This window comes from Saccharicrinis sp. 156 (assembly GCF_050589685.1).
Taxonomy (GTDB): domain Bacteria; phylum Bacteroidota; class Bacteroidia; order Bacteroidales; family Marinilabiliaceae; genus Saccharicrinis.
Genome location: NZ_JBNGOS010000026.1, coordinates 1 through 102,337, shown reverse-complemented (window position 1 = coordinate 102,337; position 102,337 = coordinate 1). Strand labels below are relative to the sequence as shown.

Annotated in this window: 97 protein-coding genes and 4 tRNA genes; 77 read left to right on the top strand and 24 right to left on the bottom strand. The window is 39.4% G+C overall.

The window, feature by feature from the left end:
- Nucleotides 1–140 precede the first annotated feature (140 nt).
- Both ACRD64_RS16535 and ACRD64_RS16530 read right to left on the bottom strand, forming a co-directional pair.
- Complete coding sequence (locus tag ACRD64_RS16535) at nucleotides 141–572, bottom strand: NUDIX domain-containing protein (protein WP_430934563.1); 432 nt, start codon at nucleotides 570–572, stop codon at nucleotides 141–143.
- A 4-nt stretch (nucleotides 573–576) separates the two neighbouring features.
- Nucleotides 577–1,356, bottom strand: coding sequence for an NlpC/P60 family protein (locus ACRD64_RS16530; RefSeq protein WP_430934562.1), 780 nt, complete (start codon nucleotides 1,354–1,356; stop codon nucleotides 577–579).
- A 152-nt stretch (nucleotides 1,357–1,508) separates the two neighbouring features.
- Between ACRD64_RS16530 and ACRD64_RS16525 the strand changes: the two genes are divergently transcribed.
- On the top strand, nucleotides 1,509–3,638 hold the full coding sequence (locus tag ACRD64_RS16525; protein ID WP_430934561.1) for an HD family phosphohydrolase: 2,130 nt from the start codon (nucleotides 1,509–1,511) through the stop codon (nucleotides 3,636–3,638).
- 517 nt (nucleotides 3,639–4,155) lie between these two features.
- On the opposite strand, the gene ACRD64_RS16520 is transcribed toward ACRD64_RS16525, so the two are convergent.
- Entirely contained in the window at nucleotides 4,156–5,958 is a 1,803-nt protein-coding gene (locus ACRD64_RS16520; protein ID WP_430934560.1) for a methyl-accepting chemotaxis protein, read from the bottom strand.
- Nucleotides 5,959–6,316: 358 nt separating this feature from the next.
- Between ACRD64_RS16520 and ACRD64_RS16515 the strand changes: the two genes are divergently transcribed.
- Nucleotides 6,317–7,318: a substrate-binding domain-containing protein gene (locus ACRD64_RS16515; RefSeq protein ID WP_430934559.1), complete on the top strand. Its 1,002-nt coding sequence runs from the start codon at nucleotides 6,317–6,319 to the stop codon at nucleotides 7,316–7,318.
- A 93-nt stretch (nucleotides 7,319–7,411) separates the two neighbouring features.
- Here ACRD64_RS16515 and ACRD64_RS16510 read toward each other — a convergent pair whose 3' ends face one another.
- Nucleotides 7,412–7,849, bottom strand: coding sequence for an RHS repeat domain-containing protein (locus ACRD64_RS16510; RefSeq protein ID WP_430934558.1), 438 nt, complete (start codon nucleotides 7,847–7,849; stop codon nucleotides 7,412–7,414).
- Nucleotides 7,850–8,460: 611 nt separating this feature from the next.
- On the opposite strand from ACRD64_RS16510, the gene ACRD64_RS16505 reads away from it, so the two are divergent.
- A complete protein-coding gene (locus ACRD64_RS16505; protein ID WP_430934557.1) occupies nucleotides 8,461–8,667 on the top strand; it encodes a hypothetical protein in 207 nt (68 codons plus the stop codon).
- Nucleotides 8,668–9,133: 466 nt separating this feature from the next.
- On the opposite strand, the gene ACRD64_RS16500 is transcribed toward ACRD64_RS16505, so the two are convergent.
- From ACRD64_RS16500 to ACRD64_RS16485, 4 genes are all read right to left on the bottom strand, one after another.
- A complete protein-coding gene (locus tag ACRD64_RS16500; protein WP_430934556.1) occupies nucleotides 9,134–10,462 on the bottom strand; it encodes an RHS repeat-associated core domain-containing protein in 1,329 nt (442 codons plus the stop codon).
- An 819-nt stretch (nucleotides 10,463–11,281) separates the two neighbouring features.
- Nucleotides 11,282–11,662: a hypothetical protein gene (locus ACRD64_RS16495; RefSeq protein ID WP_430934555.1), complete on the bottom strand. Its 381-nt coding sequence runs from the start codon at nucleotides 11,660–11,662 to the stop codon at nucleotides 11,282–11,284.
- Between the two features lie 11 nt (nucleotides 11,663–11,673).
- Nucleotides 11,674–12,825: an RHS repeat-associated core domain-containing protein gene (locus ACRD64_RS16490; RefSeq protein ID WP_430934554.1), complete on the bottom strand. Its 1,152-nt coding sequence runs from the start codon at nucleotides 12,823–12,825 to the stop codon at nucleotides 11,674–11,676.
- A 3-nt stretch (nucleotides 12,826–12,828) separates the two neighbouring features.
- A complete protein-coding gene (locus tag ACRD64_RS16485) occupies nucleotides 12,829–13,077 on the bottom strand; it encodes a hypothetical protein (RefSeq protein WP_430934553.1) in 249 nt (82 codons plus the stop codon).
- Nucleotides 13,078–13,604: 527 nt separating this feature from the next.
- Between ACRD64_RS16485 and ACRD64_RS16480 the strand changes: the two genes are divergently transcribed.
- A complete protein-coding gene (locus ACRD64_RS16480; RefSeq protein WP_430934552.1) occupies nucleotides 13,605–13,874 on the top strand; it encodes a type II toxin-antitoxin system PemK/MazF family toxin in 270 nt (89 codons plus the stop codon).
- A gap of 36 nt (nucleotides 13,875–13,910) precedes the next feature.
- Here ACRD64_RS16480 and ACRD64_RS16475 read toward each other — a convergent pair whose 3' ends face one another.
- The 6 genes from ACRD64_RS16475 to ACRD64_RS16450 all read right to left on the bottom strand — a co-directional run bounded on the left by ACRD64_RS16475 (nucleotide 13,911) and on the right by ACRD64_RS16450 (nucleotide 20,227).
- Nucleotides 13,911–14,177, bottom strand: coding sequence for a hypothetical protein (locus ACRD64_RS16475; protein ID WP_430934551.1), 267 nt, complete (start codon nucleotides 14,175–14,177; stop codon nucleotides 13,911–13,913).
- A gap of 18 nt (nucleotides 14,178–14,195) precedes the next feature.
- Nucleotides 14,196–15,542 (bottom strand): RHS repeat domain-containing protein, encoded by a 1,347-nt coding sequence (locus ACRD64_RS16470; RefSeq protein WP_430934550.1) that lies wholly within the window; start codon nucleotides 15,540–15,542, stop codon nucleotides 14,196–14,198.
- Between the two features lie 396 nt (nucleotides 15,543–15,938).
- The gene (locus ACRD64_RS16465) at nucleotides 15,939–17,090 is read right to left on the bottom strand and encodes an RHS repeat-associated core domain-containing protein (RefSeq protein ID WP_430934549.1); all 1,152 of its coding nucleotides are present in this window, start codon (nucleotides 17,088–17,090) and stop codon (nucleotides 15,939–15,941) included.
- A gap of 3 nt (nucleotides 17,091–17,093) precedes the next feature.
- Nucleotides 17,094–17,309 (bottom strand): hypothetical protein, encoded by a 216-nt coding sequence (locus ACRD64_RS16460; protein WP_430934548.1) that lies wholly within the window; start codon nucleotides 17,307–17,309, stop codon nucleotides 17,094–17,096.
- A 143-nt stretch (nucleotides 17,310–17,452) separates the two neighbouring features.
- Nucleotides 17,453–17,827: a hypothetical protein gene (locus ACRD64_RS16455; protein WP_430934547.1), complete on the bottom strand. Its 375-nt coding sequence runs from the start codon at nucleotides 17,825–17,827 to the stop codon at nucleotides 17,453–17,455.
- Between the two features lie 276 nt (nucleotides 17,828–18,103).
- Nucleotides 18,104–20,227 carry a M3 family metallopeptidase gene (locus ACRD64_RS16450; protein WP_430934546.1) on the bottom strand — a complete coding sequence of 708 codons (2,124 nt, stop codon included), beginning with the start codon at nucleotides 20,225–20,227 and terminating at the stop codon, nucleotides 18,104–18,106.
- Between the two features lie 328 nt (nucleotides 20,228–20,555).
- On the opposite strand from ACRD64_RS16450, the gene ACRD64_RS16445 reads away from it, so the two are divergent.
- From ACRD64_RS16445 to ACRD64_RS16425, 5 genes are all read left to right on the top strand, one after another.
- Nucleotides 20,556–21,659: a hypothetical protein gene (locus tag ACRD64_RS16445; protein ID WP_430934545.1), complete on the top strand. Its 1,104-nt coding sequence runs from the start codon at nucleotides 20,556–20,558 to the stop codon at nucleotides 21,657–21,659.
- A 28-nt stretch (nucleotides 21,660–21,687) separates the two neighbouring features.
- Nucleotides 21,688–22,668: a DUF6588 family protein gene (locus tag ACRD64_RS16440; protein ID WP_430934544.1), complete on the top strand. Its 981-nt coding sequence runs from the start codon at nucleotides 21,688–21,690 to the stop codon at nucleotides 22,666–22,668.
- A gap of 56 nt (nucleotides 22,669–22,724) precedes the next feature.
- Complete coding sequence (locus ACRD64_RS16435) at nucleotides 22,725–23,807, top strand: SPOR domain-containing protein (protein ID WP_430934543.1); 1,083 nt, start codon at nucleotides 22,725–22,727, stop codon at nucleotides 23,805–23,807.
- Between the two features lie 32 nt (nucleotides 23,808–23,839).
- Nucleotides 23,840–24,826, top strand: coding sequence for a DUF6588 family protein (locus ACRD64_RS16430; protein ID WP_430934542.1), 987 nt, complete (start codon nucleotides 23,840–23,842; stop codon nucleotides 24,824–24,826).
- A gap of 213 nt (nucleotides 24,827–25,039) precedes the next feature.
- Nucleotides 25,040–26,086, top strand: coding sequence for a sugar transferase (locus tag ACRD64_RS16425; protein ID WP_430934541.1), 1,047 nt, complete (start codon nucleotides 25,040–25,042; stop codon nucleotides 26,084–26,086).
- 81 nt (nucleotides 26,087–26,167) lie between these two features.
- Here the strand turns inward: ACRD64_RS16425 and ACRD64_RS16420 are convergent, their stop codons facing one another.
- Complete coding sequence (locus ACRD64_RS16420; RefSeq protein ID WP_430934540.1) at nucleotides 26,168–26,926, bottom strand: SDR family NAD(P)-dependent oxidoreductase; 759 nt, start codon at nucleotides 26,924–26,926, stop codon at nucleotides 26,168–26,170.
- 356 nt (nucleotides 26,927–27,282) lie between these two features.
- Between ACRD64_RS16420 and purL the strand changes: the two genes are divergently transcribed.
- From purL to ACRD64_RS16395, 5 genes are all read left to right on the top strand, one after another.
- Entirely contained in the window at nucleotides 27,283–29,517 is a 2,235-nt protein-coding gene (gene purL, locus ACRD64_RS16415; protein WP_430934539.1) for a phosphoribosylformylglycinamidine synthase subunit PurL, read from the top strand.
- Nucleotides 29,501–30,040, top strand: a complete 540-nt coding sequence (locus ACRD64_RS16410) for a TlpA family protein disulfide reductase (RefSeq protein ID WP_430934538.1) — start codon at nucleotides 29,501–29,503, stop codon at nucleotides 30,038–30,040. Before purL ends, ACRD64_RS16410 begins: the two co-directional genes overlap by 17 nt.
- 226 nt (nucleotides 30,041–30,266) lie before the next feature.
- A complete protein-coding gene (ubiE, locus tag ACRD64_RS16405; protein ID WP_430934537.1) occupies nucleotides 30,267–30,989 on the top strand; it encodes a bifunctional demethylmenaquinone methyltransferase/2-methoxy-6-polyprenyl-1,4-benzoquinol methylase UbiE in 723 nt (240 codons plus the stop codon).
- A 121-nt stretch (nucleotides 30,990–31,110) separates the two neighbouring features.
- Entirely contained in the window at nucleotides 31,111–31,836 is a 726-nt protein-coding gene (locus ACRD64_RS16400) for an outer membrane beta-barrel protein (RefSeq protein ID WP_430934536.1), read from the top strand.
- A gap of 220 nt (nucleotides 31,837–32,056) precedes the next feature.
- A complete protein-coding gene (locus ACRD64_RS16395; RefSeq protein WP_430934535.1) occupies nucleotides 32,057–33,622 on the top strand; it encodes an NAD(P)/FAD-dependent oxidoreductase in 1,566 nt (521 codons plus the stop codon).
- A 321-nt stretch (nucleotides 33,623–33,943) separates the two neighbouring features.
- Here the strand turns inward: ACRD64_RS16395 and ACRD64_RS16390 are convergent, their stop codons facing one another.
- The gene (locus ACRD64_RS16390) at nucleotides 33,944–34,699 is read right to left on the bottom strand and encodes a TrmH family RNA methyltransferase (protein WP_430934534.1); all 756 of its coding nucleotides are present in this window, start codon (nucleotides 34,697–34,699) and stop codon (nucleotides 33,944–33,946) included.
- A gap of 172 nt (nucleotides 34,700–34,871) precedes the next feature.
- Here ACRD64_RS16390 and ACRD64_RS16385 point away from each other — a divergent pair, with 172 nt between their 5' ends.
- The 23 genes from ACRD64_RS16385 to ACRD64_RS16275 all read left to right on the top strand — a co-directional run bounded on the left by ACRD64_RS16385 (nucleotide 34,872) and on the right by ACRD64_RS16275 (nucleotide 59,781).
- Nucleotides 34,872–37,154 carry a BamA/TamA family outer membrane protein gene (locus ACRD64_RS16385; RefSeq protein WP_430934533.1) on the top strand — a complete coding sequence of 761 codons (2,283 nt, stop codon included), beginning with the start codon at nucleotides 34,872–34,874 and terminating at the stop codon, nucleotides 37,152–37,154.
- Nucleotides 37,155–37,376: 222 nt separating this feature from the next.
- On the top strand, nucleotides 37,377–38,456 hold the full coding sequence (gene fbaA / locus ACRD64_RS16380; RefSeq protein WP_430934532.1) for a class II fructose-bisphosphate aldolase: 1,080 nt from the start codon (nucleotides 37,377–37,379) through the stop codon (nucleotides 38,454–38,456).
- Between the two features lie 212 nt (nucleotides 38,457–38,668).
- Nucleotides 38,669–39,997, top strand: coding sequence for a sodium-dependent transporter (locus tag ACRD64_RS16375; protein ID WP_430934531.1), 1,329 nt, complete (start codon nucleotides 38,669–38,671; stop codon nucleotides 39,995–39,997).
- Between the two features lie 27 nt (nucleotides 39,998–40,024).
- A complete protein-coding gene (locus ACRD64_RS16370) occupies nucleotides 40,025–41,338 on the top strand; it encodes a sodium-dependent transporter (RefSeq protein ID WP_430934530.1) in 1,314 nt (437 codons plus the stop codon).
- A 229-nt stretch (nucleotides 41,339–41,567) separates the two neighbouring features.
- Nucleotides 41,568–42,566 carry a ComEA family DNA-binding protein gene (locus tag ACRD64_RS16365; protein WP_430934529.1) on the top strand — a complete coding sequence of 333 codons (999 nt, stop codon included), beginning with the start codon at nucleotides 41,568–41,570 and terminating at the stop codon, nucleotides 42,564–42,566.
- A 289-nt stretch (nucleotides 42,567–42,855) separates the two neighbouring features.
- Nucleotides 42,856–43,047: a 30S ribosomal protein S21 gene (gene rpsU / locus ACRD64_RS16360; RefSeq protein ID WP_430934528.1), complete on the top strand. Its 192-nt coding sequence runs from the start codon at nucleotides 42,856–42,858 to the stop codon at nucleotides 43,045–43,047.
- Between the two features lie 71 nt (nucleotides 43,048–43,118).
- Entirely contained in the window at nucleotides 43,119–44,003 is an 885-nt protein-coding gene (locus ACRD64_RS16355) for a tyrosine-type recombinase/integrase (RefSeq protein WP_430934527.1), read from the top strand.
- A 17-nt stretch (nucleotides 44,004–44,020) separates the two neighbouring features.
- Complete coding sequence (hpf, locus tag ACRD64_RS16350) at nucleotides 44,021–44,314, top strand: ribosome hibernation-promoting factor, HPF/YfiA family (protein ID WP_430934526.1); 294 nt, start codon at nucleotides 44,021–44,023, stop codon at nucleotides 44,312–44,314.
- A gap of 264 nt (nucleotides 44,315–44,578) precedes the next feature.
- Nucleotides 44,579–44,661: transfer RNA gene (locus tag ACRD64_RS16345), tRNA-Tyr, on the top strand.
- Between the two features lie 88 nt (nucleotides 44,662–44,749).
- Nucleotides 44,750–44,822: transfer RNA gene (locus tag ACRD64_RS16340), tRNA-Gly, on the top strand.
- Nucleotides 44,823–44,827: 5 nt separating this feature from the next.
- A tRNA-Thr gene (locus ACRD64_RS16335) sits at nucleotides 44,828–44,899 on the top strand.
- 63 nt (nucleotides 44,900–44,962) lie between these two features.
- Nucleotides 44,963–46,150: an elongation factor Tu gene (tuf, locus tag ACRD64_RS16330; protein ID WP_430934525.1), complete on the top strand. Its 1,188-nt coding sequence runs from the start codon at nucleotides 44,963–44,965 to the stop codon at nucleotides 46,148–46,150.
- A gap of 53 nt (nucleotides 46,151–46,203) precedes the next feature.
- Nucleotides 46,204–46,276, top strand: a tRNA-Trp gene (locus tag ACRD64_RS16325).
- A gap of 135 nt (nucleotides 46,277–46,411) precedes the next feature.
- Nucleotides 46,412–46,606 carry a preprotein translocase subunit SecE gene (gene secE / locus ACRD64_RS16320; protein WP_430934524.1) on the top strand — a complete coding sequence of 65 codons (195 nt, stop codon included), beginning with the start codon at nucleotides 46,412–46,414 and terminating at the stop codon, nucleotides 46,604–46,606.
- Nucleotides 46,607–46,618: 12 nt separating this feature from the next.
- Nucleotides 46,619–47,170 (top strand): transcription termination/antitermination protein NusG, encoded by a 552-nt coding sequence (nusG, locus tag ACRD64_RS16315; protein WP_430934523.1) that lies wholly within the window; start codon nucleotides 46,619–46,621, stop codon nucleotides 47,168–47,170.
- Nucleotides 47,171–47,278: 108 nt separating this feature from the next.
- Nucleotides 47,279–47,722 (top strand): 50S ribosomal protein L11, encoded by a 444-nt coding sequence (gene rplK, locus ACRD64_RS16310; RefSeq protein WP_430934522.1) that lies wholly within the window; start codon nucleotides 47,279–47,281, stop codon nucleotides 47,720–47,722.
- A gap of 19 nt (nucleotides 47,723–47,741) precedes the next feature.
- Complete coding sequence (gene rplA, locus ACRD64_RS16305) at nucleotides 47,742–48,437, top strand: 50S ribosomal protein L1 (protein WP_430934521.1); 696 nt, start codon at nucleotides 47,742–47,744, stop codon at nucleotides 48,435–48,437.
- Nucleotides 48,438–48,466: 29 nt separating this feature from the next.
- Nucleotides 48,467–48,985, top strand: coding sequence for a 50S ribosomal protein L10 (gene rplJ / locus ACRD64_RS16300; RefSeq protein ID WP_430934520.1), 519 nt, complete (start codon nucleotides 48,467–48,469; stop codon nucleotides 48,983–48,985).
- Between the two features lie 37 nt (nucleotides 48,986–49,022).
- On the top strand, nucleotides 49,023–49,400 hold the full coding sequence (gene rplL, locus ACRD64_RS16295) for a 50S ribosomal protein L7/L12 (RefSeq protein WP_430934519.1): 378 nt from the start codon (nucleotides 49,023–49,025) through the stop codon (nucleotides 49,398–49,400).
- 104 nt (nucleotides 49,401–49,504) lie between these two features.
- A complete protein-coding gene (gene rpoB / locus ACRD64_RS16290) occupies nucleotides 49,505–53,317 on the top strand; it encodes a DNA-directed RNA polymerase subunit beta (protein WP_430934518.1) in 3,813 nt (1,270 codons plus the stop codon).
- Between the two features lie 79 nt (nucleotides 53,318–53,396).
- On the top strand, nucleotides 53,397–57,671 hold the full coding sequence (gene rpoC / locus ACRD64_RS16285; RefSeq protein WP_430934517.1) for a DNA-directed RNA polymerase subunit beta': 4,275 nt from the start codon (nucleotides 53,397–53,399) through the stop codon (nucleotides 57,669–57,671).
- 278 nt (nucleotides 57,672–57,949) lie between these two features.
- Nucleotides 57,950–58,270, top strand: a complete 321-nt coding sequence (locus ACRD64_RS16280) for a DUF3467 domain-containing protein (protein WP_430934516.1) — start codon at nucleotides 57,950–57,952, stop codon at nucleotides 58,268–58,270.
- Between the two features lie 455 nt (nucleotides 58,271–58,725).
- Nucleotides 58,726–59,781 (top strand): exo-beta-N-acetylmuramidase NamZ family protein, encoded by a 1,056-nt coding sequence (locus ACRD64_RS16275; RefSeq protein WP_430934515.1) that lies wholly within the window; start codon nucleotides 58,726–58,728, stop codon nucleotides 59,779–59,781.
- Between the two features lie 29 nt (nucleotides 59,782–59,810).
- Here ACRD64_RS16275 and ACRD64_RS16270 read toward each other — a convergent pair whose 3' ends face one another.
- Complete coding sequence (locus ACRD64_RS16270; RefSeq protein WP_430934514.1) at nucleotides 59,811–60,479, bottom strand: AlbA family DNA-binding domain-containing protein; 669 nt, start codon at nucleotides 60,477–60,479, stop codon at nucleotides 59,811–59,813.
- 232 nt (nucleotides 60,480–60,711) lie between these two features.
- Here ACRD64_RS16270 and nuoE point away from each other — a divergent pair, with 232 nt between their 5' ends.
- From nuoE to ACRD64_RS16190, 16 genes are all read left to right on the top strand, one after another.
- Nucleotides 60,712–61,209, top strand: coding sequence for an NADH-quinone oxidoreductase subunit NuoE (nuoE, locus tag ACRD64_RS16265; RefSeq protein WP_430934513.1), 498 nt, complete (start codon nucleotides 60,712–60,714; stop codon nucleotides 61,207–61,209).
- A 6-nt stretch (nucleotides 61,210–61,215) separates the two neighbouring features.
- On the top strand, nucleotides 61,216–62,397 hold the full coding sequence (locus ACRD64_RS16260; RefSeq protein ID WP_430934512.1) for an NADH-ubiquinone oxidoreductase-F iron-sulfur binding region domain-containing protein: 1,182 nt from the start codon (nucleotides 61,216–61,218) through the stop codon (nucleotides 62,395–62,397).
- A gap of 19 nt (nucleotides 62,398–62,416) precedes the next feature.
- Nucleotides 62,417–64,204, top strand: a complete 1,788-nt coding sequence (locus ACRD64_RS16255) for an NADH-dependent [FeFe] hydrogenase, group A6 (RefSeq protein ID WP_430934511.1) — start codon at nucleotides 62,417–62,419, stop codon at nucleotides 64,202–64,204.
- A 130-nt stretch (nucleotides 64,205–64,334) separates the two neighbouring features.
- Nucleotides 64,335–64,583 carry an NAD(P)H-dependent oxidoreductase subunit E gene (locus tag ACRD64_RS16250; protein WP_430934510.1) on the top strand — a complete coding sequence of 83 codons (249 nt, stop codon included), beginning with the start codon at nucleotides 64,335–64,337 and terminating at the stop codon, nucleotides 64,581–64,583.
- A gap of 12 nt (nucleotides 64,584–64,595) precedes the next feature.
- On the top strand, nucleotides 64,596–66,449 hold the full coding sequence (locus ACRD64_RS16245) for a [Fe-Fe] hydrogenase large subunit C-terminal domain-containing protein (RefSeq protein ID WP_430934509.1): 1,854 nt from the start codon (nucleotides 64,596–64,598) through the stop codon (nucleotides 66,447–66,449).
- A complete protein-coding gene (locus tag ACRD64_RS16240) occupies nucleotides 66,439–67,635 on the top strand; it encodes a SpoIIE family protein phosphatase (protein WP_430934508.1) in 1,197 nt (398 codons plus the stop codon). The genes ACRD64_RS16245 and ACRD64_RS16240 overlap by 11 nt, the downstream gene beginning before the upstream one ends.
- 534 nt (nucleotides 67,636–68,169) lie before the next feature.
- Nucleotides 68,170–68,514 (top strand): DRTGG domain-containing protein, encoded by a 345-nt coding sequence (locus tag ACRD64_RS16235; protein ID WP_430934507.1) that lies wholly within the window; start codon nucleotides 68,170–68,172, stop codon nucleotides 68,512–68,514.
- A gap of 6 nt (nucleotides 68,515–68,520) precedes the next feature.
- On the top strand, nucleotides 68,521–68,931 hold the full coding sequence (locus tag ACRD64_RS16230) for an ATP-binding protein (protein WP_430934506.1): 411 nt from the start codon (nucleotides 68,521–68,523) through the stop codon (nucleotides 68,929–68,931).
- A gap of 17 nt (nucleotides 68,932–68,948) precedes the next feature.
- Nucleotides 68,949–70,322: a [Fe-Fe] hydrogenase large subunit C-terminal domain-containing protein gene (locus tag ACRD64_RS16225; RefSeq protein ID WP_430934505.1), complete on the top strand. Its 1,374-nt coding sequence runs from the start codon at nucleotides 68,949–68,951 to the stop codon at nucleotides 70,320–70,322.
- The gene (locus ACRD64_RS16220; protein ID WP_430934504.1) at nucleotides 70,309–70,644 is read left to right on the top strand and encodes a DRTGG domain-containing protein; all 336 of its coding nucleotides are present in this window, start codon (nucleotides 70,309–70,311) and stop codon (nucleotides 70,642–70,644) included. The genes ACRD64_RS16225 and ACRD64_RS16220 overlap by 14 nt, the downstream gene beginning before the upstream one ends.
- Before the next feature lie 74 nt (nucleotides 70,645–70,718).
- Nucleotides 70,719–71,486, top strand: coding sequence for a PHP domain-containing protein (locus ACRD64_RS16215; protein ID WP_430934503.1), 768 nt, complete (start codon nucleotides 70,719–70,721; stop codon nucleotides 71,484–71,486).
- Nucleotides 71,487–71,641: 155 nt separating this feature from the next.
- Nucleotides 71,642–72,190: an ATP-binding protein gene (locus tag ACRD64_RS16210; RefSeq protein WP_430934502.1), complete on the top strand. Its 549-nt coding sequence runs from the start codon at nucleotides 71,642–71,644 to the stop codon at nucleotides 72,188–72,190.
- Nucleotides 72,191–72,445: 255 nt separating this feature from the next.
- Nucleotides 72,446–72,856: a (2Fe-2S) ferredoxin domain-containing protein gene (locus ACRD64_RS16205; RefSeq protein ID WP_430934501.1), complete on the top strand. Its 411-nt coding sequence runs from the start codon at nucleotides 72,446–72,448 to the stop codon at nucleotides 72,854–72,856.
- A 9-nt stretch (nucleotides 72,857–72,865) separates the two neighbouring features.
- Nucleotides 72,866–74,659, top strand: a complete 1,794-nt coding sequence (locus tag ACRD64_RS16200) for an NADH-ubiquinone oxidoreductase-F iron-sulfur binding region domain-containing protein (protein WP_430934500.1) — start codon at nucleotides 72,866–72,868, stop codon at nucleotides 74,657–74,659.
- Nucleotides 74,660–74,679: 20 nt separating this feature from the next.
- Nucleotides 74,680–76,455: an NADH-dependent [FeFe] hydrogenase, group A6 gene (locus ACRD64_RS16195; RefSeq protein ID WP_430934499.1), complete on the top strand. Its 1,776-nt coding sequence runs from the start codon at nucleotides 74,680–74,682 to the stop codon at nucleotides 76,453–76,455.
- Nucleotides 76,456–76,466: 11 nt separating this feature from the next.
- A complete protein-coding gene (locus tag ACRD64_RS16190; protein ID WP_430934498.1) occupies nucleotides 76,467–76,943 on the top strand; it encodes an NAD(P)H-dependent oxidoreductase subunit E in 477 nt (158 codons plus the stop codon).
- Nucleotides 76,944–77,350: 407 nt separating this feature from the next.
- On the opposite strand, the gene hypB is transcribed toward ACRD64_RS16190, so the two are convergent.
- The 6 genes from hypB to hypF form a co-directional block, all read right to left on the bottom strand.
- Nucleotides 77,351–78,004: a hydrogenase nickel incorporation protein HypB gene (gene hypB, locus ACRD64_RS16185; RefSeq protein WP_430934497.1), complete on the bottom strand. Its 654-nt coding sequence runs from the start codon at nucleotides 78,002–78,004 to the stop codon at nucleotides 77,351–77,353.
- Nucleotides 78,005–78,143: 139 nt separating this feature from the next.
- Nucleotides 78,144–78,482 carry a hydrogenase maturation nickel metallochaperone HypA gene (hypA, locus tag ACRD64_RS16180; protein ID WP_430934496.1) on the bottom strand — a complete coding sequence of 113 codons (339 nt, stop codon included), beginning with the start codon at nucleotides 78,480–78,482 and terminating at the stop codon, nucleotides 78,144–78,146.
- Between the two features lie 253 nt (nucleotides 78,483–78,735).
- Nucleotides 78,736–79,749: a hydrogenase expression/formation protein HypE gene (hypE, locus tag ACRD64_RS16175; RefSeq protein ID WP_430934495.1), complete on the bottom strand. Its 1,014-nt coding sequence runs from the start codon at nucleotides 79,747–79,749 to the stop codon at nucleotides 78,736–78,738.
- A complete protein-coding gene (gene hypD, locus ACRD64_RS16170) occupies nucleotides 79,739–80,827 on the bottom strand; it encodes a hydrogenase formation protein HypD (RefSeq protein ID WP_430934494.1) in 1,089 nt (362 codons plus the stop codon). The genes hypE and hypD overlap by 11 nt, the downstream gene beginning before the upstream one ends.
- Nucleotides 80,828–80,899: 72 nt before the next feature.
- A complete protein-coding gene (locus ACRD64_RS16165; RefSeq protein WP_430934493.1) occupies nucleotides 80,900–81,121 on the bottom strand; it encodes a HypC/HybG/HupF family hydrogenase formation chaperone in 222 nt (73 codons plus the stop codon).
- Between the two features lie 64 nt (nucleotides 81,122–81,185).
- A complete protein-coding gene (gene hypF / locus ACRD64_RS16160; RefSeq protein ID WP_430934492.1) occupies nucleotides 81,186–83,474 on the bottom strand; it encodes a carbamoyltransferase HypF in 2,289 nt (762 codons plus the stop codon).
- 383 nt (nucleotides 83,475–83,857) lie between these two features.
- Between hypF and ACRD64_RS16155 the strand changes: the two genes are divergently transcribed.
- The 17 genes from ACRD64_RS16155 to ACRD64_RS16075 are packed head-to-tail and all read left to right on the top strand — an operon-like array spanning nucleotide 83,858 to nucleotide 96,017.
- Nucleotides 83,858–84,721 carry a 4Fe-4S dicluster domain-containing protein gene (locus tag ACRD64_RS16155; protein ID WP_430934491.1) on the top strand — a complete coding sequence of 288 codons (864 nt, stop codon included), beginning with the start codon at nucleotides 83,858–83,860 and terminating at the stop codon, nucleotides 84,719–84,721.
- A gap of 1 nt (nucleotide 84,722) precedes the next feature.
- Nucleotides 84,723–85,547, top strand: a complete 825-nt coding sequence (locus tag ACRD64_RS16150) for an FAD/NAD(P)-binding protein (protein WP_430934490.1) — start codon at nucleotides 84,723–84,725, stop codon at nucleotides 85,545–85,547.
- A 10-nt stretch (nucleotides 85,548–85,557) separates the two neighbouring features.
- On the top strand, nucleotides 85,558–86,055 hold the full coding sequence (locus ACRD64_RS16145; RefSeq protein WP_430934489.1) for a 4Fe-4S dicluster domain-containing protein: 498 nt from the start codon (nucleotides 85,558–85,560) through the stop codon (nucleotides 86,053–86,055).
- A gap of 34 nt (nucleotides 86,056–86,089) precedes the next feature.
- Nucleotides 86,090–87,022: a respiratory chain complex I subunit 1 family protein gene (locus ACRD64_RS16140; protein WP_430934488.1), complete on the top strand. Its 933-nt coding sequence runs from the start codon at nucleotides 86,090–86,092 to the stop codon at nucleotides 87,020–87,022.
- 10 nt (nucleotides 87,023–87,032) lie between these two features.
- Nucleotides 87,033–87,446, top strand: coding sequence for an NADH-quinone oxidoreductase subunit B family protein (locus ACRD64_RS16135; protein ID WP_430934487.1), 414 nt, complete (start codon nucleotides 87,033–87,035; stop codon nucleotides 87,444–87,446).
- 8 nt (nucleotides 87,447–87,454) lie between these two features.
- Nucleotides 87,455–87,895, top strand: a complete 441-nt coding sequence (locus ACRD64_RS16130) for an NADH-quinone oxidoreductase subunit C (protein ID WP_430934486.1) — start codon at nucleotides 87,455–87,457, stop codon at nucleotides 87,893–87,895.
- Between the two features lie 6 nt (nucleotides 87,896–87,901).
- On the top strand, nucleotides 87,902–89,095 hold the full coding sequence (locus ACRD64_RS16125) for a nickel-dependent hydrogenase large subunit (protein WP_430934485.1): 1,194 nt from the start codon (nucleotides 87,902–87,904) through the stop codon (nucleotides 89,093–89,095).
- A 13-nt stretch (nucleotides 89,096–89,108) separates the two neighbouring features.
- On the top strand, nucleotides 89,109–90,968 hold the full coding sequence (locus ACRD64_RS16120; RefSeq protein ID WP_430934484.1) for an NADH-quinone oxidoreductase subunit 5 family protein: 1,860 nt from the start codon (nucleotides 89,109–89,111) through the stop codon (nucleotides 90,966–90,968).
- Nucleotides 90,969–90,992: 24 nt separating this feature from the next.
- Nucleotides 90,993–91,520, top strand: a complete 528-nt coding sequence (mbhE, locus tag ACRD64_RS16115; RefSeq protein WP_430934483.1) for a hydrogen gas-evolving membrane-bound hydrogenase subunit E — start codon at nucleotides 90,993–90,995, stop codon at nucleotides 91,518–91,520.
- A 20-nt stretch (nucleotides 91,521–91,540) separates the two neighbouring features.
- A complete protein-coding gene (locus tag ACRD64_RS16110; protein WP_430934482.1) occupies nucleotides 91,541–91,978 on the top strand; it encodes an MnhB domain-containing protein in 438 nt (145 codons plus the stop codon).
- Complete coding sequence (locus ACRD64_RS16105; protein WP_430934481.1) at nucleotides 91,975–92,313, top strand: sodium:proton antiporter; 339 nt, start codon at nucleotides 91,975–91,977, stop codon at nucleotides 92,311–92,313. The genes ACRD64_RS16110 and ACRD64_RS16105 overlap by 4 nt, the downstream gene beginning before the upstream one ends.
- A 2-nt stretch (nucleotides 92,314–92,315) precedes the next feature.
- Entirely contained in the window at nucleotides 92,316–93,854 is a 1,539-nt protein-coding gene (locus ACRD64_RS16100; protein ID WP_430934480.1) for a complex I subunit 5 family protein, read from the top strand.
- 24 nt (nucleotides 93,855–93,878) lie between these two features.
- Nucleotides 93,879–94,364 carry a Na+/H+ antiporter subunit E gene (locus ACRD64_RS16095; protein ID WP_430934479.1) on the top strand — a complete coding sequence of 162 codons (486 nt, stop codon included), beginning with the start codon at nucleotides 93,879–93,881 and terminating at the stop codon, nucleotides 94,362–94,364.
- Nucleotides 94,361–94,627, top strand: coding sequence for a monovalent cation/H+ antiporter complex subunit F (locus ACRD64_RS16090; protein WP_430934478.1), 267 nt, complete (start codon nucleotides 94,361–94,363; stop codon nucleotides 94,625–94,627). The genes ACRD64_RS16095 and ACRD64_RS16090 overlap by 4 nt, the downstream gene beginning before the upstream one ends.
- A 9-nt stretch (nucleotides 94,628–94,636) precedes the next feature.
- A complete protein-coding gene (gene mnhG, locus ACRD64_RS16085; RefSeq protein WP_430934477.1) occupies nucleotides 94,637–94,960 on the top strand; it encodes a monovalent cation/H(+) antiporter subunit G in 324 nt (107 codons plus the stop codon).
- On the top strand, nucleotides 94,957–95,571 hold the full coding sequence (locus ACRD64_RS16080) for a 4Fe-4S dicluster domain-containing protein (RefSeq protein WP_430934476.1): 615 nt from the start codon (nucleotides 94,957–94,959) through the stop codon (nucleotides 95,569–95,571). Before mnhG ends, ACRD64_RS16080 begins: the two co-directional genes overlap by 4 nt.
- Entirely contained in the window at nucleotides 95,568–96,017 is a 450-nt protein-coding gene (locus tag ACRD64_RS16075; protein ID WP_430934475.1) for a hydrogenase maturation protease, read from the top strand. Before ACRD64_RS16080 ends, ACRD64_RS16075 begins: the two co-directional genes overlap by 4 nt.
- A gap of 618 nt (nucleotides 96,018–96,635) precedes the next feature.
- Here ACRD64_RS16075 and ACRD64_RS16070 read toward each other — a convergent pair.
- Nucleotides 96,636–96,998 (bottom strand): DUF3276 family protein, encoded by a 363-nt coding sequence (locus ACRD64_RS16070; RefSeq protein WP_430934474.1) that lies wholly within the window; start codon nucleotides 96,996–96,998, stop codon nucleotides 96,636–96,638.
- 380 nt (nucleotides 96,999–97,378) lie between these two features.
- On the opposite strand from ACRD64_RS16070, the gene nusB reads away from it, so the two are divergent.
- The 7 genes from nusB (at nucleotide 97,379) to ACRD64_RS16035 (ending at nucleotide 102,116) form a co-directional block, all read left to right on the top strand.
- Complete coding sequence (nusB, locus tag ACRD64_RS16065; RefSeq protein ID WP_430934473.1) at nucleotides 97,379–98,326, top strand: transcription antitermination factor NusB; 948 nt, start codon at nucleotides 97,379–97,381, stop codon at nucleotides 98,324–98,326.
- A complete protein-coding gene (locus tag ACRD64_RS16060; RefSeq protein ID WP_430934472.1) occupies nucleotides 98,313–98,729 on the top strand; it encodes a DUF1573 domain-containing protein in 417 nt (138 codons plus the stop codon). The genes nusB and ACRD64_RS16060 overlap by 14 nt, the downstream gene beginning before the upstream one ends.
- A 15-nt stretch (nucleotides 98,730–98,744) precedes the next feature.
- Nucleotides 98,745–99,065 carry a preprotein translocase subunit YajC gene (gene yajC, locus ACRD64_RS16055; protein ID WP_430934471.1) on the top strand — a complete coding sequence of 107 codons (321 nt, stop codon included), beginning with the start codon at nucleotides 98,745–98,747 and terminating at the stop codon, nucleotides 99,063–99,065.
- A gap of 25 nt (nucleotides 99,066–99,090) precedes the next feature.
- Complete coding sequence (locus ACRD64_RS16050; protein ID WP_430934470.1) at nucleotides 99,091–100,149, top strand: CdaR family protein; 1,059 nt, start codon at nucleotides 99,091–99,093, stop codon at nucleotides 100,147–100,149.
- Nucleotides 100,142–100,726, top strand: a complete 585-nt coding sequence (coaE, locus tag ACRD64_RS16045) for a dephospho-CoA kinase (RefSeq protein ID WP_430934469.1) — start codon at nucleotides 100,142–100,144, stop codon at nucleotides 100,724–100,726. The genes ACRD64_RS16050 and coaE overlap by 8 nt, the downstream gene beginning before the upstream one ends.
- Nucleotides 100,727–100,826: 100 nt before the next feature.
- Complete coding sequence (locus ACRD64_RS16040; protein ID WP_430934468.1) at nucleotides 100,827–101,564, top strand: TerB family tellurite resistance protein; 738 nt, start codon at nucleotides 100,827–100,829, stop codon at nucleotides 101,562–101,564.
- Nucleotides 101,565–101,663: 99 nt separating this feature from the next.
- On the top strand, nucleotides 101,664–102,116 hold the full coding sequence (locus ACRD64_RS16035; protein WP_430934467.1) for a DUF5606 family protein: 453 nt from the start codon (nucleotides 101,664–101,666) through the stop codon (nucleotides 102,114–102,116).
- Nucleotides 102,117–102,337 lie beyond the last annotated feature (221 nt).

The following is a 102,337-nucleotide window of genomic DNA, read 5'->3' as shown; positions in this document are numbered from 1 at the left end:
GTGAGTTGAAGTGATGCAACGAAGTGTCTTGTTTTAAAGTAATTTCAATGTGTAATAGAATTTCTAATGCATATTGCAAGTTAAAGAAGCTTGTTTTAATTGAAAAAGAAAAGTTGGTGATAGTACGACGTTTGGATAAATTAGGTATTAAGCAAAGCTTCCTTAAACTCTTTCAAAATCAATTCGTGGTCAAAAGCCAGATTTGGAATCTCATCTAAGCCAAACCATTTTGCCTTGTCCGCATCGTCACCCGCTTGTGCATTTAGTTCATCTTCTACAAAAGCATAAAAAACGATTGATACCGTCCTTCCTCTAGGATCGCGATCAACAGCACCATAGCTCTTAAATTGTTTTATTTGAATGTTTTGGATATGCGTTTCTTCTTTCAGTTCGCGTAACGCAGCTGTTTCCAGATCTTCATCCATATCTAAAAAACCACCGGGGAATGCCCATGTTCCTTCATAAGGGCTATGTTTCCTTTCAATAAATAAAACCTTGGGTATACTGTCTTTGGTAACCAGTATTATATCGACGGTTACAGCCGGACGAGGGTATTCATAAGTGAAACTCATAGGATCAGGCAGATATGATTCTTTTGATAACCCTTAACTTGTGTGAGTATTTATTCGTGTCATGATTAAAAATACCCTGGTGATCAATCGAGTCTATTCTGACTTCTCCGTGGGCATGAATCACTTTACCTGACCCCAGGCATATCCCTACATGAACAATATGCCCCTCGGCATTATCAAAAAACGCAAGATCACCAATTCTGGCTTCCTCAACAAAACTAACGTTATTACCGAGTTCTATTTGTTGATACGCGTCTCTGGGAATTCGGGTTCCGTTAATCTTAAAAACAATTTGCGACAAGCCCGAACAGTCGATGCCAAAGTACGATCTTCCTCCCCAAAGATAGGGTGTGTGTAATAAAGAAGTGGCTACCTCCCTAATTCCCAATTCTTTATTTGATGGTATCTGGCCCGAAATAAAATAATCGTTTTTTCCGATGGAAAAACTATTTCTGTCGTGACCATTAAACACGATGCGACTACCGGCAGATATAATCATAGGTGCGCTGGAGCCGTCTTTAACAATGTTGATTTTAGGTGTAGGAACCATCCATGCATCGGCGTTTTTCCATAGCTCATACTCTGTTTCAGCCATAGAAAAAATTAGTTTTGCGTCAATCCAGCCTTCATAGCCATCAAAGTCCATCTTGATTCTTGCCCACTTCTCCTCTTTTTCCAGAACCACAAAGGTCTCTCCAAAAAGAATCTGTGTAACAAGCTCCGATGCCTCAGATGGTTCTTTCCGTACCGGAATAAAACTATATACGCTTATTGAACCATTCATATACCTTAATATTTAGTGCTGCGAATATACCAAAATATGCCAATACTAAATTGAGCGTGATGCAAAAATATCATTATACAATAGTCGAAGCCTTATTTTGTGGCTGATTTTACGCATATTTGTTGATATATTATTTAAGTCAATTAATATTTATGAAAGAGTTTGTTCAACGTTTAAAAAAATATTCGCAGGCATCTTATCGGATTCTGCTGTTTTTGGCTGCGGTACTTATTATTGCCAACCTGATGCCCAGGGAACGTAAGCTTAGGTACGATTATAGCAAGGGTGAACCCTGGCGATATGATGTGTTGATTGCCCCGTTTGACTTTAGGATTTTCAAGACTGATCAGGAATTGGAAGTGGAGCGAGATAGTATCCTTAAAAATTTCAGGCCTTATTTTACATACGATAGTGCGGCTGTGGTTAATGTTAAACGGGAGTTTTTAAGTGCCTATGAAAAAAAAATGCCCGATTATGTGCAAAAATACAAGTTTCTAAATGGTAAAATTAAGAACAAGGAAAACGCACGGCTGGTTTCGGAATTGGTAGATACTATCTTGTGGCAAGTATATGCTAAGGGGGTGATTGCTATACCCGAAGAATATGCGGAAAGGAAAGATGAACTGGAGCTGATGCTGGTGAATGAGAACCTAGCGGAACCCTTTATGGCCAACGAATTTTTCACCCTCAGGTCTTCGTACCAGTTTATTATTAAAGAATTAGCCAAAGGATTAGCTTTTACGACCAATGATTTTAGGGGAGTTGAGAATTTTATTTCGGAACTGCAAATTAATGATTTTTTAATCACCAACATTAATCTAGATAAGGAAAGAACTTTAAACGAAAAGGATAGAGCACTTAAAAACCTGGCATTAACAAATGGTATAGTGCTTGGGGGGCAACGTGTGATCGAAAAAGGAGAGATCATTAACGATAGCGGAATTAAAAAACTGAATTCCTACAAAAAAGAATACGAATCGAGGGTGGGAACTTTGTCGCAGTACAATCAGATTTTGGCAGGACATGTATTGACCACCTTAATGTTTTTGACCGGTTTGTTTCTTTTCCTGTATTTTTATAGGAAAGACGTGTTCCTCAACCTGAATTATATCACTTTTCTGTTGATGATATTATGTACCATTATCCTGATGGCTTTTATCTCCCATCGTATTCCCGATGTGCCCATCTGGGTTATTCCATTTACGATATTGCCATTAATTGTGAGAACATTTATGGATTCGCGACTTGGTTTCTTTATGTTCGTTGTGGCCATGGTGCTGGCGTCGTTTTTTAGCGATAATAGTTTCGAGTTTATCTTTTTGCAAATTCCGGCAGGTATTGCTGCTATCTTTAGTCTGTATAAAATGGCACGAAGGGCACAGATTGTGCGATCCGCCATTTTTATTTTCCTGACCTATTCCGTGTTTTATACCGGTTTGCATTTGATGCAGGAAGGAGATATCCAGACGATTAATTACAGATATTATATGTATTTTGCGATCAATGGCATTTTGATTTTGGCCGTGTATCCTTTGATTTATATTTTCGAGAAACTTTTTGGTTTTCTTTCCGACGTAACGTTGGTGGAGCTATCGGATACCAATCATCCACTGCTTCGCAAGCTGGCGGAAAATGCGCCGGGAACATTCCAACACTCTATCCAGGTAGGTAATTTAGCACAGGAAGTAGCCTATAAAATCGATGCCAACCCGCTTTTGGTGCGAGCAGGGGCCATGTATCATGATATCGGTAAATCAGCTACGCCGTTGTATTTTACCGAAAACCAAATTTCGGGAATCAATCCGCATGATAATATGGATTTTGAAGATAGTGCCAAACTGGTAATCGATCATATTGAGGGAGGAGTGAAAATTGCCCGTAAGCATAAGTTGCCCGAAAAGATCATTGATTTTATTTCTACCCATCAAGGGACTACCAAGGCCCGATATTTTTATAATTCGTTTATCAATAAATATCCGGATAAAGAACCGGAAGAAAAGAATTTTACCTATCCGGGGCCCACCCCTTTTACCAAGGAAACGGCTATTTTAATGATGGCCGATTCAATAGAGGCTGCCAGTAGAAGCTTGAAGAATTATACCGACGAAGCCATTGACAAGCTGGTGGAGAATATTGTGAATACCCAGATAAAAGAAGGTCAGTTTTTTAACGCGCCTATTACTTTTAGGGAAATTACTACGGCCAAAATGGTTTTTAAGCAAAAACTGAAAAATATATATCACGCACGGGTCTCATATCCAAAAGTGAAGAAGAAGAAATAGTATCCGGTCATCAGTCAACAGTAGCTTAGCGACGGAGTGATAAATGTGGAGGGTGGAGAGCGGAGAGTACTGAGTATTATGTAAGAAATTAATAAATACACATATTCAATCATCTAACCAGAGAAAGGTTAGAGCCCCAACGGTGTGAACTGTATTCTCCAAGGGTGAAGCGTAGCGGAAACTGGGTACAACAAGTGAAATAAAGTGACCTGTCGGTGCCGGACAGTCGTATTGCAAAACCAATTAATATGTGCAGTTATTTTGGGGCTGAAATTATATAAACCGCTCGATAACAAATTGATATGTACACGCATAGAAGGGTGTCATCCTTTTATGCGTGTTGAAAATGAAGGATGCTTTCCCATTCTTAAATTTCGAATAGTGATGTCTATTAAAACACTTCATAATGGCCGTCGTTCATCGCTTTACCCGGGTTAATATTATATGTATCCGACAGCGTCGTCCGGGATGATGTAAGTCCGGAACTCACGGAACACTGTTCAGCTTCACCTTTGGTTTAATTGCTGGTAGGGCTGGAACTCAGTTTCTGATCATTTATCTTAAAAACCGAAATCGATTTTTTAAGCAGAACAGATAGTTCTTCGAGCTCTCGGGCCGCGGTACTTATTTCATCGGAGTTGGATGCGTTACGTTGCGTAATCTGATTTAATTGTTGTAGCGCATTGTTAATTTGTTCAACCCCTGATACCTGCTCCAGCGAGGCGCTGGTAATCTCCTGAACAAGCATGGCCGTTTTTTCAATTTCAGGTGTTATCTGCTTTAAATTGTCGTTGGCCACTTTGGAACTGTTAATAGTATTTTGCGAAGCAGCATTAATTTCCCCGGCTGCTTGCTGACTCCTTTCGGCCAGTTTACGTACTTCGGCAGCTACTACTGCAAAACCTCTTCCTTCCTGCCCGGCTCTGGCTGCTTCAACAGCAGCGTTGAGTGCCAATATATTGGTCTGAAACGCTATGTCGCCGATAATGGATATTTTTTCAGTAATCGCATCCAGGTATTGTTTCGCTTCTTCGGAGCTGGCATTGCTTATTTTTATGCCTTCCACTGCCTGAACCGCAATTCGTTCGGTTTCCTTAGAATTGTCGGTGTTTTGCTGTATGTTGGCGTACATCTCCTCCATGGACGACGAAACCTCTTCGGCCGCTGAGGCTTGCTCGCTCGCTCCTTCACTCAGTTCTGTTGATTCTTTGGTCAGCCTTTCGCTGGCATATACCATTTTGCTCGCGCCTGTGCTTATTTCGTCGACCACATTTTTAATGTTACGTACCATAGTATCCAGGGCAGTGGCCAACCGGCCCACTTCATCCTTGCTATTGGAAGCGAATGACACGTTTAAATTGCCCAGGGCGGCTTGCTCGGCCAACGCTATTCCCTTTACCAATGGTTTGCTGATAGAGGTAGCCAATACATAGCTCAAGCTAATACCGAAAATCAGGACCGCAATTAGAGAAATAATCAGGATCTGCTTTTCCTGCTGCACTATGCGGGCGCTCTTTTCTCCCATTTCCAACAGATAGTCAAGTCCTAATTCCGATGCTTTTCTCACTTCCCACATCAGTGATTTTGCTATTTCAAATTTTTCAAGTTCTACCTTTCCGGTAATTTTGTATTGGGGAACAAAGTTTTCTATTTGACCTATAATGCGGTTTAATATATTTTTAAATTCTCGGGATACACCATGAACATTTTTTAATTGTTCCGCAGCTTTCAAAATGTCATCCATACATAATACATTCTTAGAATATGTACATTTCTGAAAATTTACATGCAATCGGTTGGCGTGAGCCAACGTTCTTTGAGTTGCGGTTGAGACCCGGGATTTTTCACCTACCCTATTTAATTCCGAAAAAAGGGTGTCGATTTCTTGAGATAGCTCTCGGATATTGATTTCATTAGCGGCAGATTGCTTTTTTTTGTTTTTAAAATTACGGGCCAAATTCTTTAGCCGATTTAGGTCGATACCTCTGTTCTCCAAAGAGTTGTTGGAGGAGTCGGAAAGTTCAATCAATTTTTCCAAAGCCTGCATATAACTTTCGAGCTGTTGCCCTGCCAGATTGTTGTAATAGGGATTACCTGTTAAATCGAAGGCATTCATATTACCATTGGCGAGTTCCCAAAAATGATCCATTTTTGATGATTCGTTCACCGAAGGAATATACCTGTTGGATAATAACTTTATTTCCTTGTCTACTTTCAGTAAATTAATAAGCAGTATTGTGCTGGAAACAACGGTCATTAGAATGACGATGCCAAATCCAATTCCAACCTTGTTTTTGATTTTAAGATCTCTCCAATTCATAAAAATACAGTTAATGAGTATACCTAAATTTTCAAATTAATTTAGGTGGTGACAGGGTTGGGGTGTGCAATTTAACGTACAATTTTAATAAATGTTACCAAAAGAAAGCAATATTTAAAACATTTTTTTGTTAATAGGGACTGGATTGAATGTGGTATTTTCTTACCTGTTTGTTAACTCGCTAAAATGATTAGCTTTGTATTGTAATATAACTGGTTTGTGTATTTCGACCCAATACTTCGTTTTGTAATTAACAATCATTAATTGCGGTTGCTTTCTTGTTGTAACGATTTGGTAAATAGAATTATTGTGGTTTTTATTTTGTAATTCGAAAAGTTAAATATTATATAGTTTAGAGATGAAAAATATTATCAGCATAATGCTTCTTGCGACCATTGTGTTCTTGGGGGGATGTAAAGATAAAGAGCAAGTGACAATTGGATTTTTATATCCTTCAGATTTAACAGTAAGATTTAACAAAGAAAGTAGCTTCTTTAAAGAGTACTGTGAAAAGCAGGGCGTTGAGGTGATTGTGAAAACGGCATCCAACGATGAATCGCTGCAAATAGAATTGGCCAACGAAATGATGGAACAAGGTGTGGATGCATTGGCGTTGATCGCGGCCAATGTTAACACGGCGGCAGTTATTGTTCGTAACGCACATGCCGACGGTATACCCGTACTGGCCTATAACAGGATGATAAAAAACAGCGATGTAGACTTTTTTGTGGCCAGCAGTAACGATTTGATAGGTAAAATAATGGTAGATGCTGTTTTAAAAGAAAAGCCCACAGGTAAATATGTTATTTTGGGAGGTGATAAGTTCGATAAAAACGGGGAGGAATTACAAGCTGCCGTAAAAAAACATTTGAAGTCCAAGATAGATCAAAAACAAGTTGAAATCGTTTACGAAACTTTTATCGAGAAATGGGATCCTAGTATTGCTGCCTTTGAAATGGATAAAGTAATCGCGTTACATGGCAATGACATTGATGCCGTAATAGCCGGATATGATGGTATAGCAGCTTCAGTAATTGATGTGCTGAGAGCCAATAAACTGGCTGGTAAGGTTGCAGTTACGGGACAAGATGCCGAACTGGCAGGATGTAAAAATGTAATTGCAGGCAACCAGTGTGTTACCGTTTTTCACCCATTAAAAACCATAGCCGAAAAAGGAGCTGAAATTGCTATTGAAATGGCTAAAGGAAAAAAACTTAAAGACTTTGCCAATAGTACCGACTTTAACGGACTAAAAGATATACCTACGCACAGGGTAAATTCAATTGCCGTAACAAAAGACAATATTGATCGGGTTTTGGTAGGTTCCGGCTTTTATACCCAAAAAGAATTGTACGAGTAGGATTGTAATTGAAATATATAACCAACAAAACCATATTGAAAATCAGTGTGGCTTTGTTGAATTAATTTCTTCCAAACTATTGCATATTACGGATCAGAACATAATAGGATTGTTCATACAATAAGAATACCTGTTATAATTAGCCGTGCTATGGGGAGACTGAATTAAAGGGTCGGGGCTAACAAACTGCATGGTGGTGGGGCAGTAGGTTCTTCCGTTTCCCGATTTGGCTAAGGCCATCGGGATTAGTTCGGCTATATGTTTTGTCTGCGTTGTCACTTGCCAAAAAAATAAGTCCTCACTGAACATATTAATTTCTGCCTTAAAAGTCAAACTCGAATATCCAAAACCTCTGTCGGTAATGGAAGAACTTGTTGTTGATGTATTCCCCCAATTATGTGGGTCTCTTTTCCTGCCCCAACTGTCGAATGCGTGTTCTTCAACTATATTACCAGAAGCATCAATAAGGGTGTTTAACGAGCCCAAATGGTCGGTTAATGTATAGTATATATTATTACCTGTGTTATCCATAACATAAATAGCTGCCAATCCTGTTGGACTTGTAATACCGATTAAATAATAAAATGCGTCCCTTGTTCACTTCGTTCCAACAGTCACTTTATTATTACATCGGCATTATCCCAAATGATTTTAAAGTTAAGGAGGTATAATATAATGAATATTTTTGGGTTAGCATCCGCCGGAATGTCATGCTAAAAACATGACCTCAACCAACGTTTGGTAAGGGGGTCAGCTTGCTCCGGAATATCCAGTAGTAATAGTAATAAAATAAGCAGATTGGTTATCGTAAATTTTGCACTTATCTGACATGCTGGAAAGATACACCAATTTATAAATATAATGGCACATGGTTTATGCCTATCGACTTCTAAAAGTTTGCAGTTTAAGCAAAGCAGTAGAATTGCTATTTAACTATGAGTATCCGTTGAATCATAACCCACATTGCCAGAAAAAACCTGTAATATAGGTTAACGGAATACAATTCCTACCAAAATTAGCAAGAGCTACAATCATTTAAATCGTAGCTCTCGTTATTGTTTGCAGCTTGCTTATTGCACGAACTACAAGTCCGCGCTAGCTGGGTACATTTATTGCCCTCTATTGATATTGTGCAAAGGTTAATGAAAGTATTTGCCGTAAGTGCCGACAACCTTTTAAACGATAATGAAAATAGCGTAGTGGAATTAGAAAACCACGAACTTAATGAGCAGTTAATGCTTATTAACCAGCTTGATGAAGACGAAAAAAACGCACTTATTAAAATTATTAATTCTATGCTGACTAAAAAAAGGATGAAAGACCTGTTGGATGGTAAAGCTAAATTCTAAAGCATAAAAAAGCCTGGACTTGCCAGGCTTTTTTATGATATACCCTAAGTTTAACAGGGTAATTATTTAATGCTTCGAATAAAATCTCCCATCTTAATACCTGTATAAACAAATAACACGAAAGGAAGAACTAAAATTATTATACCGATAAAAATCGAAACAAACTTGGGCATCTTCTGAAACTCCAATTTAATTTCTTTGTATTTCTGTCTCTTTATAAAATACACCCTGCAGAAATACCAGATTAATGAACCTAAAAAGAAAATTCCAAATCCCTCTAACAAGGCTATATACTTTTGTCTATTAACAAGAATATTTATTGCATAATAAATTGCTATTGCCATCGACAAAATAAACATAGAAATTAGACTACTTGCTCCATCCTCTCTATGCGAGGCCTTTTTGTTTATTAAAACAAAATAACAGTAATATATATAATGAAATATTTTTCTTGCCATGTCTAAAATTACCTATATCCAAAATTATTATCAATAAATGAATCCATCTCATCTCCATATATTAAGTAGCTGACGCCGTACACAATTCCAGCCCCTGCAGCAATACCAACGGTAATTGGGCCACCTAATATAGCTGCTCCTAAAATCAAGGTGTTAGCTCCTGCATTTACCCAGGTTGATGTATTGTCTGTTCCGTTTGCAACATGGTAACCCGCGATACCCCATGATGCAGCTATACCAAATCCTCCTGCCACTTTTGAAACAGCAGATATTTTTCCTAAAGCATTGGGTACTGTAGAAACCGTTTTCCCTGCAAGACTAGAATTAAACACTGCCTGCCTAACATATTCTGTTTCTATCACTTTCGCAAAGGCAGCTCCTCCTCGAACAACAGATGCACCGGTCTTTGTATATTGCCAGGCATCATCCCAACCAAAATCACCCCCGTCCGCTTGGGCATTATACTTTCCGAACAACTCTGCAATTCTATTTGCGTTGTTTGGGTTAAGGGCGGTTAACTTAGAAGGTACATAAATGTTAAAAAATTTAGTACCCTTCAAATATAACTCTCCATTTTTTAAAGTATAATCTAAAACCTGAACGTTTTCTCTCCTAAGTTTGCTTGTTTCTATATAAGAAACTTCACCAAATGTGCTAATACGTTGATTTAAACCATCCGTAAAAAATGAACCACCCTCTCTAGTATCCAAATTATATGCAAGCTGTTTTTCGTATTCAAGATTATTCCTTGGAGAACCCAAAACACCGTATTTAGGGAATATGGAACCACCTCCCCCTCCTCCTCCTGGAGCTCCCATGCTTAGCCATCTTTCCAATTGTGCTTTATTTATGGCATTAACTTCATTTTGATATGGGTAATATTGATACCCACTAGGGTCAGAATACATTATCGGGTTATTCATACAATATGAATACCTGTTATAATTGGCTGTGCTCTGGGGAGACTGAATTAAAGGGTCGGGGCTAACAAACTGCATGGTGGTGGGGCAGTAGGTTCTTCCGTTTCCCGATGGGTCTAAGGCCATCGGGATTAGTTCGGCTATATGTTTTGTCTGCGTTGTCACTTGCCAAAAAAATAAGTCCTTACTGAACATATTAATTTCTGCCTTAAAAGTCAAACTCGAATATCCAAAACCTCTGTCGGTAATGGAGGAAGTTGTAGTAGTAGAGCTTTCCCAATAATGCGGGTCTCTTCTTTTTCCCCAACTATCAAAGGCATGTTCTTCAACTATATTACCAGAAGCATCAATAAGGGTGTTTAACGAGCCCAAATGGTCAGTTAATGTATAGTATATATTATTACCTGTGTTATCCATAACATAAATAGCTGCCAATCCTGTTGGACTTGTAATACCGATTAAATAATAAAATGCGTCTCTTGTTCACTTCGTTCCAACAGTCGCTTTATTATATTATCGGCATTCTCCCAAATGATTTTAAGTTAAGGAGGTATAATATAATGAATATTTTTGGGTTAGCATCCGCCGGAATGTCATGCTAAAAATATGACCTCAACCAACGTTTGGTAAGGGGGTCAGCTTGCTCCGGAATATCCAGTAGTAATAGTAATAAAATAAGCAGATTGGTTATCGTAAATTTTGCACTTATCTGACATGCTGGAAAGATACACCAATTTATAAATATAATGGCACATGGTTTATGCCTATCGACTTCTAAAAGTTTGCAGTTTAAGCAAAGCAGTAGAATTACTATTTAACTATGAGTATCCGTTGAATCATAACCCACATTGCCAGAAAAAACCTGTAATATAGGTTAACGGAATACAATTCCTACCAAAATTAGCAAGAGCTACAATCATTTAAATCGTAGCTCTCGTTATTGTTTGCAGCTTGCTTATTGCACGAACTACAAGTCCGCGCTAGCTGGGGTTATGCGGGTCACATCGTTTACCCCAACTGTCAAAGGCATGTTCCTCAACAATATTGCCGCTATCGTCGATTAAGCAATTGAGTGAGCCCAGATGGTCGGTCAACGTGTAGTATATATTATTTCCCGTGTTATCCATTACGTATATTGCCGAAAGTCCTGTTGGTAATTTATTCCATGAGAGCCACAATTTTACATTGTAGCTCTCATTCTCTTATCATGAAAAGACGATTAAATAATACGATTAGTTAAGTAAGTAGTTCCTTGTAAGTTTTAGCATTTTTGATTTGCTTAAGCCATTCTTTACTTGCTTCTTTATCTAAACCTGAGACTTTATCCATTAAAAATTTCCTTAATTCTTCTACTGTAAAAGTATCTCCCGTATAAGTAAAAATCAGCTGTGTCTTTCTGATTAAAAAAAGTCTCCACCAGAAGTTCTCTACCCTTTTCGTATTTGAGACTTTAAAAATATTTCCTTTACTATCCATATATTTTTTGTTCAAAATATATTTATTCAAGAAGTCCATGTCATTCGAATGATAATATTCATCATAAACGAAAAATTCTTGACAATTTTCATCGGTCCACTGGATATTACTAATGTTAATAAGTGGGAATTCTATTTTCATCGTTCAAAAATTTAATAAACACCTTCATATAAAGTAATTACAGGGCCATATTTCTCATCTAACATATCACCGATTCCTCTAGCTTCTCCATTTATTATATAATTCACTCCCATCGTTCCAAAATCAGCTATAAACCAACCCGCAGCTGCTATTGAACCTATTCCTGTAAATGAACCTCCAATTGCAGTTGCATTGATAATATGGGATGGCATTACTTCTCCAGACAACCCTATATCAGCTACGAGAAGCACACTGCTTAATACGCCTAGTTTTGTGGAAATACTTCTGGCTTTACTAACTGTATTTAGTTGATTTATTCTCCAATGTTTAGCTCCAGGGTTTTTCCATCTGGACCTTTGCCAAACTTTCGCATAACCTGACTCCTTAGTTTTATGCCAAACTTCATTCCATTTGTAGTACTTTCCTTTAAAGAAAATATATTCTGATGCAATTCCTAAACTAGTATTAGCAGCCACCATAGCATATTTCAAGAACTCTCCTCCATTTCCATCAGCTAAACTACTAATCATTATATTTAGTGGGTTAACCTCAGTATTGGTATAAGGTATATAAAACTTTTTACTTGAAGTATCATAATCAAAGAAATGGCCATCAAAACCGGGCAATTGTCCAAATGCTCTACCGTTGTGTCCATTCGATCCACCAATTCCCTTTTCAATGGGATCTAAACGTGATGTATACTCAGACATACTCATTGAAACTCCCATCGACTGCGCTATTCCACTGGCATTGAATTCACTGGCCTCCATTGAAGCTCCAGAATACTTGTTGTCGTACATTCCGGAATGTGCAATATAACTCCAACCAACATTGGAATACTTAGCATAACTTTCCTGCCGTGCCCTGTTTATATGCGGAGTTTCACTACCTCCAATTGAGGTATGTCCCATCAAGTTCCCTGCATAAGGATTAAACCAAGGTTCCTCAACGTGGTAATATCTATACCCACTAGGGTCAGAATACATTATCGGGTTATTCATACAATATGAATACCTGTTATAATTGGCTGTGCTCTGGGGAGACTGAATTAAAGGGTCGGGGCTAACAAACTGCATGGTGGTGGGGCAATACACTCTACCGTTCCCCGATTTGGCTAAAGCCATCGGGATTAGTTCGGCTATATGTTTTGTCTGCGTTGTCACTTGTCAAAAAAATAAGTCCTCACTGAACATATTAATTTCTGCCTTAAAAGTCAAACTCGAATATCCAAAACCTCTTTCAGTAATGGAAGAACTTGTTGTTGATGTATTCCCCCAATTATGTGGGTCTCTTCTTTTTCCCCAACTATCAAAGGCATGCTCTTCTTCAATATCGCCATTGCTGTCGATTAGGCAGTTGAGCGAACCCAAATGGTCGGTTAATGTATAGTATATATTAATACCTGTGTTATCCATAACATAAATAGCAGCCAATCCTGTTGGACTCGTAATACCGATTAAATAATAAAATGCGTCCCTTGTTCACTTCGCTCCAACAGTCGCTTTATTATATTATCGGCATTCTCCCAAATGATTTTAAGTTAAGGAGGTATAATATAATGAATATTTTTGGGTTAGCATCCGCCGGAATGTCATGCTAAAAACATGACCTCAACCAACGTTTGGTAAGGGGGTCAGCTTGCTCCGGAATATCCAGTAGTAATAGTAATAAAATAAGCATATTGGTTATCGTAAATTTTGCACTTATCTGACATGCTGGAAAGATACACCAATTTATAAATATAATGGCACATGGTTTATGCCTATCGACTTCTAAAAGTTTGCAGTTTAAGCAAAGCAGTAGAATTGCTATTTAACTATGAGTATCCGTTGAATCATAACCCACATTGCCAGAAAAAACCTGTAATATAGGTTAACGGAATACAATTCCTACCAAAATTAGCAAGAGCTACAATCATTTAAATCGTAGCTCTCGTTATTGTTTGCAGCTTGCTTATTGCACGGACTACAAGTCCGCGCTAGCTGGGTTCATTATTCTTTGCCAAATTACAAGCCAGTTTGTTAAAGACAATTATGCCATTGCCCTTGATGGTTCTGATTTTAAAACAGGTTCTCTGAACAAACCTAGTAACATTAGACCAAACAGGCTATTTACTGCTGAAAAAAGTATTATTACACGAAAAATAGGAACTGTTAAACCAGAAGTGTTTGAAAAGGTTACAGACAAACTTATTGAGATTGTAAAGCATTGAAAAAGCCCGATTGCTCGGGCTTTTCTGTTTCTCTTCCTACAAACGTCCTATGTTATCTGCTATAACTACAATTAAGACAACTAAGGTTACACCCCATAAAAATGCTGTAATTAGATTGTATTTTTTATACAAGGATTGAGCACTTTTACTTTTAGAGCCATCTTTCATTTTTATGAAAGTTATTGCATTTTCCTTAAGATTATTTGGCAATAATTTTTTAGTATTTAACTCTTTGATAACAAAATATCGTATTGCAAAAAGTATGATGTAAATTCCTAAAATAATTGGCAATATTGTATTCATATCAAGCATGTTTTTAGATTAATATTTTGGGCCGTACCAAATACCTACCCCTGTTACTTGCCGATGAACCTGGTCAGCCCTGTCAAACGATTGAAATGCAGAATATGCATTTACACTGAATTTAAAGTCAAAGCCAAAACCTAAAGGCATCTGGTATCCAAAGCTAAGTGGAGTAATCATGGGAGCTTGACTTGTGGAGAAATCAAAATTCGCAAATGTGGCGTTACCACTCCATTGCGAATTATATCCATTATAATCCATTTTAACACCTCCATTTAACATTGCATGCCCAAACGAACCTTCAACAGTTGCTTTCCTATATGGGATATACTTAAACCCCTTCTCCGTCAAACGAAAAGTCATATAATCCATCGTTGCTGAAGCTTTTGCTTTTGCTCCAAATCCACCCAGGTTATAACTCCGTTCATAACCTACTCCAAATTTAATATTCAGTTCAATTAAGAGTTCATCTCCACTTGTACTACCCCCTCCAGATTGGGCATTATACTTTCCGAACAACTCTGCAATTCTATTTGCGTTGTTTGGGTTAAGGGCGGTTAACTTAGAAGGTACATAAATGTTAAAAAATTTAGTACCCTTCAAATATAACTCTCCATTTTTTAAAGTATAATCTAAAACCTGAACGTTTTCTCTCCTAAGTTTGCTTGTTTCTATATAAGAAACTTTACCAAATGTGCTAATACGTTGATTTAAACCATCCGTAAAAAATGAACCACCCTCTCTAGTATCCAAATTATATGCAAGCTGTTTTTCGTATTCAAGATTATTCCTTGGAGAACCCAAAACACCGTATTTAGGGAATATGGAACCACCTCCCCTTCCTCCTGGAGCTCCCATGCTTAGCCATCTTTCCAATTGTGCTTTATTTATGGCATTAACTTCATTTTGATATGGGTAATATTGATACCCACTAGGATCAGAATACATAATAGGATTGTTCATACAATAAGAATACCTGTTATAATTGGCAGAACTTTGAGGCGATTGTATAAATAGGTCGGGGCTAACAAACTGCATAGTGGTGGGGCAGTAGAAACGCCTTTGCCTTCGGCCATTTAAGCGACACTCGGCAGAGCAGAAGCAAGCTTCGCTCTGCGCTCGTTTATTGCTTAAATTCATATGGATTAAATCAAATTCCTTTAGTTCTTCGTGCATTGTAAAGCCCCTATCGGTAATAGAGGAAGTTGAAGTAGTGCTATTCCCCCAATTTTGCGGGTCTCGTCGTTTACCCCAGCTATCAAAGGCGTGCTCCTCAACAATATTGCCACTGTTGTCGATTAAGCAATTGAGTGAACCCAAATGGTCGGTCAGTGCGTAGTATATGTTGTTGCCCGTGTTGTCCATCACCTAAATAGCTGCCAGTCCAGTTGGGAAGGTAAATGTCTAAATGTAATTATTATTTTAATAATAAAGGCTGCACTATTTCTAATGCAACCTTAGTTAATTTACTAATTAAAAAGTTGACATGCAAAATTATGTACTTCTGGTATTAAAAATACCAATACCTGTACCATTAATAAAAGCAACATCGCTAACATTGGATAAATCCCCTTTGGCTTCTTTTGTGCTAACAATAATGACAATAAGAAAATTGCCAGAAAAATTACCCAGAAAGTAAAAGGAATTTTTTGTTCGTACTTGATATCTGTATTCTGATATATGAAGTATGATATTAGCAAATATCCAGTAATTAAGACAATAACGATTATTTTTCTTACAGTATTAATCATAATTCAAATATTAATGTGAAATCGTATAAAATAACGCACCATTGGGTAGGTAAAAGCTACTCGTGGAACTATGAGTAAACATTCCAGTGCCCATTGTTGTTACACGAGATGTGGATGTCACAACATAAAAACCTGCCTGAAATGGATTGGCACTTTGGTCATTATACTGATATTGTAAAGCATTATATGAATTTTCAATTCCATTAGCTTGTGCAGCGAATGCTGCCATATAGGCAGCACTATAGGTAGCAGTAATAAAATTAGATTTTGCAGATAATTTAACCACCCACACACCTGCTGCTCCACTAGCTGTACCTGCTCCAGCGGAATACCAACCTAATTCAGAAACCATTTTATCATATTTTTGTTCCATATTGTTCGCATAAGCTTGAGCCTCTGAATGATTGAACTTTTGCTTTGTTGTTGTTCTAGACCAGTTCCATCCATATTGAGTGCCAGTTTGTATTTGGTTAAACCAATCATCTCCTAAACTAAAGTTAGTGCCCTCATGCACTCCCCTGTTAAACCCATTGCTTAATCCCGAGTTACTAAACGACGCATTCCATGTAATACCTGCGGCACTGCCCAGATAATTAAAATTTTGCATGGCAATGGCATAGGATGCTGTACCGTTGTCTATAAATTCAATGTCGAAACCGTCTATAAGGTAATTCATAATTGTTTGGGCAGCCTCATTGGTAGCGGAAACTATACCCATTGATTTTGCAATGCCACTAAAAGCAAAACTACCTGCACTCATACTTTCACCGGAATAAACATTCTCATATAAACCTGTACTCCAATTGTAACTTAATCCACCAGAAGCTTGATACCTCCACCTGTCTAAATGAGGCGTAATGGAACCATCTCCCCCTCCTCCTCCTGGAGCTCCCATGCTTAGCCATCTTTCCAATTGTGCTTTATTTATGGCATTAACTTCATCTTGATATGGGTAATGTTGATACCCACTGGGGTCGGTATACATTATAGGGTTGTTCATACAATACGAATATCTATTGTAATTTGCACTATTACCCAGAGATTGTATTATAGGGTCGGGACTTACGAACTGCATGGTTGTTGGGCAATAGGTTCTTCCGTTTCCCGATTTGGCTAAGGCCATCGGGATTAGTTCGGCTATATGTTTTGTCTGCGTTGTCACTTGTCAAAAAAATAAGTCCTCACTGAACATATTAATTTCTGCCTTAAAAGTCAAACTCGAATATCCAAAACCTCTTTCAGTAATGGAAGAACTTGTTGTTGATGTATTCCCCCAATTATGCGGGTCTCTTCTTTTTCCCCAACTGTCGAAGGCATGCTCCTCAACAATATTAGCGGAGGCATCTATAAGAGTGTTCAATGAACCCAGATGGTCGGTCATTGTGTAATATAAATTTGAACCTGTTTTATACATTAAGTATTGTGCCGCAAAGTCTAAACGCAATACTAAATAACCCCATTTTAACCTTATAGAAAGAGGGCACCCCAAACGACACCCTCTTTCTGTTTCTATTTATCTTCAAACTAATTAACCTTTCTAAATTTAATCTTTTTTACTTCTCCTTTCCATTTAATATTACCTTTATTATAAATAGTTAGCGTATAACTATTTTTTTCTTTGGCAATTGAATCCCCTGTTGATATTTCATCGATGCATTCTTTTTTAATCAAGTACCATGTGGAATCAATCAAGAAGTAAACGTTTTTTATTTCCTTCTGTATATCATTAACCTTACCATTAATCGAAGTTTTGAAAAAGATCGTATTTGGTTGCTGACTATACATAATTATTCCAATAATAATACAAAGTCCAATTGCAAAAAAGAGAATTAAAATGGGAACTGTTTTTTTACTGGGAGCAATCTTTTCTGCATCAGTTAATAACTGATTTGTTTTCATAATATTTATTGGCGTTAGTAATTTTGCAGAAGTTACTGGTTGTGCAATAGCTACTTTATAAAAGTAATAAATTCCATCAATAGTGGCATAACAACAAAAAAGGATGCCTCTCTCGAAACATCCTTTATTTATCTTATGCTATCAATAAAAACGGCCATTAACCAAAAACTAATAACCACTGACATACCATTCACTGAATACTGATTACCGAATACTGCTTTCCCGTCAATAATTAAATGAATTTAATGGGACGGGATGTCACTTCGTTCCAACTAATCACTGAACACTGTTTTTCACCAATCCACTTCTTTCAAGTAGGGCATCGGGAGTTGGTTCCTGACCTCTAAAGGCCACATATAAATCCATTGGGTGTTTGGTTCCACCTTGCGACAAGATGTTAACCCTGAATGAGTTTGCCGTTGCTTTGTCAAAAATGCCGTTTTGCTTAAATACTTTAAATGCATCGGCATCCAGTACTTCGGCCCATTTGTAACCGTAGTACCCTGCAGCATATCCGCCCGCAAAAATGTGTGAAAAAGCCGTACTAAAACTAGTACCCTCTACTTCAGGGAACAACTCAGTCTTAGCCATGGCAGCATCTTCAAAATCAGTTACCGACCCTTCAAACGGATTGTTAATAGAATGCCAGGCCATATCGTTCATGCCGAACGACAACTGGCGAACACTTAGGTATCCGCTCTGAAAGTTGGCAGAAGCCAATATTTTGTCCACCAATTCATCAGGTATAGCTTCACCTGTTTTATAATGTTTACCCACTAATTTTAACCATTCTTTTTCCGTTCCCCAGTTCTCTAGAATTTGCGACGGTAACTCAACAAAGTCGCGGTATACATTGGTGCCGCTTTGGCTTTTGTAGGTAGTGTTGGCCAACATGCCATGTAAACCATGTCCGAACTCATGAAGAAATGTGGTTACCTCGTTATGTGTTAATAAGGAAGGTGTATCTTCCGTTGGACGGCTGAAATTACAAACCAACGAAACAAACGGACGAACGTTTTTCCCGTCTTTAACATATTGCTCTCTATAGTTGGTCATCCATGCTCCACCTCTCTTTCCGCTGCGTGGATGGAAGTCGAGATAAAGAACCGATAAGTATTCTCCATTCTCATCCAGTACCTCATAAGCTTTCACTTCTTCGTGGTAAACCGGAATATCCTTGTTTTCCTTAAAGCTAATTCCATAAAGGGTGTTTGCTAGGCCAAAAACACCATCAATAACTTCCTCCAGCTGGAAATATGGTTTTGTCATTTCCTCGGTAAAGTCAAATTTCTCGGCTTTAACTTTTTCGGAATAGTAACTGAAATCCCAACGTTGAAGTTCATCGTTTAAGCCATGCTTTTTAGCGTAAGCTGCTACTTCTGCCACCTCGTTTTTGGCAAACTTCATGGAACGTGCAAACAGGTCATCCAAAAACCCGTTTACTTTTTCCGGTGTTTTTGCCATACGCTCTTCCAAAACAAATTGAGCATGGTTTTCGTAACCCAGTAATTTTGCTTTTTCTAAACGAAGGTTGACTATTTTTGTAATAATTTCTTTGTTATCGTGCTTGTTGCCATGGTTGGCCCTGGTTGAAAAAGCCATATACATCTGCTTTCTTAGGTCCCTGTTGTCCGCATATTTCATAAACGGAACATAGCTGGGGAACTGCAACGTAAATATCCAGCCTTCTTTATCTTCGCTTTTGGCGACTTCGGCAGCTGCTGATTTAATGGCATCGGGCAATCCCGAAAGCTGTGCTTCATCGGTAATATGAAGTTTAAACTCGTTGGTTTCGGCCAATACGTTTTCTCCAAACTGTAAGGTCAATTTACTCAGTTCCGATGTTATTGCACGGTAGCGCTCTTTGTCTTCACCTTTTAGCAAAGCGCCTTTTCTTTCGAACCCTTTGTAAGAATCCTCTAATAGTTTTGTTTGTTCCTCGTTAAGGTTTATGTTTTTGCGAGAATCATACACGGCTTTTACTTTCCCAAACAACGTTTCGTTCAAAACAATGTCGTTTGAATATTCTGTCAACATGGGCGAAACTTCACGTGCAATGGCTTGAATCTCCTCATTGGTTTCAGCCGAGTTGATATTAAAAAATATGCTGGATACATCGTTTAATTGATTACCTGCATATTCCAGCGCTAAAATGGTATTCTCAAAAGTAGGCTCTTCTTTAGAGTTAACAATTTTGTTAATGTCCGCTTTGGCTTTTTCAATAGCATTTTTAAATGCCGGAAGATAATGGCTGGTTTGTATTTTATCGAACGGTGGTGTTTCGTGCACCGTATTAAAATCTTCTAATAATGGATTGGTGTTCATAGTACTTTTCTGATTACAACTGCCCATAAATATGGAAATGCAAAGTAAACAACTAAAAATTAATATTGGTTTCATATACTCTAATTTTCTTTTAATAGTCATATAGCCTGCCCCAAAGTATTGCGGGGGAACTCCCAAGAAAATTCAATCATTTTCCCTGTGTAAATTAAATGATTGAACTTGCATGCTCGTTTCATCATTTGATTGATTTAATTTTTTTGGTTGCGCAATTTAAAGGTGTTTTATTATACAATCAATGATAATTATTATCCTTATGCGATAAAAGCAATGAATAAAAATTGGCCATTTACGTAACATAGTTGCTTATTTAAAGTACAAAGAATCTAAAACCCGGAGTCATGGGACTTCCGGGCATTTTTTAATTCTTATAAGGTTTAATAAAATGAGATTATTGAGTTTTTGTATTGCATTTATTCTTGGTATGGGTATTGCTTCTTATGGTCAATATACTGATGTGTTGAATACGAGCAATAATCGGAAGATTGCACGTGCCGATAAAAAAATTAAAAAAGGGGATGCGGTTGTTGGTAAAAAGGAGAAGTACACCCGGCAAATTGAGGAAATAGAGACTGAAGGAAAAAGCCGAAAAGGAAAAATAAGACGGCTTGAAACCAAGGCTAATAAAATAGTAATGGGCTCCGCATCTTATTACAAAGAAGGATATGGAAAAAAGTACAGTGTCTACAAAAAATCCATTTCCAAAGGGATCAAACAAGGAAGCTTAAATTCAGATGTTGAAAGTCTGGTTGAAGTTGCTAAAGATGATTATAAAGAGGGACGAAAACTTAGAAGGAAATCGGCCAATCATTACGACCTAAATAAAGCAGCTTCTATGTTGATGGAAGCGAATGAGAAAGAAAATAAAGCTATCGCAGTTTTAGCGAAAGCAACAGGAAATATAGAGGAAATTACGAAGAAGGAGGATACCATGTCCGCAGAAATTCAAGATTCTGCATTGGTAGTGCCGGATACTGAAATGGCCATTATAGAAACTTTAGCTAATGTTGTTCAGGATTCATTGAAGGTTGATTCAATAAGTGTCAGCGAAATAGCCATGTCTGACACGGCAATGATTGCCGATGCCATTTCCGTTCAGGATTCAGCTTTAATAGTAAATGCTGATACTGTGGCGGTAACTCCAATAACAGCAGCACTAATCAGTCCGGTATTGGAAGCAGAAGTAAATAATGAGCCATTGGTTGAAGAGCCTGTTAAAGAGGGTATCGCAGACCTATATTTTTCGGTTCAATTTTTGGCTGAAAAACAACCAGTTCCAAAAGATAAATTACAATCCTTGTATGATGGCCCATTCGAAGTGGTCAAGCACGAAGCGGATGGTTGGGTCCGATATAGTTTCGGAAGATTTAAAACTCTGGAAGAAGCCAACACCATGAAAACAAGGTCTGGCGTTCAGGGCTATGTGGTGGCTTACTTGCACGAAGAGCGTATTTCTACCAGAACGGCGGCCGGAATGCTTTCGAATTAAAGAAACACTAAACACACACGTTATAATCATGAAAAAGACTTTTTTATTACTAGTTGTAGCATTATTGTCGCTGAATACTTTTGCACAGTCGGACATGGCTAAATTGTTAGAAGCGGGAGTTAAAGATGCCAATACATTGGCAAAACCTTATTTGGAACCATATGGAGAGATGCTGGGATCCAGCTTAAATAACGGCTGGTATAATTCGGCCAAACAACATAAATTATTGGGTTTTGATGTTACGATAACTGCCACCTATATTAAAGCGCCATCCAGTGCTACTACTTTTGATATTGGCAAATACAGCGACAAACTGGAAACTTATGAGCTTTCAGACCCTAACGTTTCCATTACGCCAACTGTAGCAGGGGAAATGGATGAAAGGCCGGTGTTGAAACCTCAAGGCCTTCCGGGCGGCACACCAGCGGATTTTACAATGCCCAATGGTACAGGTATGGATTATCTTCCTATTCCCATGGTTACTGCCGGAGTGGGGCTTCCGTTTGGTTTTGAGCTTAAAGGCAGGTTTACCCCGGAGGTAACAATCGGTGATGCGGGTAGTCTCGGTCTATGGGGAATAGGTATTCAAAAAGACCTTAAGGATTATATTCCCGCTGTTAAACACGTGCCTGTTTTAAACGTATCCGTTTTGGCAGCATACACCAGTTTTTCCAGTGAGATTGAAGTCGAAGAAGCAGCTTCCGATGGTAGGTTGGATATATCCGCTTCAGGTATTACGACCCGATTGATTGTTGGAGCTAATTTGCCTGTGGTGGCTTTCTATGGAGGGGTAGGATATGGAAAGTCAACAAGCAATTTTAATTTAATGGGAACTTATAATGTGGGGATCAGTCAGGAAACCGATCCAATCAAACTGGGATATGCCACCAACTCCTTCGACGCCAATGTGGGAATGAGAATCCGTTTGGGAGTAATCGCATTACATGCCGATTATACTTTGGGCGAGTACAGTGCAATCACTGCCGGATTAGGCATTAGTTTTAGATAAGCTGTTGCTATTTATCTTAAAATGCATTAATTTATTAATAGGTAAAGCCTGATGTAATGAATTTGTTTCGATACAAAATATGGGTTGTTTTTACGATTTTGTTGGGTAACCTGAATGCCCAGGTAAAGGTCCATGCAAATCGTAACGTGCTTTCCGAAAGTGACGTATCGAAAATGGTTAAAGCAGATTCGTACATCAACCAGGGTAATGAGATATTGTTTGCAAATTTTACTTTCCCTAAGGATAGTTTGTTTCAGCTGAAGCCCAATTATATAAAGCTTACCGAGAATCTCTACGCAGGTAAGCGAGTGAGCAGGTTACTGTTTGAAACCAAGGATTATTATAAGACGGGTTTTAAAGGTATGATCAATGTTTATCAGCCATATATAAATCAGTACCTGGTCAACGAAGGTAACCGGTTTTTCGCTGAGGTTCAGGCATTAAAAGATTCTGTGGCTTTCTATACCGATAATGCAGAAAAATTCAGAAGTAAAAGCAAGGTAATCGCTAACTTAAAAAAAGGCGGGGAGCAGATCCATAAGTCTAACCTCCATTATCAGCAGGCTGTACTGTTTTGCCAGGAAGCAATTGGTTTAATAGGAAAGGACACTTCTGCTCAAAAACAAGCACTTGTAAAAGAAACCGTTCAGAAAGTCACGGAAACTGTAGAGACGATTGAAGAAACTGTAATGCCAGAGAAGACGGAACCTGTTGTAGCCGTAAAAGTTAAAAAAGACCAGGAGGTAGTCGAACCCGGGATAAAACCAGAGGTTAAGCAAGCTACCATTGCTCCTGTAAAGAAAGCCGAGAAGACAGAAGAACCTAAGCTACAAACAAAAGCAAAACCCAAGGAGTTAGTTCAGCCTGAAATTGAGGTGTATTATACCGTACAAATTATGGCGGATAAAACACAGGTATCGCAATCCCGTATCAAGCAGGTTTATGCGGGTAAGTATGCAATTGTTGAAAATAAAGGCGACGGGTGGTATCGGTATAGCTTTGGTAAGTTCAGTACTTTAAGTGAAGCAAAAACGGCTCTTTCGCAATCTAATACCAAGGGTTATATCGTGGCTTACAAAGGTAAAGTTCGAATTTCGTTAAGTGAGGCAAGAGCGTGGTTTGCCGGCCAGGTACGATAACTATACATCTGCACAACTCAAAATAAACAACCATGAGAAAAGTATTAATATCGACGGTACTGCTAGTGAGCACGCTTCTTGTAAGGGGACAAAAAGAAGTGGTTAGTTTTCTGCAGTCACCTGAGGTTTCACATGAATTAGCCAAGGCGTACCTTACTCCAATGGGCGAAATGATGCATGGTAGCCTGCACACAGGGTGGTACCGAACAGCAAAAACACATCGTTTCTTAGGTTTTGATGTTTCATTGAGTATGTCAACAAGCACTACTCCCTCGGACAAAAGAGGTTATTATGTTGATCATATTCCGGAGTTGGATCAATATTATGCGGTAAAGGATGGAAGTTTTTCGATTGCTGCCAATATGGCGGGTGAAACAAATGATCATCCTGTAATACGAAGTAAGACAGATGGCCGGGAAATACAGTTGCCTAAAGGTGAAGGAGAAGATAAGATTTCACTTCCGGTATTGCTGGCCGGTATAGGTTTGCCTTATAATACCGAGCTTAGGATAAAACTGATGCCAAACTTGGATATGGGAAATATTGGTGGCGTATCGCAATATGGGATAGGTATAAAACACAGTATAAAAGAGTATATTCCCGTTTTGGAGAATGTTCCTGCTTTGTCTTTAGCAATTTTTGGTGCCTATTCCTCCATTATAAACGATGTTTCAGTTGAATATCCCACCGCGGAAAGTTCAGGCCAATTATTAGAAGGGACAATAAATGGTTATAGCGGTAGGTTGCTGATAGGGATAGATGTGCCTGTTTTTTCAGCGTACATGGGTGCGGGTTATGCTTCTTCAAGTGCAGATTATGCATTAAAGGGAAACTATTATGTTGGAGATCCTGCCTTGCAACAAGAAGAAGCCAATCCGCTGTATGTCAATTATAAATTTGGAAGGTTGGTTTTAGATTTTGGAGTGAAAGCAAAACTTGGAATGGTGGAACTATTTGCGGGTTATACCCCCGGAGATTATGGTGTGTTAAGCTTTGGGGCAGGTGTAGCCATAAAATAATGCCATTGGTTTAAAATATGGGAGCGAATATCGTTGGTCAAAGGAAAAGTTCCTTTGGTAAAATGCCGGGGATTCTAATAAAAGATCAGCGGGTAGGTAGACGTGGAATTGAGCAGAGCGACATCATTTTTGTGATATATCAATATTTTTGCATTTTTTTAAATCATCTTGTTACTTTTGGGGTACCCAAATAATAAACGTATTCTTGAATCAATGCGAAATGTAATTACTTCAACAAATAATACTAAGGACGTCAATTTAAGGGCTATTGATGAATACGTGGGGCGTCAGCATAACCTATATAAAAAAAACCTGATTAAAGGCATGTCCGAGAAGGTATATCGTTATGTCTCCCAGGCGGTACCTTTGTACTCCGATAAAATTATTTTAGCAGAGTCGTACCATCCCAGTAATTATTACAAACTTGAAAAGCCAGTTTTGGGTATAGTGGATGTGTCGCCCGTTAATTCTTCAGAAAACATAAATCAGTATCTATTTAATTTAAATGGTCATATACCTGAAGCTACCGTTTTTGTAGGATGCTATGCTATAGATGATTTACAAGAGCAAAAACATAAATCATTCATAAAGAGGAGTCTGCATTTTCAGCGTGTAAAAAAAAATAGGTTAATAAGTAAGGCTGAAGCCTTGGGCCGTTTGGTTTATGCCGGATTTTCCATTATTGATTTCAAAGAGATTGAAGGATTATTATACTTTATGACCATGAAAGTTAAAAATGCACCCGGCGCGCAGGAAGGTTGTAGTACAGGTTTTTTATTCCCGATGACCAGGATTGGTCAGGAAGGGAAAGAGCTTAAAGTCTTTAAGTTTCGGACCATGCACCCTTATTCACAGTATCTGCAAGATTATGTGGTACGCTTAAACGGATATAATTCAACAGGGAAGCCTGCCGGTGATTTCAGGTTGACCTCATGGGGCAGGTTTTTTCGAAAGTATTGGCTGGATGAACTACCACAACTGATCAACCTCTTTAAAGGAGAGCTTGCATTAGTGGGGGTGAGGCCGTTGAGTCATACCCGCTTTTCGGAACTTCCTAAGGAAGTTCAGGAATTAAGGGTGAAATTTAAACCGGGTTGCATCCCTCCATATGTGTCGCTCCTGATGCCCGATTCATCGGGAAATATTAAAGCCGAATGGATATACATGAACGAAAGACTTGAGAAAGGTTTCCGAACCGATATCAAATATTTCTTGTTGGCCATCCGGAATATCCTTGCCGGACGTATTACAAGCTCTTAATGGTCAGTGGACAATTGACAACGGTCAATAGTTTGCTTAATAAGTATTGACGCTCATGACTGCTGCCCATTGACCAATATACTATTCCCTATATGTGTTAAATGCATCAGCCTGCTGCGTTGGCATAATTAAAATATCGTTGATATTCACATGGGGAGGTCGGGTTACGGCAAATTCAATGGCCTCCGCTACGTCCATGGCCGATAGGGGTGTAACTCCTTTATAAACATCATGAGCCTTTTCTTTATCGCCATCAAACCTGACCAACGAAAATTCTGTGTTTACCATGCCTGGCGAAATAGATGTAACCCTTATGTTATGTTTCAACAGGTCAACACGCATTCCTTTTGTGATGGCATTAACCGCATGTTTTGAAGCGCAGTATATGCTTCCGCCCTCATAAACGTTTATGCCTGCTATGGAAGATATGTTAACTATATGCCCATGTTGTTTTTCTACCATCCATTTTATAACCTCCTTCGAAAGAAATAACAATCCCTTTACATTGGTGTCTATCATCTGTGCCCATTTATCCCAGGCATCTTCATATATTTTCTCTGTTCCGGCTGCTAAACCTGCATTGTTGACCAAAATACTTATGTTTTTCCATTTGTCCGGCATGGAGTTTAATGCCTGCATGGTTTCCCCTTCGTTCCTAATGTCAAAGCAAAGCGCCAGGACTGCTATGTTGAATTCGGCTTCAAGCTCCTTCTTTAACCGATTTAGTCTTTCGGCTCTACGACCGGTAATAACAGTATTGTACCCTTGTTGGGCAAGAATTCTTGTTGTGGCTTCTCCTATTCCGGATGTAGCTCCGGTTATGCATGCAATTCTTTTCATTTATTTAATGTTTAGTAAAACCGTGGTGGACAGCCTAAAATTCCAACTCCGAATTTCTTTGAGGACAGCCTGCCCTTATAGGGACCTGATTATTCGTTCCCTGCTTGCGGCTGGCAGGTGACCAAACAGGCTCATTCGTGTTTTGATTATTAATTTATCAGACTGCGTGTCATTTTTATAAAAAAAATCATCCGTCAAAATGAATATGTTCACTTTTGTACTTAGGTATTTTTTTTATACTTTCAAAAAGTCAATATTCACAAGCGATTTTGGATACCATACCTTAAAAGTTGTGAGGATTTGAAATTATTTTGTAAAGTTATAGATCTGTATACACAGCACCAAAAAAAGATATCATGAATACTAGTGACTCAAATGTTCAAAGTTCAGAAAATTTAGGTTTAACGCAATCGGAGCTTGAATTAATTTCAGAAATTTTAAAGCGGGATCCCAATAAAATAGAATTAGATATTTTTTCTCGCCTTTGGACAGAGCATGCATCTTACAAAAACTCATTGAAATGGTTGGGTAAGTTGCCAAAATCCGGGGAAAAAGTAATCGTGGAAGCAGGGGACGAATCGGCAGGCGCCATTGATATTGGCGACGGTTATGTTTGTGTATTTAAAATAGAATCGCATAATCACCCTTGCTCCATTCAACCGCGTCTGGGCGCTTTGACGGGTTTAAGGATTGTAAATCGCGATGTTTTTTCTATGGGTGCCAAACCGATAGCATTTCTGGATTCTTTGCGTTTTGGTGATGCGGAAAGAGATACTGCCCGATGGCTCTTTTCGGAGGTTGTAAAAGGAATCAAGGATTTCGAGGAAAGTATGAAAGTGCCGGTAATTGGGGGCGAAGTTAGCTTTGATGCGGGTTTCAATTCAAATCCAATCGTTAACAATATGACGGTTGGGATAGCCAAAAAAGAGGATTTGATTTCAGGTGTTGCCAAAAAAGAGGGGCAAATTATATTGTTGTTAGGATCTCTTACAGGTAAAGATGGGGTAGATAACGATGCGTTTTCTGCCGATTTTATTTCCGATAACGGATCCTCTAGTTTTACCATTGAGCAAATGATGGACTCGACCATAGAACGTAGCCTGTTAGAAGCGGTAAAAGTACTAAATAAGGAGAAGTTAATAATCGGAATTCAGACTATAGGAGCTGGAGGATTAGTGGGAGCTGCCACCGAAATGGCAGCGCGGGGAGATTCTGGTATCGAGTTATATAGCGACAAGGTCCCGACCCGTGACAATGATATGACAGTTCGTGAAGTGTTACTTTCCGAAACCTGGGGTAGGATGTTGGTTTGCGTTGATAAGGAAAATTTGGCCAGGGCAGCAGAGTTATTACAACCAATGCAATTGGCATTTGCGCAGGTGGGCGTTGTTGTAAAGGGAGATATACTTCATTGTAAGAATGGTGATGAAACAATTGCAGAGGTTCCGGTTTCGTATGTGGGGCTGGGCGGTAATGCGCCTATTTACGAAAGAGAGGTGCAAGAACCTGGCGAGAACAAAATAAAAGAATTGAAATTAGATGATATTCCGGAACCCGATCATTATCAGAAGGTAGTTCAGAAATTGATGACCAACTTAAATCTTGTTTCCAAAGAATACCTTACCGAAACATTTGATCAGTCGTTACAACAAGATTCATTGAGTAACAAATATCCTTCGGATGCTTCATTTGTGAGTATTGAAGAAGCGGGTAAAACATTGGCTTTAACCGTGGATTGTAACTCGAATTATGTGGAGGCCGATCCTTATGTGGGTGCTCAGATTGCGGTGGCCGAAGCGGCACGAAATATAATATGCGGAGGTGGGATTCCATTGGCAGTGACCGATTGTTTGAATTTCGGTAACCCATATGACCCGGAAGTGTTTTGGCAGTTTACCAGATCGGTTGAAGGACTGTCCTTGGCATGTAAAAAGTTTAATACACCTGTTGTCAGCGGTAATGTAAGTTTCTATAACCAACGTTCGGTAGAGGGACGTTTAACACCTATCACGCCTTGCCCAGTTGTGGGTATGGTGGGAACAGTGGAATCGATAGATCACCATACCGTATTGTCATATAAGCGTAAGGGAGATATGATCTTCCTGATAGGTAAGTCCAGAGACGATATTAATGCTTCGGAATACCTAAATTTCTACCACAGGCAAAAAAGCCATGCCGCGCCTTACTTCGATATCGAAGAAGAATTGGAAGTTCAGGAATTGGTGAAGCAAGTGATCCGGAAAGAATTGGTTCGCTCAGTTCATGATGTTTCTTCGGGTGGTTTGTTCTTCAATATGTTGGAATCTGCAATGCCAATGAATTTTGGTTTCGATATCACAACAGATGCCGAGGTCCGAAAAGATGCCTTTTTGTTTGGCGAAGCTCAGAGTAGAATCGTCGTAACTGTAGCAGCTGAAAGACAGGATGACTTTGTTGATTTTATGTTGGACACAGGAGCCGTGTTCTCTGCTTTGGGACATGTTACCAAAGGTGAAATCCGTATCGACGATGAATCATTCGGTTATATTGGGGATTACCAAAAAAAGTTCGCTGGCTACTTAAAGACATGGATGGATGGTGAAAATGAATAATAACCTAATGAAAACCATTCTTCTTTTGGGGCTTCTAAGTGGTGTTCTTGGGTCGGAATGTCTGGCGCAAGATGTTGCATCTTTGGTTAAGGCCGGTGACTTGATGCCTGCCTTTAATTTAAAGTCCGCGGACGAAAACATAAGTTCATCAGACTTAAAAGGAAAGGTCGTACTCATCAACTTTTTTGCTACCTGGTGCCCGCCATGTATAAAGGAACTACCATATGTTAAAAAAGAAATTGCGGACAAGTATAAGAATCGTAAGGACTTTAAATTGTTAGTTGTTGGTCGCGAACATACCCAGGCCGAAATGGATAAGTTTAAAGCGGAGAAGTTTGACTTACCTTTTTATCCCGATAAGGATAGGGCCATGTACGGTAAGTTCGCAATGAATACGATACCCCGAAATTATGTGATCGATAAATCGGGCAAGATCATTTATGCTTCCACAGGTTTTTCTATCGAAGAGTTTGAAAAGATGCTCGACCTATTAAAAAGGGAATTGCAAAACAGCAATAAATAGCTTTTTAGAACAATTCAAAACGATCTGGCTTGGCTATCGCAACGCAATAACAGTTGCACAATATTTCTGTTTCATTTGCTAAAAACTGCTGAACAATTGCCGATAATTTAATATCTATTGTATTTTTGCGGGCTAATTAGTTTTTTAATCGTACCGTTTGTCGGATAACGAAGTACCTGTTTATCAAATTAGTCATCCGATAAATGTTGCATGAATCCACTATCCAATGACGGTTAAGCCATATAAATCCTCCGAAGAAGGTAAGAAAACCCAAATCAAAAGCATGTTTGATAATATCGCGCCCAAATATGATTTTTTAAATCATTTTTTGTCCATGGGCATCGATAAAATTTGGAGACGCAGAGCGATAAACCTGCTTAAAGGAATAGAGTCGCCTGAGATTTTGGATATCGCTACAGGTACGGGTGATTTGGCTATTGCTTCTATGCGTTTAAAACCTCAACGTGTTGTAGGACTTGATTTATCTCCTGAAATGTTAAAAGTAGGTCAGGAAAAGATCAAGAATAAAAACCTGGATCATATTATTTCCATGGTGGAAGGTGATTCGGAAAATCTTCCGTTTACAGATGGAGAATTTGATGCGGCCATGGTGGCTTTTGGAGTGCGTAACTTCGAAAACCTGCAAAAAGGGTTGTGCGAAATCAATAGAGTACTGAAGAGTGGAGGTAAGTTTATGGTATTAGAATTTTCAAATCCAACAGCTTTCCCATTTAAGCAGATTTATAAGTTTTACTCAACAAGAATATTGCCTTGGTGGGGAGGTCTTTTGTCAAAGGATAAAGCGGCATATACGTATTTGCCCGAATCGGTAGCTGCATTTCCCGAAGGGCAATCGTTTGTTGCCGAATTGGAGAAGGCCGGTTTTAAAAGTGAAAGGGTGTGGAAGCAGACCTTTGGTGTGGCTACCATTTATTTTGCCAGTAAGTAATACCTGTATTTTTATAAACGGTATAATGCTGCAGAAAAAAGCAATAAAGCGTAAAAAAAATAGTTATTGAAGTAAGGTGGTCAAGCCTTATAATATTAGTAGGAGGATAAATTAATCTTTTATGATACTTGGATTGAAGCAGTTTTTTGTGTTATTCGTTCTGTTGTGTTTGATCGGGGAAGTAAATGCACAAAACGATAAGAATAAAAATGTGCCTAACCTTAAGGGTTTTGACGAAAAACCGATTCATTTTGGTTTCTTGATCGGAATCAACACCATGAATTTTAATATTCAACACTCTGGTGCTTCAACTCCGGAAAATGGAAATAATCCACGGTATGTAGAACTCCTGTCGTTGCAACCGGGAATAAACCTGGGTATCATAACCAGCTTAAGGTTAAAGAAAAACCTGAATTTACGAGTGTTGCCCGGCATTTCTTTCGGGCAGCGAGACCTGAGCTATATCGACTCCGAAGGGATGCAGGAGGATGAAGCCATTAAAATAAAATCTACCTTTCTCGAAATGCCCATTATGCTTAAATATGGAGCCGATCGAAACCATAATTTTAAGCCTTACTTGATTGCCGGTGTTAACCCGCGTTACGATTTAGCCAAGAAAAAGCAAAATGGCCTTCTGTTAAATGCGTTGGATTTTTATTATGAGTTTGGCGCCGGTTTCGATTCTTACCTGAATTATTTCCGATTATCTACAGAACTGAAAATTTCGATAGGTATGCGGGATATACTCAATCATGATGGCACAGGTGAATTGTTGGATTTACCATACACACAGGCCATTGACAAATTAACTTCGCGCATTTTTGTGCTGAGTTTTTATTTTGAGTAATCATTAAGTCAGTGGTGCATAATTAGTTGAATGCTTCATTTTTTGACTTTTACGTGGTTTCTGTTGGTTTAATAACCGATGGTTTGCCGTCTGCTGATCGCTTAGTTAAATGGGTAATTTTTAGTTTAACCAGATAATTTTCACATTATAAAATCCATTGTAAAAGTAATTGCCTCGCAAAATGATAATTAATTATCTTTGCGCAGCTATTAAAAAAGGGATGAAGAAAGACATTGCATTAAGGCTTACGCCAAAAGAAGCTTCCAGCGAGAAATATTATAAAGATATTGTGGCAAAAAAGATGAAGGTGCATCCGGATAAGATTACCGCCATCCGCGTGCGCAAAAGGTCAATAGATGCACGACAGCGTCAGGTGATGGTCCAGCTTCACCTGGAAGCCTATGCCAATGCACCTGTACCGGAAAAGGAGTGGGTCACTTTTGAATATCAAAATGTAGCCAATAAGCCAGAGGTGGTTGTTGTCGGTGCCGGTCCCGGTGGATTGTTTGCTGCATTACGGCTCATTGAGTTAGGTTTCAAACCTATTGTTCTGGAAAGAGGAAAAGATGTCAGCGAACGAAAGAGAGATTTAGCGCTATTAAACAGAAATAACCCCGTAAACCCGGATTCCAATTATGCGTTTGGAGAAGGTGGAGCAGGAACGTTTTCTGATGGTAAATTATATACGCGAAGCACAAAAAGGGGGGATTTTAACAAAATACTCAACGTGCTTCATTTCCATGGGGCACAGGATGAAATCTTAATCGATGCGCATCCGCATATCGGAACAGACCGTTTGGCCGGGGTGATCAAAAAAATGCGCGAATCTATCATCGCTGCTGGTGGTGAAGTGCTGTTTAATGCCACGGTTAACGATATTGTTATAGAGGACTTATCGGCCAGAGGTGTCGTTTTAAAAGACCACACCACTATTAAAGCTGAAGCGGTAGTGCTGGCTACCGGTCACTCTGCCCGTGATGTTTATTCCATGTTAAATGCCAAAGCCATCGAATTAGAAGCGAAGACCTGGGCCATGGGAGTGCGCGTGGAACACCCACAGGAGTTGATTGACCAAATTCAGTATCATTCGCCGGAAGGAAGAGGTGAGTATCTTCCTGCAGCTTCCTACAACTTTTCCTGCCAGGTCCAGGACAGAGGGGTTTATTCTTTTTGTATGTGCCCGGGCGGATTTATCGTGCCGGCCATGACAGGTGAAAACGAAATGGTGGTCAACGGTATGTCTCCCTCAAAACGAAACTCACCATATGCCAATTCGGGCATGGTAGTTGAGATACGACCCGAAGATATACCGGAGGAGTTTAAAAAACACGGGGTTCTGGCCGGATTGGAATATCAAAAAGAAGTGGAACGCCTATGTTATATCAATGGAGGCAAAAACCTGATAGCACCCGCACAGCGATTAACTGATTTTGTTGATTCCAGGTTGTCCTTCGATCTGCCGCCGACTTCATATGTGCCGGGCACAATAGCCTCACCATTACATTTTGTGTTACCGGATGGGATAAGCCATAGATTACAGGAAGGGTTTGTGCAATTTGGTAAATGGGCCAAAGGATTCCTGGATGAGGAAGCCATTATTTTAGGAACTGAGTCACGAACATCATCTCCGGTTCGTATCCCCCGCGATCCAATGACGCTGCAGCATGTGCAAATTAAAGGGCTTTTCCCTTGTGGAGAAGGTGCCGGGTATGCAGGAGGAATCGCTTCTTCGGCTATCGACGGCGAAAAATGTGCCGATGCGGTGGCGAGGATGATAGGTGAATAGTCACCAGTGCAAAAGTCTATAGCCCCGTGCTGATAATATTGAGTTTAACCCATATTGTGCAACGGGTTATATATCAGAGGTATGTAATGGACATTAAATACCATAAAACAAGGGATTGCAGAAACGAGGCATAACTTGTCCCAATTACTTTCGGGAGCACCGCTCTGGTGCGTTGAAGCGAGTTAGTGAAATGGCTTGTTTTGAAGTGGTTTAATTGCGTAACAGGATTTCTAATGCATATGGCGGGTTATACACCAATATGATGATTTTCTTTGTCAAAGTTTAATGCTATTGCCAATGCACTATTGACTGATGAACACATTATCTTCTTCTAAACTCCGAAAGAATAATCCCCGTAGCCGTCGAAACATTCAAGGATTCGGATTGGTCCTTGTTTTTCGAAAAGGAAGGAATAAGTAATTTTTTGCTGACTAACGATTCTATAGCGGAAGAAATTCCTTTTCCTTCGTTACCCATAACGATAATTCCGTTTTCAGATAAATTTTGTTGGTAAATATTCTCGCCATCTAAAAAGGTACCATATACAGGTATATGGTTTTTAAGCTGTTTTTCTAAAAATTCTTCCAGGTTGGTATAGTAAACCTGAACGCGGGCAACAGCTCCCATTGTAGCTTGCACTACCTTTGGATTATAGGCATCTGCGGTATTCTGCGAGCAAACTATGTTTTCAATGCCAAACCAGTCGGCCAAACGTATAATGGTTCCCAGGTTTCCCGGGTCCTGTATGTCATCCAAAGCAATTGTCAGTTTATCCTTCCAGGTATAGCTGTTTATTTCGGTTTGAGGTATCTTGCAAATGGCAATAATCGGTGGAGGGGTTTTGAGCTGCGTAATCTTTTTAAGATATTGTTCTGTTGTTTCGGTACAATTTATTTCTGGTGGCAATTGTGTTATACCTGTCCAACCTTCTCGCACAAATAGTTCGAAAACTTGAACTTGCCCTTGGATTAGATCCATTACCAGTTTTTCTCCTTCGGCGATAAACAGTTGATTTATATCCCTGTATTTTTTTTTATTTAGGGAATTGACGAGTTTAATTTTGTTTTGACTGATCATTTTTTTAATATAGTTGGGTGCAAATTTACTTTATTCCAATGTAATTAGATACTTTTGCGTAAAAATCACCCAAACGGATCAAATTTTGCTAGATTAGTCTACAGGTAAAATTACTTTTATACGAAAGCTTATAAACGAATTGAAGCAGTTATTATACTATATAATCCTTTTATTGGCAATATTTGCAGCTTCGTGTAGTTCTGTAAAAAACGTTCCCGGAAACGAGTATCTGCTTAAAAAAGTTGTAATCAAGAATAATCCGCGGGATATTTCCAAGGAAAGGTTTATGCCTTTTGTAAAACAGCGCGGGAATGTAAGGATTTTTGGCACATTGAAATTTCATTTGGGCTTGTATAATTTGGCGGGAAAAGATACCGCTAAAAAAATCAATAAATGGTTACGCCGAATTGGGGAAGCGCCTGTTTTGTACGATGGGCTGCTGGCAAGCCAAACCGCTGATCAACTTGGGGTTTTCCTGAAAAATAAAGGCTATTTTCATGCTAAAGTACGAGATAGTTTGGTGTATGCGTCTAAAAAAAAGGTAAAGGTAATATATGATATTGATAAGGGTAGGCAATTTAAGCTAGGCAATATAGCTTTTAAGGCAGAAGATACAATAATAGGCAAGCTGGTTTTGGAAGAAAAGAAACGTAGCCTGCTTAAAAAAGGCAAGCCTTTTGAAGTGGCGTTACACGATGCCGAAAGGGAACGAATTACCCGCAGTCTCAGAAACAAAGGCTATTACAATTTCTCCAAGGAGTTTATTTATTTTAAGGCCGATAGTACTTTGGGATCGTTTATGGTCAACGACTCGGTGATTGTGAAAAATGCCAGAAAAGAACTGGGCAGAGATAAGGATACTACCTTTGTGCACCCAACATTTCGTATCAAAAACGTGTATTACAGGATGGGATACGATACCCATAAGGCACTGGCCCAAAAGGATGCCTATTTCTCTAAATTCGATACTTTGTTGATTAACGATTGTTATTTTTTATATATCGATAAAGTTAAGGTAGATCCTAATGTCCTGTATAATTCCACCTATATAGAACCCGGACAATTGTTCAGTGCCGAATTGGTGGACCGAACCCAAACATTGCTATCCAGCTTAAAGCTTTATCGTTTTGTCAATATCCGGTTCGAAAGGGCAACCGCACCCGACACCGCCCGAACTGACGATAAATGGCTCGATTGTTATATTCAACTGGTGCCTGCCAAGTACCAGTCGTATTCCATCGATATAGAGGGAATAAACTCGTCCGGTAACCTGGGGGCCGGAGGAAACCTGAAATACCAGCATAAAAACCTGTTTAGGGGAGCCGAGGAATTCAGCTTTAGTTTCGGGGCTTCCATTCAAAACCAGTTTGATAGACAGGAGGATCCATTCAGTACACTGGAAATAGGCGGCGAAACCAAGATTGTTTTTCCAAAATTTTGGATGCCATTTAAAATCCAACGGTTCCGTAAAAGATATAATCCTAAAACATCATTGTCGGTAGCGTACAATCATCAACGCCGCCCCGACTATACCAGGACGATTGCTACGGGGAAAATAAGTTATCTTTGGAAGTCGAACAAGAATACCGCACATACACTGGCACCTTTGAGTATTAATTATATAGGTATACCTGCTGTAAATGCAGAGTTCGATTCTATAATCAGCAATACCTATTTAAAATATTCATATGAGAATCACTTAATATCCAGTACTTCTTATTCTTTGGTTTATAATGAGCAAAAGGTAAATACGCGCACTGATTTTTGGTATATTAACTGGAATATTGAAGAAGCGGGAAATATTCTTAATCTCGTATCAAATGCCTTGGATACCCAAGTACAGGATGAGGACGGTGATTATTTTGAGGTGCTGGGAGTAAGGTATGCGCAGTATCTTCAAAGCGACATTGATATCCGTTACCATCACTATATGAACCGGATTAACAGTATGGCATACCGGTTTTATTTGGGCGTGGGTTATCCTTATGGTAATTTAAATGTATTACCTTTTGAAAAAAGATACTTCTCCGGAGGTGCCAACAGTATTCGTGCCTGGCCTGTGCGCGGATTAGGGCCTGGTTCTTATGATTCAGAGGATGCTAATTACTACAACCAAACAGGGGATATCAAGCTCGAGATGAATGCTGAATATCGCTTTAATTTATTTTGGATGCTGGAAGGTGCATTCTTTTTGGATATCGGGAATATTTATACCATCCGAAAGGACATTAGTCCCGAAGGAGGATTGTTTACGTTTAAAAATTTTGGTGAGAAACTGGCCGTTGGTACAGGGTTAGGTTTGCGCTTCGATTTAAAATACTTTATTTTCAGGGTGGATATGGGGGTTAAGTTACGTGATCCGGTTGAGTCTAGTGGAAAAAGATGGCTTGTGGGTACCAGGCCGTATTCCTGGGATGATGCTGCTTTTAATTTTGCTATCGGATATCCGTTCTAATTTAAGCAAGCCAATGCAAAATTGGGTTTTGGCTTGTCAAAGCTCATTTATAGTTGAAAAACCTAACAATTATCATTTTTAATGCAATCCAACAAGGTTTTACGAGTAAAAGTTCGTTTTATTTTGTACTTTTGCGCAATAAATTTGAAATAGTATATTTTATATAAATTTCTGCCTGTTAACTATGGCAGGAAGGTCTCTAAATTTTAAATAATAGACATAATGAAACAAAGAGTTTTGGATGTTGTAAAGCCAGGTGTTGTAACTGGTGATGACGTAAGCAAATTATTCAAAGTTGCTAAAGAGAATGGGTTTGCGCTACCTGCGGTAAACGTTGTTGGTACTGATTCTATCAACGGGGTCTTAGAAGCTGCAAAAGTTGTAAATTCTCCTGTAATCATCCAGTTGTCAAACGGAGGTGCTGCATTTTATGCAGGCAAGGGTATTGGTCTTGAAGGACAACAAGGACAAATTTTGGGAGCTGTATCAGCTGCTAAGCACGTTCATATGGTTGCCGAGGCTTATGGTGTACCTGTTGTTCTGCACACAGACCATGCGGCTAAAAAATTACTTCCTTGGATCGACGGTCTTTTAGATGCTGGCGAAAAGCATTTCGAAGAAACTGGAAAGCCTCTTTTTAGCTCCCATATGCTTGACCTTTCTGAAGAGCCTCTAGAAGAAAACCTGGAGCTTTGTAAGCAATATTTCGAAAGAATGAACAAAATCGGTATGACTATCGAGATTGAGTTAGGTATCACCGGTGGAGAGGAAGACGGTGTTGATAACTCTGAGGTGGATAATGCGCTACTTTATACTCAGCCAGAAGAAGTGAACCAAGCATATGAGGTATTAAGCCAGGTTGGCTCTAACTTCACCATTGCAGCCTCTTTTGGTAACGTGCATGGTGTGTATAAGCCAGGAAACGTTGTGCTGACTCCAAAAATACTTGATAACTCTCAAAAATTCATCGAAAAGAAGCACGGTTTAGCTACGAACCCGGTAAACTTCGTTTTCCACGGTGGATCAGGTTCTTCTTTGGAGGAAATCCGTGAGGCTATCGGTTATGGTGTTATCAAAATGAACATCGATACGGATACGCAGTGGGCTACTTGGGACGGTATTCGTAAGTTCGAAGCTCAGAACCACGATTACTTGCAAAGTCAAATCGGTAACCCGGAAGGTGACGATAAGCCTAACAAGAAATATTACGACCCGCGTAAATGGTTGCGCGAAGGGCAGGTTTCTTTGATTGAAAGATTAAAAGTTGCATTCAACGACCTTAACTGCGTTGATGTACTTTAAGTATATAAGCCTTATTTAGGTCAAAAGCCCTCATCATTTCGGTGGGGGCTTTGTTTTTATATACTTTTTTAGTTTTTTTATGCCCTTATTAAAAAAAACGGATTGATTAAGGATTGTATATTTAAACGGAGTGGACTCTTTCATTCCGGTTTAGTCTATTTACGCAGCTTGCAGGCTGCCAGGTCATGTCCATTATCTAAAAGTCAAAAATAATGACTCAAAAAAGAGATAGCTTTAGCAACAAGTTTGGTGTAATTGCAGCGGCAGCAGGTTCTGCCATAGGATTGGGGAATATATGGCGTTTCCCTTATGTGTTAGGTGAGAATGGAGGGGGAGCTTTTCTTTTAATCTATCTGTTTTTTATTATAGCTATTGGAGTTCCGGTTATGCTTTCGGAGCTTTTAATTGGACGAAAGGCGCAGCGCAGTGTGTTCGGAGCGTTTAAGGTTTTGGCGCCCAAACTTAAGTTCTTTAAAGTGGTGGGTGTAATGGGGGTTTCCGCAGCTTTTCTAATTCTATCATTTTATGCAGTTGTGGCCGGCTGGACGGTTGAATATACTATCTTGGCTGCAGCTAACCAGCTGGTGGATAAAACCCCGGAGCAACTGACAGATATGTTCTCGGATTTTTCAAGCTCTGTTGGGCGACCCATTTTGTACTTGGTGGTATTTATGGCCATGACAGCCGGTATTGTTATTGGGGGTGTAAAAAACGGGATTGAAAAATATACAAAGGTACTGATGCCGATTTTATTTGTGATTATTCTGGTGCTCTGCGTTAATGCGGTTCTGTTGGATGGGGCAGTCGAGGGCTTATCTTTCCTCTTTCAGCCGGATTTTTCAAAAATCAATGGCAATGTGGTACTTGAAGCCCTTGGACAGGCATTCTTTTCGTTAAGTATAGGTATGGGTATTATAGCCACTTATGGTTCATATATCCAAAAGAAAGAGAATCTATTAAATACCGCAATTTCTGTTTCTATTGCGGATACACTGATTGCTGTGTTGGCAGGCGTCGCCATTTTTCCTGCCGTATTTGCTTTCGGCATCGAACCCGATGCAGGACCGGGATTGGTATTTGTGACATTGCCAAATATCTTTAACCAAATGTTCGGAGGTTACGTTTTTGCCGTCGCGTTTTTTATCTTGTTGCTGATTGCCGCTTTAACTTCATCGGTTTCTTTGTTAGAAGTTGTTGTGGCATATATTACCGAAGAAATCCATTTAAATAGAAAAAAAGCAACGTGGCTTGCAGCTGCATTGGTAACTGGCTTAGGTGTGTTTTGTGTAATATACCCTGTTTTATTTGATTCCTTCGATTATGTTACTTCCAATTTCATGTTGCCAATTAGTGGAATACTAATTTCAGTATTTGTAGGATGGATTATTGGCAAGCAACAAACAAAAGAAGAGCTGGAAGAACATGGGGGTAAGGTGAAAGTGATAGGTGTATTAATAGTTATATTAAAAATATTTGCGCCCATAGCCATTGCATTGGTTTTTATGAAAAACCTAGGGCTTCTGGATTTATTCAATCGCTAATTTCTTATTTACCTGTTTAAAAAAATTATGGACAATCGGGACAGCTTTAGTGGTAAGTTCGGTGTAATAGCAGCAGCTGCAGGCTCTGCTGTAGGCTTGGGAAATATCTGGCGTTTTCCCTATGTTTTGGGTGAAAACGGTGGTGGGGCATTCTTTCTGATTTACCTGTTTTTTATTGTAGCTATAGGCATACCTGTAATGTTGTCCGAGTTAATCATTGGTCGTCGGTCGCAAAAAAGCATTTTTGGGGCTTTGAAAGTCTTAAGTCCCAATGTGAGATTTTTTCGGATCGTGGGTGTAATGGGCGTGGCAGCGGCCTTTCTAATTCTCTCTTTTTACTCGGTTGTGGCCGGCTGGACAGTTGAGTATACTGTTTTGGCATTTGGAAATCAACTAGCCGATAAAACTCCCGGTCAGCTTTCTGCTTTGTTCCAGGGCTTTTCAACTTCGCTGTGGCGCCCTGTTTTTTACCTGGTGGTGTTTATGTTGTTAACCGCAGGTATTGTTATGGGAGGTGTTAAAAAAGGAATAGAAAGATATGCTAAAATATTAATGCCTGTCTTGCTTTTGATCATCGTAATTCTATGCATAAAATCCTCTTCGCTCAAAGGAGCCGGGGATGGGTTAGCGTTTCTCTTTCAACCCGATTTTACTAAGATAACAGGTAATGTGGTTTTGGAGGCATTAGGCCAGGCTTTCTTTTCTCTAAGTATTGGAATGGGCGCTATAGCAACCTATGGAAGTTACGTGCAGAAGAAAGAGAACTTGCTTCATACCGCGGTATCGGTATCATTGGTAGATACTTTGATTGCCGTTTTGGCAGGTGTCGCTATTTTTCCCGCAGTCTTTGCGTTTGGCATTCAGCCCGACGCGGGCCCGGGATTAGTATTTGTTACCTTGCCCAATATTTTTAATCAAATGGCTGGCGGGTATTTTTTCTCAGCAGCCTTTTTTGTGCTGTTGTTGATTGCAGCCCTTACTTCATCCGTTTCCTTACTCGAAGTTGTAGTGGCTTATTTTACCGATGAACTGAGGTTGTCCCGAAAACCGGCGACTATTCTGGGCGCTTTCTTAATGATAATCCTGGGGGTTTTCTGCGTGATCTATCCCAAATTGTTCAATGCTTTTGAGTGGACCTCCTCGAATCTTCTCTTACCGCTTGGGGGAATATTAATATCCATATTTATAGGATGGTTCTTAGGGAAAGATCAAGTGAAGGAAGAGCTTGAGGCGCATGGCGGAAAAGTAGCAGTGTTGAATGTATTTATGATTATTGTTAAAGTGTTGGCTCCTGTTGCTGTCGCTTTGGTGTTTATGAACAATCTTGGATTGTTAAGGTGATATTGGGCAACTTATCATTCATGGCGCTGAAATACAGTGCTTTACTATTGGTATAAATAATATTATTGAATAAATATTTTTCTTTTGCTAAGAAAAACGTTAAATTGATCTATCGAACTTAACGTTTATTCTTATGTGGGAGGGCTTCTTTTTATATACTCGTAGCGAACAAAGGGGCATCATTGTCCTGCTCTCCTTAATTCTGATCGTTCTTATCATACGTTTTACGATGCCATATTGGGCCTGGTATTTTGTTTCCAAGGAATTTGATAAAGATTTTGTGGAACAGGTAAAGGCACTAAATAATGAACTAGTGGCCGGTAAGTATGCCGAAAAATCAGATTCGCTTTTCCTGTTTAACCCTAATTTGGTATCTACGGAAGAATTGTTGGCGCTGGGTTTAAGCAGTTACCAAAGCAAATCGTTAATTGGTTTTAGGAATAAAGTGGGAAATTTCACAAGTAAGAACGACTTATTGAAAGTTTACGGGATGGATTCCTCCACTTATTTCAAGTTATGGGAATTTATATTATTACCCGATGAGGTAGAAATTGTTCGGAATGATGCGGTTGAAAAGGAGCGGGTAGACGCATCGGAAAAAATGGCATGGATCAATTTCAACAATCAAGATGAGATTTTTTGGGAAAGGATGATTGACTCTGATATAATCAGGAAAGAAATTCTCGATCATCTGCAAAACAATAGAATCACAAAATCCCTTCCATTGGATAAAGTCGAAAAGTATCCCGAAGAATACCTGTTGCGCTGGTTGAAAAAAAATAGTGAGCCAACGCCGGTGACAACCTTGGAGTCAGAGGAGCATGTAAAATTGTACATCGAGCTAAATTCGGCCGACACAACCCGGTTGAAACTGATGAGGGGAATAGGAAGCAAGTTATCGGCACGAATTGTTAATTTCCGTAATTCACTGGGAGGGTTTTATCAAAAGTCGCAATTAAATGATGTATATGGAATTTCAGATGAGCTGTATTGTAGCTTAAAGGAAAATGTTTCTGTGGATACCGGATTGATAAAGAAAATAAATCCTCACGGGCTAAAAGTAGAGGAAATTAGTAAGCACGGTTATTTCAGCTATCAACAGGCAAAAGATCTGAAGAATTTATATCGTAAAAAGAAACTGCCCAATGAAGAAGATATTCTAAAACTTAAATCGATCAATCAAAAAGATTGGGAAAGGATAAAACATTACCTGGTATGGAAAAAATAGAGCCTAAGGGTGCTGTCCTTTTTTTTTTCTTGTCAAGCTACTAGCAATCGGATTGTAATACGCTGTGTACGATTATGTCTAATGACTGCAGAAAGCTGATTGCAAACTGTGGACTTATTTTGGGTGACATACAAAAATATTATCCAATTATTTGCTGCAATGAATAAACTTTAGTTTCTTTGTACCCGCAAATAATTGAGGTATTGCCAAAAAAGTCTTTGGAATCGATTGATTGTTTGAGGGTTAGTAAATGAATTTGTACGCAAGTAAAAAATAAAAGGAGAAAATTATGATTGTTATTCCAATTAAAGAAGGTGAGAATATCGAGAGAGCATTGAAGAAATTCAAAAGAAAATTCGAAAAGACCGGTGCTATGCGCGAGTTGCGTTCGCGTCAGGCTTTTACAAAACCTTCAGTTGAGAGAAGAGAGGAAGTGAAAAAAGCAATTTACGTTCAGCAATTGCAACAAAACGAGGAATAGTAAAATAATTAGGTCATTTTACGGTAATTTTTGTATATTCGTTTTAACGGTAAAGTTAGATGTGACCTTGGATGATTTCAATTCAATCGTTTTTAAAATATTTAGAGTTCGAGAAGCGCAGTTCGCAGTATACGCTTAAGTCTTATCGCTGCGATCTCGAACAGTTTTTGTCTTTCTGCAAAGATAATAACAGGCACGAATTAAGTGGGATATCTACTAAGTTCGTGCGCAGTTGGGTGGTGAAGTTGGTAAAAGACGGAATGGCCCCCAAGAGTGTAAGCAGAAAAGTTACGGCCTTAAAGTCCTTTTTCAAATTTCAAATGAGAGAGGGACTTGTTGAGGCCAGCCCCGTTGATGGAGTAGTCACTCCGAAAATTCCCAAGCGATTACCGGTTTTTGTTCGTGATTCTGAAATGAATCATTTGTTGGATGATATTCCCTTTGCAAATGACTATGAAGGCGTGCGCGATAAAATGATTCTAGAATTGTTTTATGGTTCGGGTATGCGTTTGTCTGAACTGGTGAATTTAAGCGATCGTAATTTTGATTTGAAGGAAGGCGTTGTTCGCGTGAACGGAAAATTCAATAAAGATCGATTAATCCCCATGTATAAAGAGCTTGTTGTTTTGGTTAGCGAATATGTTGAAGTGAGGAACCGGGAATTTGGAATGAACAAAGCAGGTGCTTTTTTCCTTACAGGAAAAGGTGAAAAAGTATACCATAAATTAGTCTATCGGGTTGTGAATAAATATTTGAGCTTGGTCACTACACTCCATAAAAAAAGTCCACACGTTTTACGGCATTCTTTTGCAACTTCATTGCTGAATGCCGGAGCGGATTTAAATGCCATAAAGGAACTTTTAGGACACTCGAACTTGAATGCGACGGAAGTATACACGCACAACAGTTTCGAGAAAATAACCGATATATATAATCAGGCCCATCCGCGGTCTTAATAAAAGGAGGATTTCATATGAACGTAACAATTCAATCAGTAAAATTTGATGCTGCTGATAAGTTGAAGGGATTTATCGAGCAAAAGGTAAACAAGTTGGATGTATTTTTCGATAGGATAATCGATGCAGAGGTGATATTGAAGCTCGACAAATCAGAAACAACTGAAAACAAGGTGGCAGAAATTGGCTTGAAGGTGCCCGGTACAGAGTTGTTTGCCAAAAAACAAACAAAGACTTTTGAAGAAGCAATTGATCTTTGCTGCGAAGCGCTTCGAAAGCAATTGATAAAGAAAAAAGAGAAAGTGAAATAAAGGTATGTGATCCAACAGTTGCAAGTTTTTTTACTGACTTAAGCAATTGTTGAACAGTGTGTTAATAAGAGTGGGTGAATATTTGTTGTGGAGAGTGTAAAAAAAAACAAATATTTCTGTGGTGTTTGAAAAATATATTATACATTTGCACACCGTTTTAAGAACGTAAATAAAATACCTAAATAAGCTAAAGATAGGCTGGTTGTTGAAAAGTGATCAGCCTATTGAATGTAAATATACGACCTTTTAAAGAAAAGGTTATTTGGGGAGATACCAAAGTGGCCAACTGGGGCGGACTGTAACTCCGCTGACTTTCGTCTTCGTAGGTTCGAATCCTGCTCTCCCCACAAGAACCGGAAAATATTGAAAATTATCCGGGGTTTTGCGAAGTTTTTGATTAATAAATCATTACCTTTGTAGCCCCGAATCAAAAAAGCGGGAGTAGCTCAGCTGATAGAGCATTAGCCTTCCAAGCTAAGGGTCGCGGGTTTGAATCCCGTCTCCCGCTCATTTGCCGATGTAGCTCAGGGGTAGAGCGTTTCCTTGGTAAGGAAGAGGTCATGGGTTCAAATCCCATCATTGGCTCTATTCTGGTTCGGAATTTTAAAAAATTATAAGTTAATATCTAATTGTCTAATTATTCGAGTTATGGCTAAAGAACATTATGACAGGTCAAAGCCTCACGTGAACATCGGTACAATTGGTCACGTTGACCACGGTAAAACTACTTTAACTGCTGCAATCACAAAAGTATTGGCAGATAAAGGTTTTTCTGAAGCAAAGGATTTTGATCAAATTGACAATGCTCCTGAAGAGAAAGAAAGGGGTATTACAATTAACAGTGCGCACGTTGAGTATGCAACGGCAAATCGTCACTATGCACACGTTGACTGTCCGGGTCACGCCGATTACGTGAAAAACATGGTAACAGGTGCTGCACAGATGGATGGTGCCATCATTGTAGTAGCTTCTACGGATGGTCCTATGCCTCAAACTCGCGAGCATATCCTATTAGCACGTCAGGTAAACGTACCAAAATTGGTAGTTTTCATGAACAAAGTGGATATGGTTGACGACGAGGAGCTTTTAGAGCTTGTTGAGATGGAAATCCGTGAACTGTTAGACTTCTATGAGTTTGATGGTGACAACACGCCGGTTATTCAGGGATCTGCTCTTGGAGCATTGAACGGAGAACCACAGTGGGTTGAAAAAATCATGGAACTTATGGATGCCGTGGATACTTGGATTCCAATTCCTCCGCGTGATGTTGATAAGCCTTTCTTGATGCCTATCGAAGACGTATTTTCTATTACAGGTCGTGGTACTGTTGCTACAGGTCGTATCGAAACAGGTACAATCCATACCGGTGACGAAATGCAAATTATAGGTCTTGGTGCTGCAGGTAAGAAAACTGTATGTACAGGAGTTGAGATGTTCCGTAAGATTCTTGACGACGGACAAGCTGGTGATAACGTAGGTTTGTTGTTACGTGGTATCGACAAAAACGAAGTAAAAAGAGGTATGGTTCTTGGTGCTCCGGGACTAATTACACCACATACCAAATTTAAAGCCGAGGTTTATGTATTGAAGAAAGAAGAAGGTGGTCGTCACACTCCTTTCCACAACAAATACCGTCCTCAGTTCTACCTTCGTACGCTTGATGTAACCGGTGAGATTACACTTCCGGAAGGTACCGAAATGGTAATGCCTGGCGATAACGTAACTATTAACGTTGAGCTGATTTACCCGGTAGCTATCGATCAAGGTCTACGTTTTGCTATCCGAGAAGGTGGTAGAACAGTAGGTGCAGGTCAGGTAACTGAAATTGTTGAGTAATCAACAAACAGCATAAAGTTCAATGGAAGGGTTTTTCCCTTCCATTTTTAAACACGGGATTAGCTCAGTTGGTAGAGCACTGGTCTCCAAAACCAGGTGTCAGGAGTTCGAGTCTCTTATCCCGTGCAAAGCCGGATGAAAATCGTTAAATCGGTGGTTATCCGGCAAATTAGTGAAAAGAATCAAGGTGTTTCAAACATCAGTGTACACAGGAACCTGTCGGAGATTTAAAACTTTGATAGATATTAAAGAGATAAACTAGTGAGCAAGATTGTTAATTACTTTAAAGACGTTCAAAACGAATTAGTAAATAAAACGTCATGGCCTACTTGGTCCGAATTGCAAAATAGTGCTTTGGTAGTAATGGTTGCAACTGCAATTATTGCCACAATTGTTTATGGAATGGATTTTTCATTTGAGAAGACACTAGATTGGATTTACAAGCAACTATACTAAGATTTTGTGCAGATGAGTAACCTAGAAAAAAAATGGTATGTGCTTAGAGCCATCGGTGGTAAGGAGAAAAAGGTAAAAGAGTACGTTGAAAGCGAAATTGAACGTCTGAATTTACAAGATTATATCGCCCAGGTTCTGATACCGCAAGAAAAGGTTTATCAAATACGTAACGGGAAAAAAATCAGCAAGGAACGGAATTATTTTCCGGGATATGTGATGATAGAAGCAGCTCTTGTTGGAGAAGTGCCGCACATTTTAAAAAGTATCCCCAATGTCATCGGATTTTTAGGCGACAGGGATAACAGTGCAGTACCTTTACGTACTTCAGAAGTAAATCGAATTTTAGGTAAGGTGGACGAGCTGTCCGATGCGGAAAATGAGGAACTCAACGTACCGTACTTTGTAGGTGAAACAGTTAAAGTAATTGACGGGCCGTTTAACGGATTTAACGGTGTTATAGAAGAAGTGAACGAAGAGAAAAGAAAACTTCAGGTGATGGTAAAGATCTTTGGTAGAAAGACACCTTTGGAGTTGAGTTTCCTTCAAGTAGAAAAAGAACAATAGGTCACTTTCCCTTGTATGTTTAAGCTTCCATAAAAGACTCGTCTTTTATCACTGCAAGAACAAAGAGACCGATTTCTTATATATATTAATTTTAATACGAATTGCTACATGGCTAAAGAAGTAGAAACTTTTATCAAATTACAGATAAAAGGTGGAGCGGCAAACCCTTCACCACCTGTGGGGCCTGCATTGGGTGCTAAAGGTGTGAATATTATGGAGTTTTGTAAGCAATTCAACGCCAGAACTCAGGAAAAAGCAGGTAAAGTTTTACCAGTTGTTATATCGGTGTACTCAGATAAGTCTTTCGACTTTGTGATCAAAACACCACCGGCAGCTGTTCAACTTTTAGATGCTGCTAAGCTTAAAAGTGGTTCTGCTGAGCCAAACCGTAAAAAGGTAGGTTCAGTATCGTGGGACCAGGTTAAAGCGATCGCTGAAGATAAAATGGCTGATTTGAATTGTTTTACAGTGAGCTCCGGCATGAAGATGGTGGCCGGAACTGCCAGAAGTATGGGTATTACCGTTAGCGGTGAATTCCCTGGTGATAACTAATTAATACCATTTTGGAGATATGACAAAACTAACAAAAAATAAAAAGTTAGCGTTAGATAAAATCGAAGCCGGAAAGCAATATTCGCTTGAGGATGCAGCCAAATTGGTGAAAGAAGTTACTAACACAAAATTTGATGCTTCGGTAGATGTTGACGTACGGTTAGGTGTTGATCCTAGAAAGGCGAACCAGATGGTGAGAGGTATTTGTACTCTGCCACACGGTACTGGTAAAGAAGTTCGTGTACTTGTTTTGTGTACCCCTGATAAAGAGGAGGAAGCGAAAAGTGCAGGAGCCGATTACGTCGGATTGGATGAATACGTGGAAAAAATCAAAGGCGGATGGACCGATATTGATGTAATTATTACTATGCCTAGTGTGATGGCGAAAGTAGGACAATTAGGACGTGTTTTAGGTCCTCGCGGTCTTATGCCAAACCCTAAAAGTGGTACGGTTACAATGGAAATCGGGAAAGCGGTAAATGAAGTGAAAGCCGGTAAAATCGACTTTAAAGTAGATAAATACGGTATCATTCACGCTTCAATCGGTAAAGTATCCTTTGATGAGAGCAAAATTGTTGAAAACGCAAGAGAATTTATTAACGTAATTAATAAACTTAAGCCTTCTTCAGCAAAAGGTACTTATATTAAAAGCATTAGTCTTTCAAGTACCATGAGTCCGGGTATTAGGATTGAAGCCAAAACGGTTGAAGCCTAAATGTTTAATTAACAGAAAAGAAAGGAATCATGAAAAAGGAAGATAAAAGCTTACTTGTTAAAGAACTCGCACAAAATATTGCCGACTACAGTCATTTTTATGTGGTGGATGCCGGCAATCTGAATTCGGGTAAAACAAGCGACCTTCGTAGACTTTGTTATAGCAAAGAAGTGAAAATGATGATGGTGAAAAACACCTTATTCATGAAAGCGCTTAAGGAGTCGGAAGGTGAGTATGACGAACTATATGAAACGTTGAAAGGATCTACTGCGGTATTCTTTTCTAATACGGGTAATGTGCCGGCTAAATTAATAAAAGAGTTTAGCAAAAAGAACAAAAAGCCTGTATTAAAAAGTGCTTATGTAGAGGAGTCGGTTTATGTTGGTGAAAATCAGCTGGACGCTCTGGTTAGCATTAAGTCTAAGGACGAACTTATCGGCGATATCATTGCATTATTACAATCACCTGCTAAGAATGTTATTTCTGCGCTACAGTCAGGGGGTTCTACAATACACGGTGTTCTACAGACACTAGCAGAAAGAGAGTAATTAAAAAGTAAAAAACAATATTTTAATAATAGAAAAAATGGCAGATTTAAAGAAGCTTGCAGAGGAATTGGTTAACCTAACAGTGAAAGACGTTAACGAACTTGCAGAGATCCTTAAAGAAGAATATGGTATTGAGCCTGCTGCTGCAGCTGTTGCTGTTGCTGGACCTGCAGCTGGTGGCGAAGAGGCCGCAGCTGAAGAGCAAACAGAATTTGACGTAATTCTTAAAGCAGCTGGTGGATCTAAACTAGCCATCGTTAAGTTAGTGAAAGAGATGACTGGCGTTGGTCTTAAAGAAGCTAAAGAATTAGTTGACAAAGCTCCTGCACCATTGAAAGAAAAAGTAACTAAAGAAGAAGCTGAAGCACTTAAAACTCAATTAACAGAGGCTGGAGCAGAAGTTGAACTTAAGTAATTATTACTACCTTTTACAGGGAACGGTTTAGGGACTTATCGGTGATAAGTTCCTAGGCCTTTTTATGCATTTATGTTATAAGTTCAATTAATTTTTGTTGATAGATGACTCCAAATACCACAAGCGAAAGGATTAGCTTTGCTTCTATTAAAAATCAACTGCAGTATCCCGATTTTTTAGAAGTACAATTAAAATCGTTCCGTGAGTTCTTTCAACAGGGAGCAACTCCTGAAGAAAGAAAAACAGAAGGTTTATTTCATGTTTTTGAAGAAAACTTCCCTATCACGGACACAAGAAACAATTTTGTACTAGAGTTTCTTGATTTCGGTATAGATCCGGCCAGATACTCGATTCAAGAGTGTACCGAGCGCGGACTTACCTATAGTGTACCTTTAAAGGCTAAACTAAAATTATATTGTACCGACCCTGAACACGAGGATTTTGATACGGTTGTACAAGATGTTTACCTGGGCACTGTGCCATATATGACAGATAAGGGCAGCTTTATTATCAATGGTGCGGAGAGGGTTGTTGTTTCGCAGCTGCACCGTTCTCCGGGTGTATTCTTCGGTCAGAGTACGCATGCTAATGGTACGAAGTTATATTCTGCACGAATTATTCCTTTTAAAGGTTCGTGGATAGAATTTGCCACGGATATCAACAGTGTGATGTATGCGTACATCGACAGGAAGAAAAAATTACCGGTAACCACCTTGCTTCGGGCAATCGGTTACGAAAGTGATAAAGAAATATTAGAGATTTTCGATCTTGCCGACGAAGTAAAGGTTTCAAAATCAGGATTGAAAAAAGTAGTAGGGCGTAAGCTTGCTGCTCGTGTCCTTAAAACATGGATCGAAGATTTCGTGGACGAGGATACAGGTGAGGTGGTTTCAATCGAACGTAATGAGGTTATCATCGATCGCGAAACAATCATCGAGAATGAGCACATTGAAGAAATTGTTGATTCAGGTGCCAAAACAATATTGCTACATAAAGAAAATCAGAACCTTTCTGACTTCGCCATTATATATAACACACTTCAAAAGGATCCTTGTAACTCCGAAAAAGAAGCTGTGTTGCACATCTATCGCCAGTTACGTAACGCCGAGCCGCCAGATGAGGCTACAGCCCGCGACGTAATTGATAAGCTGTTCTTTTCCGATAAACGATACGATTTAGGGGAAGTAGGACGTTACCGTTTGAATAAAAAGCTGGGACAGGATACCGATATGGATACAAAGGTATTGACCAAGCCTGATATTATTCAAATCATCAAATATTTGATTGAACTTATTAACTCCAAAACCGAAGTTGATGATATTGACCACCTAAGTAACCGTCGTGTACGGACTGTAGGTGAGCAGTTAGCCAACCAGTTTGGTGTTGGGTTGGCACGTATGGCCCGTACCATTCGTGAAAGAATGAACGTAAGGGATAATGAAGTTTTTACACCGATTGAACTGATCAACAGTAAAACATTATCTTCGGTTATTAATAGTTTCTTTGGTACAAATGCTTTGTCTCAGTTTATGGATCAAACCAATCCGTTGGCCGAGATTACGCATAAACGCCGGATGTCGGCCTTAGGGCCAGGCGGTCTGTCGCGTGAAAGAGCAGGTTTCGAGGTTCGTGACGTTCACTATACGCACTATGGCCGTTTATGTCCGATTGAAACTCCGGAAGGACCAAACATTGGTTTGATTTCTTCATTGTGTGTATTCGCAAAAATCAACGATTTAGGATTTATCGAGACACCTTACCGTAAGGTTAAAGATGGTCAGGTTGATTTGTCTGCCAACGGTGTTCAATACCTAAGTGCCGAAGAAGAAGAAGAGTTGATAATTGCGCAAGCCAATGCGCCTTTGGATGAAACAGGTAATTTTGTGAACAATAAGATTAAGGCGCGTTTAGAAGCGGATTATCCACTGTCAACACCGGAGGAAATTCACCTAATGGACGTGGCCCCTAACCAGATTGCTTCAGTGGCGGCTTCGTTAATTCCTTTCTTGGAACACGATGATGCGAACCGTGCATTGATGGGATCTAACATGATGCGTCAGGCCGTACCGTTATTGCGTCCGGAAGCGCCTATTGTAGGTACCGGGTTGGAAGGTAAACTTATTAGTGATTCCAGAACTAATATAGTGGCAGAAAAAGATGGTGTTATCGAGTTCTGCGATGCCGAGGAAATTGTGATCCGTTACGATCTTACCGAGAGCGAAAAATTTGTAAGTTTTGATTCTGAAACGAAACGTTATAAGATACCTAAGTTCCAGAAAACAAACCAAAATACTTGTATCGATCTGAAACCAATGGTGGTTACGGGACAACGCGTAACTGCAGGTCAGATTTTGACGCAGGGATATTCCACGGAAAAAGGGGAGCTGGCGCTTGGTCGTAACCTTAAAGTGGCGTTTATGCCTTGGAAAGGTTATAATTTTGAGGATGCTATTGTAATCTCTGAGCGTGTGGTACGTGAAGACGTATTTACCTCCGTACATATTGATGAGTATTCCTTAGAAGTTCGTGACACGAAACGTGGATTGGAAGAATTAACTTCCGATATTCCGAACGTAAGTGAAGAGGCTACTAAGGATCTGGATGAAAACGGATTGATTAGGGTTGGCGCACATGTTGAGCCTGGTGATATCTTGATTGGTAAGATTACGCCTAAAGGTGAAAGTGACCCAACACCGGAGGAAAAGTTATTGCGTGCTATCTTTGGGGAGAAAGCAGGCGATGTTAAAGATGCATCATTAAAAGCTTCTCCTTCATTAAAAGGTGTGGTTATCAACAAAAAACTTTTCTCCCGTATCATTAAGGATAGAAAAGCCAGATCATCGGATAAACCTTTGATCGCTAAGATTGATGAAGAATTCGACCGTTCAGTAGCTGATTTGAGAAACCGCTTGGTGGACAAGCTATTCTCTGTGGTGAACGGAAAAACTTCGCAAGGTGTTCAGGATTACTTTGGTGTTGATATCGTATCTAAGGGTACTAAGTTTACCCAAAAGATTTTAAGCGATATCGATTACCATAACATCGACCCTAACAAATGGACCACAGATAAGGATAAGAATGAAGTCATCCAAAAATTAATTCATAATTATCTGTTGAAGTTCCAGGAATACGAAGCCAAAGAGAAACGTCAGAAATATAACTTGACTATCGGCGACGAGCTCCCTGCAGGAATTGTTCAATTGGCCAAAGTATATATCGCCAAAAAGCGTAAAATCACAGTAGGTGATAAGATGGCAGGTCGTCACGGTAACAAAGGTATTGTATCCAGGATTGTACGTGTGGAGGATATGCCTTTCCTTGAAGACGGAACACCGGTAGATATTGTGCTTAACCCGCTTGGTGTACCATCAAGGATGAACCTGGGACAGATTTACGAAACGGTGCTTGGTTGGGCCGGAAAAGAATTAGGTGTTAAGTTTGCCACACCGATTTTCGATGGAGCTAAGTTCGAGGATATGGATGAGTGGACTAATAAAGCTAATGTGCCGGCGTATGGTAAGAGTTATCTATACGATGGAGGTACCGGTAACAGATTCCACCAACCGGCAACGGTAGGTGTGATTTACATGCTGAAGTTAGGCCACATGGTAGAAGATAAGATGCATGCACGTTCAATAGGTCCTTACTCGCTGATTACACAGCAACCATTAGGAGGTAAGGCCCAGTTTGGAGGGCAGCGCTTTGGAGAGATGGAGGTTTGGGCATTGGAGGCCTTTGGTGCGGCCAATATCCTGCAAGAAATCCTGACTGTTAAGTCGGATGACGTGATGGGACGTGCTAAAGCATATGAATCTATCGTTAAAGGAGATGCCCTTCCACAACCCGGCATTCCGGAATCACTTAATGTGTTGTTACATGAGCTTAGAGGTCTTGGTTTAAGTGTAAATCTAGATTAAAGCCTTTTTTATCATTGGGTAGTGCCTGGCATTATTCAATGATTGCCTTATTTGTTTTAAATTTAATAGAAGTCGACATATGGCATTCAGAAGAGATCAGAAAGTAAAGAGCAGTTTTACAAAAATCTCTATCGGGTTAGCTTCACCGGAAGAAATCTTAGAAAGATCAAGCGGTGAGGTTCTTAAACCGGAGACCATCAACTATAGAACTTATAAACCGGAACGTGACGGATTATTCTGCGAAAGGATTTTCGGCCCTGTGAAGGATTATGAGTGTCACTGTGGTAAGTATAAAAGAATCAGGTACCGGGGTATCGTCTGTGACCGCTGTGGTGTAGAGGTTACAGAAAAAAAAGTGCGTCGCGAGAGAATGGGACATATCTCATTGGTTGTTCCTGTGGCACATATCTGGTACTTTAAATCACTACCTAATAAAATAGGTTACTTATTAGGATTACCAACAAAAAAATTAGATTCTATCGTTTACTACGAGCGCTATGTAGTAATACAAGCCGGTATTAAGGAAGAGGATGGAATTAAGTATATGGATTTCTTAACGGAAGAAGAGTATCTGGATATTCTGGATACACTACCTAAGGAAAACCAATATCTGGAGGATGACGATCCTAATAAGTTTATTGCTAAGATGGGGGCAGATGCGCTTCACATGATTTTAGCCCGACTTGATTTAGATAGTCTGTCATACGATTTAAGACACAAAGCAAACACGGAAACTTCGCAGCAACGTAAAAACGAGGCGTTAAAGCGTCTTCAGGTGGTGGAGTCGTTCCGCGAGTCTGTTGGCAGAAACCGCCCGGAGTGGATGATCGTAAAGGTTGTGCCTGTTATCCCGCCGGAACTGCGGCCTTTGGTGCCACTAGACGGTGGTAGATTTGCTACTTCTGATCTTAATGACCTTTATCGTAGGGTTATTATCAGAAATAACCGGTTAAAGAGATTGATCGAAATCAAAGCTCCGGAAGTAATTTTGCGTAATGAAAAACGTATGCTTCAAGAGTCTGTTGATTCCTTATTCGATAACTCGCGTAAAGCCAATGCGGTTAAAACAGATGCTAACCGTCCATTAAAATCTTTAAGCGACAGTTTAAAAGGTAAGCAGGGGCGTTTCCGTCAAAACCTGTTAGGAAAGAGGGTAGATTATTCGGCTCGTTCGGTTATTGTTGTTGGCCCTGAATTGAAGATGCACGAATGTGGTATTCCCAAAGGAATGGCCGCAGAGCTATATAAGCCTTTCGTCATTAGAAAATTAATTGAGCGGGGTATAGTTAAAACGGTGAAGTCCGCTAAAAAAATCGTTGATAGAAAAGACCCGGTAGTCTGGGATATTCTGGAGAACGTGTTAAAAGGACATCCGGTAATGCTAAACCGTGCCCCTACGCTTCACCGATTGGGTATCCAGGCATTCCAACCTAAGTTGATCGAAGGTAAAGCCATCCAATTACATCCATTGGCATGTTCGGCATTTAACGCCGACTTTGATGGTGACCAGATGGCGGTTCACTTACCACTGGGTAATGCTGCTATACTGGAAGCACAAATGTTGATGTTGGGTTCGCAGAATATTCTTAACCCTGCTAACGGTGCACCTGTTACCGTACCTTCTCAGGATATGGTTTTGGGTCTGTACTATATGACCAAAGCTCGTGAGGGAGCTAAAGGAGAAGGCTTAACTTTTTATGATTTAGAAGAAGTTAAAATCGCCTATAACGAAGGAAAGGTTGACTTACACGCGATTGTTAAAGTGAAAGGTTACGATCTGAACAAAGATGGTGTACCTGAACAAAAAATTATAGAATCTACGGTGGGTCGTATTTTATTTAATGAATTTGCTCCGAGAGAAGCCGGTTTCATTAATGATGTATTGACTAAAAAAGCATTACGCGATATCATCGGCAAAGTGCAGAAAGTTTGTGGTACTCCCCGTACGGCAGCGTTCCTGGACGATATCAAAAATTTAGGTTATAGAATGGCATTCGAAGGCGGATTGTCGTTTAACCTTGGCGATGTAATCATACCTGAAGCCAAAAATAAAATGGTGAAGGAGGGTTATGCAGAAGTAGAGGAAGTGTTGAATAACTATAACATGGGTTTCATCACCAATAACGAACGTTACAATCAGATTATTGATATCTGGACACACGTAAATGCCCGTTTGACCAACACTTTAATGAAACAATTGAGTTCCGACCAACAGGGGTTCAACTCGGTTTATATGATGCTTGATTCCGGTGCGAGGGGTTCTAAAGAGCAGATTCGTCAGCTATCCGGAATGAGGGGACTGATGGCCAAGCCTCAAAAATCCGGGGCTACGGGTGGTCAGATCATTGAAAACCCGATTCTTTCGAACTTTAAAGAAGGTCTATCGGTACTTGAGTACTTTATATCTACGCACGGTGCCCGTAAAGGTCTTGCGGATACGGCACTTAAAACAGCCGATGCAGGTTATTTGACACGTCGTTTGGTGGATGTATCGCAAGATGTTATTATCACCGAAGATGATTGTGGAACGCTGAGAGGTCTTTCCGCTACTGATGTGAAGAACAATGAGGATATTGTGGCAACGCTTTATGAGCGTATCTTAGGTCGTATTTCCGTGCATGATGTTTACCACCCTACAACAGGTGAGTTGATTGTTAAGTCAGGTGAGGAGATTGACGAAGTAAAAGCTAAAATCTTAAACGATTCTCCACTGGAGAGAGTTGAAATACGCTCGGTACTTACTTGTGAATCTAAAGTTGGGGTATGCGCTAAGTGTTACGGACGTAACCTGGCTACCGGTAACTTTGTTCATATCGGGGAAGCTGTTGGGGTTATTGCGGCACAGTCGATCGGTGAGCCGGGTACACAGCTTACATTGCGTACGTTCCACGTAGGGGGTACCGCAGGTAATATTTCTACCGAAAGCAGAATTGTTGCCAAGTATGATGGTATAGTAGAGATTGAAGAATTGCGTACCGTACCTACAAAAGACGAAGAAGGAAAACATGTGGATATAGTAATCGGCCGACTCGCCGAATTGCGTATCATTGATAAAAATACCGGTATTGCATTGGCAAACCAGCCAATTTCTTATGGTTCTAAATTATTTATCAAGAACGGAACAGAAGTTAAGTCTGGTGATCTGATTTGTGAATGGGACCCATATAATGCGGTTATCATATCTGAAAAGTCCGGTTCGGTGAGCTTCGACAACATGCTTGACGGTATAACTTACAAGGAAGAGTCGGATGAGCAAACAGGGTTTAAGGAAAAGGTAATCATTGAAACCAGAGATAAGACCAAAAACCCTGCCTTAAAGATCGTTGACGATTCTGGTGAAATTCTTAAAACATTTAACCTTCCGGTAGGGGCTCACATTTCTGTTGAAGAAGGGCAAAAGGTTAAGGTTGGAGAGATTGTTTCGAAGATACCTAGAGCGGTTGGTAAAGCAGGTGATATTACAGGGGGTCTACCAAGGGTAACAGAGCTTTTCGAAGCGCGTAACCCATCTAACCCTGCTGTTGTTTCCGAGATTGACGGTGAGGTAACATTCGGAAAGATTAAGCGTGGTAATCGCGAGATTACGGTTACTTCTAAAAACGGTCAGGTAAAGAAATATTTGGTGCCGCTTTCTAAGCAGATCCTGGTACAGGAAAACGATTATGTACGTGCAGGTATCCCATTGTCGGATGGCGCAACCACACCTTCCGATATTCTTCATATTATGGGACCAACAGCGGTTCAGGAGTATATTGTAAACGAGGTTCAGGATGTGTACCGACTACAGGGTGTGAAGATTAACGATAAGCACTTTGAAATTATCGTTCGTCAGATGATGCGTAAGGTAAACATCGATGATCCGGGTGATACTAAATTCCTGGAGAAACAGATCGTGGACAAATTAGAGTTTATGCACGAGAACGACAGTATTTTTGCCAAGAAAGTTGTCGTTGAAGCGGGTGATTCTGAAAGTTTACGTTCCGGACAAATCGTTACTGCTCGTCGTTTAAGGGACGAAAATTCCCAGTTGAAACGTAAAGACCTTAAGTTGGTTGAATCGAGAGATGCAATTCCTGCAACTTCTAGTCAGATTCTTCAAGGTATCACGAGAGCTGCACTTCAAACTAAGAGCTTTATGTCGGCTGCTTCCTTCCAGGAAACAACCAAGGTTCTTAACGAAGCTGCTATCTCTGGTAAGGTTGATCAATTAGAAGGATTGAAGGAGAATGTAATCTGTGGTCACCTAATTCCTGCAGGAACAGGTCAAAGAGCGCTTAAGAACCTGGTAGTGGGTTCTAAAGATGAGTATGATCGTTTGGTAGAAAATCAGGTTGTGGAGGAAGAGCAAGAATAGTTTAATGTACTACATATAAATAAAGGGGAAGTATTTTAATGCTTCCCTTTTTTTATGCCGTTGTAAATAAATTATATAATTTAACCGGGATTATGCATTAGAACTTCGTCGTGAACATTGAAAGTGCAATAAAACAAGGCTTTACTGAAACGAGGCGTAGCATCGTTATGGTGAGTTGAAGTGAAGCAGCGGAGCGTCATGTTTTGAAACAATTTCAATGTGTAATAGATTTTCTAATGCATATTGCGGGTTTAAGGTCGATTTATAATAAAATTAAGATGGAAGATAAAAAAAACAAGAATCAGCTTAATATTGAATTAAACGAAGAGGTGGGTCAAGGTATTTATTCAAACCTGGCGGTAATAACTCATTCACCTTCGGAATTTGTGATGGATTTTATTCGGGTTATGCCAGGTTTACCAAAGGCACAAGTGAAGTCGAGAGTAGTGGTAACACCGGAACACGCCAAAAGGTTAATGATGGCTTTGCAAGATAATATCAAACGGTATGAAGCCATGCACGGACCCATCAAGAATATTGACGAAGGGCATCCTGGTGGTAACATCCCAATGAACTTTGGCTCTACACCACAGGCGTAGTTTTGGTCCGCCGATTTAACAGGCTAACACAGATTTTTCGTAACGAATGACAAGACAAAAAATGTGTTAGCCCCATTCTTGGTTGTCAACAGACAAACCTTTGTTCCTGGGGATAATCGAAGGGCTGCGTTTGATAATCGACGAAAAGTAGGGATTGTGTCAAAAGTCAATATTGTTTTATACGGGTCAATTGTAAGTGCGCTGAAAATAGTTCTTCCCATTGGCCCTGTAGTTAAATGGAATACAGCGTCGGAGACGTGGGGGAGGGGGGTCTTTTAGCTTCCAATTGTTCACGCTTCATTCATCTAATTGTAATACCCATGCTTGCTATCCGAATTCTAATATATCTTTTGATTTTCTCCACTTGCTTTTCCTGTTCCTCACAAGGTTACAATTCCACGCAACGTGTAATAATTCCTGCTGCCAACTGTTTCGATGAATATCTCCCTTTGCTAATGGATAAAAAGGTAGGACTATTGGTAAACCATTCCTCTTTGGTGGAAGGAACGCATTTATTAGATACGCTGCTAAGCAAACGGATCAATGTGATTAAAATTTTTGCACCGGAACATGGTTTTAGAGGGAAGCACGATGCTGGCGAACGTGTAAAAAGCGATACCGATTCAAAAACGGGTCTTCCCATTGTTTCTTTGTACGGAAAAAATAAAAAACCTGGCAAGGAACACCTGGCGGATGTGGATATTATTGTTTTTGATATCCAGGATGTAGGTGTCAGATTTTATACCTATATCAGCTCCATGCATTATATGATGGAGGCATGTGCAGAAACAGCAACCAAAATACTGGTACTGGACCGGCCGAACCCAAATGGCGATTATTTTGATGGGCCTATTCTTAAACCGGATTATAAATCTTTTGTCGGAATGCATCCCTTACCTGTGGTTCATGGTTTAACAGTAGGAGAGTTGGCACAAATGATTAATGGAGAGGGCTGGTTAACGGAGGGTCTAAAGTGTGACTTACATGTTGTTAAAGTGAAAAACTGGAATCATTCTACTCCTTACGATTTACCCGTGAAGCCTTCACCTAACTTGCCCAATTACACATCAATTCGCTTATACCCTTCACTGTGTTTTTTTGAAGCCAGTAATGTCAGCGTAGGAAGAGGCACTTATTTCCCGTTTCAGGTGATCGGTTATCCGGATAGTACTGCAGGCGAATTCACTTTCACACCTAGAAGTATCGATGGTATGTCGAAACATCCCAAACAACAGGATAAAAAGTGTTATGGAATTGACCTTAGGCGGGAACCTCTAACACATCGCTTTACCTTGTCCTATTTTATCTCTTTCTACAAACAATTTGGGCAAGATGAGCGTTTTGGATTGAATAAGCGCTGGTTTAATTTATTGGCAGGAGATGATCAGTTAATCAAAGATATTCGGGCAGGTTTATCGGAGGAAGAGATTAAACGTAGTTGGAAACCGGACTTGGAAGAGTATTCTAAACTACGGGAGAAGTACCTGTTGTACGGGATAGAATATAATTAGTTCAACGCGTTTAATTCGCGGTATACTTTTTACCCTAAATTCCCAAGAGTGTGATGCACATCCGGATTCTCCGATAGTGTATAAAATACTTGTTTCTCTGTAATATGGATATCAATAATATTCATACATAAGAGGCTCACCAATATTCTTTCAGCTTTAAATCTGGGTATATTGGCCAGTTTATAGAATCGGGTAAAGGTTATTGAATCGTGATTTGAAAGATATTCTAACAAGAATTTTTCGGGCTTATTGAATCGGAGCAATTGATTGCTGTTCTTTTGTTGCGCTTTCCAATATTCCAAAAGTATTTTATTGGCCAACAGATTTTGGTCATCAACCCTCACGTAAACCATGTATTTGCCTTCCTTGCTGGGTGCTTTGTGGGGTTTGTTGCCGCTTTTTGGAATCTTAATTTCCAGCACGGTTTTACCTTCACTTTTCCATTCTATGGTTTCGAAATCCACTGGTGGTTTGCAGTACATCTGAGCTGCGGCTTCAATCATATAAAACTCTTCTTCTGACGAAACACCAATTACCTTCCCGTTATCCTTAACGCCCAAAAGAAGACTTCCTCCATCGGTGTTGGCAAAGGCAGCTAAGGAACGTGCTATCTTTTTGGAATCGTTGATAGCATATTTAAAATCCTGTTGTTGGTGTTCCCCTTCAGCTATTTTCCGTTGAAGCTGCTTGTTCATCATGCCCTAGTTCTTTATCGCAAAAATAAGGCATTTAAACATTTACAACAAGCAAATTATAACAGATTGCCAATTTCATTTATTTAGATTAAATATGCATTGATAATCAGGCTTTAATGATGCTTGACAGGTGTAAAACATGATATATGTCAGTTAAAAGCATAGGTATTGTTAGTACCTTAATAAAGAAAAATTTCCCTAATGACTTTTTATAATACCCTTAAATAAACAGCTTATGACCGAAATGACAAATCTTGTGAAAAGTCTGGCTGACAAGTACGGCCGATATCACGAAAGTTTATTACCCATTCTGCAAGGAGTGGTCGAAAAGAAAAAATTCCTGTCGGAAGAGGCTATGGTAGAAGTGGCCAGGGAGTTGGACATATCCGCAGCGCGAGTGTTTGGAACCGCCTCGTTTTATTCTTTCCTGAACACGAAACCTATGGGGGAATATGTTATCCGCATCTGCAAAACTATTACTTGTATGATGCACGGAAAAAACCTCATAATACAAGAATTGGAGAAGCAACTAAAAATAAAGTTGGGAGAGACGACGCATGACGGTAAGTTTACGCTTTTAGAAACCAATTGTTTGGGGCAATGCCATAAGGGGCCGGCCATGCTTATTAACGATACGCCTTATACCGACCTCACACCCGATAAGGTAAGGGATATAATACTATCCTTAAAGCAGGATGATTTAATAGAGAGTTCTTCAATTCAGGTAAATTAACGAGCTATGGCAGAGAAAAATTTAAAAAGGTTGGACCTTATTTTTAAGGATGAACAAGACGGAGAGCAAATTCTTAAGAAAACATTGGCAAGACCAACACAAGACATAATAAACGATTTAATTATTTCCGGACTTAAAGGAAGAGGGGGAGCAGGATACCCTACAGGCTTAAAATGGAAGCTTGCTTCCGAAGCTAAAGGTGACATGAAATACGTAATTTGCAATGCGGACGAAGGAGAGCCCGGGACTTTCAAGGACAGAGAAATTTTGACGCAAGTACCCGACAAAGTATTGATTGGAATGGCGGTTTGTGCCAAAATTATTGGTGCACACCAAGGATTTATATACCTGCGGGGCGAGTATAAATTTTTAGTGGATTCGTTAAATGAAGTCATTGACGAATTTAATATGATGATGAATAAGGTTGGTTTTGATTTTAGAGTGAAAATATTTTTAGGCAGTGGAGCTTATATCTGTGGAGAAGAAAGCGCATTGTTTGAAAGCATGGAAGGATTTCGAGGTGAACCCAGAAATAAACCGCCTTATCCAACCAATTCGGGATATAGAGAATTGCCTACCGTTATCAACAATGTGGAAACCCTGGCGCATACCTATTCCATATTTAAATATGGATCCGAGAAGTTTAAGGATCTGGGAGTTCAGGATTCCAGGGGCTCTAAAGTGTTTTCCGTGTCTGGGGATACGCCAATCCCGGGGATTTATGAGCTCGAGTTTGGTATGTCCGTGCAAAAATTTGTGGAAGATTTCGGAGATGGAGATGCCAAAGCGGTTCAGGTGGGGGGAGCGTCCGGTTTTTGCGTGCCGCGAAAAAAATTCAATACCACCAAAATTGGCTACCAAGGTAAGCTTACCGGAGTATCGCTGCCCACCGGCGGTTCAATGATGATATTTAACTCATCGCGAAGCATGTACAACGTATTGCATAACTATCTCGATTTTTTTGTGGAAGAAAGTTGTGGGCAATGTACTCCTTGCAGAGTAGGAACACAACAACTTTTACTGGGAATAGAGGCGGTTAAAAAAGGAGAGCGATCTTCGGATTACCTGGAAAAATTATTGGTGTTGGCGGAAAATATGAGGGTTACCGCTAAGTGTGGATTAGGACAGTCCGTAGCTAACTCTTTCGCTTCTATCGTGGAGAATTTTAAAGAAGAAATGATTTACTAAGCATTAAAAATATTAAAGAATGAGCAAAGTTAATCTTACAATAGATCATATCGAGGTAAGCGTGAATTCAGGTACTACCTTGCTTGAGGCCGCCAAGGAGTTAAAGATTAAAATACCTACGCTTTGTTATCATGAAGACTTGTGCGTGGCTGGTAATTGCAGAGTATGTGTAGTGGAACAAGTAGGGGCCGACAGGTTGTTGCCATCATGTGCAACGCCCGTATCGGAAGGGATGGAAATTCTGACTAATAGTCTGAAAGTACGAAATGCCAGAAAGAATGTCATTGACTTATTAGTTTCGGAACATAGAGCAGAATGCACTCGATGTTATAAAAACGGCGTATGTGAACTACAACATTTATCGTCAGAATATCTTATCGGAGAAGATCGTTTAATCGATTTAGTTCCATTAAAGGAACATACCATTGACTATTTTTCTCCTTCCATTACAAAAGATGACTCTAAATGTATTCGTTGCCAACGATGTATCAGAACCTGCGACCAATTGCAAGATATTGGTGCACTTACGGTTGCCTATAAAGGTGAGCATATGAAAGTTTCTTCCTTTTTTGAAAGGCCCATGTACGAGGTGGTTTGTACCAACTGTGGTCAATGTGTAAACCGTTGTCCGACAGGAGCATTGATTGAGCGCAGTTATATTGATGAAGTGTGGACAGCCATCAATAATCCTAAAAAGCATTTGGTGGTTCAAACTGCTCCTGCTGTGCGAGTTGCTTTGGGCGAAGCCTTAGGTATGAAACCGGGTAACATAGTTACCGGTAAGATGGTTGCCGCACTGCGCCGTTTAGGTTTCGATTCAGTTCTGGATACCGATTTCTCCGCCGACCTGACCATTATTGAGGAAGGTAATGAGTTGTTGCAACGCTTAAAAGGTGCGCTGGTGGATAAAAATCCGAATGTACATTTGCCTATGACGACTTCCTGCTCGCCCGGATGGATAAAATACATCGAGCATATGTATCCGGATATGTTGCCTAACGTGTCAACAGCCAAATCACCACAACAAATGTTTGGTGCATTGGCGAAGACCTACTATGCACAAAAAATGAATATTGAACCCGAAGATATGGTTTCTGTTTCGGTGATGCCATGTACGGCGAAAAAATATGAAGCCAACCGCCCTGAAATGCATTCGAGCGGTTATAAAGATGTCGATTTGGTACTTACGACCCGCGAGTTGGCCAAGATGATTCAACAGGCAGGGATAGATTTTGAAGCCCTTGAAAATGAAGAGTATGATTCGTTTATGGGTGCTTCTTCGGGAGCAGCTGTGATTTTTGGCGCTTCTGGAGGAGTGATGGAAGCCGCATTGCGAACTGCTTATGAGGTGGTTACTGGTAGAGAAGTGCCATTTGATGGATTAAATATTACACCAGTCAGGGGAATGGAAGAAGTGAAAGAAGCTACAATTAAAATCGAAGATACATTGCCCAAGTGGAAATTCCTGGAAGGTGCAGAATTGAAAACCTGTGTGGCGCATGGATTGGCCAATGCTAAAAAAGTAATGGATAAAGTAGTGAAAGGCGAAGCAGATTATCATTTTATTGAGGTAATGGCCTGTCCTGGAGGCTGCCTGGGAGGTGGAGGGCAGCCAATACCTACCAATTTGAAAATCCGTCAGAAAAGGAGTGAAGCCATTTACAGAGAGGATGCCGGTAAGCCTATTCGTAAATCCCATGAGAATCCAGAAGTGCTCAAGTTGTATGATGAATTCCTGAAAGAACCTTTGGGACATAAATCGCATGAGTTGTTACACACGAGCTACACGCAACGAAACAGATATTAGTATTTATCACATTTATAATCAACTAAATCATATACCCCGGGGATTCGTTCTTGGGGTATGTTGTAAAAAGTAGCAGTATTCACAAAATAAATTTCGATATTTAAAGTCGGAGTTTAAAAATCCTTGATATATGCAAAACGAACATTCAATTACAATATGCCTGGGGAGCTCATGCTTTGCAAGGGGAAATAAGGATATACTAGCCATAGTTAAGAAGTTTTTGGCGGAACATAAACTCGAAGAGTCTGTGTTTTTTAGGGGAGAGCTGTGTACGGGGAACTGTGAAAAAGGGCCTATTTTAAAAATTGATGACGAGTTGTATGGTAACATGGATCCAGATAAAGTGTACAATATATTGGGGAAGTATTTTAATATTTAAAAGAGTACGGAGATGTCGCAATTAATCGAAGTAGATAAGGAAAAATGTAACTTGAGTTTTACATGTATCAGGGCGTGCCCGGCCAAGGCGATTAAAATAGCCGATAATTCTGCCAATATTATAGTCAACAAATGTATTGGTTGTGGTAATTGTGTGACAGTATGTGCGCAAAATGCCATTAGTTTTCGCAATGAGATAGATAAAGTAAACCACCTTTTTAACAATGGAGCTAAGGTGGCAGCTATTTGCGATCCGGCCATATCGGGCGAGTTTAATGATATTTCCGACTACAGGAAATTTGTGGGCATGATCCGGGAATTGGGATTTCAATTGGTTGGTGAAGTGGCTTTCGGTGTCGACCTGGTGGCACAGCAGTACAAGAAATTGCTCCAGGATTTTCACGGTAAATACTATTTGACAACCCATTGCCCTCCGGTTAGATCGTTTGTGGAAAAATATCGCCCCAACCTGGTAGAGAACCTGGCACCTGTTGTGCCTCCTTTTATTGCCATGTCCAAGGTAATGCGGAAAAGGTATGGTCATGATATTCATGTAGTGTACGTCACAGCCTGCGTTTCGGCCAAGGACGATGCTAAGGCATTTGCAAAAACAGACGGAAAGCTGGATGCGGTGATCACCTTCCAGGAGCTGAGGGCCATGTTTAAGAGTTCAGGTATAAGTGAGGCTTCGGTCGAATTCAGTGACTTTGACCCTCCCGTAGGTAGAAAAGGCGGACTGTATCCAATAAATCATGGTCTTTGGCAAGCGGTTGATATGCAGCAAGATTTGCTCAATAGCAGTTTGATATCGGCAGATGGCAGAAACAATTTTCTGCAGTCGTTAAGAGAGTTTTCTGAAGATAACAGTTTAAATCAAAACCTTGACTTATACTATTGTGAGGGCTGTTCTATGGGACCCGGGATGTCACCTGTCGGGAAAAAGTTTATGCGCCAGGCCAACATCATTGGCTATGTCGAAAAACGCTTGAAAGTGATTGACTGCGATCAGTGGGAAAAAGATATAGCCGAGTTTAAGGATGTGGATCTCAGCAGAAATTTTAAAGTTACGGATAGAAGGCTGCCCCAACCATCAGAAAATGAAATCCAACGGGTTTTGCACGATATGGGCAAAAGCAATATCGAGGAACAGTTGAATTGTGGCGCATGTGGTTATCCCAGTTGTAAAGAGTTTGCAGTGGCGTATTGCCAGGGACTTACCAATTTTGAGATGTGCTACTCTTATTCAATTAAAACGTTACATACCTATATTAACAAGGTTCATGCTGCCAACGAAAACCTGAAGAATACCAAGGAAGCTTTAAAAGAAAGTGAAGAAAAGGCACGCAAAGAAGAGGTGGCAGCGCGTCAGGCTGCAGACACGATAACCGCCATGCTTAATAAAATTAGAGCGGGAATTGTGATGGTGGATACGAACCTAAATATCATCGAGGCTAATTCAAGTTTTGTAAACATGATGGGCGAGGATGCAAGGCAACTGAACGAAGTTATTCCGGGGTTAAGGGGAGCCGATATAAATACCTTATTGCCTTTCGGGAAACTTTTTAATACGGTTCTGCAAACCGGACAGGAGATCATTAACAGGGATACTACTGTTGAAGAGGCCATCTTGAACGTTTCAGTTTTTACCATCAAGAAGCACCAAATTGTTGGGGGTATTATTCGCGACCTGACAGCACCGGAGGTTCGCAGAGAAGAAATCATCAATCGTGCACGTTCCGTCATTCGTGATAACCTGCAAACCGTGCAGCAGATCGCATTTTTGCTGGGCGAGAGTGCATCAAAAACTGAAAAGGTGTTAAATTCAATTATCGAAGCACAAAAAGTAGGTGAGAGCAATGAAAGTTAATGAACCAGATTTTTTTTTAGATATAGATTGTAAGCAAAACAACCATCATGGAGAGTTTATCTGTGGCGATGTGTTTATCTCACGCAGAATCAAGGAGGATGGCAGAACTATTGTAGTATTGTCTGATGGTATGGGAAGTGGTGTCAAAGCTAATGTCTTGGCAACCTTGACGGCATCCATGGCGGTAAACTTTACCGTTGAGCACAAGGAGGTTCAAAAGACTGCAGAAATTATTATGAATACACTCCCCGTGTGTAGTGTTCGAAAAGTGAGCTACTCTACCTTTACTATTATCGATATTGATGATGAAGGTAGCACTACCATTGTGGATTATGATAACCCTCGTTGCTTGATCATGCGCACACACCGCCCTTTTGATCCAGGTTGGAGTGAAATAACCTTAGAAAGTAAGCAACACAAAGGAAAAATACTGTATACCTGCCATTTTAGAGCACGTAAGGAAGATCGAATCTTCTTTTGGTCGGATGGAATAGTGCAATCCGGCATGGGAACCAAAACTTTGCCCTTTGGTTGGGGAAGGGAAGAAGCCGAAAAATATGTGGTGAAGAGTGTGAAAAACACACCTTACATTTCTTCGGCCAAGCTATCGCGGAAAATAGTTAACATGGCCTCCCTGAATGACGGGGGCAGCCCGTTGGATGATACTTCCTGCGGAATTATTTACCTGCGGGAGCCTAGGAAACTATTGTTTGTTACCGGACCTCCATTCGAAGAAAAGAAGGATGTGGATTTTGCATTGATGGTGCAGAAGTTTGGTGGTAAAAAAATAGTAAGTGGCGGAACTACAGCAGAAATCATAGCGCGAGAATTAGGCCTCAAATTTTCTGCCAGCCTCGAAATGTCTGACCCTGATCTTCCCCCGGCGGCCCAAATGGAAGGGATTGATTTGGTGACCGAAGGTATCCTGACCTTGGGAAAAGTAGCGAGGATTTTAAAAGATTCCGAAAAGAAAGATGATGCAACGGGTAAGGGCCCGGCCCACCAAATCGTCAAGTTGTTTTTAGAAAGTGATAAGATCCATATTATCAACGGTACACGAATCAATGTTGCTCATCAGGATCCTAATTTACCAGTTGAGCTGGAAATAAGACGTACTGTTGTCAAGCAAATAGCATCACTGTTGGAGGAGAAGTTTCTTAAGGAAGTTTCGGTGGAGTATATTTAACCTGGTTATTGTGAATATTACCCCAGATACGCCCGAAGAACCCGCACAGCCATAAAAGATGTAACCAGTAAAAGGTTCGGGTTTCAACTCCGAAGGGCTGAATAATAGGACGGAGAACGGTAGGGTCCTTCCGGGAAAAAGCATGCTCAAAAATAACATGCACATACAACAACTTGGCGGGTGTAGAAAACGAAGGGATAACCTAGCCGCAAACCCTTTTAATTTAAGCCATTAGTTCTAAAATTATGAATAACGATATTAATCAAGTTAACGGCTTGTGCCAAAATGGTAAAAAAACCATTTTGTTAGCATGCATTTAGTTGGGTTTAAATGTTGATTTAATGACTTTGTCCGGATTACATAAAGGTGTATCTCCCTGTCTGCAGCTTATTTAGACTTATTATGTATTGCTGTTTTGGTGATCAACTACTTTTTTTTTTTAGTGGATACATCGTATTTTGCAGTGAATTCTAGAAATATTTCTTTAATTAAAATAATTAAAGAAATTTCCGGTGTTACTTAAGTTTCTTCTGAATGAAAATAAAAGAAATTGTTGATATTCTGGACGCGAAGGTAGTATGTGGAGATTGCTACATAGATACCGAAATAAATTACGGTTTTGCCAGCGACCTAATGAGCGATGTACTTACTTTAGATACCGATAAAATGGTATTGATTACGGGCTTGGCCAACATGCAAACCATCCGAACCGTTGAAATGGCTGATGTAAATTGTATTGTGTTTGTTCGTAACAAGCAGGTGTCGCCCGAGATGTTGGCGCTGGCTCAAGAGGAGGACTTAGTTTTATTGCAATGTAAGTATTCCATGTATAACGCGGTGGGTAAGCTATTTACTGCCGGACTGTCACCTGTTTATTAAAAAGCCATGGAATTTATTTATGAAGTAGAAGGAGGTAATTTTACCAAGGCTGGCAATGCTTCCAGTGCGGTTAAAAAAACGCTGAAGCAGTTAAATGTCAATCCAAAAGTGGTTAAACGTACAGTGGTTGCTTTATACGAGGCAGAAGTGAATATTGTAGCCCATGCCTATAAAGGCGTGATAAAGGTAAATATAACTTCGGAACATATAAGTATTGTGCTTGACGACAATGGGCCCGGAATTCCGGACATTGAGTTGGCGATGCAGGAAGGCTATTCCACAGCGTCATCAAAAGTAAGAGAGATGGGATTCGGAGCCGGGATGGGATTGCCAAATATAAAGAAAAACGTAGACGAGTTAAATGTAACTAGTGAAGTTGAAAAAGGAACTAAAGTGGAAATAAAAACCTATTTGTAGAAACGTTTATAAGCGGAATGAAAAAGCTGCAAATATATCACGCCTTAAAGGTTGACAAAGATATTTGTTATGGTTGCACACATTGCATGAACGTGTGTCCGACCGACGCTATTCGAATAAACGACGGAAAAGCTTTAATCCTTAAAAAACGTTGCGTCGACTGTGGCGAGTGCTTAAGAGCTTGCCCCGTGGATGCCATATATGTGGAACAAGATGATTTAGATAATATCTTCGACTATGAATGTCGTGTAGCTTTGGTTCCTGCAGTTTTTACAGGTCAGTTTCCTACCTCGATTTCCGAAGAAGAAATTTTTAGTGTGATGAAAGAACTTGGTTTTACCCATGTCTTTCAGGCTGAATTTATGGTAGATGTCCTCAACGAACTGATGGACGACCAAATGAAGGTAAATGATGAGAAGCCTTTAATATCAACTTTTTGCCCTTCAGTGGTTCGTTTAATTCAAGTGAAATTTCCTTCTCTTATTGATAATATTGCCTCGGTAAAACCGCCGGTAGATGCTTCAGCCTCCTTTTACCGGAAAATGTTACAAAACGAAGGCATCCCGGATAAGCAGATTGGTATTTTTTATGTCACCCCGTGTGCAGCCAAGATTGCTGCTATAAAAGGGTTTGGGGACGATCAGGGAGCTATGATCAACGGCGTGATTAACATGCGATATCTTTACAATAAACTTTACGCAAAAATAAAAAACAACAAGGCTACAGAGCCCGAATTACCGGTGCTTCCGCATTTGTCGAGCAAGGCTATACAGTGGAGTTTGACCCGGGGTGAGGCTGATAATATGAAGGGTAGGTGTTTGGCAGTGGATGAAATTCATAATGTAATAGAGTTTTTAGAGCGGTTGGAGAACGATGAAATTCCTACGGTTGATTACCTGGAACTAAGGGCTTGTGACCAGGGCTGTGCAGGGGGGGTGTTGCTGCATGGAAACCGGTTTATGACGGTTGATAGAATGAAACGAAGGGCCAAACAACTGGAGAGTGATTCGGGTGACGTAGATTGGAAAGAACATAAAGAAATTATTCAGGACAAGGATTTATTTATAAGTAAAATAGACCCACTTCCTGCCATGTCGTTAGATCAGGATTTTCAGGAAGCATTGAAGAAGATGGAACGTATCCGAAACTTAATGTGCTATCTGCCCGGAATCGATTGTGGAGCTTGTGGTTCACCCAGCTGTCAGGCATTGGCCGAAGATATTGTACAAAAAAAAGCCAACCTCTCCAATTGTGTATTCTTGCAGAGAATGATGGAGAAAAGCAAAAAATTAAGTAGCGAACATGCTATCCGGATCATCGAAAGAACATGGGGAAAGGACAGATTAGATAAGGACTGTAAAAAAATAGGAGCAAAAAATGAAGGTATGTGATTTGGTTGAGAAACTCAACTTAAAAGTTTTTTGTGGAGAACAAGGAATCAACAACGAAGTAGTTGGAGGTTATACTTCCGATTTGTTGAGTGACGTAATGGGAAATGTAGATGAAAAACAGGTGTGGATAACCTTGCAAACCCATAAAAATATCATGGCCATCGCTTCTTTAAAAGAAGTGGCAGCTGTAATTTTAGTAAAGGGATGTAAGCCGGAGAAGGCCGCTATTGATCAAAGCAACGCAGAAGGGATCCCAATTTTGGGAACAGACCTGGAAACCTTTGAAATGTCGGGCGAACTTTATCAGCTGTTGAAGAAATAGAGTATAGATTAAAGGTAATTGACAAGTTACATCGTGTCTCTTATCTCAAAATCTCTTATCTCAAAATCAATACAATGAATCGCTATCGGGTAGATTTACATATTCATACTGTGCTTTCGCCATGTGCGGAACTGGAGATGAGTCCCGATGCCATCATAAAAAGAGCGAAAGAGGAGAAGATGGATGTCATAGGCATTGCCGATCATAACAGTACCCGACAAAGCGAGGTGGTCAAACAGCTGGGAGGCGAATTCGGGATTACGGTTTTGTGCGGTGCCGAAATAAATACAAAAGAAGAAGTGCATTGCCTTGTGTTCTTTGAAAATAATGAAAAGCTAAACGAGTTTCAGGTATATCTGGACGAACATTTACCCAGGGTAAAAAATAAACCGGAATTATTCGGGGATCAGGTTTGGGTCGACCGTGACAATAATATTCTCGGAGTGGAAGAAAAATTGCTGATAGTCGCTTTGGATGTTTCCATGGATGAAGTGGCAGCCAAGGTAAACGAGATGGAAGGTTTGTTTATTCCGGCGCATGCGGATAAAACCCGGTTTAGCGTGACCAGTCAGTTGGGGTTTTTATTGCCTGATATCCCTGTCTCGGGAATTGAGGTAAGCGCCAACGTGAAGATGAAGGAATTTGAACTAAAGCATCCCTGGGTTAAGAATTATTCTGTTATTGGTAGTTCCGATGCCCATATGCTAAATCAGATAGGAAGTAGTTATACTAGCATGTTGTTGGAAAAACCATCGTTTAGCGAAATTAAAATGGCTTTAAAAGGTGAAGCCGGCAGAAAAGTAGTTGGAATTATTAAAAACGATAGGTTGTCCACAGATTAAACGAATTAACGCAGAGTGGTTTTCTCTGGAAATTATGAACAGCAAAGCTGTTCTAAATACCTCTGGTTAGCGTAATTCTTGGATGAAGTAAAAAGTGGAATTGCATGGCAAATTCCAATAATTATAGTTTATCAGTGCTTAAATATTGAAAAAATATGCGAGACATATCTATGCACATACTCGATATTATCGGAAACTCGGTACGAGCCGGCGCTTCTTTGGTGGAGTTAACTATTCTGGAGGATTCAGCCGAAGACCTGCTGATATTGAAGATCAAGGACGATGGGTGCGGTATGGATGATAAAACAATCAAAAAGGCCTTAGATCCTTTTTTTACATCGCGCAAAACCCGGAAAGTCGGTTTGGGAATACCGTTGTTACAGCAAAATGCCCAACTGTCGGAGGGTGATTTAACTATTGAATCGGAGCTTGATAAAGGAACACAGATTATGGCATCCTTTGTTCATTCCCATATTGATAGACCACCATTGGGCGATTTGGCAGGAACAATAAGTCTGATAGTTTCCGGAAATCCAAACGTGGATTTTCTTTATTTTCATCAGCGCGATGATGAAGACTTTATTTTTGATAGTAGAGAAGTGAAAAAAGTACTGGAAGGAGTTCCCGTTACCGACCCGGATGTGGTGAAATTTATGAGAGAAATGATTAAAGAAAACCTTACCGAAATAGGGGTTGAGTTTTAAACAGTTAATAGTCCGTGGTCAATAGTCATTGGGTGTTGAATGTGAAGATTGAAGAAGGGAGACCGGAAAAATACAACCAGACTGGAAGCTCGAACTATTATAACTTAGGTAACGATATGGGATATCATGTACGTAGGAAACCCAGGTGGAATGCCTGAAATATTTTAGTTAGAATTGAGTCTATAATCTGAGGAGTGAAATTCGCGTAATTCGCGGACAAGAAAAAACAATATACAAACTATAATAGAGAGAAAAATGGCAAAAGTAAAAACCTTAGACGATCTTAAAAAGATGCGGGAAAATCTTCAGGAGAAGATTACTTTGCGCGAAAAAAGCGATCGTCCCGAAAAAATGGTTCAAATCAAGGTTTCCATGGCAACCTGTGGTATCGCTTCAGGAGCCAAAGAAACCATGAATTGTCTGATCGAAGAGTTGGATAACCGTGCTATTGATGCAGTAGTAACTCAAACCGGTTGCATGGGATATTGTCATTCCGAGCCTACCATCGAAGTGCATGTGCCAGGTACCCAACCAGTGGTGTACGGAAATGTAGATGAAAAAAAAGCAAAAGAAATTATCACCAAGCATATCATTGGTGGAGAGTTGGTGGATGGCATTATTCCTGCTGCTTATACCACTCCGAACGAAGAAGATAACGTAAAGTAAATTTGAGCTATGGCCAAGTATAAAAATCACATTTTAGTTTGCGGAGGTACGGGGTGTCGTGCTTCGCAAGGTGAAGAGATTGTAGAAAATCTTAAGCAAGCTGTTGCCGATAACAGCATGGAAAACGAAATTCAGGTGGTACGTACAGGTTGCTTCGGCTTTTGCGAAAAAGGACCTATCGTTAAAATGATTCCCGATAACACTTTTTATGTTCAAGTTAAACCAGAGGATGCAGGCGAAATAATTTCAGAGCATTTGGTGAAAGGTCGTAAGGTCGAACGGTTGTTGTTCACAGACCCGGAAACGAAAACGCATGTTTCCGATGCCAAGCATATGGATTTCTATAAAAAGCAAATCCGTATAGCCCTGCGCAACTGTGGTTTTATCAACCCGGAAAACATTGATGAGTATGTTGCTCGTGAGGGGTATGGGGCACTGGGTAAGGTGTTAACAGAAATGACGCCACAGGAAGCCATCCAAATAATTAAAGACGCTGGATTAAGAGGTCGCGGTGGCGGCGGTTTCCCAACCGGATTAAAGTGGGAAATTACTCACAATGTCGAAGGGGACGAGAAATACGTGGTTTGTAATGCCGATGAGGGTGACCCTGGTGCGTTTATGGATCGTTCAATTTTGGAGGGAGACCCTCACTCGGTATTGGAGGCAATGGCCATTTGCGGATACTGTATCGGTGGAAGCAACGGTTTAATATATATTCGTGCCGAGTATCCGTTGGCTATTGAGCGTTTAAAAATTGCCATTGAGCAGGCTCGTAACCTGGGTGTTTTAGGTAAAGATATCTTTGGGACAGGGTTCGATTTTGATGTTGAGCTTCGTTATGGTGCAGGTGCATTCGTTTGTGGAGAAGAAACCTCATTGATTCATTCCATGGAAGGTTTACGAGGTGAACCGACGGTAAAACCACCATTCCCATCCGTTAGTGGTTATAAGGGAAAACCAACTAATGTGAATAATGTAGAAACCTTTGCCAATATCCCTGTAATCATCAATAACGGCGCGGAGTGGTTTTCATCCATCGGAACCGAAAAGAGTAAAGGAACCAAAGTATTTGCCCTGGCAGGAAAAATCAACAATGTTGGTTTGATTGAGGTGCCGATGGGCATTACCTTACGCGAGGTTATTTTTGATATCGGCGGAGGTATCAAGGATGGTAAGAAATTTAAATCGGTACAAACAGGAGGACCTTCCGGAGGATGTTTAACAGAGAAACACCTGGATATTCCTATTGATTACGATAATTTGCTGGCTTCGGGTTCTATGATGGGTTCTGGGGGTATGATTGTGATGGACGAGGACGATTGTATGGTTTCTGTGGCTAAGTTCTATCTTGATTTTACTGTTGAGGAATCGTGTGGTAAATGTGCCCCGTGCAGAATCGGTAACAAGCGATTGTACGAAATGCTGGATAAAATTACCAAAGGGAATGCAACAGAAGAAGATCTGGCAACGCTGCGAAACTTAGGTAATGTCATCAAGGATACTTCGCTTTGTGGATTGGGACAGACTTCACCAAACCCGGTGCTTTCGACCATGGATAATTTTGGCCATGAGTATTTGGCCCATGTTAAAGATGGAAAATGCCCTGCCGGTCAGTGTAAAGACTTAATGGAGTATGTGATTAGTGCCGACGCTTGCGTGGGATGCACCTTGTGTTCCCGTGTATGTCCGGTGGACGCAATTACGGGAGATAAAAAACAGCCACACGTTATCGATGTGACAGTTTGTATCAAGTGTGGTGCCTGTATGGAGAAATGTAAGTTTAATGCGATCAGCATCCAGTAACGCTAAAAGATGATAAAACAATGGATATTGTAAAATTAAATATAGATAACAAACCTGTAGTAGTAGAAAAGGGTACAACTTTGTTGGAGGCGGCAAAATCGGTAGGGGTAGATGTTCCTACTTTATGCCACATGAAACTCCACGATTTAAATGTTGAGAACAACCCCGGAGGGTGTCGCATTTGTGTGGTCGAGGTTGAAGGAAGAAGAAACCTGGCGCCAGCTTGTAAAACGGAATGTGCCGAAGGCATGAAAATCAATACGCACTCGTTAAGAGTGGTAAATGCCCGCCGAACCGTCATGGAGCTGATCCTGTCCGATCACCCTGCAGAGTGTTTGACCTGTGTTAAAAATGGTAAGTGTGATTTGCAAACCATGGCCCAGGATTTGGGTATTCGTGAAATTCCTTTTGAAGGAGAGCAATCACATTACAAGGAAGATAAATCACCCGCCATTATTCGCGACGTGGACAAATGTATTATGTGCCGCAGATGCGAAATGATGTGTAATGAGGTACAAACCGTGGGTTGCCTTTCGGCTATTAATCGCGGGTTTGAGTCGGTTGTGGCACCTGCCTTTGAAATGGATCTGGAGAAATCGACCTGCACGTACTGTGGACAGTGTGTTGCTGTGTGTCCTACCGGGGCGCTTTCCGAGGTGGATAACACACGCAAGGTGATTGCTGCGTTGGTGAACCCGGCAAAAACAGTGGTGGTTCAAACTGCACCTGCTGTTCGGGCGGCGTTGGGCGAAGAATTTGGCATGGAGCCGGGTTCTTTGGTGACCGGGAAAATGACCTCTGCCCTAAAAAAATTAGGTTTCGATAAAGTATTTGATACCGACTTTGCCGCCGATCTTACCATTATGGAAGAAGGTACAGAGTTGCTTGATCGTTTGCAAAAGCATTTAGCGGGAGACAAGGATGTAAAACTTCCTATCCTGACTTCATGTTGTCCGGGTTGGGTTAATTTCTTCGAAAGTAATTTCCCCGATATGCTGGATGTGCCTTCAACAGCTAAATCGCCTCAGCAGATGTTCGGTGCCATTGCCAAAAGTTATTTGGCAGAGCAGATGGGCATCAAACGCGAAGATATGGTCGTGGTTTCCGTAATGCCTTGTTTGGCCAAGAAATATGAGTCGGGCCGTCCTGAATTTGCCGTTGATGGAAATCCTGATGTTGACCTGTCTATCTCAACACGAGAGTTGGCGATGATGATAAAAGGAGCGAACCTTAATTTCGGTGATCTGAGCGATGAAGAGTTTGATAATCCAATGGGTGAGTCAACAGGAGCGGGGGTGATATTTGCCAACACAGGTGGCGTAATCGAAGCTGCTGTTCGCACAGCTTACGAGGTTCATACCGAAAAGAAACTGGAGAAAGTAGAGTTTGATGCCCTGCGTGGTTTCGATGGTATCCGTTCCGCTGAGGTGGACTTCGACGGACTAACTATTAAAATTGGAATCGCCCATGGACTCGGGAATGCTCGTAAGTTATTGGAAGATGTTCAGGCTGGCAAATCAGAATTCCATGCCATTGAAATTATGGCTTGTCCTGGCGGATGTATCGGTGGCGGAGGCCAGCCTTATCACCACGGTGATACCAGCATCTTAAAGAAAAGAGCTGCTGCTATTTATCGCGAAGATGAAGGTAAGGCCATCCGTAAATCACACGAGAATCCGTTTATCGTTAAGCTTTACGATGAATATTTAGGCAAGCCTTGTGGCGAATTGTCGCATAAGTTACTGCATACGCACTATTTTGATAAGAAAAAGAAAGTTGAAATTAATAACGATTAACGTTAGGGATTATGGCAGAAATAAAATTAGCTGATAGCAAAGTTCAGGAATTAAAGGACGTTTGCAAAAAGTTTGAATACGATAAAGGCGAATTGATTAATGTGCTGCACGCTGCCCAGGAGATATTTGGGTATTTACCTGCCGAAGTGCAGGAGATTGTTGCCGATGAACTGAAAGTGAATATCGCGCATGTGTATGGGGTGGTTACTTTTTACTCTTTCTTTACCATGATACCTATGGGAGAGCATCCTATTTCTATATGTATGGGAACGGCTTGTTATGTTCGTGGTGCCGAAAAAGTACTGGACGAATTTAAGCGCCTGTTGGATGTGAAAGTGGGAGAAACCACACCGGACGGCAAATTCTCTGTAAGCAGCTTACGTTGTGTTGGCGCCTGTGGTTTGGCTCCGGTAGTTACCGTGGGTGAAAAGGTGTTCGGACGCGTTGCTCCCGAGGATGTAAAAGATATTCTGGCTGAGTATAAGTAAATAGTTTAGAGTACTACTTAAAAGTTAATAAAGTGAAACCCGTTCTGCAAAAGTGGAGCGGGTTTAAGCGCATAATGAATATATTTTCCAGGATAGGAATGTTCATGCGGGTTGCCCCTTCAGTCACCATAGTCCTGCGCCAATTCTTCGAGCGCAAGCTCAAGGCTAGCCACAGGCAAAGCCCGAATGGGAGAGTCTTCCGTAATAAATTCGGGACGATCTGTCCCTGAGGTATCTCGGGAGGTTATCCCAACATCGATCCGAGAAACCCAATTTTGGGTTGTCACAATGGGTTGAGATACTTATTCCCTGCCGGAATCAGCGATTGTTAATAGTTAAGGTTGTCAGTTGGATTCGTTTATAATAACAAGACAATTGGGATGGGAAGTGAAAATATGCAAAAACAATCAAGATCGAAACTTAAACTTTCCCTTAAACCATTCTAATACATTATGAATACCGTTTTGTTGCGTACATGATATTTCATAAAAGGGTGTGTTGATACCCAGTTGTTGTAGATCTGTTTTAAAATTGCCCATATTAAAGTTTGTATATTGCATTAAATCTATTTTGTTTAGAATAATCATGTCTGCCTTTCGAAACAGCATGGGGTACTTTGCTGGTTTGTCATCGCCTTCGGTTGTGCTGATCAAAGCAACACGGTAGTTCTCACCCAAGTCAAATACCGTCGGGCATATTAAATTTCCCACATTTTCGACAAGAATCACATCAAGCTTATCTAAATCAAATTCAGCTAAAGCGTTGCTAATACTATTTGAGTCGAGATGGCATCCGCCTTCCGTATTTATCTGTACGACAGGCACATGATATTTAATTAAACGCTTGGCGTCGCGATCTGTATAAGCATCACCTTCAATTATTCCGATACGATATTCCTGTGCCAGATTTTTACATAGTATTTCCAGAAGTGATGTCTTTCCGGTTCCCGGAGAACTGATGAAATTGAACATCACAACATGGTTTTGTTCTAAAAGTTGTCTGATATCGTTGGCTTTATCCTGGTTCTTATCCAGTACATTGCGCATTATCTTTATTTTCATCCGTTAAAATTTTCAAGTTGTTATTTTATTATACTTTAAAATTTGAGAACGGATGTAACCGCTCCGCTCTCACATGGACTTATTTAAATCATCTTTATTTGTGAACTTTTAATTAAAAAAGTACATGTTCGTTTCATAATTATTCTCCTTCAATACTTTTTATGGTTAACTCATTTCCATTGATAAGATTCAGGTTATTACTTTGGCATTTAGGGCAATAAAAAAAATCTTTTACATGAAAAATTTCTTTACAATTATTGCATTGTGCTTTGATGGGTACTATTTCAATATTTAGTATGGCATCTTGTGCTATGGTGTTTTCGGCGGCACTTTCAAAGGCAAAACGAAATATTTCAGGAACAATCTGCTGTATCTCTCCCAAAAGGAAATTTACTTTTGAAATTTTACTTAACTTTTCTTTTTGGGATACTTCGATAATTATTTCAAACAAATTATTCACAATAGCAATTTCGTGCATTTTTTACCCGTTTATAATTGATAAGAGACAGATATCTTTCAGATGGAAGATGCTGTGTTATCAAGTTAAGGCTAAAACCGTAAATTTCATAACTGATTTGCAATATTTGCGATAGGATACGGCATTTTACCAACAATCAATAACGCTGATTTCATCGCTAAATAGTATTATTTGCATGAAAACTAGTGTGCAATTTTCACTCTTGTTGTCCGTGCCTGTTTTATTTATTGTATTATTGGTAAGTCCTTGCCGTCTAACATATTCGGGGTAATTGTTCCCCGGCGAGCATTTTAATCAAACGTTTTCCTCCTATTATACTATTCATTACTACCTCACCGCTATAGTTGTCTGTTATCTTCCCAATCAGGCTATATGATTTACCAAGTATGTCATTATGTAATATTTCTCTCATGGCGGTTTCATCCGCTTTATCAACCACAAATAATACTTTTCCTTCGTTTGCTAGGTAAAGAGGGTCAAATCCTAAGACTTCACATAATGCTTTTACGCTATCTTTAATCGGGATTTCCTTCTCATTTATTTCTATGCCCAATTTTTTTCCGGATATTACTTCATCAAGGACTGTCGCTAATCCGCCGCGGGTCAGGTCGCGCATAAATTTTACCCGAATTCCTGCATCCAATATCTTTTTAATCAAATGATTTAAACAAGCACAATCCGATTGGATATCGGTTTTTATAGGCAGGTCTTCTCTTGCTGTCAGCACAGCCATAGCGTGATCTCCAAGCGTGCCGTTAATAAATAATATGTCACCTGGTTCTAAGTGGTTACCCTTTGCAATGTTTTTATGTTCGTCTTTTACAATTCCAATTCCAGAAGTATTAATAAAAACCTTATCGGCTTTTCCTTTATTGATGACTTTCGTATCACCGGTAACAATTTGTACACCCGCGCTTTTCGCTTCAAGTGCCATTGCTTTTACAATTTCTTCCAGTTTGGCTAAAGAAAAACCTTCTTCAATGATAAATCCGGCACTTATAAATTGAGGTTGAGCCCCTGAGACAGCCAGATCGTTTATTGTTCCGCAAATCGCTAATTTGCCAACATTGCCACCAGGAAAAAATAGTGGGTCAACTACATATGAATCTGTGGTAAATGCAATATTGTTTGCTGGTATCGTTAAAATTGCAGAATCTGTGTTTTTTTTTAGTTCTTCATGATTAAAATATCTAAAGAATAAATTGTTGAGTAATTGATGCATCAACTTGCCGCCGCTTCCATGGCCAAGTAAAATATTATTTTCCATATTGATGATATTTAAAGTAGGACTGACAGGCACCTTCGTTGGAAACCATGCAGGCACCAACCGGATTTTCTGGACGGCAATTTTGAGCAAAAAGGATGCAATCGGAAGGTGATTTTTTACCTTTCAGAATTTCCCCGCAAATACAGCCTTTGTCCGGTTCTTTTGTTTTAAAAGATACGGAAAATTGATGTTCGGCATCGTATTTATAGTATTGGGGACGCAGTTTTAAAACACTTCTTTTGATAGATCCCAATCCGCGCCATTTTCCATCTACTGCTACAAACACCTGGTCCATAATTTTCTTGGCTTTTTTATTTCCATTGGGTTTTACAGCACGTTTGTATTGAATCTCTACCTTTGGATCATTATTTTTAAGTTGTACCAGAAGCATATGTATGGAATGTAAAATATCCAAAGGCTCAAATCCTGAAATAACGCAACCTAATCCAAAATCTCTGCATACTTCTTCATACATCGCAGAACCTGCAATGGTGCTTACATGCCCCGGACAGATGTAACCATTAATTTTTACCCCGTCCTCAACAATGGCTTTCATGGCAGGCGGCATTATTTTGTGGGCACTAAGAATTGAAAAATTGTTCAGATTCATTTGTTCTGCCTCTAAAACTGCAACAGCAGTACCCGGAGAAGTCGTCTCGAACCCAATGGCCGCAAAAACCACATTTTGTTTGGGGTTTTCAGTAGCTATTTTCAACGCATCGAGAGAAGATAATACAACACGGATATCAGCTCCGGCTGCTTTTGCTTTATCAAGGGAAGTGTATGACCCGGGTACGCGAATCAAATCGCCGAATGTGCAAATAATTGTTTTATCCAATTGTGCCAGAGCTGTTAAGTGGTCGATATAAGACGTGTCCGTAACACAAACTGGACAGCCGGGCCCCGAAATTAGTTTTATAGTTGAAGGCAATAACGATGGTATTCCGAATCTCTGTATGGCCATTGTATGTCCACCACAGACTTCCATAAAAATATAAGGTTTATCAGCTATTTTTTTTATTGAAGCACAAAGCTTATTGATGAGTTCCGGATTTCTATATTCATCGATATATTTCATGTTTTAAATGTTGGTATATTAGAAATGCGGTACATTGTAAATGTCTCCCTTAAACTCAACACTCACTTCTCATTACTCGCCGCTTTTTTCCATCTCTTCAAAAATTTGGAGCGTCAGTTTGGCCTCTTCTTCATCAATTTTTTGAATGGCAAATCCTGCATGTAATAATACGTAGTCTCCAACCTTTATGTCTTCAATCATTTGTAGCCCTGCGGAATAGTTTACGTTGCCAATTCTCACTTCAGCTTTATCACCTTTAATGGAAATTATTTTTGCCGGAATACTTAAACACATAACAATTTTGTTTTAATGATAATGTCACTACTACTGCTTTTATTGTTGGCAGAATTTACGAAGTTTATTTGTTTAAATAGTTTGCAGCTATTGCTATTTGTCCGAGGGCAATGCCTCCATCATTTGGAGGTACTTTTCGATTTGTATAAACTTTAAACCCGATATTTTGAAGTTGATGTTCTAGATGCTCCAGTAAATAACGATTTTGAAAAGTTCCACCAGATAAAATTACATGATTTATCCCATACTTTTGCTGCAATAAGGTCACAATTTTTAGGATTACTTCGATAATGGTCTGATGAAAGCGAGCGGAAATTATTGAAACAGGTACATTACTCTTTAAATCTTTTAGAATCTGGGCAATCGTTTTTTTGAATGAGATTATTTTACCGGATATTTCATAACCATATTTATCCTGGCATGTCTTATCGATTCTTGCTTCCAGTTTCATAGGTGCTTCCGCTTCAAAATCTGCATAATTGCATATGTTAATCATAGAGGCAATGGCATCAAATAAACGTCCTGCACTGCAACTTAACGGTACATTGATGTTTTTTTTCAGCGAAGAGAGTACCATTTTAATATGATCCATGGAAATACCTTGTAGGAAATCACAACCGGAATACTGAAATTTTTCCCCAAAAGTATGATAGAGGTATGCAACAGCCATACGCCAGGGTTGTTTCACTGCCAAATCGCCACCGGGCATAGGGATGTATTCAAAATGGTATTCCCTTGAAAAATCCGACAAATCACAACACATAAATTCACTGCCCCAAATATTTCCATCGGTTCCATATCCGCTTCCATCAAAACAAATCCCGATTACCTTATCCGTTAGCCCATGTTCAGCCAATACCGATGCGATATGTGCATGATGATGATAAACTTTTACACATTTGGTATTGTATTTCGTTTTAAAGTCATTAGCAAATTTTGTGGTGAGATAATCCGGGTGAGCATCGGTAACTATGCAGGCAGGATCACTTATATGGTATAAATTCATAAACCTGTCAACCGTTTCACGATAGGAATGGTATATTTCGTAATTTTTTATATCACCAATGTGTTGACTTAAAATAGCTTTGTTTTCTTTTCCAATGGCAAAGCAGTTTTTTTGCTCAGCACCGGTGGCAATTATGTTTTCGGTGCAAAACGGCACATCAATAGATCGTGGCACATACCCTCTGGAACGACGAATTAGTTGAGGTTTGCCATTTGTAATTTGTAGCACAGAATCATCAGCGCGGTTCCATATTTGACGGTTATACATTACAATCCCATCCGTATTGTTTTCCAGTTTGTTGACTACTTCATGATTGTCTGTTAAATTCGGTTCGCCACTAATATTACAACTCGTATACACCAATGCTTTTGTTTGTATTTTCTCAAAAAGCAGGTAATGAAAAGGCATATATGGTAACATGCAGCCCAATGTGTGTAAACCGTCGTTTATGCCGGGAGTAAGTTGCCTTTTTTGTTCTAGTAATACCACAGGGCGTTGCCATGATGTAATTGCTTTCTTTTCTTCGTTATTAAGAAACGCAAAATCTTCAACCACTTTCTCATCACTAAACATGACGGCAAATGGCTTTTTGTCTCTTCTTTTTATTTTTCTTACTTTATCTACAGCTAGTTGGTTCATGGCATCGCAGACAAGGAAAAAGCTGCCAACGCCTTTTATTGCTAATACACCACCATTTTTTATGATAAAGTAAATAGCTCGTATAATTTCATCTATCCTTAATATTCTATCCTTCTTCAACAGCAATGTATATCCAGGACCGCAATTATTGCAGGAAATTGGTTGTGCATGAAATCTCCGATCATCAACATCATAATATTCCTTCGCACAATCATGGCACATTTCAAAAACATCCATAGTAGTTTCCTTTCTATCATAAGGGAAACCTTTGATGATTGTAAATCGAGGACCGCAATGCGTGCAGTTGGTGAAAGAATAATGTAACCTGCGGGATTGAGTACTCATGTCGTGCAAACATTCACTGCATATGGCAATATCCGGACTGATTTCCGTAAAATCATGCGTGCTTTCAACGCTTTCGATTATTCTAAAATCATTCGAAAAAGATTGTTCTGTGGTGTAAAAATCAATAGATGTAATATCTGCTGCAGCAGGGCTATGAGTTGCGAGTGACTGTATAAAATGTAATTTATCATCTTCATTTCCTTGAAAACCAATCTCTACACCATTTCTGGTATTTCTTACAAAACCGGTGATGTGATTATTTTTAGCTAGTTTATATACAAAAGGCCGAAAACCAACTCCTTGTACAAGTCCATGAATACGTACAAAATTTTTATTTTCTATGTCGGCTCGTCTGAATAACATGTATTACCATTTTTATTTCACTATGAGCTTTATTGAATACTTGGTATTATGCCGATATCATTAATGATTGAGATTATCTATTATAACGTAGATAAGTCTCAACACATAATATAACCGGCATTATTTATTTTTAACTATAGTCAGTCTTAGTAAAAATATCATTTTATAATAAATAATGTCTCAAAAAAATATGATTATCTATGTATATTTTGTAACTTATTGGATAGTAATATACTAGCTTTATGTCAAGGATTTTAAAGTTACCGAGAGAGATTTGGGATGATATCCTCAAGCAATTGACGAAGGATTACCATATTTATGCCCCTATACCATGTGAAAACGAACAGGATTATGAATTACTTCATGATGATAACATTAGCGATGTGATTTATAATAAACCCAAACCTGCAACTCCTTTAAAAACTTTTTTATTACCTGTAAAACAAAACTTAGTAAAAGAAGATAATTTAAAACCGGGTATTATATTAGGAATTCCTGCCTGTGATCTGTCAGCAGTAAATTTGTTAAGCGAAATATACTTAGGTAAGGATTTTAAAGATACTGCCTACCAAAACAGATTAGAAAACTACTTATTTATAGGAACAGATTGTTACTCAATACAAGAACATTGTCATTGTACATCATATGGATGCAAACCTTATCCAACAGAAAATACAGACCTAGTATTATCCTGTATTAACTCAACTGTTTTTATAGAAGCCCTGAGTGTTAAAGGAGATGTTTTTATTGGACAAATCGAATCAAAGGTTGCTTTTAAAGAAGCCACAGAAAAAGAGGTAAATCAAATCAACGAGAAACGGGAAAGTAGTTTCCGACAACTCAAAGAAAAAAATAAAAAACTCCCGGATTACAAAAAAACAGGGGAACTAGTAAAGCAGGCAAATGAAGAAATATGGAAAAAATATTCCGATACATGTGTGTCATGTGGTGCATGTGCCACTATTTGTCCGACCTGTACCTGCTTTTTATTAATTGACAGACCTGGTTTCGAAAAGATTAGACAATTAGATGCCTGCCAATTACCGGCATTTGCTCGTGTGGCAGCAGGTGAGGATCCTTTGCAGGACTTAAATGTGCGGTTTAAAAACAGGTATATGTGTAAGTACGTTTGGAAACCGGAAAAATTTAATTCAGTTGCATGCACTGGTTGTGGAAGATGTATAGAAGCCTGTATTGGCAAGATTAATAAGAACGAGATATTTGTTGAATTAAATGAAGTGAAATAAAGTGGATGCTGATCAAAACATATATCAATGTATAAAAGCGGAACTAACTGAGGTTATCGAAGAGTCACCTACTATTAAATCGTTTGTTTTGAAGCCTGAAAAGGAATTTGAATTTAAAACAGGACAATTTGTAGAATTGACATTAGATGGAATTGGTGAAGCACCTTTTACACCATCATCATCTCCTCTTGAAAAAGATGAAATTCAAATTACCGTAATGAGAGCAGGTTATGTCACGGAAAAAATTCATCAGCTTAAACCTGGTGTTTTAATGGGTATTAGAGGGCCTTATGGAAGAGGTTATCCATTAGATAAGTTTTTTGGTAAGGAAGTATTGGTGCTTGGAGGTGGTTGTGGGTTTGCCCCATTGCGTTCTTTACTGTACAACCTAAAAGCAGAAGAAGACAAAATTAAAAAATTGGTCTTTTGCTATGGTTCCAAAACACCGGCAGAATGCATATATAAACCTTATATAAACGAATTGCGACAAATAAAGAAATTTGAGGTGCACAGAAGTGTGGATAGTTCTGACGAAACCTGGACAGAAGAAGTGGGCGTGGTAACCAATCTTTTAGATAAAATAACTATAAATGTTGAAGATTCTGTCGCTGTAGTTTGTGGTCCGCCGGTAATGATGAAGTTTGGAACTTTCAAATTACTTGAAATGGGATATCCTGAAGATAGGATTTATTTGTCCATGGAGAAAAATATGTCATGCGGATTAGGTAAATGCGGGCATTGTATGATGGGGAAATATTTCGTGTGCAAAGATGGACCGGTATTTACCTACGAAGAGGTAAAAGAACAGCCTGATATTTGGCAATAATTATTAAGATATGGGCAAAAGAGTAATTATTGATTTATCGAAATTTAGGGATTGCAGAACAACCGGGGAATGCGACAATCCGCAGCCGGCTGGTGTATGGTTAGGGTTCCCCGATAATACTGGTTTAAAAACAATCCGGGAGTTGGCAATTTTTCAGTTCACATGTCGAAAATGTGAAGATGCACCATGCATGACTGTTTGCCCTACTGATGCATTGGAGAGAAATAAGGATGGAATAATTACACGAGCATTAAACCTTTGCATATCCTGTAAATCATGTGTTACAGCTTGTCCATTTGGTACTTTGATGACCGATTTTTTTACATTCACTACACATGTGGATGATTATCTCGACCTGGCTGATGAGGATGACCTAAAAAAATTTATGGACCAATGCCCCGAAGGAGCAGTTGGTTTTACAGACAATGAAGCATCTGAAGATGAAAATATATACCCATTGAACGAAAAAATATTGATCAAAGAAGTTCCTTGGGACAAACTTAAATAGTGAAGTTTTAAATGCTTTAATACAAAACGATCCGATGGTAGCCGATTTATTTTATTATTTTATCTATCCAGGATTTTTATTTACTGCTGTAATAGGTGGTTTAATAGCTGGTGTGGACAGAAAAATTACTGCCCGTGTGCAGTTTCGTAAAGGTCCTCCAATCATTCAGCCGTTCTATGATTTTTTAAAGCTTTTGCTCGTAAAAGAAACCATTCTGCCTGCTAAGGGATCCAAAATCACATTTCTGCTTGCTCCTGTATTTGCGGTTTTCGGTGCTTCAACATCAGCAATCTTAATCATGTTACCGCTTTTCGGCATCAATACAGGTTTCCAGGGAGATGTTATTGTAGTATTTTATTTACTGGGTATCCCATCACTTGCCTATATTATCGGAGCGCTGGCTTCGGGCAATCCTCTTGCTGCTGTCGGTGGTTCGAGGGAGATGAAATTAATAATTAGTTATGAGCTTACTTTCATACTGATAATTGCAGCTATTATACTTAAGGCTGGGGCAAGTATCAGTCTATACAAGATAATTGAGATTCAACAGTCAGGAACTGCTTTTATAGGTAGTGTTTCAGGTGTTTTGCTGTTTATAGCAGCAATTTTTTGTGTTCAGGCTAAACTCGGACTTGTACCCTTTGATATGGGAGAAGCAGAAACAGAAATTGCCGAAGGGGCATTTATTGAATACTCAGGTTCTGCTTACGCGCTCATTAAACTCACAAAGTACATGTTGTTTTTTACTTTGCCGGCATTTATTATTCTATTGTTCTTGAGTGGAATACAATTTTCAGGGATCCATATATTATGGTCGGTTCTTAAGCTGGTTGCCGTGGTATTGCTTATCACGTTGATACGTAATACTAATCCGAGACTAAAAATAGGACAAGCGATGAGGTTTTTCCTTATCTGGATGAATCTTTTGGTGGTGGTTGCTATAACGTTAAGTTATTTAGGATATTAAAGATAGAGACGTGGGATTAAAAGATTTTTGTTTTAGAAAATCATTGTGGCTGTTTCATTACGGTGGAGCTTCTTGTAACAATTGTGACATCGAAATATTGGATTGTCTTACTTCAAGATTTGATGTGGAACGCTTTGGTATGAAGCTGGTAGGTAGCCCACGTCACGCTGATGTGCTGTTGGTTAATGGCTCTATTAACAAACGTGATAAAGACCGTTTGATCGAGGTATATAACCAAATGGCAAAACCCGTATTGGTTGTGGCAATAGGGGCATGTGGTTGCACAGGAGGAATTTTTGCGGAAGGCATCACTTTTGCCGGACCTGTTGATAAAATTATTCCGGTAGATGTTTACGTACCGGGCTGTCCTCCAAAACCTGAGGCAATCATAGGTGGAATAGTAAAATTATTGAATAAAAAATAATTTCTGGGATGGAAAAAGAACTGTTTATAGAAAAAATCACAACTCGTTTTGGAGATAAAATTCTAAGAACTGAAATCATAAAACAGAACAGAATTCTGGTTGATATCGACAAGCATGCTATCCTGGAAATAGTTGATTATTTGCATAATGGCATACAATTCAGGTTTATCATTGCTTCGGCATTTCATACAAAAGCAGGATTTGAAATATTGTATCATTTTAGTGATGATAAAGCGGGGAATATCGCAAATTTTCATGTGGTATTACCTCAGGAGAACCCGGAAATTGAATCGCTGACGCAGTGTTTTATTGCAGCCGATTGGATTGAACGGGAAATGCATGAATTATTTGGGATTACATTTTTAAACCATACCAATCCGGGTAAACTTCTTTCGGAAGGAAATTGGGCTGAAGGAGTTTATCCGTATAGAAAAGATTTTACAAAATAAAGGAGAATGAGCGAGAAAAAAGTCATACCGATAGGGCCGTATCATCCGCTTCAGGAAGAACCGGAACTTTTTAAGCTGTATTGCGAAGGTGAAATAGTGAAAGATGTAAAGTGGGAAACAGGTTATAATCATCGGGGCATAGAGAAGCTCAGTGAAAGTAAATCCTTTGATCAATCGTTTTTTCTGGTCGAGCGGATTTGTGGCATTTGTTCTACATCGCATCCTTTTGCTTTTGCAAATGCGATGGAAGAAATTGCTTGCGTGGAGGTTCCTGATCGTGCTAAATATATTCGAAGTATTATTGGTGAATTAGAGCGGATTCATAGTCATTTATTATGGGTTGGTTTAGCAGGACATTTTTTGGGTTATGATACTGTTTTTATGTGGGCATGGAAATATAGGGAACCGGTACTCGATCTCTTCGAAATGATCTCCGGAAACAGAAATAGCTATGCCATGTTTAAAATCGGTGGCGTGCGAAGGGATATTGAAAATGCCAAAATACCTAAGATCCGAGAAGTGCTCGCTTTCCTTAAAAAGAAGGTCGATTTATTGACGGGTGCTGTCATGGACGATTCCGTCATTCATGCACGTACAAAAGGTGTTGGAGTGATCACAAAAGAAGATATTATGGAGTATTGTGCTGTCGGCCCTACAGCCAGAGCTTCAGGCGTAGATATCGATGTACGGAGAGATGACCCTCATGCCGCTTATCCTCTTGTAGACTGGAAAGTAATTACTGCTCAGGGAGGTGATGTTTTTGCGAAAGCAGAAGTAAGACTTCTTGAAATGTATGAATCCATTAAAATTATAGAACAATGCCTGAACGGACTCGGAAAGTTAAAAGAAGGTGATATTGAAGTTGTGGTCAAAAATATTCCGGCAGGAATAGGCACCGGACGTTATGAAGCACCACGGGGTGAAGTATTCCATTTCGTAAAAACAATAGGTACAAATTCACCGGCAAGGCATAAAATCCGTGCCCCGAGTTATGTGAATATTGCAACCTTCAAAAAGTCATGTGTTGGACAAACCATTTCTGATGCGGCAATATCGCTGGCAGCTGTTGACCCTTGTTACTGTTGTACCGAACGCATGGCTGCGGTATACGATTACGCTACAGGCGAAAAGGTGTTGAATGGTGTAGAGATAATTGAAAAGTCGAAAAGAAAGTCAGATGAAATAAGACGTAATAGTTGATTGAGTTTAAGTCATGAGCGAAGCAGGTAACATCATAATATTACCCATAGTTGTCGGGATACTACTTCTGATATTCCCGGATAAAGTGAAAATTATTAAGGGGCTGATTGCCGTCGTTATTTCACTAATATCTGGCTTTTTTGCTATTAAACTGTATCAAACCGAAGCTGCAATTGTGGATTTGAGTCTGTTCTCCGGACTGATTACAGAAGATTCGCTATCCCTTAGAGGTATAAATACTTACTGCCAGTTAAATATCGACCCGTTAAGCCAGCTTATTACTTTAGGGATCAGTTTTTTTGCTGTACTAATTTCCATCTATTCGCTTACCAATATTACCAGGGAGAAAAAGGTCTATCATTTTTATCCTTTTTTCTTAATAACACTGGGATGTGCCAATGGCGCGGCATTATCAGATAATCTGATTCTTTTCCTTGTATTCTGGGGGGCACTTGGACTAACATTATACAAATTAATTAAAGGGTATGATGAGGAAAGTTCTGCTGCTGCTAAAAAAACATTAATTCTAATCGGCGCTTCCGATAGTGTTATGATGATAGGTATAGCTTTAATTGGGGTAATTGCAGGTACTTATAATATGTCTGAATTGAATATCAGCACGTCAACAGGGATTGGGATTATGGCTTTTTTAACCTTACTTGTTGGTAGTTTTACAAAAGCCGGTGCCTTTCCTTTTCATACATGGGTACCCGATTATACCCAAAAAGCTCCGGCTGCATCATCCGCCTTTTTACCGGCATCATTGGATAAATTACTGGGTATATATTTACTTGCCCGGTTATGTACCGATATTTTTGTGTTGAACCAATGGTTAAAACTGGTTATATTAATTCTTGGGGTTACTACTATCATTACAGCTGTACTCATGGCTCTCGTACAACACGATTATAAAAGATTACTAGGTTTTCATGCTGTCTCTCAAGTGGGTTATATGGTAATAGGTTTTGGCTTAGGAACACCCATTGGTGTTGCGGCCGGATTATTTCATATGATAAACCATGCGCTATATAAAAGTGGATTGTTTTTATCCGCTGGTAGTGTATACCACCAAACTGGCCAATCAGATCTGAATGGGTTAGGAGGATTATCTAAATCTATGCCCATAACTTTTATAGCAGCTCTTGTTTTTGCGTTGTCCATTTCGGGTATTCCTCCATTAAATGGTTTTGCATCAAAATGGATGATCTACCAGGGAATTATTGATTTTGGAACATTACCTGGAATCGCAAATCAATTATGGATGGTCTGGCTTGCTCTGGCAGTAATAGGTTCCGCACTAACGCTGGCCAGTTTTGTGAAATTTATGACTGGAATTTTTATGGGGCGTCGAAATCCGGACTTGGAATCAGTAAAAGAGGTGAACGTTTTAATGTTGAGCCCCAAAATAATATTAGCCCTGATTTGCATTTTGTTGGGTGTATTTGCTACTGATTATTTCGTTCCAAAAATATTCTATCCTATTACAGGTCAGTTCAAATTTGTTGGTATTTGGCAATCTTCATTTGTCTCATTGTTAGTAGTTCTATCGGTTATCCTGGGATTACTAATTTATTTAATAGGAAATATAAAAAACTTCCGGACAGCCGACAGTTATGTTGGAGGAGAGAAGTGGGAAGAGAAAGCGGCATTTCCGGTCACCGGATTTTATGATACGATCCGAAATGCAAAAGTATTCAAATCCATGTACGATAAGGCGGAGAAACACTGGTTTGATATTTACGATCTAACCAAAAGCGTAGTGCTAAGTTCCAATAAGGTACTAAGTAAGGCGCATACTGGTATTTTAACTGATTATACTATCTGGCTTTTTGCCGGATTGGTTATTATGCTCGTGTTATTTTTAATAGTCTGACTTAAACTGAAATATTTAAAAGAAATGGAAATTCTTCTGTCTGCCATAATATTTCTCATGATTATCGGAGCGTTGTATGCAATACATGCCAAAGATTTATTATCAGCCCTTATTGCATGCGGTATAGTAGGATATAGCCTTGTAATATGTTTCCTGCTTTTAAAGGCTCCTGATTTAGCTATTGTTCAGATTGTAGTAGAAACAATTACATTGATATTCATGGTTGCCGTTATCCTTAACAGCACGCGTGAAGAAGTGAAAAAACAATATACAAAGCGTGCTTTAGTCAATATCGGAATTGCGTTAGTGGCAATAATCATATTAGTTATTTCATTTCATACTGCTACAGAAGCACTTGATCCTTTAGGCAGCCATGCAACCCGAATGTCAACAGCGTATATTAAGGGAGCAGAAAGAACGGGAAGCGCCAATCTGGTTACCGGTGTTTTATTTGATTTTAGAGGTTACGATACTTTAGGAGAAGCTACCATTTTGTTTACCGCAGTTATTGGCGTATTAACTGTGCTACGGTTAAAGGGAAGAAAATACTAACATTGAAATGATCTGGGATTATGGAAGGAATGTCGAAAATTGTTAAAACTGTTACCGGGCTACTCTCCGGGGCTGTTTTTATATATGGGCTGTATATCATTACGCATGGTCATCTTACTCCTGGTGGAGGTTTTGCAGGTGGTGCTTTGGTGGCTGGATCCTTTATCCTCTTGATACTGGCATATGGGAGTGACATACTAAGGTTAAAGAAGGAAGAAACTGAAAGTTCGATTACAGAAAGCAGTGCAATTTTAATTGTATTAATTCTGGCGGCTATAGGAATGTTTGCCGGAGGTACGGCTTTTATGAATAATTATTTACAGTTGGGAAAAGTCGGAGAACTTATTAGCGCTGGTGTAATCCCACTTTACAACCTGTTTGTTGGTATGGAAGTAGCTTCGGCATTGCTAACTATATTTTTAGCATTGGTCATTTATAAAAAAGAGGTATTGAAATGATGGCTTATATCTTGTGTTTCATATTATTTCTGGTAGGGCTCTATGGTGTGATAACCAGGAGGAATTTAATTAAGATAGTTATTGGATTGTCTGTCATGGAGTTTAGTATATTTCTTTTTCTGGTGATGATAGGATATATGAATAATGCCCAGGCACCTATTCTTACAGCAGGAATGGAAAATGCTAAATTTGTTGATCCACTGCCGCAGGCTATGGTATTAACAGCTATTGTTATCGGATTGGCCACAACAGCCATGTTATTGGCTATAGCCATCCGTATCTTTAAGAAATACGGAACCTTTGATATAACAAAAATCAACAATTTAAAAGGGTAATTATGGATAACCTGATAATATTATTTGTTATAGTTCCCCTGGGAAGTGCATTTCTGATCCCGATTATCGGGAAATTTATACCACACTTCCAGAAAGCATTTTCATTGCTCGCTTTATTGTTTCTTTGTGCCCTTATCCTTAATTATTTATTTTCCGGCAATACGCAATATGTTGTTTACAAACCAGGAGGTTGGGGGTTGGTGGAAAATGTTCCGATAGGAATCTATCTGGTTCTGGATGGTTTAAGTGCTTTTTTGTTGTTGATTATCAATGCTATCGGTTTATTGGTGGTTTTTTATGCCTTCTCGTATATGAGAAAATACACAGCCGAAAATAATTTTTATGCCTTGTTGTGTTTAATGGTGGCCGGGATGAATGGTGTAGTTCTTACCGGAGATATATTTAACCTTTATGTTTTTCTTGAAATAGCGGTAATAGCTTCTTATGCATTGGTGGCGTTCGGAATTGAGAAAAACGAATTGGAAGCCTCGTTTAAATATCAGGTCTTAGGAGGGATTGCTTCGTTGTTAATCCTTCTGGGTATATCTCTGCTTTATTGGCAGACTAAAACCTTAAACATGGCAGATATTTCCAATGTACTCACAGTTCAGGCCAATAACGAAACAATTTTATTTATTCAAATCATTTTAATCACCGGATTCGGACTTAAGGGGGCTATGATTCCATTTCATGCCTGGCTTCCGGATGCACATTCGTCTGCACCATCACCTATATCGGCAATGCTTTCGGGAGTGCTTATTAAAGCAATTGGTATCTATGCCATCATCAGGTTATTTTATAACATGTTTGCCATTACCTACCCAATAGCATTGATCATAACCGTTATCGGAACCCTATCGATGGTAATAGGCGTTTTACTGGCCATTGGACAATGGGATCTTAAGCGGCTTCTTGCTTATCATAGTATTAGCCAGATGGGATATGTCGTAATAGGAATGGGAATGGGAATGCTGATTTTAGCAAACAACGGAGATAGAATCGTGGCCTCTCTTGCAATTGCGGGTGGATTATTCCACCTCATAAATCATGCAGTTTTTAAAGGACTTTTGTTTTTGAATGCCGGGGCTATTGAATACGTCATTGGTACAAGGAATTTAAAACAAATGGGAGGCTTGGCTAAAGGTATGCCGGTTACTTCCGCAACATCGTTGAGTGCCTCAATGGCTATTTCCGGAATACCTCCGTTTAATGGATTTTTCAGCAAACTGCTCATTGTTATTGCTGCCATAAAAGGACATTATTATCTTCTTGCTGCATTGGCGGTATTTGTAAGCATAATAACATTGGCCTCGTTTCTGAAATTTCAACGGTATGCATTTTTCAATAAAACGAAATATGGTGGTAAGGCGATTGTTAAAGAAGTTCCTTTTGCGATGGCTTTTTCAATGATCGTGATGGGTGTTTTATGTATGGCACTTAGTTTCTTAATATTTCCCGGAGTACGGGAACTCATTCTTTCACCAGCAGTGGAAGTACTTATGGAAACCACAAAATATTCTGGTAAAGTATTAGGGATATGATCAAGGAGTTTAAAATTTAAACGAATGAAATACATTGTATTGTTTATATTTTCTTTAGGTTTCTGGTTGTTACTGACTTTTAGTCTTAGTTTACAGAACATTATGGTAGGTGTGGTGGCTGCTTTGCTTACTGTTTTATTTTTTGGGAATTTTTTCCCTGAAAAAACGGCAAGACTCCTGCAGCCGCAGCGGTACTTGTGGTTTATCGTATACCTGTTTATATTTATTTGGGAGTGCCTTAAGGCCAATTTTGATGTTGCATATCGTGTGTTGCATCCTGCCATGCCCATAAAACCTGGAATTGTTAAAATAGAAATGTCGCTTAAAACCGATCTGGCGCGTACAATTCTGGCAAATTCCATAACCATGACCCCGGGCACAATTACGGTTGATATGATAGGCGATTTATTATACGTACACTGGATTTATATTAGTTCTACGGACCCTGAAGTATATAGTAAAAAAATTGCAGGAAGATTTGAAAAATATATAAAAAAGATCTTCGAATGAATGACTTGTTAAATATATTCCTGTATGTACAAATTGCACTTTGTGTATTTTGTCTTTACAGAATAATCCGTGGACCTTCCATACCGGACAGAATGGTTGGGATCGATATCTTCGGCATTCTGGTTGTTGGAATATGTGCCATCCTGAGTGTCATTACCGGGAAGACATTTATTATTGATATCGGAATTGCATGGATAATTCTAAGTTTTATCGGAACCCTTACCTTGGCTAAATATTTGGGGGGTAGTAATTTGAACGAATAATAATGCATTATGAAAACAGTAAGCATCATATTAATAGCCATAGGAATTCTTTTTAATCTGTTCGGGTGTATCGGTCTTATTCGTTTACCCGATGTATACAACAGATTGCAATCGGCAACAAAATGTGTTACGCTCGGAACATGCAGCATTTTGCTGGGCGTATTGTTTTATTACGGTTTTATAGATATCGGTGTTAAGGCGCTTATAACCATTCCGATATTGTTTTTTACGGCAACAGTTGCAGCACATGCATTGGTTAAAGGAGCCTATGAATTTGGGGTTAAATTAGGAGATAAAAGTGTTAAGGACGATTATAAGGAGGTTGAAAAATGAAGTATCCAAAACTACGCGAAATAAAAGAAGCGGTGATATCCCTGTTTTCACCGGCATATACCACAAAATTTCCGGCAGAACCGCATGAACCCTATGAAAACTTTAGGGGTAAGCCAGTGGTAGATGATAAAAACTGTGTAGGATGCGAAACTTGTGCTAATGTTTGCCCGTCCCTAGCCATTACATTTGAAGATGATAAGGAAAACAAAATACGGCGGATAAAAAGAGATTACGGTAAATGCATCTTTTGTGGTCAATGTGAGGAACATTGTATCACTGGAAAAGGAGTGATGTTATCTGATAAAATATATGATATGGCTTCCTTCGACAGAAAAGAAAATATCGAATATCAGGAAAAAGAACTGCTGATTTGTAAAAATTGCGGAGCTGTAATTACAACCAAGGAACATATTTTATTTATGCACAAAAAGCTGGGGCCCAAAGCCTATTCATCACTTATGAACCTGAATATGATAAACGAAAAACTAAAGTTAGCACATGTAGAAGATATCGAACTGGAAATTCAGGATCAGATGAAACGAAAAGACATGTTTAATATTTTGTGCCCGAATTGTTTAAGAGAAGCATTGATTAATAACCTAAGAAAATGATAGAGTTCTTAAACGAGTTAGTGGGCCTTGATAAAAAGATTCTTTTTGCCGGAATAGGAAATGTGCTCAAAAAAGACGATGGAGTAGGTGTGTTCATCAGCAAGCGAATTTCCTCCTCTCGAAATATAAATGCATTAACAGTTGAAGTAAGTATCGAAAACTATATCGGTAAAATTAATTCACTGTCACCCGATATTCTTGTCTTAATTGATTGTGTACATTTTAATCGCCAGCCAGGTTATTTCGAACTGCTTGACTTGGATAAAATACAGGATTTTACCACCAACACACATAATATCTCGTTAAAGAAAATCAAAGAACTTTTTCATGTGCCCATAATACTTGTACTTGGCATACAACCCAAAACCGTAGATTTTGGAGAAGAGGTGTCTGCAGATGTTCTGCAGGCCGCAAATCAGATTTTAGATATGATTAATATCGATTAATTATAAAAGCTATCTTTTGGAAGAAATAGTAGTAACTCATTGGCATGTTGGTCGCGGACACAAATAAGGCAATGTTGTGCTAAACTGTAACCTACCATTTAATAAATAAACCCGGATTATGTATTGTAGGTTCGTCATGAGCATTGCAAGTACAATAAAACAAGGCATTACTGAAACAAGGCATAACTTGTCCCGATTACTTTCGGGAGCATCGTTCTGGTGAGTTGAAATGATGCAACGAAGTGTCTTGTTTTAAAGTAATATTTCAATGTGTAATAGAATTTCTAATGCATATTGCGGGATAAATGAGTATTGGGTATTATGTGGATAACCTTCCTCAATAATACAAAACAAGTTGTCCCGATCTATACGTCAAGGTAACATTGAATAGCCTGAATCTGTACTGTTAAGAATTGATTAGAGGTAACCGCTTTTGATTTTGTTAATACGTATAATGACACAACTCCTATTATCTTCTAATATTATATTTTGTATGGATTGTTTAAAAAAGTGAATGGAGCAGAAAATCATGGGTGCCTTAAATGCTATCTCATGTGTGGTGTGGTAGCACAAAAAAAAGCTGCCAGAAGGCAGCTTTAAATCTTTATAATAGAAGAATTATTCAGATAAGTCTTCAAATTCTACGTTTGTGTATTCGTTATTTTGCACTGCATCAACTAGTTGCTCAACTGGTTCTTCTATAGGTGTTTGGTTTTGCTTAATGAATTCGACAGCTTCTTGCAGTCCATCAGCGAATTTTTCGAAATCTTCTTTGTAAAGAAATACCTTGTGTTTCTCAAAGTGAAATCTCCCATCCTGCTCAAACTTTTTTTTACTTTCTGTAATCGTTAGGTAATAATCGTTTTTCCGAGTAGCCTTAACATCAAAAAAGTAGGTTCTTTTTCCCGCTCTTACCGCTTTTGAAAAGATTTCTTCTCTATCGTTCTTTTCAAAACCTTCTTTTTTCTCATATCCTTCCATCGTCAATCAATTAGTTGTTTTGAATTATATTACACTGGTTTGTTGTTTGCCATCCAAAAATGGGAATTATTTTTTAATTAATCTAACCTTTGTATGCAAAATTTACTATAATCAATAATAATTGGTAATAATTTTGTCCTTTTTTGCGATAAATTGTATTCAACAATGAGGTATTCAATTACTAAATAGAAGAAGTTCCGCGTTTGTATATTTATCGATAAGATCATTATAGTACATCAGAGTTGATTGTTTCACCAATTCGATCGGAAAGTCGGGCAAAGTATACATTTTTTATGCTTTAAAAGTTAATATTTTTGTGGTATGATATGAAAAAAGACCTATTTTTGCGGCATAATCAATTATTAAAAGTTCTTTGAGGAATGTTAAATAGAAGACTACTAAGGGTGAAAGTGATGCAAGTTTTGTACGCGCACTACCAACATAACGAAACCACCATCCAAAATTCTGAGAAAGAATTATTTCACAGTATTTCCAAATCTCTTGATCTATATTATTTATATATTCTTTTAATGTTAGAAGTTAGGGATTATGCGATTGGTCGTATTGAGTTTGGGAAAAACAAAAAAATGGCTTCTGCCGAGGAACTTAACCCCAATACAAGATTTGTAACCAATAAAGTACTTTCTAAATTTGCAGAAAGTGAACAGGTTAGTAAATATATGGATCAAAAGGGTAACAATTGGGCAAACTACAAGGAGGTGATTAAAAGTTTGTATGCTGAAGTAATCAAATCACAGCAATACAAAGATTATTTGGAAAATCCTGAGAATTCGTTTGAGGTAGATAAAAAGTTTATTGTCAAGTTACTGGAGAAAGTAATTGCCTATTTTGAACCTATTTATGCAACGTTTGAGGAACAAAGCATTTATTGGAACGATGAAGTGGAGTTTGTTTTAAGTATGGTTGTTAAAACCGTGAAGAGCATGGAAGATGAGGTTCCTGTAAAACTAATGGGTCAGTTTAAGGACGAGGATGATGAGGATTTTGTGAAAAGATTGTTCCGAAAAGCAGTGGTTAATCATCAAGATTACCTCGACTTAATTAAAAAGCACTCCAAAAACTGGGATGTGGAACGTGTAGCTTTTATGGATATTATATTAATGCAAATTGCCTTGGCTGAGTTGGTAGAATTTCCTAATATTCCTGTAAAAGTATCAATGAATGAGTATATTGAAATCGCTAAACATTATTCAACCGACAAAAGTGGGGTGTTTATCAACGGAATTTTAGATAAGGCTATCGTGGAATTAACAGAAGCCAAAAAAATTAAAAAAGTGGGTAGAGGCTTGGTTGATGGTGCAAAATAAAAGGGTTTATATTATATTAGTATTTATAGGCTGTTTGCTTGTCGGTTGCGCTACCGGCGGTTCAAAACAAAATCAAGAGCTTGTTAATCATCATACCCAAATTACTTTTGAGAAAATGAATCATGTTTTCGGGAAAGTAGTCGGAGGGGAAACAGTAGGGTGCTATTTTAATTTCACTAATACAGGTGAGTTTCCTTTGGTTATTCAGCGGGTAAAGCCAGGTTGCGGGTGTACAACAGTAAAATACACCAAGGAACCTGTGTTGCCAGGAAAAAATGGCGAGATTGAAGTGAGATTTAATTCAAGCGGTTTTTCCGGGCAACAATATAAAGTGATACAGGTGCATGCCAATATTGAAAATAAAATGAAAGAATTGGTTATTTCGGCCAATGTTATAAATTAGATAAATTAGGTTAAAATGAATTTACAAAGTATTTTTTTACAAGCTGCTCCTTCCGGAGGGCAAAATATGTTAACATCTATCTTACCATTTATTTTAATTATTGTGGTTTTTTATTTCTTTATGATCCGCCCACAAATGAAGCGTCAAAAAGAATTAAAAAAATACCGCGAAGAACTTAAAAAAGGAGATAAGGTAATTACCACTGGTGGAATCTATGGTAAAGTAGTTGAAATTAAAGAGACGTACGTTGTTGTAGAAATAGCTAGCGGGGTTGTCATTAAAATTGATAAGTCTGCTATCATCATGGATATGTCAGATGCACAAACAAAACGATAAAAGATAATTTTTTTATATGAGGCCAATGACTACATTTGTGGTTATTGGCCTTTTTTTTATGATGAAACATTTGAAAATTAATATCGAAGAGTGGAAAGATAAAACCAAGAGTTCGGTTAAGTCTCTAAGGCAAAATCGCGATTTGTTGGCCTTCCTTCTATTTCTAATATTGTCCACTGGTTTGTGGTTTTTAAATGCTTTACGTAAGGAATATACAACTACCATTTCGTACCCTGTAAAATATGAGGATTTCCCTAAAGATTTTATTCTTCTGGGTAAACCGCAAAATAAACTGCAGTTAAAAATTAAGTCTTTAGGTTACGGTATTCTACCCTATCATATTGGTAAAATTCTTGATCCGGAACCGCTTAATGTTTCATCGTTCCGAAGGATTAGAAGCGGGAGCAAATACGGGGCTTACATACCTACACGGGAAATGTTGAATGATATTTCCAATAAATTGTCAAATGGAGTAGAGCTGATTGAGATTTACCCGGATACCCTATACGTGTTTTTTGAGAAAAAAGAAAGCAAAAAGGTAGCTGTTGTATTTGATTCGAAACTAAGCTTTGAGCAACAGTTTTACCAATCAGGAAGAATAACTGTAATACCTGATAGTGTAGAGGTTGCCGGGCCGGCTTCGCTTGTGGATTCAGTTGATTTTATTAAAACGGAATCTAAGAGTTATGAAGGGCTGAAAGATTCTTTGGTACGTAATGTGGCACTGGAACAATTAAACAATATTGAGGTAAGACCAAACCGGGTGGTCGTCAATATTCCGGTAGAAGCCTTCACGCAAAAAAACCTTAGAATTCCGGTTGATCAACTTAATATTCCGGATAGTTTAACGCTGAGAAGTTTTCCTGGGGATATCAACTTATCTTTTATGGTTGCGGCCAGTCGCTTTAATGACATTAAAGCACAGGATTTTTCGGCGATTATTGATTTTAAGCAAAATACATCAACCCGATTGCCGGATAGGTTAAAGGTGAAACTATTGGATCAACCCGAGGGTATCAAAAATGTTACATACTCACCTTTATTTGTGGAATGTTTGTTTGAAAAGGCAAAATCAGATGATTAAAGTAGGCGTAACAGGCGGCATAGGTAGCGGTAAGACCACCGTGTGCAACATTTTTAAAACCCTTAATGTGCCTGTGTATAGTGCCGACCAGGAAGCTCGATATCTGACCGATTCGCACCCGGATATTATAGCAGGGGTAAAAGCGTTGTTCGGTGCGGATATATATGTCAATGGTCAATTAGATCGTAAAAAAGTAGGTTCCTTGGTATTTGCCAACAAGGAACTTTTAACAGGCTTAAATAATATTGTTCACCCTGTTGTAGCCCGGCATTTTAAGGATTGGTTGGCACATAACAAACATCATCCTTATATTTTAAAGGAAGCAGCCATATTATTCGAAAGCGGAGCAAACAAGCATGTGGATAAGGTGATCATGGTTACTGCTCCCAGAGACATTAGGGTACGGAGGGTAATGAGACGTGACAATTTTACCGAAAAAGAAGTGATAGGAAGAATGAATAATCAAATGTCGGAGAAAGAAAAGGTTAGATGGTCTGATTATGTTATTCGCTGTAACGACAAGGAATTAGTGATTCCACAGGTGCTGGAAATTCATAAATCGCTCTTGAGGCAATAATGTCAGCTTTGGTCCTATGGCATGAAAAATGATAGGGTGAATAACTGGTTTGCGAAATTTAAAGATCCGTGTTAAAGATCTTATATAAAAAAATATAAATATGAACATATTTAAAATATCCGGTTCTTCATTGCTGGGTGCAGGATTGGGCTGGTGGATTGCAGGACCCGTTGGAGCCATTCTGGGTTTTGTGCTGGCTTCTTTTGCCGAAGGGATGTCTAAAGAGTTGGAGCCAGGTGCCAGAACCGAGGGAAGCGCCAGGGATGGGTTTGTAGCTTCGCTGTTGGTTTTAATGGCGGCGGTGATGAAAGCGGATGGGAGAGTAGTTAAATCTGAATTGGATTTTGTAAAAACCTACCTCCGTCAGGCGTTTGACGAGCAAAAGGCAGCAGAAGCGCTATTGATGCTGAGGGATATCTTGGAGCGTGATATTCCGCTGGCCGAGGTCTGCAGGCAAATAAGTATGCACGTGGATTATAGCTCCAGGGTACAGCTTGTGCATATGTTGTTTGGAGTAGCCAATGCCGATAAGGAAATACCTCCAAGTGAGCAAAATGTAATTCGGCAAATCGCCTCCGGTCTGGGTGTTTCGGTCCGCGATTTTGAATCGGTAATGAACATGTATGTCAAAAATACGGAATCGGCATATAAAATATTGGAGGTGGAATCTTCCGCCAGCAATGATGAAATTAAAAAAGCTTATAGAAAAATGGCTGTAAAATTTCATCCGGACAAAGTGGCCCATCTGGGTGACGAGTTTCAAGCTTCTGCTAAAGAGAAGTTTCAGAAAGTTAACGAAGCTTTTGAGGCTATCAAGAAGCAAAGAGGTTTCAATTAGAATGTTAAATAATTTGTAGTTAATCCTATTCTGTTATTTTTGCACTGAATTTTTAAGCCCAATAGTGCAACAGGGAATTTAATCGAAAAAAAAATTGTAATGAGTGAAATGTTAAAGGGGATATTGGCTGTATCAGGACAAAGTGGATTGTTTAAAATGATTTCGCAAGCCAAAAACAGCATTATTGTTGAATCGTTGATTGACGGGAAAAGAATGCCGGCTTATGCAACTTCCAGGATTAGTGCGTTGGAGGATATTTCCATTTTTACCGAGGAAGCAGATGTGAAATTGGTCGATGTTTTTAAGCGTATTTTCGAGAAAGAAGATGGGGGACAGTCAATTAGCCATAAGGCGTCGGCTAAGGAACTGAAAAGCTATTTTGCCACGGTTTTACCAGATTACGATAGGGACAGGGTATATGTTTCAGACATCAAGAAAGTTATCATGTGGTACAACCTGTTGGTAGATAAGGATTTTTTTAAGTTTGGTGAAGATGTGGAGGCTGAAGAGAAAGAGTCATCCAACGAAGAAACAAAAGAAGCAGAAGCTTAAGATAAATTTGTTTTAGCGGAACATCAATAAATAATAAAGGGTAAAATCGACAGGTTTTACCCTTTATTATTTAAGCAGAAACTGTCTAATCCTGATTGTTCACAAATAACCCGGATTATGTATTGGAAGTTCGTCATGAGCATGGCAAGTACAATAAAACAAGGCATTACTGAAACGAGGCATCACTTGTCCCGATTACTTTCCATAGCCGTTAACTTAAG

Excerpts from the sequence above, each read along its gene's own strand:
- ACRD64_RS16110 (WP_430934482.1), top strand. The coding sequence starts at position 91,541 with ATGGAAGGAATGTCGAAAATTGTTAAAACTGTTACCGGGCTACTCTCC.
- ACRD64_RS16450 (WP_430934546.1), bottom strand. The coding sequence starts at position 20,227 with ATGAAACCAATATTAATTTTTAGTTGTTTACTTTGCATTTCCATATTT.
- ACRD64_RS16140 (WP_430934488.1), top strand. The coding sequence starts at position 86,090 with ATGGTAGCCGATTTATTTTATTATTTTATCTATCCAGGATTTTTATTT.
- ACRD64_RS16105 (WP_430934481.1), top strand. The coding sequence starts at position 91,975 with ATGATGGCTTATATCTTGTGTTTCATATTATTTCTGGTAGGGCTCTAT.
- coaE (WP_430934469.1), top strand. The coding sequence starts at position 100,142 with ATGATTAAAGTAGGCGTAACAGGCGGCATAGGTAGCGGTAAGACCACC.
- ACRD64_RS16535 (WP_430934563.1), bottom strand. The coding sequence starts at position 572 with ATGAGTTTCACTTATGAATACCCTCGTCCGGCTGTAACCGTCGATATA.
- ACRD64_RS16205 (WP_430934501.1), top strand. The coding sequence starts at position 72,446 with ATGGCAAAAGTAAAAACCTTAGACGATCTTAAAAAGATGCGGGAAAAT.
- ACRD64_RS16435 (WP_430934543.1), top strand. The coding sequence starts at position 22,725 with ATGAATTTGTTTCGATACAAAATATGGGTTGTTTTTACGATTTTGTTG.
- ACRD64_RS16210 (WP_430934502.1), top strand. The coding sequence starts at position 71,642 with ATGCGAGACATATCTATGCACATACTCGATATTATCGGAAACTCGGTA.
- hypB (WP_430934497.1), bottom strand. The coding sequence starts at position 78,004 with ATGAAAATAAAGATAATGCGCAATGTACTGGATAAGAACCAGGATAAA.
- hypE (WP_430934495.1), bottom strand. The coding sequence starts at position 79,749 with ATGGAAAATAATATTTTACTTGGCCATGGAAGCGGCGGCAAGTTGATG.
- ACRD64_RS16145 (WP_430934489.1), top strand. The coding sequence starts at position 85,558 with ATGGGCAAAAGAGTAATTATTGATTTATCGAAATTTAGGGATTGCAGA.
- ACRD64_RS16260 (WP_430934512.1), top strand. The coding sequence starts at position 61,216 with ATGGCAGAGAAAAATTTAAAAAGGTTGGACCTTATTTTTAAGGATGAA.
- ACRD64_RS16510 (WP_430934558.1), bottom strand. The coding sequence starts at position 7,849 with ATGGATAACACAGGTAATAATATATACTATACATTAACCGACCATTTG.
- ACRD64_RS16245 (WP_430934509.1), top strand. The coding sequence starts at position 64,596 with ATGTCGCAATTAATCGAAGTAGATAAGGAAAAATGTAACTTGAGTTTT.
- rplJ (WP_430934520.1), top strand. The coding sequence starts at position 48,467 with ATGAAAAAGGAAGATAAAAGCTTACTTGTTAAAGAACTCGCACAAAAT.
- ACRD64_RS16225 (WP_430934505.1), top strand. The coding sequence starts at position 68,949 with ATGAAAAAGCTGCAAATATATCACGCCTTAAAGGTTGACAAAGATATT.
- ACRD64_RS16195 (WP_430934499.1), top strand. The coding sequence starts at position 74,680 with ATGGATATTGTAAAATTAAATATAGATAACAAACCTGTAGTAGTAGAA.
- ACRD64_RS16220 (WP_430934504.1), top strand. The coding sequence starts at position 70,309 with ATGAAGGTATGTGATTTGGTTGAGAAACTCAACTTAAAAGTTTTTTGT.
- ACRD64_RS16250 (WP_430934510.1), top strand. The coding sequence starts at position 64,335 with ATGCAAAACGAACATTCAATTACAATATGCCTGGGGAGCTCATGCTTT.
- ACRD64_RS16420 (WP_430934540.1), bottom strand. The coding sequence starts at position 26,926 with ATGAAAAGAATTGCATGCATAACCGGAGCTACATCCGGAATAGGAGAA.
- ACRD64_RS16430 (WP_430934542.1), top strand. The coding sequence starts at position 23,840 with ATGAGAAAAGTATTAATATCGACGGTACTGCTAGTGAGCACGCTTCTT.
- ACRD64_RS16255 (WP_430934511.1), top strand. The coding sequence starts at position 62,417 with ATGAGCAAAGTTAATCTTACAATAGATCATATCGAGGTAAGCGTGAAT.
- ACRD64_RS16530 (WP_430934562.1), bottom strand. The coding sequence starts at position 1,356 with ATGAATGGTTCAATAAGCGTATATAGTTTTATTCCGGTACGGAAAGAA.
- ACRD64_RS16400 (WP_430934536.1), top strand. The coding sequence starts at position 31,111 with ATGATACTTGGATTGAAGCAGTTTTTTGTGTTATTCGTTCTGTTGTGT.
- ACRD64_RS16395 (WP_430934535.1), top strand. The coding sequence starts at position 32,057 with ATGAAGAAAGACATTGCATTAAGGCTTACGCCAAAAGAAGCTTCCAGC.
- fbaA (WP_430934532.1), top strand. The coding sequence starts at position 37,377 with ATGAAACAAAGAGTTTTGGATGTTGTAAAGCCAGGTGTTGTAACTGGT.
- ACRD64_RS16235 (WP_430934507.1), top strand. The coding sequence starts at position 68,170 with ATGAAAATAAAAGAAATTGTTGATATTCTGGACGCGAAGGTAGTATGT.
- ACRD64_RS16080 (WP_430934476.1), top strand. The coding sequence starts at position 94,957 with ATGAAGTATCCAAAACTACGCGAAATAAAAGAAGCGGTGATATCCCTG.
- ACRD64_RS16095 (WP_430934479.1), top strand. The coding sequence starts at position 93,879 with ATGAAATACATTGTATTGTTTATATTTTCTTTAGGTTTCTGGTTGTTA.
- rplK (WP_430934522.1), top strand. The coding sequence starts at position 47,279 with ATGGCTAAAGAAGTAGAAACTTTTATCAAATTACAGATAAAAGGTGGA.
- ACRD64_RS16100 (WP_430934480.1), top strand. The coding sequence starts at position 92,316 with ATGGATAACCTGATAATATTATTTGTTATAGTTCCCCTGGGAAGTGCA.
- ACRD64_RS16390 (WP_430934534.1), bottom strand. The coding sequence starts at position 34,699 with ATGATCAGTCAAAACAAAATTAAACTCGTCAATTCCCTAAATAAAAAA.
- ACRD64_RS16485 (WP_430934553.1), bottom strand. The coding sequence starts at position 13,077 with ATGGATAACACAGGTATTAATATATACTATACATTAACCGACCATTTG.
- rplA (WP_430934521.1), top strand. The coding sequence starts at position 47,742 with ATGACAAAACTAACAAAAAATAAAAAGTTAGCGTTAGATAAAATCGAA.
- yajC (WP_430934471.1), top strand. The coding sequence starts at position 98,745 with ATGAATTTACAAAGTATTTTTTTACAAGCTGCTCCTTCCGGAGGGCAA.
- hypF (WP_430934492.1), bottom strand. The coding sequence starts at position 83,474 with ATGTTATTCAGACGAGCCGACATAGAAAATAAAAATTTTGTACGTATT.
- rpoC (WP_430934517.1), top strand. The coding sequence starts at position 53,397 with ATGGCATTCAGAAGAGATCAGAAAGTAAAGAGCAGTTTTACAAAAATC.
- ACRD64_RS16050 (WP_430934470.1), top strand. The coding sequence starts at position 99,091 with ATGACTACATTTGTGGTTATTGGCCTTTTTTTTATGATGAAACATTTG.
- ACRD64_RS16505 (WP_430934557.1), top strand. The coding sequence starts at position 8,461 with ATGAAAGTATTTGCCGTAAGTGCCGACAACCTTTTAAACGATAATGAA.
- ACRD64_RS16375 (WP_430934531.1), top strand. The coding sequence starts at position 38,669 with ATGACTCAAAAAAGAGATAGCTTTAGCAACAAGTTTGGTGTAATTGCA.
- rplL (WP_430934519.1), top strand. The coding sequence starts at position 49,023 with ATGGCAGATTTAAAGAAGCTTGCAGAGGAATTGGTTAACCTAACAGTG.
- ACRD64_RS16445 (WP_430934545.1), top strand. The coding sequence starts at position 20,556 with ATGAGATTATTGAGTTTTTGTATTGCATTTATTCTTGGTATGGGTATT.
- ACRD64_RS16525 (WP_430934561.1), top strand. The coding sequence starts at position 1,509 with ATGAAAGAGTTTGTTCAACGTTTAAAAAAATATTCGCAGGCATCTTAT.
- ACRD64_RS16365 (WP_430934529.1), top strand. The coding sequence starts at position 41,568 with ATGCCATATTGGGCCTGGTATTTTGTTTCCAAGGAATTTGATAAAGAT.
- ACRD64_RS16190 (WP_430934498.1), top strand. The coding sequence starts at position 76,467 with ATGGCAGAAATAAAATTAGCTGATAGCAAAGTTCAGGAATTAAAGGAC.
- ACRD64_RS16075 (WP_430934475.1), top strand. The coding sequence starts at position 95,568 with ATGATAGAGTTCTTAAACGAGTTAGTGGGCCTTGATAAAAAGATTCTT.
- ACRD64_RS16275 (WP_430934515.1), top strand. The coding sequence starts at position 58,726 with ATGGATAAAAAGGTAGGACTATTGGTAAACCATTCCTCTTTGGTGGAA.
- ACRD64_RS16475 (WP_430934551.1), bottom strand. The coding sequence starts at position 14,177 with ATGAATACAATATTGCCAATTATTTTAGGAATTTACATCATACTTTTT.
- ACRD64_RS16425 (WP_430934541.1), top strand. The coding sequence starts at position 25,040 with ATGCGAAATGTAATTACTTCAACAAATAATACTAAGGACGTCAATTTA.
- ACRD64_RS16370 (WP_430934530.1), top strand. The coding sequence starts at position 40,025 with ATGGACAATCGGGACAGCTTTAGTGGTAAGTTCGGTGTAATAGCAGCA.
- nusG (WP_430934523.1), top strand. The coding sequence starts at position 46,619 with ATGAGTAACCTAGAAAAAAAATGGTATGTGCTTAGAGCCATCGGTGGT.
- ACRD64_RS16455 (WP_430934547.1), bottom strand. The coding sequence starts at position 17,827 with ATGAAAACAAATCAGTTATTAACTGATGCAGAAAAGATTGCTCCCAGT.
- ACRD64_RS16070 (WP_430934474.1), bottom strand. The coding sequence starts at position 96,998 with ATGGAAGGATATGAGAAAAAAGAAGGTTTTGAAAAGAACGATAGAGAA.
- ACRD64_RS16230 (WP_430934506.1), top strand. The coding sequence starts at position 68,521 with ATGGAATTTATTTATGAAGTAGAAGGAGGTAATTTTACCAAGGCTGGC.
- ACRD64_RS16515 (WP_430934559.1), top strand. The coding sequence starts at position 6,317 with ATGAAAAATATTATCAGCATAATGCTTCTTGCGACCATTGTGTTCTTG.
- ACRD64_RS16120 (WP_430934484.1), top strand. The coding sequence starts at position 89,109 with ATGAGCGAAGCAGGTAACATCATAATATTACCCATAGTTGTCGGGATA.
- ACRD64_RS16040 (WP_430934468.1), top strand. The coding sequence starts at position 100,827 with ATGAACATATTTAAAATATCCGGTTCTTCATTGCTGGGTGCAGGATTG.
- ACRD64_RS16240 (WP_430934508.1), top strand. The coding sequence starts at position 66,439 with ATGAAAGTTAATGAACCAGATTTTTTTTTAGATATAGATTGTAAGCAA.
- ACRD64_RS16035 (WP_430934467.1), top strand. The coding sequence starts at position 101,664 with ATGAGTGAAATGTTAAAGGGGATATTGGCTGTATCAGGACAAAGTGGA.
- rpsU (WP_430934528.1), top strand. The coding sequence starts at position 42,856 with ATGATTGTTATTCCAATTAAAGAAGGTGAGAATATCGAGAGAGCATTG.
- purL (WP_430934539.1), top strand. The coding sequence starts at position 27,283 with ATGAATACTAGTGACTCAAATGTTCAAAGTTCAGAAAATTTAGGTTTA.
- ACRD64_RS16410 (WP_430934538.1), top strand. The coding sequence starts at position 29,501 with ATGGTGAAAATGAATAATAACCTAATGAAAACCATTCTTCTTTTGGGG.
- ACRD64_RS16495 (WP_430934555.1), bottom strand. The coding sequence starts at position 11,662 with ATGAAAATAGAATTCCCACTTATTAACATTAGTAATATCCAGTGGACC.
- ACRD64_RS16440 (WP_430934544.1), top strand. The coding sequence starts at position 21,688 with ATGAAAAAGACTTTTTTATTACTAGTTGTAGCATTATTGTCGCTGAAT.
- ubiE (WP_430934537.1), top strand. The coding sequence starts at position 30,267 with ATGACGGTTAAGCCATATAAATCCTCCGAAGAAGGTAAGAAAACCCAA.
- ACRD64_RS16215 (WP_430934503.1), top strand. The coding sequence starts at position 70,719 with ATGAATCGCTATCGGGTAGATTTACATATTCATACTGTGCTTTCGCCA.
- hypA (WP_430934496.1), bottom strand. The coding sequence starts at position 78,482 with ATGCACGAAATTGCTATTGTGAATAATTTGTTTGAAATAATTATCGAA.
- mbhE (WP_430934483.1), top strand. The coding sequence starts at position 90,993 with ATGGAAATTCTTCTGTCTGCCATAATATTTCTCATGATTATCGGAGCG.
- hypD (WP_430934494.1), bottom strand. The coding sequence starts at position 80,827 with ATGAAATATATCGATGAATATAGAAATCCGGAACTCATCAATAAGCTT.
- ACRD64_RS16090 (WP_430934478.1), top strand. The coding sequence starts at position 94,361 with ATGAATGACTTGTTAAATATATTCCTGTATGTACAAATTGCACTTTGT.
- hpf (WP_430934526.1), top strand. The coding sequence starts at position 44,021 with ATGAACGTAACAATTCAATCAGTAAAATTTGATGCTGCTGATAAGTTG.
- ACRD64_RS16165 (WP_430934493.1), bottom strand. The coding sequence starts at position 81,121 with ATGTGTTTAAGTATTCCGGCAAAAATAATTTCCATTAAAGGTGATAAA.
- mnhG (WP_430934477.1), top strand. The coding sequence starts at position 94,637 with ATGAAAACAGTAAGCATCATATTAATAGCCATAGGAATTCTTTTTAAT.
- ACRD64_RS16500 (WP_430934556.1), bottom strand. The coding sequence starts at position 10,462 with ATGGATAACACAGGTAATAATATATACTATACATTAACTGACCATTTG.
- ACRD64_RS16125 (WP_430934485.1), top strand. The coding sequence starts at position 87,902 with ATGAGCGAGAAAAAAGTCATACCGATAGGGCCGTATCATCCGCTTCAG.
- ACRD64_RS16200 (WP_430934500.1), top strand. The coding sequence starts at position 72,866 with ATGGCCAAGTATAAAAATCACATTTTAGTTTGCGGAGGTACGGGGTGT.
- nuoE (WP_430934513.1), top strand. The coding sequence starts at position 60,712 with ATGACCGAAATGACAAATCTTGTGAAAAGTCTGGCTGACAAGTACGGC.
- ACRD64_RS16460 (WP_430934548.1), bottom strand. The coding sequence starts at position 17,309 with ATGACCGACCATCTGGGTTCATTGAACACTCTTATAGATGCCTCCGCT.
- ACRD64_RS16060 (WP_430934472.1), top strand. The coding sequence starts at position 98,313 with ATGGTGCAAAATAAAAGGGTTTATATTATATTAGTATTTATAGGCTGT.
- ACRD64_RS16270 (WP_430934514.1), bottom strand. The coding sequence starts at position 60,479 with ATGATGAACAAGCAGCTTCAACGGAAAATAGCTGAAGGGGAACACCAA.
- ACRD64_RS16280 (WP_430934516.1), top strand. The coding sequence starts at position 57,950 with ATGGAAGATAAAAAAAACAAGAATCAGCTTAATATTGAATTAAACGAA.
- ACRD64_RS16520 (WP_430934560.1), bottom strand. The coding sequence starts at position 5,958 with ATGAATTGGAGAGATCTTAAAATCAAAAACAAGGTTGGAATTGGATTT.
- tuf (WP_430934525.1), top strand. The coding sequence starts at position 44,963 with ATGGCTAAAGAACATTATGACAGGTCAAAGCCTCACGTGAACATCGGT.
- ACRD64_RS16130 (WP_430934486.1), top strand. The coding sequence starts at position 87,455 with ATGGAAAAAGAACTGTTTATAGAAAAAATCACAACTCGTTTTGGAGAT.
- rpoB (WP_430934518.1), top strand. The coding sequence starts at position 49,505 with ATGACTCCAAATACCACAAGCGAAAGGATTAGCTTTGCTTCTATTAAA.
- ACRD64_RS16355 (WP_430934527.1), top strand. The coding sequence starts at position 43,119 with ATGATTTCAATTCAATCGTTTTTAAAATATTTAGAGTTCGAGAAGCGC.
- ACRD64_RS16470 (WP_430934550.1), bottom strand. The coding sequence starts at position 15,542 with ATGGACAACACGGGCAACAACATATACTACGCACTGACCGACCATTTG.
- nusB (WP_430934473.1), top strand. The coding sequence starts at position 97,379 with ATGTTAAATAGAAGACTACTAAGGGTGAAAGTGATGCAAGTTTTGTAC.